This window comes from Caballeronia sp. LZ035 (assembly GCF_031451175.1).
Classification (GTDB): Bacteria; Pseudomonadota; Gammaproteobacteria; order Burkholderiales; family Burkholderiaceae; genus Caballeronia.
On sequence record NZ_JARUXS010000002.1, the window covers coordinates 825,374 to 940,716 of the forward strand.

Sequence of the window (115,343 nt, forward strand, 5' to 3'; positions counted from 1 at the left end):
GCTCATGTCGTCGGCGAGCACGAGCGTGTGCTGGCCCATCTGATGCGTGAAGTAGTAGTAGATGCCTTCCTGCTCCATCAGACGGCTGACGAAGGCGAAGTCAGACTCCTGAAACTGGGTGCAGAAGCCCCAGGTGCGATACGTGGTGCTCAAGCGGTTGGTGACCGGAAAGCCGTAAGCGGTGAAGACTTCCTGAATGATCTCGACGACTGTCTTCTCCTGGAAGATGCGGCAGTTGACAGAGCGTGTGAGATACCAAAGCGAAGGCCGCACCGTGGCCGTGTAGATGTAGCTGCGCGAAGTAAGCGTCTCGCGGCCATTGAACTCAAAGCGGGTGATCTGGCCATCGAGGTAACGCAGCGCACCGACCTGCGGCTGGATCTCCAGCGTGAGCGACTTGCCGAGGGCGCTCTTGAGATCGAGCGAGGCATCGCTGGAGACGAGTTGCACTTCGAAATCGAAGAGCGTGGAAAGGGCTTCGTTACCTGTCATGGAACGGAAACTGAGAGTACCGGATGCAAATGCTTCGCTGTAGGCAGTCACTATCTGAGTCATGTTGTCTCGCTCGATACGGATAAAGGGACAGGCACAGGTGCCTGAACAAGTGGCGTCCGCATCTCTTTGCTGGATGCGGTTAATGGCCTTTGGGCGTTCGTCTCCTCGATCTTCGAGCGGGATAGCGATTGCCACTGCATGAAACACAGGCGTTGCACTCGCAAAGTGTCGCGAGTGACATCACCTGACACGGCAGTTGATGTTCCGGTCCGCGTGTCGAGTCCGGGTGTGGGAACTGAACTCGCCGCGCGCACACGCTGCCTCAGAACTTCACGTCGTAACCGACATACCCCATCTTCACGCCCATGTTGTTCACGGACGATCCGATGTCGACAATCATCGAACCGGTCGACTGCACCCAGTTGCCGGTGTTGTGGACCTGGCTACCCACGACGATCACATTGCTTCCCCAGGTGTTGACCGTCGCGACCTGAAAGGCCTCGAGTTGCCCGGCATGGACCTGGAGTGCATTGCCGACCGTGGTGTCAGCCCGGTTTCCCGTCACGAAGCTGGTGGAGAGTCCGGTGATCGTCGTCGTGGTCGAACCGGCGACATCCTTGGTTTCGATGCCGGTGATCAGCATGGTGGACGTACCATCGGTGATCTTGAGTTCCTCGCCCAGATAGACCTTCTGCGTCGAGCCGACCACAAGCGTCTTCTCCATGCCGTTCACGGTGACGTTCAGGGCGCTGCCGCCGAGCTTCGGCGTGGAGAAGTTCTGCAGGAAGCCGGGAACCTGACTGGCCAGCGTGATGGACGACGACGCAGGCGTGGACGATGACGTCGACGTCGACGCGGCCGGCGTGGACTGCTGCATGCTGCGCCGCGTAAAGGCCTTCCAGTCGCGCCTTCTTCGCCGTGCGGGCATGGCTTGCTGCAATTGTCCAGTCGAGCCTGTGCTCACTTGCTGCTGCAACAGACGTTGCGCACCGGAGGGCGGCGGCGAGGTCGAGCTGTCGCCGGAAGCGAGCGGCAAGCCTACTTCGATCGTGTGCGAACCCGCCGTGGCATGTGTGGTGTTGGCTTCGACGGAGGTGTCGTAATTGCGCTCGGCATGCAGCTTGACCTGCTCGGAACCTTGCTTGTCCTCGAAGCGGAACATGTTGGCGTTGCTGCTGTTGCCGGTGGGCGTGCGCGTGAGGAAGCCGCTCTGTGTGGCCGAGTCGGGGAGATTGAACGGCGGCATCTGCGAGGCGTTGTAGACGCGTCCGGTGATGAGCGGCCGATCGATGTTGCCGTTCATGAAGTCCACCACGACTTCCTGGCCGATACGCGGGATATAGATGCCGCCGTAGTTGGAACCGGCCCATGCATCGGAGACGCGTACCCAGCAGGAGCTGTTCTCGTCGCTCTTGCCGTAGCGGTCCCAGCGGAATTGCAGCTTCACGCGTCCGAGCTGATCGGTCCAGATGGTTTCGCCCGCGGGCCCTACCACGACCGCAGTCTGTGGGCCGGTCGCTTTAGGCAGCGGCGTAATCGAGGGAGCGCGCCAGGGCAGCGAAGTGGGCTGCGCGAGAAACTCGGTGTCGTATTGGGCCGTGCTGCTGCCGCTGGCATCGCCGCCGCTCTGGAACTGATAGCTTGCGCCGACGATCAGGTACTCGCGGTTGTCGGTCGTGCGGGGAGAGCCGGTGAGCGTGAAGAGATAACCCGGCGCGAAGGCGCGGATAGTGGTGTGACCGTGAGCGCTCTCGCTACCGGTCTGTTCCTCTTCGAGACGCATCTGCGAGTAATGATCGCCTTCGTCACCGTTAACGTAGCCGAGTTGCCAGTTGTATTTCTCGTACGAGCCGTGGTCATCGCTGAGCGGATTGGCTTGCTGGCTTTGCAGGTCAGCCTTGGGCTTGCGGAAGTCGTAATCATCGACGACATAGCGGCCGGTGGTGACGTTGTCCTCGGTGTGCCACTGATCGACGCCTTCGGTCTCGGGCAGCGCGATCTGGTCAGGCGCGAGATAGGGCAGCGAGGCGTAATCGGGCAGAGGATCATGCGCGCTCATGTCATCGGCGAGCACGAGCGTGTGCTGACCCATCTGATGCGTGAAGTAGTAGTAGATGCCTTCCTGCTCCATCAGGCGACTGACGAAGGCGAAGTCGGACTCCTGGAACTGGGTGCAGAAGCCCCAGGTGCGATAGGTGGCGCTCAAGCGGTTGGTGACGGGAAAGCCGTAAGCGGTGAAGACTTCCTGGATGATCTCGACAACCGTCTTCTCCTGAAAGATGCGGCAGTTGACAGAGCGCGTGAGATACCACAACGAAGGCCGCACGGTGGCCGTATAGATATAGCTGCGCGAAGTAAGCGTCTCGCGGCCGTTGAACTCAAAGCGGGTGATCTGGCCATCGAGGTAACGCAGCGCACCGACCTGCGGCTGGATCTCCAGCGTGAGCGATTTACCGAGGGCGCTCTTGAGATCGAGCGACGCATCGCCGGAGACGAGTTGCACCTCGAAATCGAAGAGCGTGGAAAGGGCTTCGTTACCTGTCACGGAACGGAAACTGAGAGTACCGACATCGAACGCACTGCAGTAAGCGGTCACAACCTGGGTCATGTCTTTCGGCTCGCTATCGATTGAGAGTCGTGGATGAAGCTTCAGCAAAGCGTGACTTGAAACTCGTTGTTCTCGACGGAGATCCGTACTTCATTCAAGGTGCGGTTCTCGGCCAGCGCGGAGATGATTTCGCGGCTGATCAAGGGCAGGAGCGACTGGGTGATGATCGAGTCGATCAAACGGCCGCCGGACTCCACCTCGGCGCAGCGTTCGTGGATCAGCAGGCCCACTTCGGGCGTGTGATGAAACGCAATCTCATGCTGTTCAGCGAGGCGCCGCCCGATCGTGCGAAGCCGCATCGCGATGATTTCCTCGTACACAGCCCCGGAGAGCGGATAGAACGGCACCACGGTCAGGCGGCCGAGAAACGCGGCCGTGAAGTACTCGCGCAAGGCATCGCGGATGCGCCGCTCTACCTGACTGCTTGCGGGCGCCGGCTCTTCCTGGGCGAGACGCATGATCTCGGCGTCGCCGGCATTGGTGGTCAGGATCAGGATCGTGTTGCGAAAGTCGATGCGCCGGCCCTCGCCGTCCTCCATCCAGCCCTTGTCGAAGATCTGATAGAAGGCTTCCTGCACATCGGGATGGGCTTTCTCCATCTCGTCGAGCAGCACGACGCTGTACGGCCGCCTACGCACCGCCTCGGTGAGGACGCCGCCCTCGCCATAGCCGACATAACCCGGCGGCGCGCCCTTCAGCGTCGATACCGTGTGCGACTCCTGGAACTCGTTCATGTTGATGGAGATCAGGTTCTGCTCGCCGCCATACATCACTTCGGCCAGCGCCAGCGCCGTTTCCGTCTTGCCGACCCCCGACGGACCGCACAGCAGGAACACGCCGACCGGCCGCTGCGGATCGTCCAGCGCGGCGCGCGCGTTCTGCACGCGGCGCGCGATCGCATCCATGGCCGCAGGCTGTCCGATCACGCGTCGCGCCAGCATCTGCGGCAACGCGAGCACGGATTGCGCTTCGTTGCGCAGCATCCTGCCGGCGGGGATGCCGGTCCAGTCGGCCAGCACCGCCGCGACCGTCTCCACATCCACATCCACCTGCACGAGCGGCGAGTCGCCCTGAAGCGCGGCAAGCTCGTTGCGCAAGCGTGCGAGCGTGGCGAGCCGGTCGCCGGCTGCCGGTGCATCGTGAGGTTCGGCGCGCAAGGCCACGATCGCTTCCACCTGTTCGCGCTGCTGCTGCCAGCGCGCTTCGGATGCGGCGAGTTCCTGTTGCCATTCGGCCAGCGCCTCGCTCAGCGCGGGCCTGATCTCGACCGGCAGGCCGATCAGCCGTTCGCGTTCCAGCGCGGCCTGTTCCGCTTCGAGCGCGCTGATCCGGCGTTGCAGATCCTCGACGGCCGGCGGCGGCGCATGCCGGCCCACGACGACGCGCGCACACGCGGTGTCCATCAGGCTGATCGCCTTGTCGGGGAGTTGCCGCGCAGGCAGATAGCGGTTCGACAGACGCACCGCCGCATCCACCGCCTGATCCAGGATGACGATGCGATGGTGCCGTTCGAGCCGGCCAACCAGTCCGCGCAGCATCGCGACGGCTTCGTCCTCGGAAGGCTCGCGCACCTGAATGGCTTCGAAACGCCGCGTCAGCGCGGGATCGCTTTCGATGTACTTCTTGTACTCGCTCCAGGTGGTCGCGCCGATGGTGCGCAACTGGCCGCGTGCGAGCGCGGGCTTGAGGAGGTTGGCGGCATCGCCGGTGCCGTGCGCACCGCCCGCGCCGATCAGCCGATGCACCTCGTCGATGAACAGCACGACCGGGCGCGTGCTGCGCTCCACCTCGCTGATGATCTGCTGCAGGCGCGCCTCGAACTCGCCCTTCACGCTGGCGCCCGCCTGCAACAGTCCCATGTCGAGCGAATAGAGCGTGACGTCGCGCAGGGCGGGCGGCACGTCGCCGGCGGCGATCCGCAAGGCCAGCCCTTCGGCGATGGCCGTCTTGCCGACGCCCGCCTCGCCGGTCAGCAGCGGGTTGTTCTGACGGCGGCGCATCAGCACGTCGATGACCTGGCGGATCTCCGACTCGCGGCCGGTGATCGGGTCGATGCGATCGGCGCGCGCCTGCGCCGTCATGTCCACGGCGAAGCGCTGCAACGCCGATTCGCCGGTGGCGTTGTTCGAGGCGGCCTCGGCCTCGACTGCATCGCCGCTGTCGCTGTCTTCGGCGGAACCGGCGATGGCGGCGGGAATCTCGTTCATTACGAGATCGGGAACGAGCTTGCTCCACTGCTGCGAGGTGGCGAGCAACTGATTGCGCAGCGACGGCGTCTTCAGGATGCCGGCCAGCAGGAACGCGCTGCGGATGCGCGCGCGGCCATAGGCAATCGTGCTGTAGACCCACGCGCGCTCGATAGCCTCGTCGATGAACGCGGAGAAGTCAGCGATGGCGCTGGCCCCGCGCGGCAGGCGGTCCATGGCAACCGACAGATCATGATCGAGCCGCCCCGCGTTGAGGTCGAAACGCACGATCAGGCGATGCAGGTCGCTGTCGCTTTCGGCCAGCATCTGATGCAGCCAGTGCACCAGTTCCACATACGGATTGCCGCGCAGCTTGCACAGCGACGTGGCGCTCTCCAGCGAACGGAACAGGAACGGGTTGAGCTTGCCGTACAGGGCAGGACGGTTGATGTCAGTCATGGCAGGTCGAAGGCGTGTCGTTGCGTGTCTGTTCGGCGCGCCGCTGGCGCGCATGATGGGCGACGATGTCGGGGCCGTAGACGAGGTCGCCGGCGTCGGTGGGACTCAGCCGCTCGCCGACCCAGGTGTCCCAGCCCAGGCGCTGCTGCATGCCGACGCTCGCGCCGCGCACGTCGGCCCGCGCCAGCAGGACCCGGACGTTCCATTCCAGCTCGTCGCCGGCATAAAAGCGCACCCAGTCGGCCAGTTGCATCGCCGCTTCGGTATCGGGCAGGAACTGGCGGAAGCGCTCCATCGGCAACGGCCCGATCACGATCTCGAAGCCATGCTGCGCATCCCGCACCGCGCGGCCCAGCATCGCGCCCGCGCCGGATGCATTGGCGCCGAGTCTGAGCGGCAAGGCGCATTGCCGCTCCGGTTCGATCGCGATCCAGCCGGGCGCGTATTCGTTCACGCGCGCCTTCACGCCGAAGTAATCGGCGAGGATCCGGCACAGGCCTTCCGGATTGCGCGTTTGCCTGACGAGATGTCCGGCCATGTAATAGCGCGCGTGGTCCGCCACCGCACCGCGCCCCTTGAGCGAAGGCTGGCCGAGATGGATCAGGCTCGCGATGTAGTCGTCGAAGCGGGCATCCGCCGCGCGGTCCAGGCTCGCGCACGGCTGCGCATTCGCCCAGGCCCGGTAGAACAGCGCGATCAGCCGGTGATGAAAGAGGTCCGCGAAACCGGCCAGCGAGGTATCGCCGTGATTGCGCGCGCGCTCGTGGGCGTATTCGGTCAGATGCAGCGGCATCGGACCGTTGGGCCCGAACAGACCGAAGCCGTATACCGAGACCTGCGCGCGCGCGTGCGGGACTTGCGCGCGCTTGCGCTGATCGCGGCGCACTTCGGCGAGTGCCGCGGGTGCGAATGCAAGCGAGGGTCGCTGACCGAAGCGCACCGGCTCGTCGCGCGGATGGGACGCCCTGCCGAGACGCACCGGACTCACGGCGCAGGCGTCGATCCAGCGCATCAGCTCGAACAGGTCGTACTCGTAGGGCGCGCCCGCCGCCTGCTCCAGCAGACGGTCGAGCCGCTCCTCGCGCGTCGGCGGGGCGGGGGGTCTGACGGACGGCGCCTCTTCGGTCCGGCCGTAGACCGCCTGTGTCAGGCTGTCGGCCGGCAGCCGATCCGGGGCTTCCATCGTCCGATCTCTCCTCTCTGCAAGGTTTCGATGACCAGTTCGCTGAAGCTGTTCAGCGAGACGTGGCGCGCGAAAAACTGGTCCAGCACGGCGCCGAACAGATGCATGTCGTACGGTTCAAAGACGGCTTCCTCGATCAGCACGGTGACGCACACGCCCCGGCCGTACATGATCGGACCGGCATGCGGCAGCGCGCGGCACACCGGCTCGACGCGCACGCTGCGAATGCCCTGAATCTGCTTCGTCAGCGCGGGATCGGCGATGTCCGCATAGAGCCCGAGCAGCTCGCGCAAGGCGGCGGCGCCCTGCGTGCCGTCGAGATCGGTGAGCGTCAGATAGTTGAGGCCGAGATGGCTGATGAGACGCCAGGTAATCTCGTTCTCCGCGATCGACGCGCGCGGCACGCTCGGTCCCTTGAGCACCTTGATGGTCCCCGCCGGCGCCGACACGGTCAGCGTGAAATCCGCCTTCGCGCCGAGCGGCATCAGGATCGCGAGATCGCGATTGGTGCACAGCGCATCCACCGAAATGTGGCGCAGCTCGCCGCTGAACGGCGCTTCATGCTGATCGACCAGCGACACGAACACTTCGCTGCCCGCGTAGTCGCTGCGGTGATGGCCGCGCTGCCGCGCACTGGACAGGCGCGGCTCACGGCGCGTCGAGAAGTAGCAGCCCGTGCTGTTGCGCTGATGCGCATGCGGGGAATAGAACGGCAGGAAGGCCTGCTCGCGGCCTTCGGGACCGCCGTGACCCGTTACGCGATTGACGCGGTAGACCTCGTAGTCGAGCGGCCGCGAACGGTCCACGACGATGTGATATTCATGCTGCCGCCGCGACACCGGCATGCGGTCGGTGCGCTTCGGGAACAGGTTGGCAGCGGGCGTGCAATAAAGGGCGAGGCTGCGTGCATCGACCGAGCGGTAGAGTTCTTCCGCGCGTTCGTCGAACATCACCAGCAGCTCGCACGCCGTGCCCGCCGTACGCAGTGCGTCACGCAATCCGCCGATGCTGAAGAACAGCAGCCGCGACGGATACGCAAAGTACTCATGCAGGATGCGATGGCCGCTGAATGCGCGCATGTCGTCCGGCAGCAAGGCCTGGCCGGCGTCGAGTCCTTCGTGACGGATCGCATCGGCGGGCAGGCTTCGGTAGGCCGGGGTCTTGCTGGCCGGATCGCGAACCGCCGCGGCCACCACGCGCTCGCCGAGCAGAAGCCTGAGCAGATGCTGCGCCTGCTGCGTCTGTCCGCCGAGGAAGAAGCTCAGGCGTTCGAGCGGCATGTCGGCGAAGCGCACCGCGCCATCGGTTTCCAGACGGATCCGCAACACGCTGCGCACGGTGCGTTGCGGGTCGAGCAGCGCGGACGGCAAGTCTTCCGGCGCGGGCTCCATGCGCACCGCAGCGATGCGGATGGGCCACAACGTGACCTCGTGCGCGGTCCTGAATTCGCAGGGCGTCTGTTCGCCCGCCGTGACGTTGGCGCGCAGGGCGGTGCCGGCCGGCAGGCTATAGCCGCTCGCGAGATTGCCGACGTCGAGATCGGGCGGTATCTGCACGATTGCCATGGCGGGCAGCGGCGACAGATAGCCGGGATAAACCAGTTCCAGCAAGCGTTGCGAAAAGCGCGGGAACTCGGCGTCCATCTTCAGGTGGATGCGCGCGGCCAGGAAGCTGAAGCCTTCGAGCAGACGCTCGACATACGGATCGACGACTTCCGTATCGCGCATGCCGAGGCGGCCCGCGATCTTCGGATACTCGGCGGCGAACTCCGCGCCCAGTTCGCGCAGGTAGCTCAGTTCGCGGCTGTAATAGTCGAGCAAGCGGCCGTCCATCATTCGTTCCCCGGCGCCTGCAGCACCATGTAACCGTTCTCGAGATCGACTTCCGAGCGGAACACGAACTCGAAGGGATAGGGCACGGCCCAGATCTGTCCGCGAATCTCCAGGACCAGCAGGTTGTGATGCAACAGCGAGTCGCTGTTGTTCTCGACGCACTTCACTTGCAGACTGTCCGGCACGATGCGCGTCTCGAACGCGAGGATCGCTTCGCGGATCGTGCGTTCGATGTCGGTCCATTCGATCTCCGACATCCGCAGTCCCGCCAGCGCGCCCGTGCCGAAGTTGATGACGGACTCGCGCACGCCCGCATACGGGGCGAGATCGACGGTCGCTTCGAGGTTCGTCGTGTTGAGCAGCCAGCGCAAGTCGCGCAGCACCGATTCGCGCAGCAACGCGCGCGTCAGCATGAAGGCGCCGTCCGCTTCGCGCTTTTCGTGCGGCGCCTGGTCGGTCAGGCGGTCGAGCAAGACGGGCGTCAGCCTGCGTCCGGCCGGTGTGCCGGTCGGTTGCGTATGACGTGATGGCAATTTGCGCATGCTGCTCGCCGGTGTTGATGCGAGTGGGTCGGGGCCTTGCGGCCGGCAGAGGGTCCAGGATCAAGACGTTGCATGCCGGACGAATACATCCGCCCGGCGCCACACATTCAGACCCGGTGCGTCAGGCTTCCTGGTTTTGCTTGATGTTCCACGAGAGCGTGCTTGCGCTGCCGCGATTGCCCTGGTCGGTCTGCTCCCAGTACTGCTGTTGCACGTTCGCTGCCTGGAACGTGTAGGTCACGAACACGGCATCGCCCGTGCTGGCGGCGGCATGGGTGACGGACGTCACGAGCACTTCGCTGAGCGTGATGCGTTGATACTCGACCTGCGAACCGCCGGCCTTGCACACGGAGATTTCCACCGTCGGCACGTGCTTGCCGTTCGAGCAGTACTTCAGAATGGCGGGCGATGCCTTGTCGATCGGCGCCGTCACCGACAGATCGCTATAGCTCACCTTGCCGAGACCGCCGCCGCTGCCGGAGGCCATGCTGCCGGGCTGGCTCGCGCCCCACGAATACGACTGCACGTTCGACCAGCCCTGATGATTCGCATCCTTCGATTCGCCTGTTACACCATCCACCTGCAAATACATATCAACAGCCATTTCGATTCTCCGGGATTTAATGAAACAAGGTTATCGCCACGATGATCGTGACGAATGCTGCTACGAAGCACTGCCTTCCTTCAGGGACGGCAGCTTGGAAACCAGCCGAAGAGAAACCGTGAGCCCTTCGAGCTGATAGTGCGGGCGTAAAAAGAACTTCGCGGTGTAATAGCCCGGGTTGTCGTCGGCTTCCTCGACCATGACCTCGGCGGCGGCAAGCGGCTTCTTCGCCTTGGTCTCCTGCGAGGAATTGACCGGGTCGCCATCGACATAGCTCATGATCCAGTCGTTGAGCCAGCTCTCCATGTCGCGGCGTTCCTTGAATGAACCGACCTTGTCGCGGACGATGCATTTCAGGTAATGCGCAAACCGGCAGCAGGCGAACAGATACGGCAGCCGTGCCGCCAGGCGCGCGTTTTCAGTGGCGGCGTTGTCGTAGTACTCGCTCGGGCTTTGCAGCGATTGAGCGCCGATGAACGCGGCGACGTCCGAGTTCTTGCGATGCACGAGCGGCATGAAGCCGTTCTTCGCCAGCTCGGCTTCGCGACGGTCGCTGATCGCGATCTCGGTGGGGCACTTGGCGTCGACGCCGCCGTCGTCGGAGGGGAAGGTATGCATCGGCAGGTTCTCCACCGCGCCGCCCGACTCCACGCCGCGAATCGACGTACACCATCCGTAGTGCTTGAACGAACGGTTGATGTTCGCGGCCATCGCATAGGCCGAGTTGATCCACATGTAGTTGCGGTGATCGACGCCGTCGGTGTTCTCTTCGAAGTCGAATTCATCCACCGGCAGCGTGTTGATGCCGTAGGGCAGGCGGCCCAGGAAGCGCGGCATGGTCAGGCCGATATAGCGTGAATCGTCCGACTCGCGCAGACCGCGCCAGGCCGCGTATTCGGTGTTCTGGAAGATCTTGGTCAGGTCGCGCGGATTGGAGAGCTCCTGCCATGAATCCATCTGCATGACCGAAGGCGAGCCCGCCGCGATGAACGGGCAATGCGCCGCCGCCGCGATCTTGGATAGCTCGCCCAGCATCTCGACATCGGGCGGACTGTGATCGAAATAGAAGTCGCCGACGAGCCCGCCCAACGGCTCGCCGCCGAACTGTCCATACTCTTCTTCGTAGATCTTCCTGAACACCGGGCTCTGATCCCAGGCCACGCCCTTGTAGCGCTTGAGCGTGCGCGCCAGTTCCTTCTTCGAGATCGGCATGAAGCGGATCTTCAGCATCTCGTCGGTTTCGGTGTTGGTGACGAGGTAGTGCAGGCCGCGCCAGGCCGACTCGAGGTTCTGGAAGGCCGGATGATGCAGGATCTCGTTGATCTGGTCGGACAGCTTCCGGTCGATCTCCGCGATGATGGCCTGGATGCCCTGATAGGCATCGGCGGACATCACGGCGGCGTGTTCGAGCGCCTGATGCGCGAGCGTCTTCACCGCGCTTTCGATGGCCTGATGCGCCTGGTCCGTCGTCGGCTTGAGCTCCTTGTTCAGCAGATCCCTGAAGTGATCCACCTCCATCGTCTGCGGGTGGTCGGCGTGCTCGGCGTGCTCGGCGTGTCTGGTGGTCGTCATGCGTTTATTCCGTCAGTGAAGTCTGCGCGGTCCATGTCGTGGGGTTTGCGAGGCAGGGACGCGCTCAGGCGTCCTGCCCGCCCGGCTGCGCTTCGTCGGACGGCGCCGCGGATTCGTCGTCCTGCGGTTTCGCGCTCTTGGCGAGCGCCTTGAGCAGCGCCGGATCGGCAAGCGCTTTTGCGAGAAGTTCTTCTGCGCCGTTCTTGCCGTCCATGTACGAAAGCAGATTGGCGAGCTGGGTCCGCGCGTCCAGAAGATGACTGAGCGAATCGACATTGCGGGCAATCCGGCCCGGCGTGAAATCGTCCATGCTCTCGAAGGTCAGATCCACTTGCAGGCGGCCGTCGCCGCCCAGCTTGTTCGGGACCTGGAATGCGGCGCGCGGCTGGATGGACTTCATGCGCTCATCCAGGTTGTCGATATCCACTTCGAGGAACTTGCGCTCGCCGATCTCGGGCTGCACCTTGCGGGTGTCGCCCGCCAGGTCCGCCATCACGCCCATGACAAAGGGAATCTCGACTTTCCGCTCGCTGCCGTAGATCTCGACGTCGTATTCGATCTGCACGCGCGGCGCACGATTCCTGCCGATGAATTGCTGACCGCCCTGACGCGATCGGGTCTGTTTTGCTTTCGTCACGGATTGCCTCCAGTAAGCTTGCTCATGTGCGCTAGGTTCAGCTCGGTTGAACCGGTGGTTCGCCCGGCTTCTGGTTGTTCGCCAGTACGTCGAGCTGCGGAATGCCGGCCGGCACCATGTCCCGGACGATCTCGTAGAAACTCATGCCCATCAGCCGGATGGCGCGACGAATAAGGAGCGGCGCCGGGTGGCCCGGCTCGTGAAGCTCCATGTAGACGCAGGCCTTTTGCAGCAGCGCGATCACGTCTGAGCGCGAACGCAACGTGTGAGGGCCCGGGTTCGGCAGCGCCTGGGCGGGACGGTGGGACGGGTCGTCGGCGCTGGCTTCATGCGGCGCGTCGTGGTCATCGAACGGCGGCGGCGCGTCGGCAACCTGGCCGCGCAGCGGCTGCGCCGCATCGCCGATGAGGCGCAAGGGCGCTTCGACACTGCGAAAGTCAGGCACCCAGGCGTCGCCGAGTTCGCGCTGCACGGTCTGCGCGATGCGCTTCAGTGCCGCGAGAATCTCCGGAATGCGCGCGGTGAGGCTGTGCGGCGCATTCGCCGCGAGCGCAAGCTGCTGGCGCAACCCGGTTCCATCCAGATTCAGCGAGGCGGCCGCCTGGGAAGCATGGCCATCGAGAAGGGCGGCGGCGTCGCGCACGCTCAGGCTGCCTTGCTTCAGGCGCAGGATGGTGGCGTTGCGGATTGCACGTCCGATGCTTTCGGGATCGCCGAGATTGCGCAGCGCATTGATGCGCATCAGCGGGTCGCTTTCGCCGTCGGTCTCGATGTGCGGATGCAGCGCCTGCCAGTAGCGTTCCAGCAGTTCGGCGATCAGCGCGACGCCGCGCCCGTATCCGGCAAGGCCGTGCAGTTCGACCCACGCGCGCGTCAGCAGGGTGGCGACGCGCAGATCCTTGGTGCGTTTCAACAGGCCGCTCGCGCGCAATGCGACCTGATGCCAGTCGGGATTTTCAGCGGGGATGATCGTCGAGCCGAATTGCTGCTCGGTCTTGCCGACAGCGAGGCGTTCGAGATCGATGAACGCCTGATCGTAGGTCAGCTCGTCGCCGCACGGAGCCTGATCCGCGACGGGCTCGAGCAGCGAGCCGTCATGCGGGTCTGCTTCAGTGTCCGGTGCGCTATCTGACGAGTGGTTCATCTTGAGCTCGACGAATAAGAATCTGCGTCCGTCCCGACTTCCATTCCAGCCGGTGTGAAATAAATCCACTCGAGCTGGAAGGGGAGTCAGGCGATTTAAAACATTCCGCGACCGACGTCATTGAAAATGACGCGCTCGTCAGGTATTGCGTGAAAACACGCGAGATAACAGCGGCGACCAGACGGCCGTCGCTGGACAGCGCGACGGGCAACCGGGCTTCGATTTCGGGATGATTGGCGTCTGAATGATGCGCGCATCCTGCATGCGCGCGGCGCTGCTGCTTCCTGACCTGGCAGGCAGACGGGCCGCTGGCTTGCTAGTTCCGCTCGAGTTCGTGCGCGGCGTTCATGCTGATCCGCTGCACCTGAACTTCGTCTTCACAATCGATGGAGTGAATGCTAGACGCTGAAAACCAGTAATGGACATATCACTGTTTTGCATGACGACTGCGCGCTTTTATTGAGTTGGATTCTATTGCGGCAAATCGATCGAGAGCAGAAGTCGTTGACAGGGATAACTTACAAATCAACGAAGTGATATTACTGGAATATTCTCTGAAGCGGGTGGGTTCGTGTCACACGACCATGGGCGTTTTATTCGGCGCGTGATGTTGTGTTCGTTCATCACGCGCCTCATGCGTCGGGCTTAGCGGTGACTGGCGAAGACCGCGTCGTGAAGTTGAAACGCGCCGTCGAGTTCCGGAACAGCATGGCTCGCTGCGGTGACTGCACGGTCGAGCGCAGCATGATCCAGCGCTTCGATCACGATGAGTCCGGCAAACGCGCCTTCCTCACTGCGCCGCATCGACTTCTCGCGCGTGGAGATCGACGTCGAATCGGACTGCACGCGCATCACGCGCACCGCGACGACGCAATCCAGTTGCGCGAGCGCATCCAGGCAATCGCCGGTCAGTGCAGCGGGACATTCATCGTCGAAGCATGCAATCGCGATGTGACTGCCATGGCCGCGCGCATGGCCGGCTTCATGGATCAACGTGCCGCCGCCGCGCCGGAACTGCATCAGCGTGGGCATGATGCGCTGGGTCCACGGCGTGGGCGCATTGAGCCTCGTCAGATAACCCTCGCTCGACATGACTTCGGCATGGTCGAGTTCATAGAGCATCAGGTACTGCGACGGCTTGCTGTCGCGCCGCTTGAAGACGCGGCCCGAGCAGAAGCCCGGCACGCTCACGCGCTCGAACACATGTTCGCGCGTCAGCCAGTGCAGATAGTCGGTTTCCGCTTCCGGCGCGATGGTGCTCCAGATAGCCAGCAGGCCTCGATGGGATTCGTTCATCGGCTTCCTCGTTCGATTCGTTGGATAAGGTGTGATTCAAACGCTCGCCTGCTGCGCGCCGGCGTCCCGTTTGCCGAGGACGTCATCGGCGGAATCGAGGCGGTTCAGATCCACGCCGGCCGTTTCCGGACCGATGGCGATCATGCAGAAGGACAGCACGTTCAATGCGGCGACGAGCGCGACGAGCGGCCACGGCGAGCCATGGCTCAGGTTCAGCAGCCACGTTGCGACCACGGGGATCGGGCCGCCGGCGAACAGGCTCGCTCCGGTGAAGGCCAGCGCCGAGCCGGAATAGCGCACGTTGGTCGGGAAGGCTTCCGCGAACGCCACCGGCTGGATGCCGGTCTGCACTTGCGTGAAGCCCATGAACAGGCCCATGGCGATGGCCATCGGCACGAAGCTGCGGGTGCCCAGCACGGGGAAATAGAACAACATGATGACGAGCGTCGCGGCTGAAGCGAGCATCAGCGCGCGCCTGCGGCCGATGCGGTCGCTCAGCAGACCGCCGAGAATCGAGCCGGCGACGGCGCATGCGTTGGCGATCATCAGCAGCGTGAAGCCGGTTTGCTTCGGCACGCCGAGGGTATTGGTCAGATAGCCAAGCGTGAAGACGACCGCGAGATAGAACAGCGCGGTCGGCCCGCAGAAGAACAGCATCATGCGGATGATGGTCTTGTAGTGCAGGCGGAATGCATCCTTGAGGGGACTGCTGACCGACGCGACAGCGGACTGCTTCATCTGCAGGAAGGCGGGCGTCTCGGCGACGCGCAGCCGGATATAGATGCCCACGAGCACGAGCAGAAAGCTCATCACGAAGGGAATGCGCCAGCCATAGCGTGTGAAGGCATCGGCGCTCATGGTCGCGGACAACAGCAGCAGGACCGCATTGGCGAGGATCTGGCTGAGCGGCGCGCACATGCCGATCAGGCCGGAATACTTGCCGCGTCGGTCGGCGGGCGCGTGTTCCAGCGCCATCAACTGACCGCCCGTCGATTCACCGCCCAGCGCGAAGCCCTGGATGATGCGCAACAGGACGAGCAGGATGGGCGCGAGCATGCCGATCTGCGCGTAGGTCGGCAAGAGGCCCATCAGCACCGAGGTGATGCCCATCACCGAGACGGTGCCGAGCATCAGGTTGCGGCGGCCGATCTTGTCGCCGAAGTGGCCGCAGATGATCGCGCCCAGCGGTCGCGCCGCCAGTCCCACGCTGAAGGTGGCCAGCGAGGCGAGCAGGGCGGAGCTGGGCTCCATTGCGGGAAAGAACAGTTTGGGCAGGACCGTGGCGGCCACCGAACCGTATAGCGTGAAGTCGAACCATTCGAGCGCGGTGCCGAATGTCGCCGCACTGACGGCGCGATTCGCCATCGATTGCTTGCCGCTTGTTGCGTGTGCCGATTCCAATTTGTCTCCTCCGGATAATGTGCTGTTGTTGATCGTGCAGGCGTGCGCATGCCTTCGCATCGGGATGCTAATTAAAATAAAAGTGCAGATGCGACAGGCGACGAACGCGCCCGATGTTATGCCGACATGCTCACTGCGTAATTGGGACCCTGCATGGCGCGTCGAAGCATCGGCGACACGCCGCTGGCTTCGGACAGTTCAGCCGCCGTGGACATCAATGCCGGCACGAGTGCGGTCATGCGCTCTTCGGTAAGACGCGACATCGGGCCTGCAATGATCAGGATGGCGCGCACTTCGCCGGCCGAGGTTCGCACCGGTGTCGCCATCGAGCTCATGGCGGGCAGGAACATGTCCTGGGTGGTGGCATAGCCGTTGGCGCGCGCGGCCTCGATGAGCGGCAGCAGCGCCTTGAAGGTGGTCGGCGCGCGCGGGCCGAAGTCCGACGGCGCACCGAAGCCTTGTCTGGACACCAGTCGCATGGCTTCTTCGTCGCTCATGCCGGCCATCCACACGATGCCGGCGGCGCTGCATGAAAGCGTGACGGGCCGGCCCATCTCCGGATCGTAGCGAATGCCCTGGCGCGCGCCCTGGGCTTTGGCGACGTAGATCAACTGCTCGCCGTCGAGAATGGCCAGGCGGACCAGTTCTTCCGAAGTCGATGCAAGCCGTTCGAGGATCGGCTGGGCCACATCCACGACACCGCCCGCGCTCAGAAAGCGCAAGCCGAGCGAGGGCAGTTTCATCGTGAGCATGAACTCGCCGCGCCGTTCGTCCTTGCGCACGTAGTCCTGTTCCATCAGGTCCGCCAGCAGCCGGTGCGCGGCGCTGACCGGAACATCGAGCGCGGTCGCGACTTCGGAGAGCGTCCTGCCCTCCGGCGCATTCGCCAGCTCTTCCAGTACCCGAAGGATTCGATCCGCCACCGCACTCATGCTTTCCTCTCGCTCGCTCCGTCAGACGGCCCTTTGGCCGCGTGACCACAGTATATTGGAAAGAATTTGCATTTTGCAAAGAGTTTCCAAAAATGCGGCGTCGGGGTTTTTACGAGGGTGCGGGGTGATCGCTTGCGGCTAGACGCGCACGCCTTCCACTTCGAATTCTTCGACCGGCCCATAGACTGCGTTCGGCTTGCCGGAGACGACGGCCCAGTAACGGTCGCCATAGGACCAGTGCCACCATTCGGACGGATAGTTCACGAAGCCGGCGGCGCTCATGGCATCGCGCAGAATGGCGCGGTTGCGGGCTGCTTCGCGTGTGATGAAGACGCTGTCGGTGAAGCAGGCGCCCGATGACTCGGCATCGTTGGCGTTGAGGACGGCGCCCATGTCGACGTGTCCGCCGTCGATGCGCTGCAAGGTCAAGTCGATGGCCGCGCCGGTTGGATGCCCCCCCACTTCAGGCGGCGCGACCCATTGGCTGACTTTCTCGTAGAGCGCGTCGTCCTTGAGCCAGGGATGGTCGCGCTTGAGTACGTGGGTGTAGTCGCGGAAATAGCTGCGCTGTACATCGAGGGACCGGTACGCTTCGACCACGAGCAGCCCAAGGTGCGGCGGAAGCGTCCGCGCTGCCATGACGAGGCGCCTTGCCACGCCGAGCCGGGACCAGCAGAAGTAATCGCCATCGCTGGATATGAGTTGGCGGCTCATATCCACGGTTATGCGCTCATGAATATCCTGCAAGTTCACGAAAGCTTCACCGCACTCCATGTATTCCATTCGTTTTATGCTTGGGTGCGCCAGTGTCAGCATTGAAGATTCCTTTAGCCTGGATGAGTTTCTTGTTTGAATCTCCAGTCGATCATGGTTTCTTCACGCGCCCTTCGTCAATAGCGTGATGAACGCGTGCGCTGCTCCGCGCACATAACGAAAATGAAGGGAAGCGCGACAACTCTGGTTGTCCGGCTGTCCCCCAAGCCTTATTTGGTGGCGGCAACCACGAATGCATCCGAGCGGTCTGCCAGCATCAACGCGCCCAGAAGCTCGCTGTTGTTGAAGAACACGGCGCCGGTCACGGTCGCGCCCGGATACAGGCAAGGTGCGGCACCGAACGTAATGGTGGCGTCGAGTACGTTCTTGTCGCCATGCGGGCGGGTGGTTCCGGTATAGCTACAGCCGCTCGGTCCGGCGCCCTTGATCGAGCCGTCCAGGCCGATCGTGAAGCTCGTCGCTTCACCGCCGCGCGTGGACCCGGCCGCACCCGAATACACGCCTGCGACTGCCGAGAGCGTGATCGGACGTTCATAGGCGAAGTCGTACACGAGGTTGAAGGTGCTGCTGCTCTGCTTCGCCGCGCTCGTGTACAGCGCGCCCTGGATGCTGTTGCGCCCGTTATAGCCGGCGAGCACGGGGGTGTCGGTCATGCGGCTGCCGGTGATGTCGAAGGTGCGCGCGTTGTCGGACTGAAACGTGCCGTGAGAGGCCGTGGCCGTGCCTTGCACGAGGCCGAACGTGTTGCTGGCCGTATCGACATAGACGAAGTAGAACGCGCCGCTGTCGAGCACCGCGCCGCCGATCGTATGGCCATAGGCATCGGTGCCGGAATAGAGACCTTGCGCGGCATTCGGTGCGGGCGCGGCAGGCGCGGCATCCGAACCGCCGCCGCCTCCGCCACATCCCGTCAGAACCAAGGTAAGCGCGGAGAGAGCAACAACACGTTTCATGCAAATTTCCATCGAAAGACTTTGCTTGTGCGGCAAAGCGTTGAGAGGAGGCGATGACACGCCGCTCTGGCGGATATCGGCAGCACACCGCCGAACTTGAGCGGAGCGAAATGCCGGGCTATCGATGCTTCGGCATTGCACGCTGCAAACCGGATGCCGCTATCAACGACGCTTTATTGAACAATCAGAATATGGTGTGATGTATTGCGCATTTTGCAAGCCAATCTAAAGCGTTTATTCAGATAATGGTGATAACATTTCAACCAGTTGAGTTTTGAGAATCATGTTGAGCACATTCGGCGAAGATAGTCGTGAAAAATCGCACCGACTGGTCGGTTGGCTCAAGTTTCGCCATCTGCAAATTCTGGTAACGCTTAAGGAGTGCCGCAGCCTGAATGCGGCGGCGAAGCAGCTCAATGTCACACAACCGGCATTGAGCAAGACGCTCGCGGAAATGGAGCAGACCTTCGGCGTGGCGCTGTTCGAGCGGGATTCCCGCGGCGTTGTGCCCACGCAGTACGGCCACACCGTGCTGAGAGGTGCCAAGCTTCTACTGGATGATCTCGAGCGCTTGCGCCGCGAAACCCTGAGCGATCATCCGGATCTTCTGATCAAGATCGGCGCCGCTCCGTTCATTGCGCAAGGTTATCTTCCTGTTGTCTTTCGCGAGCTCACGCGCTCGAATCCCCAATTGCGCGTGCGGCTCAAGGAAGCCCCCGTGCCCGAATTGCTGTTTCGGCTGGAGCAGGGTGAACTGGATGCGGTCATCACGACGTTCGCGCTTCCCAGTTCGGCCATGCGCTCGTTTCAGTTCAGGAAACTGTTCACCATGAATCTCGTGGTGATCGCATCCGCTGGCGATCCCTTGACGAATCTCGAAGAAGTACCGTGGGACTTGCTCAGGGACAAACGCTGGATCCTGCCGCCATCGGATTCCATCATCGGCAAGGCGGTGGCCGAGATGTTCGTTCTCGATGGCTTGCCGCCGCCGGTTCCCGTCATCGAGTCGCAGCAGCCGTTGACGAATCTGCAGATGGTCGCGGACGACGTCGGCCTGAGCGTATTGCCTTCGCTGGCCTTGTTGAATCAGCCGGCGGAAGAACAGGTGAAGATCCTCAACATGTCGCCGCGCCTGCCGTCCTGGCCGGTTGCGCTGATTCATCGCCGGGGCGAGCCTGCGCCGTGGCTGCCGCTGCTGCTCGACGCGCTGAACGAAGACGACTGATGCAGGCGCCCCGCGCGGGGCGCCCTGCATGCATTACACGCCGGTCTTCATCCCCATTCCCATCGCCGGGTCCGAGACGAGATCTTTGCCGTTCTCGATCCGTCCCGCGAAGCGCCGCCTGAATGCAGCCGACGTACTGCTCGTGACCGTGAAGTCGTACCAGTTGCCGCTATCGGTCACCGGCCAGCTCAGTTCGCCGATGCTGTTCGCTGCAACCGTCTTGCTCCACGGCCCATCGGTACGATAGGCAAGTGCGGCGGCGGTGAAGGTCACGGGCTGATTGCCGCGGTTATGCAGCTTGACGCTGACCGAGGTCGCATCGCACGGCAGATAGCACACCTGGATCTCCGGATTCGCCGCCGCGTTCACTTCGTTCAGGTTGCCGACGAACTCGCGGTGATAGCCATTCGGACCCAGCACCCAGAGATCGTAGCGACCGTTGTCGGCGGCGGGCACGGTCCACGTTCCCGTCAACGACTTGCCTGCTTCGACCACATAGCGACGCGGCACGAGATCGAGATGATTGCGGTCGTACACGTGAAAGACCGCGCCGACACCGCTCGTGCTGCCATTGGCGAATTCCAGCGCGATGGCCGCCGAACCCGCGTTGATATGCGCCGTGGTGTGCAGCTCATAGGGCAAGGCACGCGAAGGACGTGATCCCGTAGCCTGCATGGGCGCCGCCGATGCCGCCGTCGCCGCAGGAACCGCAATCGCCGCCGATGCAGCCTGCGAGGTGGCGAGCGTATCGGCGGCGTCTTTCGTGGTGCGCCCCGACAGGGCCGCCAACGTAGCGCTGTTCGGGCTCACGAAGTCGAAGCACGACATCAGGTCGCCGCACACGGCGCGGCGATAGCTGCTGATCTGCGGCTCTGCCACGCCGAAGCGCTTCTCGAGAAACATCAGGGTCGAAGTGTGATCGAAGACCTGCGAGTTGACGAAGCCGCCACGGCTCCATGGCGAGATCACCCACATCGGCACGCGCGGTCCGGGGCCGTACGGACGGCCATCGATGGCGGGCTGCTTGCTCGTGGCCGGCGTGAAGTTATGGTATTCGGGCGCCATGTCGGTGTCCGACAGCGTGCTGGCCCCGGCCATCGAGCCATCCGCCGCATGCGAAGGCGCGCTCGGCGGCGGCACGTGATCGAAGAAACCGTCGTTCTCGTCGTAATTGACGAGCAGCACGGTCTTGCTCCACACCTCCGGATTCGCGGTGAGGGCATCGAGCACTTCCTGCACGTACCAGCCGCCTTGCGTCGGGCTGGACGGCCCCGGATGCTCGCTATACACCGAAGGCGGGATGATCCACGAGACCGCCGGCAAGCTGCCTTTCTGGATGTCTTCGCGGAAGGTTTCGAGGAAGCCCTGCGGCATGGTGTTGCCGAAGCCCTTGGCGAGCGGGCTCAGCGCGTCGTCGATGGAGGCATCGTAGAACGGGCCCGCTGCCGTCACGGACTGCGTGATGTCCGTGCTCGCGACATACAGCGGCCGCCGTTCCGCCGGCATCTGCTCGATGGCGGCGCGCCAGTGGCGGAAGCTCATCATCTCGTTGCAGCCGAAGTTGTCGATCAGGCTCTGATAGACCTTCCAGCTCACGCCCGCCGATTGCAGCCGGTCCGCGTAGGTTGTCCAGGTCCAGCCGTCGGTGGACGCGCCCACGTCATTGCCGCCGTTGAATTCATTGTTGAGCGCCGCGACCCTGACCGGCACGTTGCCGCCCGGCGTCACGCCGTTGGGTCCGTTCGTGCCGGTCCAGTAGAACAGGCGATTGGCGATGGTGCCGGTATGCATGCCGCAGTGATACGCGTCGCACAACGTGAAGGCATCCGCGAGCGCGCGATGGAACGGCACTTCCACGGTCTCGTAGTAACCCATCGACAAGGGCTTTTTCGAAGTGGGCCAGGCCGCCATGCGGCCGTTGTCCCAGGCGGATTGCGCGTCGGCCCAGCTGTGCGGCGTGCTGCCGGCGCGCTGTGCGTTGCCCTGGCTTTCGTCGAGATGATAGGGCAGCAGCGTGCTGGTGGCGCCGCCATTGGTATAGCTTTGATAAAACACGTTCGATGCCGTGGGCGACGGAATCGCAAAGCGGTCGCCATAGCCGCGCACGCCCTTGAAGGTGCCGAAATAGCTGTCGAACGAGCGGTTCTCGAGCATCAGCAGCACGACGTGCTGCACGTCCTTGATGGTGCCGGTGACGTTGTTCGCATCGATCGCGAGGGCGCGGCGGATCGCGGGCGGAAAGGTCGAGAGCACGGCCGCCGATGCCACGGTGCCGAGCGACGAACGGAGGAAGCTTCTCTTCGATGGACTGAAAGTCATGCGTTCTTGTGGGCTCGTTATGGGTGTGCTGGCGTGGCTCAGGGAGCGGGTGCGCAGTGGCTGGTCTTGCAGGTGGAAGCGTCGCTGGACGCAGGCGCATCGGAGCCTGAGTCATGTCCTCCGCAGGCTGTCAGCACGAGCGTAGCGCAAACGATTGCACTCGCGAGCAGCGGCCTGCCCGGCTTGAAAAAGCGGGTCATGGGGTGGGTCTTGGCGTGAATGGAGCGGGTTGATCGATGGACGGAACGCGCTTGTGCACAAGCTTCGTTCCGAGTGAACCGGGCGCCTGATTCAGACCATCAATCTAGAGGTGTTTTCTTGCAGGAATGTGAAAGGAGCGGGAATAGATTTCGTAAAGACGAGGTAATCAGTGGTGGTGCTGGCGCGGGGAAGCGCCAGGCGAGGGAAACAGGTTTGCGACAGCTAGTGCAACCAGGCGAAGGCGGCGAGCGCGATCATGACCGTGATCGCCCCGCCGATGCGCGTGGCGATCTGCGCGAAGGGCATCAGCTCCATGCGGTTCGCGGCGGTCAGGATGGCCACGTCGCCGGTGCCGCCGAGTCCGCTATGCGTTGCATTGACGATGGCCGCCTCGACCGGATACATGCCCATGCGGCGCGCCACGAGAAAGCCGGTCAGCGTCAACGTGAGCACGGTAGACACAGCCGTCACGATGTTGACCCAATGGAACGCGGCGACGATCTCGCCCCACGGTGTCATCGCGACGCTGATCGCGAACATGAGCGGATAGGTGACGGCGGTCGAGAAGAAGCCATACATGAAGCGCGCGCCGCCGCGCACGCGGGGCGACACGAGCTGGAAGAACTGCGCTCCGACCACCAGCACGAGCATCACCACCGGCGCGGGCCAGTCGAAGTATTGATGACTCAGCACGCCGACCAGATACAGCGCGATGGCCGTTGCGCCCGCGGCCGCGACCGAACTGACATCGAACTCGAACGAAGGCGCGCGGGCCTCGGTGACTTCATCGTCGGCTTGCGCGAGCGTCAGGCGGCCATTGCCGGTGAGATTCGGACGGCGCGTGCCGAGATAGCTCAATAGACCTGCGCAGCAGATCGCCGCGATGTTGCCGAGCATCACCGCCGAGAGCACCTGCGCGAACAACGGTCCTTGTTCCACGCCGAGAATCTGCGCATAGCCCGCTGAAAGCGGCAGCGCGCCTTCACCGACGCCGCCCGCCATGATCGGCACGACCACGAGAAAGAGCGCGTGCTTCAGGTCCAGTCCGAGCACCGTGCCCACCGTCGTGCCGACCAGCGCCGCCGCCACCGACCCGGCCGCCACCGGCACGAAGATCCGCACGAAGCCCTTGACGAGCGTCTGCCGGTCCATGCTCAGCACGCTGCCGACGATGATCGCGGCAATGAACAGATAGAGGAAATTGGACTGCTTGGTGAAGGTCGTGACAGCCTTCGCGATGGACGCGGGCATCAGGTGGTAGTACACCAGCATCGACGGGATGAAGGCCGCGAAGATCGAAGTCGCGCCGATGTGGCGGATCCACGGAATGCGCTTCGCCAGCTCGGCGCAGGTGAAGCCACCCACCGTGACGAGCGCGATGCCGGTCGGCAGGTCGGCGGCGAGTTTGCCGTGCGCGGTCATCGCGCCGAGCACGAGGATCAGCAGCACATAGACCGGCAGCGGCAACGCGCCGATGCGCACGTCGAACACGCGCCACCAGCGTTCTTTCAGGCCCGGGTGATCGGGGGTGGCGACCGAGGGTGCGGCGGACTTCATCGAGGGTTCTCCGTTCATCGTGGGTCAGATGAAAATGAGCAAGGCCGCACCATACACGATGAAGCCCACGGCAAAGGTCATCACGGTGAAGCCGAGCACGCGCTGCACGCCGACGCCCGCCATCGCGACCACCGGCGCGGCCCAGAACGGCTGCAACATGTTCGAGACCTGTTCGCCCATCGCGACGGCCATCGTCGTTGCCGGCACGGATGCATGCAGCGCGACGGCCGCGGGCACCACGAACGGTCCCTGCACGGCCCAGTGACCGCCGCCGCTCGGAATGAAGAAGGTGACGATCAGCGAGCAGATGTAGCTCCAGAACGGCAGCGTGTGCGCGTTCGAGATCGTGATGAAGAAGTGCGAGATCACGTCGGGCAGGCCGGTGGCGTCCATCATGCCCATGATGCCGCCGTACAGCGGATATTGAAGCATCATCGAGCCGGTCTGCTTCGCGGCGTTTTTGATGGCATCGGCATAGGCGAGCGGATAGCCATGAAAGATCACGCCGCCGATGAACATCACGAAGATCACCGCATTCACGCCCGAGAACGGAATGTGCTGGACCTGCGCCAGCACGATCAGCGCAATGCCCATCGCGCCGATGAACGCACTGCCGAGCCACGAATGCTCGATGGCTTGCGCGACGCTCAGCTTGCCTTCGGGGCGCTTGCGCACCGGGGCGTCGGGATGCTTGTCGGTGTCGAGCACGACGGCGTCTTCGTCGCGCGGCTTGAGCCACGCGAGCACGAAGGGCATGACGACGAGCATCACGAGCGTCGGCACGAGGTTGAAGCGCGTGAACACAGTCTCGCCGAACGGCAGCACCGCGCCCGTCAGCTTCTGCACGACGTTCATCGCGCTGCCCGGCGTCGATTGCGCCAGCGCAATGGAACTCGAAATGCCGCTGGCCCACACGACCCAGCCGGAGAAGCCGGCCGCGACGATCCACGCGAAGTCCACGCGCAGGCGCTTGGCCACTTCGCGTGCGAGCAGCGCCGCGACGACCAGCCCCATGCCCCAGTTGAAGAACGAGGTCACGGCCACCAGCACGAAGGTCAGCGTGGCGGCCTGCGCGGGCGTGCGCGCGACCGACACGAGCGCCTTGAACAGGCGCTGCACGGGCGGCGCGTGCGCGAACGCATGGCCTGTGACGAGCACGAGCGTGATCTGGAACGCGAACGTGAAGATGCCGAAGAAGCCCTTGTACCAGCCGCCGATCATCCCCGGCACGGACGCATGCGGCGCGAAGATCAGCGAGAGCACCGCGACGATCGCGGTGATGAGGATCGCGAGCACGAACGGATCGGGAATGGTGCGCTCGAACAGCCGGATGGTGGCTTCGGTGAAGCGGGTCTTGCGCACGGGCGTCGGCGCGGCGGTGGATTTCATGCGGTGTCTCCTGTGAGTCTTGTTCTTTTTAGATCGCGAAGCCGTACAACACGGCGGGGTTGGTTTCGAGAATGCGTTCCCGGGTGCTCTCGTCCTCGGCCCATTCGCCGAGCAAGTCGAGCAACATGGCGTCGTCGGGCTTGTGCGTCTCGGTCACGTGCGGCCAGTCGCTGCCCCATACGAGACGCTCGGGCAAGGCATCGACCCAGGCGCGCGCCATCGGCGTGATGTCGGCGTAGCGCTGCTCCAGTCCCGCCGCCGAATCCAGATAAGGACCGGACAGCTTGATCCAGGCGCGGCCCGCATCGGCGAGATCGCGCACGATGTCGAAGGCCGCGTGGCGCACGCCGTCAGTGAGCGGCAGACGCGCGCGATGATCGAACACCATCGTCGCGGGCAGGTAGCGCAACAGCGCTTCATGTTGGACGATCTGTTCGGCGGTCCAGTGCAACTGCACGTGCCAGCCAAGTTCGGCGACGCGCCGCGCAAGCGGCTCGACCATCTCGAAGCCGACTGCCGCGTTCGCAGCCGTATAGAGCGTGAAGCGAATGCCGCGTATGCCGCCCTGGTCGAGCGCATGGAGTTCGGCGTCGGTCACGTCCGGATGCAGCACGGCGATGCCGCGCGCATGCTCGATGCCGAGCTGGCGGATGGCATCCACGGTCACGGCGTTGTCGGTGCCGTACACGCGCGGCGTCACGATCACGACCCGCTCCGTGCCGATGCGCGCCTGCACCTTGCGGTACGCGGCGACATCGGCATCGGCGACGAAGCCGTGCGCGTCCGGCTGCTTCAGGAACGCGCGGTCATAGATGTGAATGTGGGAATCGCATTTCATCGCGGCAGGTCTCCGTTCAGAGCACGGCGCGCTTCGCACGCAGTGCTTCGATGTCCGCTTCGTTCAGGCCGGCTTCGCGCAGCAGCGCATCGCTGTGCTGGCCGAAGGCGGGCGCGGCGAACGGCTCGGGCAGCGGCGTCGCGCCGAAGCGCACCGGATGCCGGAAGCCGCGATAACCGCCGAGACCCGGATGCTCGAAATGCGTGACCATCTCTTCTGCGAGCACCTGGGGATCGTCGAACATGTCTTCCACGCTGCGTGCGGCGGCGCAGGGCACGGCGTCACCGAAACGCGCTTCCCATTCGAGCGCGCTGCGTTGCGCGAGCGCCGCATGCAGCTGCGGCACGATCTCGTCGCGATGGATCGCGCGCTTGCGCACGCTGTCGTAACGTTCGTCGGCGGCGAGCGCGTCGAGGCCGGTCAGCTCGCACAGCGACTTCCAGAAATGCGGCGTGTTCGCGGAGAGATAGAGATACCCTTGGCGCGTCGGATGAATGCCCGTGATGCCGCCCGAACGCATGTCGCGGCCCACGTCCTTCGGCTCGCCATCGGCCCAGATGAGACGCGCGGACTGCATCGTCAGCGCACTGCGCAGCAGCGACACGCCCACATACTGTCCTGCGCCGCTCTTCTCGCGCGCGAACAGCGCCGACGCCACGCTCGACGCCACCAGCGCCGCCGCATAGTAATCCACCACCGAGCCGTACAGCACCTCAGGCGGGCCATCGGCCGGGCCTTGCAGCGTACACATGCCGGTCATCGTCTGCAGGACCTGGTCGTAGCCCGCCTTGTCCTTGTTCGGACCGGTTTCGCCATAGCCCGTCACCGCGCAATAGACGAGTCGCGGATTCACTTCCCGCAGTTGCTCGTAGGCAATGCCGAGCCGCGCCGGCACGCTCGGACGGAAGTTATGCACGAGCACGTCGGCCTGCTTCACGAGTGCGAGCAATACATCGAGCGCTTCCGGCTGCTTCAGGTCGAGCGCGAGGCCGCGCTTGCCGCGGTTCACGCCGAGAAACGCGCGGCTTTCTGCTTCGAGCGTCGACGGATACTTGCGCAGGTTGTCGCCCGTGGGCGGCTCGATCTTGATGACTTCGGCGCCCTGGTCCGCCAACAGCGTGCAGCCATAGGGACCGGCGATGTAGGCGCTCAGATCGAGCACGCGCACGCCGGAGAGCGGTCCGCCGCGCCCAGTGTTCTGTTCCATGAAACCTTCTCCTTTCAAATTCCGGCAATGGTGCGCTGCTCGTCGGAGAGCAGGCCGAGCCGCGCGGCGTCGCTGACCAGCACGCGTGCGCGTTCGACGAACGGCGGATCGATCATCCGGCCATCGACGACATACGCGCCGACACCTTTCGCATCGGCTTCGCGCGCGGCCACGACCACGCGTACCGCGTGCGCGATGTCTTCGTCGGAAGGACGGAAGACGTCGTTCGCAATCGCAATCTGGCTCGGATGAATGCAGCTCTTGCCGATGAAGCCGAACGCGCGTGCCAGTTGCGCCTCTGCGCGGAAACCGTCCGCGTCCTTGATGTTGGCGAACGCGCTGTCATAGGCGAAGACATTCGCTTCTCCCGCCGCGATGCGCAGCGCGAACATCGCCTGTTCGATGGCCGCGTTCTCGCGCCGCGCAATGCCGAGCGGCTCGAACAGATCGCCGAGCCCGAGTTGCAGGCCCGCGACGCGCGGATGCGCGCCGGCCAGTTCGGCGGCGTGGCGCAATGCGCGCGGCGACTCGACGTTGAGCAGCAGGCCGATCGGCGCGCTCACGCCATGGGCGCGTTCGGCCGCTTCCAGCGCGGCGGCGGCGGCCAGTACGTCGTCGGGATGTTCGGGCTTCGGCAGGTTGACGAGGGAGACGCCGTTGCGCGCGACCGCGTCGATGTCGGCGGCGAAATGCGGCGTGGACAGCGCGTTGACGCGCACGATCAATGTCTTGTCGCTTGCCAGGGCGTCGCTGCTTTCGAGCAGTACGCGTAAATCCGCGCGCGCCTGCGGCTTGCGCTCGGGCGCCACACTGTCTTCGAGGTCGAACGAGAGGGCGTCGGCGGCGCTGGCGAGCGCCTTGGCAAAGAGTTCCGGGCGCGATGCCGGCACGAAGAGCTTGCTTCTCATGTGTCTCCCAACTGTTCTGAACTGTATTTGCTTTATCAGACAGTCTACGCAGCCTCAGGTTTTAGATAAACTATCCGCGTCTATCTTCAAACAAAAGCAAATCTACGCAATGGAGTCAGCCTTTCTTTCCAATTTGCTGCTCGTCGTCGATACCGGCTCGATGGCGGAAGCGGCGCGGCGCGTCGGCGTGACGCCGGCGGCGATTGCACAGCAAATGGCGTCGCTCGAACGCGAGCTTGGCATCACGCTGTTCGTGCGCTCAGGCCGCACGGTGATTCCGACCGAGGCGGGGCATCGCGTGATCGAGCGGGCGCGCGGCCTGGTCGCCGATATCGCGGACCTCAAGGCGCACGCGCTGGAAGGTGAGCCGACCGGTGAGCTGCGAATCGGCACCATCACGACGGCGCTGCTGAGCCTGCTGCCCGACGTGCTCGCCAACTTCGCCCGTGCCTTTCCGCGCGCCAAGGTGCTGATTCGCGCGGGCACCTCGATGGAGCTGTACGACACGCTGCAACGCGGCGATCTCGATGTCGCCATTTGTCTGCATCCGTCGTTCGCGTTGCCGAAGGCCTATGACTGGCATTTGCTGCGTGAGGAACCGCTCGTCGTGCTGGCGCCCGGACGGCTGGCTCGGGACGATCCGCATGAATTGCTGCGGCGCGAGCCGTTCGTCCGTTATGACCGAACGCTCGGCGGCGGCAAGCAGGCCGACAACTATCTGCGCGCTGCACGCATCGTGCCGCGCGAACTGTTCGAACTGAACTCGCTGATGGCCATCGCGATGATGGTCGATCGCGGCCTGGGCGTCTCGCTCGTGCCGGATATCGTCTCACCGATGACGGCTGCGCTGTCCATTGCGCGGCTTGCCTTGCCGATGCAAGTGGAACCGCGCCGCTTCGGCATGGTGTGGCAACGTTCGTCGCCGCGCGCGCGGCTGATCCAGGGCTTGCTGCGCTGCGCGGACGAGGCGGTCGCGGCGAGTATCGCGCAGGGTTGAGCGAGGCAATCAAGGCAGACAAGAGCGAACAAGTTCGCCGTGCGAGAACGATTCCGCATGGCGACGTCAAGGCAGCAACAATCCGCATGCATACTTTGACTAACTATCGAATGATGCGCGGCATAATGCAGATAATCCGTTTCCGGATTGATAACTGAGCGAGCGCTATCATGAGCGAACCAAAAATAAAGCGAGACCCGGAGGGAACACGGCGGCGCATTCTGGAGGCGGCCACCGAGCAGTTCACCCGGTTTGGCCTGGCCGGCGCACGGGTCGACGCCATCGCCACCGCGGCCGAAACCAATGAGCGCATGCTCTATTACTATTTTGCGAGCAAGGAAGGCTTGTACGTTTCGGTTCTCGAAACAATGTACGGGCGCTTCGGAGAGCGTGAAGTCAGTCTTGATCTGACCGGTCTGCCGCCGTCCGAGGCCGTGCGCAAGCTGGCCGAATCCATCTGGGATCATCTGCGTGAAAATCCCCAATGGCTGAGTCTCATCAATAACGAAAACCTGCATGAGGGACGATACCTGGAGCGTTCGAGCACCTTGCGCGAAACCATCTCGCCGGTTATCGACATCATGCGCGAGATCCTCGAACGCGGCATGGCGTCGGGCGAGTTCCGGCCAGGCGTCGATCCTCTCGACTTCTACATTACGGTCGTGGGCATGGGGTATTACGTCGTGTCGAACCGCTTCTCGATCAGTGCGTTCACCGGGCGCAACTATAGCGAGCAGCCGCGTTACGAAGCCATCGCCGCGATGCATACCGACATGCTGCTGGCCTATCTCACGTCACACAAGACGGCGCAGTAAGCTCAGCCGGGGCGACGACGTCACGCCATCTGACGTGTTGCGTCAGGCGACGCGATGTCATCGCCCCAGGCCTTGGCGGCAGCCACCGCGCGCCGCCAGTCCTTCAGGTTGGCCGCCACGCGTGCGGACGGCATCGACGGGTTGAAGCGCCGGTCGGGCTGCCACTGCTTCCGCACCGTTTCAACATCAGGCCAGAATCCCACCGCCAGTCCCGCCAGACAGGCCGCGCCGAGCGCGGTCGTTTCGATGATGCGCGGACGCACTGCATCGATGCCGAGCACGTCGGACTGGAACTGCATCAGCAGGTTGTTCGCGCAGGCGCCGCCGTCGACGCGCAATTCATCGATATGAATGCCGGAGTCGGCTTCCATGGCCTTGAGCACATCCGCCGATTGATACGCAATCGAATCCAGCGCCGCGCGCGCGATATGCGCCGAGGTCGTGCCGCGCGTCGCGCCGAACAGCGTGCCGCGTGCGCGGGCGCTCCAGTGCGGCGCGCCCAGTCCTGCGAAAGCCGGCACGAAGAAGACGCCATCGGAATCCGGAACGCTGCGCGCGAGCGCCTCGACTTCGGCTGCGCTGCGGATGATGCCCAGGCCGTCGCGCAGCCACTGCACCACCGCGCCCGCAATGAAGATGCTGCCTTCGAGCGCGTAATGAACCTCGTCGCCGAGCTTCCATGCAATGGTCGTGACGAGACTGTTCTTCGATTCGATCGGCTGTGTCCCGGTGTTCATCATCAGGAAGCAGCCTGTGCCGTAAGTGTTCTTCGCCATGCCAGGGCGTGTACACATCTGGCCGAACAGTGCGGCGTGCTGGTCGCCCGCGATGCCGGCCAGCGGCACTTCGGCGGTCAGCACGCCGGTTGCGGTGCGGCCCACGCATTCCGATGACGCGCGCACGTCGGGAAGCATGTTGCGCGGGATGTCGAAGGCGTCGAGCAGTTCGCTGTCCCACTCGAACGTGTGGATGTTGTAGAGCATCGTGCGGGACGCGTTGGTGATGTCGGTGACATGCAGCGCACCCTTTGTGAAATTCCAGATGAGCCAGCTGTCCACCGTGCCGAACGCGAGCTTGCCGCGCGCCGCCTGCTCGCGCGCGCCCTCGACGTTGTCCAGGATCCAGCGGATCTTGGTCGCGGCGAAATACGCGTCGATGGGCAAGCCGGTCTTCGCGCGCACCATGCCCGACAAGCCGTCCGCCTTGAGCGTGTCGCACAGGTCGGCGGTGCGGCGGTCCTGCCACACGATCGCGTTATGGATGGGCTTGCCAGTCTCCCGATCCCACACGATGGTCGTCTCGCGCTGGTTGGTGATGCCGATTGCCTCGATATCGCCGGCCTCCGCGCCGCCTCGCAACAGTGCCTCGGCAGCGACGCCCGACTGGGTCGACCAGAGTTCCCACGGGTCGTGTTCCACCCAGCCGGGTCGCGGATAGATCTGCGTGAACTCCTTTTGCGCCGATGATACGAGCCTTCCTTGGGCGTCGAACAGCATCGCGCGCGAACTGGTGGTGCCCTGATCGAGGCTCAGGATGAAGCGCTGTTTCATCGTTTGTCTCCGAATATTGTTCTTGAGCCACGCGTGCGTTCTAGGCCGCATGTTCCGGCGACGGCCCCGCCACGCCAGTCGCCGCCGGGTCCTGTTGGGCGAACCAGTCGTCGATGCGGGCGGCGACCGTATCGCGCGAATCCGCCGCGATGTGCAGGCCCAGTTTCGAACGGCGCCACAGGACGTCTTCGGAGCTCCTGGCCCATTCGACGTCGCGCAGATAGCGCAATTCGGCTTCGTGAAGACCAAGGCCCGGTGCGAGTGACGGCCCGAGATCGTCGAGACTGCGCGCCGCGCCGATGAGCGTGTCCGCGCGCGTACCGTAGGCATGCGCGTAACGACGCGCCTGCGACTCCGGCAGCCATGGATGACGCGACCGAAGCGCCGCGATGAACGCGTGAAGGTCCGCATGAGGCAGGTCGCCGCCCGGCAGCGGCACACCGGCGGTCCAGGTTCGGCGGTCGTGCCGAAGCGCGCCGCACAGCGTGTCCACGGCCTCTTCCGCCAGCTTCCGATACGTCGTGATCTTGCCGCCGAAGACCGAGAGCAACGGCGCCTCGCCGTCGGGATGATCGGTTTCGAGCCGATAGTCGCGCGTCACGGCGGAAGCGTTCTGCGCGTGCTCGTCCTCCAGCAGCGGGCGCACGCCCGAGTAACTCCAGGCGACATCCGCCGGCGAGATCTTCTGCTTGAAATAGCGGTTGATGGAGTCGCACAGATAGCGCACTTCCTCCGCGTCGATCGACACGCGCGCCGGATCGCCATGAAACTCGAGGTCCGTCGTGCCGATCAGCGTGAAGTCGCGCTCATAGGGAATCGCGAAGATGATGCGCTTGTCCGGGTTCTGGAAGATATACGCGTCATCGTGAGAGAAGAGACGGCGCACCACGATATGACTTCCCTTCACCAGTCGCACGCGATGCTGCGGCTTCTCGAGGGTGTGGATGCCGTCGCGCAGAAGCTCGCCGACCCACGGACCCGCCGCGTTGACGATCGCACGCGCCCGCACGGTTGTCAGCGGACCGTTGCCGCTGCCAATGCGTGCGTGCCACAGGTCTTCCTGCCGCGACGCACTGACGAGCCGCGTTCGCGTCAGCACGGTCGCGCCGCGCTCGCGTGCATCGAGGGCATTCAGTACGACAAGACGGGCATCATCGACCCAGCCGTCGGAGTAGATGAAGCCGCGCTCGATGCTGTCGACCAGCGGCCCCCCGGCGGGGTGGCGGCGCATGTCGATGCCGCTCGACCCCTGCAGCAGTTCGCGTTTTGCCAGATGATCGTAGAGAAACAGTCCGGCGCGGATCAGCCAGGCCGGGCGCAGTTCCGGCATGTGCGGCATGACGAAGCGCAGCGGCGAGATGATGTGCGGCGCCGAGCGCAGCAAGGTTTCGCGCTCCTGCAAAGCCTTGCGCACCAGGCCGAACTCGCGATATTCGAGGTAGCGCAGACCGCCGTGAATGAGCTTCGTGCTCGACGACGACGTGTGCGACGCCAGATCGTCCTGTTCGACCAGCATGACCGAGAGCCCGCGTCCAGCGGCGTCGCGTGCGATCCCCACTCCGTTGATGCCGCCGCCCGCCACGAGCAGGTCGTAGATCAAGCCTTGCATGGTTTCTTTGTTTCCCAGGAAGTGTCCGGCACGAATGCAGGCAAACAAACCGGAATGTTCGTTTGCGAAAATTTATCGAACATCGAGGGAAAAGTAAAGCGGCTGGCTGCGTGGCGAGTTTCGCAAAAAAGAGATGGAAAAGGCGCGACAGAAGAGTAAGCGTGCGTCACGCCTACTCGCGTAAAATTTTCGGAAGTGAACGTTCCGTTTTCGAAATTGTTCTTAGGTATGACGGGAAGGCGCCGGCAGCGAGCGTCGCGCGACGGCCGCGCCGAGCGATGCCGTCGGCGTGCGCAAGGCGTTCGTGGGTTACCGCTGCCGGCGGTTACAAGACGGTTGCGGCAGCGGTTCCGATGACCTTCGGCGCTTCACGTTCGCTTGCGTGCACGGGCGCCGTCAGCGTTGCGTTGTGAAGGAAAAGCCGTGCTTCTTCAACTCTCCCCATTCCTCGCCCCACCCGCCAGATACTCGTACTCTTCCGTGTTGATATGCGTGATCCGATACTCGACCGGCTTCTGGTTGATCGAGTAGGCCACGCGTTCCACTTCCAGCACGGGCGCGCCCGTTTCGAGTTCAAGCAGCTTGCCTTCCAGCTCGCTCGCGCGCCCGACCCGCAGGCGTTCGTCCGTGCTGGTCACGTTGATGCCGAACGCATCCTGATAGAAGTTGTAGAGCGTGTTCGGACGGCTGCGCAGCATGCTTTCGGTCAGGCCGGGGAATTTGGTTTCCGGCAGCATGACCGTGTCCACCACCACGACCTTGTCATGCAGCGCGAGCGCGTTCGTGAAGACGAACAGCCGCGTTCCCTCTGCGATGCCCAGTCGCGCGGCCACGGCCGGCGGCGTCTTCGCGCGCTTGAAGTTGACCAGCGTGACCACGGGATAGGCGCGGTCGCCATCGCGACGTGCCACGCGGAAGTAACGGAAGAAGTGCCGGTCACGCCGATGCTGCGCGACAAACGTGCCCAGCCCCTGATGCCGGATCAGGATGTTCTCGGCGCATAACTCGTCAATAGCCTTGCGCAAGGTGCCGATCGACACGCCGAAGCGCTCCGCCAGCTTCTTCTCCGATGGAATCACCTCGCCGCCTTTCCATTCCTGCGCGGTGAGCGCGGCCAGCATCGCTTCCTTGACTTCCTTATATCGCGTACCGCCGGGACCGACCGGCATGCCCATGACCGTGCTCATTGCGCCTCCCTCGACCTTCTCCTGAACTGTCCGCGTATTGTAACTCGCGTCTCCGGAAACATGTAACACATATAGATGACATAGTTGACATGGATGATATCGACGCCTAACATGCATCTCAACGAACGGCGCGGGGCATCCCGGGCAGGCCATCGGAACATCACCAACAGGAGGAGCACATGAGTCACGCAGCAGCGGGAGCAAGCAGTGCAGCGAAGGCGGAAGCGGGTGAGCGCAGGACCATCCACATCGTGCTGCATGAAGCCAAGGACACGGTGGGCGTCGCGGTGGTCGAAGGCATCAAGGCCGGATCGCAGCTGAACGCGTGGATCATGGACGAGGACGAGATCGTCACGGTGCCCGCGAAGCAGGACATTCCCATCGGTCACAAGGTCGCGCTGAAGGACATGAAAGTGGGCGACACGGTGTTCAAGTACGGCGTGGATATCGGCAAGGTGGTCGCGCCCATCACGGCGGGCGAGCACGCGCACGTACACAACATCAAGACGAAGCGCTGGTAAGCATTCGCGCGGCATCGCTTCCTTCACCCCACATCGAGAGAGAGACACCATGAGCGCGATTCAACTGGATACCATCTTCCGCGGCTATCGCCGGGACAACGGCCGTGTCGGCGTGCGCAACCACGTCATCATCCTGCCCGTGGACGACCTGTCCAATGCGGCAGCGCAAGCGGTCGAGTCGGCCATCAAGGGCACCATGGCCATTCCGCATCCCTATGGCCGCCTTCAGTTCGGCGCGGACCTGGACCTGCACTTCCGTACGCTGATCGGCGCGGGCTCCAATCCGAATGTCGCGGCGGTGATCGTGATCGGCATCGAGGAAGGCTGGACCAAGCGCGTCGTGGACGGCATCGCCAAGTCGGGCAAGCCGGTGATGGGCTTCGGCATCGAACTGCACGGCGATCACGACACCATCATGCGTGCCTCGAAGGCCGCGAAGGAAATGGTTCAGTACGCAACCGCGCTCGAACGCGAGGAATGCCCGATCAGCGAACTTTGGGTCTCCACCAAGTGCGGCGAATCGGATACCACGTCAGGCTGCGGCGCGAATCCCACGGTCGGCAATGCATTCGACAAGCTCTATGGCCTCGGCAATACGCTCGTGTTCGGCGAGACTTCCGAGCTCACGGGCGGCGAGCAGATCGTTGCGGCGCGCTGTGCAAATGATGGCGTGCGCGAGCGCTTCCAGTTCATGTTCGACCGCTATCAGGACATGATCAACCGCTGGAAGACCGACGACCTTTCCGAGTCGCAGCCGACCAAGGGCAACATCGCAGGCGGCCTGACGACGATCGAGGAAAAGGCGCTCGGCAACATCCAGAAGATCGGCAAGAAGTGCATGGTGGACGGCGTGCTCGACAAGGCCGAAGAGCCGACGCACTCGGGCCTGTGGTTCATGGATTCATCGTCGGCGGCGGCGGAGATGGTGACGTTGTGCGCGGCATCGGGCTTCGCGGTGCACTTCTTCCCGACGGGGCAAGGCAATGTGATCGGCAACGCCATCGTGCCGGTCATCAAGATCTGCGCGAACCCGCGCACGGTGCGCACGATGGGCGAGCACATCGACGTGGATGTTTCAGGGATCCTGCAGCGCGAGCAGAACCTCGACCAGACCGGCGACAAGCTGCTCGAATGCATGCTCGCCACCGCGAACGGCCGCTGGACCGCTGCGGAAACGCTCGGTCATCGCGAGTTCGTGCTGACGCGTCTGTTCGAAAGCGCATGACGCAACGGTAGTTCCAGAAGCAAGGATTGCAGAGGCATACAGAAGTCCCCGCCCGATGCACGCAGCGGTCCGGCAAGCCGTCACAGAAACGGCCCGGACCGCGGCGGCGCGCATCGCAAGTCATCTGGCAGCAAGTGGAGGAGACACCATCTTGCGCGTGCTCAAGCATCTCTATGTCCAGGTCCTGATCGGCCTGGCAGCCGGCATTCTCGTCGGCTATTTCGCGCCGGCAGTCGGCGTGCAGTTCAAGCCGCTCGGCGACACCTTCATCCGCCTCATCAAGATGCTCATCACGCTGCTGATCTTCTGCACCGTGTCCGTGGGCATCGCGCGCATGGAGAGCCTGAAGCAGGTGGGACGCGTCGGCTTCAAGACCATCCTGTACTTCGAAGTGGTGACGACCATCGCACTCGTCATCGGCCTGGTGGTCGCGAATGTGGTGCATCCGGGCGCGGGTCTCGACATCGATCCGAAGACGCTCGATCCCGGCGCGGTCTCGCACTTCGTCACCGAGGTGCATAGCGCCGAGCACAGGAGCCTGCTGGAAGAGCTCGTGCCGAACTCGGTGGTCGGCGCATTTGCGCGCGGCGATCTGTTGCAGGTGCTGCTGTTCTCGGTGTTGTTCGGCGTCGCGCTTTCGCTGATGGCCGAGCGCAGCAAGTTCCTGTCGCAGGCTATCGAGCAACTGGGCGATGCGTTGATGCGCATCGTCGAGATGATCATGCGTCTGGCGCCACTCGGCGCGTTCGGCGCGATTGCGTTTACGGTGGGCAAGTACGGCATCGGCACCTTGCAGCAGCTTGGCTTGCTGATCCTGTGCTTCTACGTGACGAGCATCCTGTTCGTCGTGCTCGTGCTCGGCACTGCATGCCGCTGGGCGGGCGTGAGCCTGTGGCCGCTGCTGCGCTATTTGCGCGAGGAATTGCTGATCGTGCTGGGCACGTCCACGACGGAGTCCGTCCTGCCGCGACTGATGGAGAAGCTCGAACGGCTCGGCTGTCCGAAGTCGGTGGTGGGTCTCGTGCTGCCCACGGGCTATTCGTTCAACCTCGACGGCGCGGCCATCTATCTGACGATGACGTCGCTGTTCATCGCGCAGGCCACCAACACGCATCTCTCGCTGATGCAGCAGCTCGGCCTGCTCGCGATCCTGCTGCTGACGTCGAAGGGCGGCGCGGGCGTGGCGGGTGCGGCACTGGTCGCGCTGACGGCCACGCTGTCCTCGCACAACATCATTCCGGTGGCGGGCATTACGTTGATCATCGGGATCGATCGCGTGCTCAACGAGATTCGCGCGCTCGTCAACATGATCGGCAATGCGGTGGCGACGCTGGTGGTCGCACGCTGGGAAGGCGTGTTCGATGTCGAAACCGCGCGTGCGATACTCGCGGACCCGCGCGCGGCCCTCCAGGAGGACACGCGCATGTTGATCGAACCCGCGCAGGATCTGCAGAAATGACCGCATCAGAAGACATCACGCTCGCTCCCGCCACCTTGCACGCACTGGCACGCCGCGCGTTGCTGGCGGCGGGCGCTACCGCATCGACCGCGGAAGCCACGGCAAAGGCGCTCGTCTATGCCGACGCGCGCGGCCTCTCGTCACACGGCGTCGCGCGCCTGCCGATGTACCTCGCACAACTGCGCAACGGCCGCGTGGATGCGGCTGCGGTACCCGCTATCGTGCGCGACCGGGGCGCGGCGTTTCTCGTCGATGCCGCCGATGGCCTCGCCTTCGACGCCTGCTCGCTTGCCATCGCGACCGCCATCGAACGCGCCCGCACCTTCGGCACGGCGGCGGCGAGCGTCACGCGCAGTCATCACTTCGGCGCGGGAGCGTATCACCTCGAAGCGGTGGGGCAAGCGGGACTCGTGGGTCTCGCGTTCAGCAACGCGCCGGGTTCGATGCCCGTGTGGGGCGGCAAGCGCGCGCTGCTTGGCACCAATCCGATCGCCGCCGTGTTTCCACGCGCGCAGGCTGAGCCGTTGATGATCGACCTTTCGCTGTCGCACGTGGCGCGCGGCAAGATCATGGTCGCGGCCCGCGATGGCAAGCCCATTCCGGAAGGCTGGGCGACCACCGCCGATGGCGCGCCGACCACCGACGCGCACGCCGCGCTCGGCGGCATGATGCTGCCCTTCGGCGGCGCGAAGGGCGCCGTGCTGGCCCTGATGGTGGAACTGCTTGCGGCGGCGTTGTCGGGCGCGCAGTTCGGTTCGGAGGCAGGTTCGTTCCTGACGGAAGAGGGTCCGCGTTCGGGCGTCGGCCATCTGTTCTGGCTGCTCGATCCGGATGCGCTGGCGGGTTCGCAGGTCTATCAGGCGCGCATCGAAACGCTGATCGAACTGATGCTCGCGGATGACGACGTGCGCCTGCCGGGTTATCGGCGGCACGACATTGCGGCCGCCAGCGAACACTCGGGCATCGTGCTGAACCGCAAGCTGTTCGAGCAACTCAGCGCACTGGCGAACGATAACGCCGACGCGCTCTGATATCCGTTCCGCATAAAAAATTCTTATCAGTAAAAGGCAACACACCGCACGAACACCTTCCCCCGCGATACCCGAACAGGCGCCTTCAAGACGCCCCGGAGACAAGCATGCGCAAGATCTTTCGTCAGATTTACGTGCAGGTTCTCATCGCAATCGTCGCCGGCGCGTTGCTCGGCCATTACTTCCCGCATGCGGGACAAAGCGTGGCGCCGCTGAGCACGGCGTTCATCAAGCTCGTGAAGATGGTGACCGCGCCGCTGATCTTTGTGACCATCGTGCTCGGCGCGAAGGAGATGGGCGGCGCGGGCGCGCTCGGGCGGATCGGCGGGAAGTCGATCATCCTGTTCGAACTCACGACGACCCTCGCGCTGCTGTTCGGGCTCTGGGCAGTCAATACGATCCAGCCGGGCGCAGGCCTTAACCTGACGCCCAGTTCCATCGACGCGAGCGTGCTCAACGGCTATGAACACTCGATGCATGCATCGGGCGGCATCATGGGCTTCCTGCTGGGCATCATTCCGGACAGTGCGGTATCGGCATTCGCCAACGCCGACATGCTCCAGGTCGTGCTGTTCTCGACGCTCTTCGCCATCGGCCTGTCGCATGCGGGCAAGACCGGCGAGACGGCCTACAAGTTCTTCGAAGGCGTCGGCAGTGCGCTGTTCGGCATCGTGCGCATCGTGATGCGGCTTGCGCCCATCGGCGCGTTCGGCGCGATGGCGTATGCGGTGGGCAAGTTCGGCTTCGGCACGATGAACTCGCTGCTGATGCTCCTCGTCACGGTGTATGTCGCGACGCTCGCCTATATCGTGCTGATTCTCGGCGGCATCTGCCTGATGTGCGACGTGAGTCTCTGGCGTCTGCTCAAGTACATTCGCGGCGAGATCCTGTTGGTGATCGCGACGGTTTCATCGGAAGCCGCGTTCCCGCAACTCGTGAAGAAGCTCGAGGCGCTGGGCTGTCCGACGGGCGTCGTCGGCATCGTCATGCCGATGGGCTATACCTTCAATCTCGCCGGCACCTGCGTGGCGCAGGTGATCTGCGCAGTATTCATTGCGCAGGCCTTCGGCATCCAGCTTTCGGTGGCGGAACAGGCGGTGCTGGTGGGCATCTCGATGCTGACCTCGCGCGGCATGGCGGGCGTGGCCGGCGCGAGCTTCATCTGCCTACTTGCGACGCTCGCCGCGTTCAAGCACATTCCAATAGAAGGCGCGGCGATCGTGCTGGGCGTTGATCGCTTCATCGCGGAGATCCGCGCGACGACCAACATGATCGGCAATGCGGTGGCGACAGTGGCGGTTGCGCACTGGGAGCGTCAGCGCGACGACGTGTGCATGCGCGAGACGCTCGGCATGCCGCCGAAGGCGGTGACGCGTTGAAGATGCACTCAGACGGGCGCGGGGCCGCTGGTGCCGCGCACGACGAGTTCGATCGGCAGGCAGACGTCAGCGGGAGGGCGCTCTGTGTTCAGCCATTCGAGCAGGCCGAGCGCCGCGCGCTGGCCGAGTTCATAGGTGGGCAGCAAGACCGTCGAGAGGCCGGGCGTGATCTGCGAGGAAATCGGCAGGTTGTCGCAACCGACGATCGACAACGCGTCCGGCACGGCGATTTCAAGCGACTGCGCTTCGAACAACGCGCCGAGTGCGAGCACGTCGTTGCCGCAGAACACGGCGGTGGGACGCGGGCGCAATTGCATCAGATGCTTGAGGCCGGCGCGGCCGCCGTCGAAGCCGAAGGGCTGTTCGATCACGTTCGCTTCGGGGAGGCGCACGCCGGCATCCGCGAGCGCGCTGCGAAAGCCGTTCAGACGATGGCGCGCGCGATCGTTCTGCCGTGTCATGCCGGAAATCATGCCGAACGCGCGATGACCGAGCGAGAGCAGATGCTCCGCCGCGAGCGTGCCGATCAAGCGGTTGTCGAAACCGATGAGCGGCGCCGTCGTGGTCAGGATCTCGCTGGCGGCAGCGGCATTGGTCCAGGTGATAAGCACGGGAATGCGGCTGGCGCGCACCATCTCCCAGGTTTCATGGGCGTGTTCGGCCCCGACGAGAACGAGCGCGTCCACGGCCCGTTCGAGCAGTGCGCGCGTCGCTTCGGTTTCGGAAGCGAGGCTGTATTCGTGGGCGGAGATCAGCAGCTGATAGCCCGCGTTCGCGAGCGTGCTTTGCAGTCCCTGGACCGCGCGCGCGAAGATGGCGTTGTCGAGCGTCGGCACGATGGCGCCCACCATGCGCGCCCGTCCCGACGCCAGCGCGCGCGCCGCGCCGTCCGGCACATAGCCGAGTTGCGCGATGGCCTGCAGGATCCGGTCGCGCGTGCCGCCTTTGACCTTGTCCGGATTCGAGAGCGCGCGCGATACGGTGGCGGTGGACACCCCCGCAAGCGCGGCGACGTCCGAGAGCCTGGGCCGGTCTTCCTGATTCAATGCAGTCGTGTCGTTCATGCAGGATGCCTTGCATCTTCAAGCCAGGACGCCAGCATCACATCCGTATCCCGGCGCAGCCTCTAGGTATCAATACCGATTCTTTGCAACCAGCCTTTCTCTATTATAGATGCAAGCGCTTGCATTATGCATTTTGCATTCTTTAAACCACCGCCGGATACGACCGGCATATTTTTTAGACCGAAATGCAAGCGCTTGCATTTCGGCCGGAACGAGAGAACTTCAATCCAGGAGCAGAGCGATGACGGTGTTTTATCTGAAGAAGGCCACCAAGACCCCGGAGACCGAAACCGGGACGGCACAGCTTGTGGTCACGGAAATGCTCGCTGAAATCGAGGCGAACGGCGAAGCGGCCGTGCGCGAGTACGCCCGTAAGCTGGATCGCTGGGAAGGCGACATCATCGTGCCGCGCGACGAGATCGAGCGCCGTGCGCGGGACGTGCCGCAAGCCGTGCGCGACGACATCGACTTCGCGGTGAAGCAGGTGCACGACTTCGCCGTCGCGCAACGCCGTTCGATCGAAGATTTCTCGGTGGAACTGTATCCGGGCGTCACGGCGGGGCAGCGGGTCATTCCCGTCAATGTGGTGGGCTGCTACGCGCCGGCCGGCCGTTATGCGCATATTGCGTCGGCTTACATGGGCGTCGCGACGGCGAAAGCAGCGGGCGTGAAGACCGTAATCGCGTGTTCGAGCCCGTTTCGCGGCGGCGGCATTCATCCTTACGTGCTCTACGGTTTCAAGGCAGCGGGCGCGGACGTGGTGATGACCCTGGGCGGCGTGCAGGCCATCGCGTCGATGGCTTACGGACTGTTCACCGGCAAGCCCGCCGACGTGGTCGTCGGGCCCGGCAACAAGTTCGTCGCGGAGGCGAAGCGGACCTTGTTCGGCAAGGTGGGCATCGACGTCTTCGCGGGGCCGTCGGAAGTCGCGGTCATCGCTGATGAAAGCGCCGATCCCGCCATTGTCGCGAGCGATCTGGTGGGACAGGCAGAACACGGCCATGAATCGCCGGCTTGGCTCTTTACGACATCGCGGGCACTGGCTGCTGAAGTGACCGCGCTCGTGCCGCGCCTGATCGACGACCTGCCGCCGACCGCTCGCGACGCCGCCGCCGCCGCGTGGCGCGATTACGGCGAAGTGATCGTGTGCGACACCCGTGAGGAAGTGGTGGAGGTGTCGGACCGCTATGCGTCGGAGCATCTCGAAGTACATGCCGACGATCTGGCGTGGTGGCTCGACAACCTGACCTGCTACGGCTCGCTGTTCCTGGGCGAAGAGACGACCGTCGCGTTCGGCGACAAGACGAGCGGCCCGAATCACGTCCTGCCGACCAAGGGCGCGGCGCGCTACTCGGGCGGGCTGTCCGTTCACAAGTTCGTCAAGACGCTGACATGGCAACGCATGACGCGCGAGGCGTCGCGGCGCATCGGCGAAGTGACCGCGCGCATCTCGCGCCTCGAAGGCATGGAAGCGCACGCGCGCACGGCCGACGACCGGCTGAAGAAATACTTTCCGGACGAGGCCTTCGAGAAGGGTGAAGCCGTCCGCGTCTGAGTTTCTGCAGGCATTCAATGGAGCGAACGATGGAACTCGCAAGCATGTTCAGTCTGCAAGGACGCGTGGCGCTGGTGACCGGTGGCAGCGCCGGCATCGGCCTCGCGATCGGCAGCGCGCTCGGGCGGGCCGGCGCGCGCGTGCTGCTGGCCGCGCGGCGTGAAGGCGCGCTGCGCGATGCCGCGGCCACGCTCGCGGCGCAAGGCATCGCGGCAAGCGTCGTCGTGGCCGACGTGAGTTCGCCCGAAGCCGCGGTGCAGTGTGCGCACGCCGCGCTCGCGCAGCACGAACGCATCGACATTCTCGTGAATGCGGCCGGCGTGAATCTGCGTCAGTCCTTCGCGGAGGTCACGCCCGAGACGTGGCAAACGCAGCTCGCACTGCATCTGGGCGCGCCCTTCTTTCTCACCCAGACACTCGCCCCGCAGATGAAGGCGCGCGGCTGGGGACGCATCATCAATATCGCGTCGTTGCAGTCGTATCGGGCGTTCGCGAACAGCGCGCCTTATGGCGCCGGCAAGGGCGGCGTGGTGCAGCTCACGCGCGCAATCGCACAGGAGTGGGGCCGTCATGGCATCACCTGCAATGCGATCGGCCCGGGATTCTTTCCGACCGCGCTGACGGCATCCGTGTTCGCGGACGAAGCGCTTGCCCAAAGGCATGCCGAACAGACCTGCCTCGGCCGCAATGGTCGAATGGAGGATCTGGACGGTCTTGCCGTGTTCCTCGCGAGCGATGCATCGGCCTATATCAGTGGTCAGACAATCATGATCGACGGCGGATACACCGCGCGTTGAGCAACGATGGCGGAGACAAGCATGTTGATACAGGACAGTCGTGGTGCAGGGGCGACGCCCATCGAGCAGGACGCACTACAGGCCCGCGCGGCATCGGGCGCGGACAATCTCAGGGCCGTGACGCTATCCAGCGTGCTGGGCGCCGTGATCGAGTGGTACGACTTCTTTCTCTATGGCGTGGTTGCCGGCGTCGTGCTGAACCGGCTGTATTTTCCGCAGGCCGATGCCGTGGTCGCCACCATGCTCGCGTATTCGACCTTCGCACTGGGGTTCGTGGCGAGGCCGGTCGGCGGCGTGATCTTCGGTCACTTCGGCGACCGCCTCGGACGCAAGAAGATGCTCATGCTCACACTGCTTCTGATGGGCGGCGCGACGATGTTGATCGGCGTGATACCGACGTATTCCTCGATCGGCATTGCGGCGCCCTTGCTGCTGCTTGCCTGCCGCATCGTGCAGGGAATCGGTCTGGGTGGCGAGTGGGGCGGCGCGGTGCTGATGACCTACGAGTCGGCGCCCGTGGCGCAGCGAGGCTTCTATGCGAGCCTGCCGCAGATCGGCATGTCGCTCGGGCTCGTGCTGGCCTCGGGTGTGGTCGCCGTGCTGTCCTATACCCTCGACGACGCCCAGTTCCTCGCGTGGGGCTGGCGCTCTGCGTTCATCGCGAGCGGCGTGCTGGTGATCGTCACGTTCTATATGCGCAAGCATGTCGCCGAGACCGACGACTTCAACAAGGCGAAGAAGAGCCAGCATGAGAGCTTGCCCATCGTCGACGTGTTCCGCCGCTATCCCCGCACGGTGCTGGCGTGCATGGGCGCGCGTGTGATCGATGGCGTGTTCTTCAACGTGTTCGGCGTCTTCTCGATTCACTATCTCACCGAGACGCTGCACTTCCCGCGCACGACGGCGCTGCTCGGTGTGCTGTTCGGCGCTGCCGTGATGACCTTCTTCATTCCGTTCTGGGGCCGGGTTTCGGACAAGCTGGGACAGCCGCTCGTGTATGGCATGGGCGCGTTGCTGGCGGGGCTGTCCGCGTATCCCGCGTTCATGTTGATGCAGGGCGCGAACGGCTCGGCGTGGCCTGTCTGGATCGCGATCATCATCCCGTTCGGCGTGTTCCATGCGGCCGTGTTCGGCACCATGTCGTCGCTGTTCTCGGAGGCATTCGAACCCGATGTGCGCTACAGCGGCATCTCCTTCGTCTATCAGTTCGCCGGCGTGTTCGCGGGCGGCCTGACGCCCGTGGCCGCAACTTACTTCACCGGTCTTCAATCCGGCAAGCCGTGGTACTTGTGCGCATACGTCCTGGCCGGCGGCCTGCTGAGCGCTGTGTGCTGCGCGTGGCTCGCGCGACATCGCAAGTCGCCGCAATGCGAACGCGTACGCGCCCGCGCGCTGGCTGAAGCCCGCTAACTTCACTGGAACTCACATCATGAAAGCACTCGTTTATACACAACCCAACGAGATGCAGTTGCTCGACCGGCCGGATCCCGTCGCGGAAGAAGGCGAGGTCGTGCTGAAGATCGATGCCGTCGGCATCTGCGGTTCGGACATGCATGCCTTCCACGGACACGATCCCCGCCGTCTGCCGGGTCTCGTCCTCGGGCATGAATTCGCCGGCACTATTGCGCACAGCCGCGCCGCAGGCTGGAGCGAAGGGATGCGCGTGACCGGCAATCCGCTCATCACGTGCGGCACATGCGAATACTGCGTGCAGGGCAGGGACAACCTGTGTGCGAACCGGACGATGGTCGGCATGACGCGTCCGGGCGCCTTCGCCGAATATATGTCGATACCAGCAGCGAGCCTGGTCGCCATTCCGTCCGGCATGCCGGCGCACGTGGCTGCGGCCACTGAACCGGCGGCCACTGCGCTGCACGCCGTGAACCTGATCATGCGCGCGTTGAACCGTCCGCTTCCGGAATGCCGCGTTCTTATCATCGGCGGCGGGGCGATCGGGCTGTTCTGCGCGTTGCTGCTGCGCTCGTATGGGTGTCGTGAGGTGACGGTCGCCGAGACCAACGCGGCGCGGCGCGCATCGGCGGAACATGAGGCGAAGTGCGCGACCTACAACCCGCTGGAGCAGGAAGCCGCGCCGGATCGCTTCGATTGCGTGATCGATGCAGTCGGCGCCCGCGCGACGCGCAACAGTGCGCTCGCGGCGCTCAAGCCGGGCGGCGTGATGATGCATATCGGCCTGCAGGATTGGGCGAGTGAAATCGACATGCGCAAACTGACGCTCGCGGAGATCACCTTGCTGGGCACCTACACCTACACGATGGCCGATCTGCGTGCGACGGTGCGCGCGCTGCACGAAGGCGCGTTCGGCGGTTTGTCATGGCTCGAACATCGGCCGCTCGCGGAGGGTGCGCAGGCCTTCATGGATCTGCATGCCGGTCGCGCGAAGTCGAGCAAGATTCTGCTGATTCCCGAGACGGCTTAGGCTGTCCGATGACGCGTCACTTCGTGGAATGAAGCGGTCGCCAGCTTCCGGTCTTCGGGCACAAGCTGGCTGGTGCACCGTTCACCCACACTTGCTCTTCATCGAGTTGCAGGGCAGTGGCGTGGGCCGTATCGAAGACTACGTTCAAGGCTCGCGCGACCTGTGCCTCTTCGATGGGAAGCTCCCAGGTCAGGAACACTTGCACGCGGCCGTGATCCGGTGCGAAGTCTGCCTCGTCGAAGTGGTCTTGATCGCGCGGGATAACCGCATGCGGCTGCCCCGTATCGAAGATCATGGCAGTCCCGCGCACTAATGGAATGCGCTGGCCCGTGAGCGGGAAATGCACATCCAGTCCCTTGTCCTCGCTCAGGAACAGATTGCAGAACGCCGCGCCGCCGTATTGCGCGCCGTCATGGTGATAGCGCGCGCCACGGCAGGCCATGAGCGCCACGTCGCTCGAAGCCAGCACGCCGGGCAATCCGAGCGCTTCCGTCCACGCGGTCATGGCGTGCACGCAGCGGCGGTAATCCGGCCAGCGCGCCTGCGTGCGTGCAAGCGACATCGGTTCGACATCGCCGGCTTCGAGGTCCAGTTGCGACGTGATCTCGCGTTGCCAGTCCGCGAGCACGCGCGCCGAAGGCACGGGCACGTCGAGCGTATCTGACAGCACGATGCGGCTGACCGAGCGGCTGCGCAGCGTGTCGCCGCTCCAGAAGAAGGAGGTCAGTTCGCCGGGCATGGCATGTCGCTCCTGGATCACTCGCTGCGCGCGCGCATGCGCTTGCGGATTTCGGAATCGAGAATCAGCCGTCCGCGCAGTTTGCCCTTCATGCGCTTCACATATCGCGGCGCTTCCGTCATGTGAATCACCATCAGCTCGCGCACTTTCTCGGCGTCCCGCGCGCGCGCCGCTTCGGTGATCGCTTTATGGATCTTCACGTTGGCGCGCCCGAAGCGTTCATGTTCGGCCTGCGGCGTATCGTTCCGGTATTCGATCAGCTGGCGGATCATCTCGTTGATCAGTTCGCAACTGAAACGCAGAAACGGATTGGGATTCGCGGCGGCAAGGATGTCGTGGAAGTTCACGTCTTCCTGACGCTGCCTGACGATATCCTTGCCCGCCAGCGCTGAGGACGGTTCGTCGCAACACGCGATATTGCTTTCGAGTGCCGCGAAGTCTTCTTCGGTGAGATGCGGCACGGCACCGGCGGCAAGTTCGGGTTCGAGCAACTGACGCACGGTGTAGATGTCGTCGATGGTCACGTCCTTAAAGAACAGATAGTTCTGCAGCAACTGCAAGGTGCGGTCGAGCGGCACTTCGACGATCGTGCCGCCGCCCGACGGCCCCGTCGTCACCTTGATGAGCCCCTGCACTTCAAGCGACTTGAGCGCCTCGCGAATGGTGCTCTTGCTCACCGTGAAAAGTTGCTGCAACTCGACTTCGCGCGGCAGCTTGTCACCGGGCTTCAGATCCTTCTCCGTGATCAGCCGCTTGATTTCCTCGGCGACCAGATCCGCGCGCTTGGGCTGCTTGATCGATTGCCGCGCGAACTCGATTCCCGCGCCGGCGCGCTTCGCACGCTCCATCACCATTCCTTGCTCCTCTCGATTCGCCGGCTGTTCAACCTGTCTCAGGCACCTTCGTTCGCATGCGCTTTCGCGCAGACCGGAATATTGCCTTATTGACACCCGAATTTATTGTTTCTAGCATCAGCTTCATCCTATTTATCATGATAAATAGGATGAAGACAGCCGATGCCTGAACGTATCACGAAAAAAAGCGCGGCGGTCGCGAAGGTCATCTCTCAAGGAGCGTCAATTTTGAATCGCCGAAACATGTTGAAGCTGGCCGCGCTGTCGGCCATTCCTGGATCGTTCGAAGCGCTCGTATCAAGAAGCGCGTGGGCGCAGGGGTCGCCGCTCCAGTTTGCCTGTCCGGTGCCGATGTCCGGCCCCTTCGCGGCCAACGGCAAGTACGCGGACCTCGGCATGAAGCTCGCCATCGAACAATACGGCAAGGTGCTCGGCCAGTCGCTCGCCTACACGACGCTCGATACCGAGGGAAAACCCGCAACCGCGGTGCGGCGCGTTCAGGAAATTGCGCAGCAGAAGAACGCGCACTTTTTTGCAGGCGGCATTCTCTCGTCCGAGGCGCTGGCCATGGGCAAGGAAGTCGAGAAGGCCGGCGGCATCTTCATCACGACGGCGGGCGCAGACGAACTGACCGGCAAGGACTGCAACAGCGCCACGTTCCGCTGGTCCGTGCCGACCTTTGGCGCCATCGAGCAGACCGTGCGGCCGCTGATCCAGACGATGCCCAACGCCAAGCGCTGGTACACGATCACGCCGCAATACGTGTTCGGCGACGGCCTCTTGTCCGCTGCGAAGAACATCTTCAAGGAGAAGGGCATCGAGCATGTGGGCAACAGCTATCACTCGCTCAACGAAAAGGAGTTCAGCGGCTATCTGACGAACGCGGTGGCGGCCAAGCCCGATGTCCTGCTGATCCTGAACTTCGGCTCGCAATCGTCGGACACGCTGCGGCAGGCGGTGAGCTTCGGCATGAAGAACAACTGCACGATCCTGATGGCGTGGGCATCGGGCCTGGAGCAGTTCGAGGCGCTCGGACCGGACATCTGCGAAGGCGTGTACTTCGGCGCACAGTACTGGCATGCGATCGACTCGCCGCTGAATCATGACCTCGTCAAGCGCGTGAATGCGGCCTACAAGTCGAACCCGAACTACAGTCTCGCCGGTTCGTACATCTGCACGAAGATCCTGCTGGACGGCATCGTGAAGGCGGGCAGCGCGGATCCGAAGAAGGTGATCGCGGCGCTCGAAGGCATGAAGTACGCCGGGCTGACGGGGCCTGAGGAAATCCGCGCGGGCGACCATCAGGTGTTGAAGAACTACTATCTGCTGAAGGGCAAGGCCAAGGGCAAGATGAAGGACAAGGACGATTACGCGGATATCGTCAGCTCCGGCCAGTCGTTCCTGCCGCTCGACAAGACGCAGTGCAAGCTCGCGTAACACGCATCCCGCTGGCGTTTTCCAGGCGAATGCGGCGCGGCCCGCATTCGCTCCGTCACTCTTCTGACGCAAGGCCATGAACGTTTATCTGTTGCAGGTCGTGAACGGCATCGGCGTGGGCATGCTGTACTTTCTGCTCGCGGTCGGCTTGTCGATCGTGTTCGGGCTGTTGCGCTTCGTGAACTTCGCCCACGGCGCGTTCTATCTGCTGGGCGCGTACTTCTGTTATCAGGCCATGCAATGGTCGATGAACTTCTGGACCGCGCTCGTCATCGTGCCCGTGATCGTGGGCGCGCTGGCGTGGGTCGTCGAGAAGGTCGTGCTGCGGCACGTCTATGCGCAACAGCATGAGTTCCATATCCTTGCGACAGTCGGGCTCGCGCTCGTGATCCAGGAGTGTTCGATCATCGTGTGGGGGCCCATCGGCGACAACGTGGCCGTGCCGGACATCCTCAACGGCGTGGTCATGTGGGGCAGCTTCATCTACCCGAAGTACCGGCTCTTCGTGATTGCGTTCACGGCCGTGCTCGCGGCGCTTCTCTGGTGGGTGCTCGAAGGCTCGCGGCTCGGCAGCGCGGTGCGCGCGGGCAGTGAATCGAGCGAGATGGTGTCCTTGCTCGGCATCAATGTGACGCGCATCTTCAGCCTCGTGTTCGCGCTGGGTGCGGGCACGGCGGCGCTTGCGGGCGTGCTCGCGGCGCCGATTCGCGGTGTCGATCCCTTCATGGGCATCGAGGCGCTCGGCGTGGCCTTCGTCGTCGTGGTGGTGGGCGGCATGGGCAATTTTCTCGGTGCGCTCGTCGGCGGTCTGCTGGTCGGCATCGTGCAGAGCGTGATGAGCACGCTGTGGCCCGAAGGCGCGCGGCTCATGATCTATGTCGCCATGGCGGCGGTGCTGTTGCTGCGTCCGAACGGATTGCTCGGGAGGGCCGCGTGAATTCCAAACCGACATCGGAGGCGCTGAACGTGAGCGAGCCACGACGTTCCCTGCGGCATGCATTGCACCGCTACCGCTTTCTGCTGCTCGCGGCTGTCGTCGTCTGCATCCTGCCGATGACCATCCGCTCCGGAACGCTCGCAACGGAAGTGCTGGTCTTCGCGCTCGCGGCGCTGGGCTGCAATCTGTTGTTGGGGCATACCGGGCTGCTCTCGTTCGGGCAAGGCATCTTCTTCGGACTCGGCAGCTATAGCGCAGGTTTGATCCTGACGAAATCGGGACTTCAGGTTCCTGCTGCGCTGCTTGGCGCGATCGTGGTGGGCGCTGTGGCGGCGGCGATTGTTGGGTGGTTCTCCATTCGTCAGCGCGGCGCGTACTTCGTGATGCTCACGCTGGCGTTCGGGCAGATGTTCTACTTCCTCGCATATACGACGCCCGATCTCACCGGCGGTGACAACGGCCTGCTCGACATTCCGCGTCCCGCGCTGTCGGTCTTCGGGCATCCGCTCGTGTCCATTGCTTCGCCGTGGCAGTACTACGCGTTCGTCGCGGTGCTGTTCCTGATCGCGTTCTGGTTCATGCTGCGCGTGTCGCATTCGGTGTTCGGCCGCACGCTGCTCGCGATCCGCGACAACGAAGCGCGCGCCGCCGCCGTGGGCTATGACGTAAGGCGCTTCAAGCTCGCGGCGTTCGTCGTGTCGGGCGCGGTCACGGGCCTGGCCGGCGCACTGCACGCGCTGATGACCGGCATCGCGCCGCTCTCCAACATCGACTATCACACGAGCGAAATGATCCTCGTGATGACGGTGATCGGCGGTACGGGCAATCTCTTTTCTTCGGTGCTCGGTGCGGCCTTCTATGTGTTGTTCGCCGACTGGCTCGCCACGCTGTGGCCGCGCTGGCTGCTGTTGCTGGGCCTCGTGCTGATCGCCGTGAGCCTGTTCATGCAGCGCGGCCTCTGGGGCCTGGGCGAGCGCATCTGGCGCGCGGTGAAGCGTGAGGGAGGAGAGCCGGCATGAGCGTGTTACTGGAGGCGAAAGATCTGGGCAAGCGTTACGGCAAATTCGCGGCGCTCACCGATGTGAACCTGCGCATCGCGAAGAACACTGTGCATTCGGTGATCGGTCCGAACGGCGCAGGCAAGACCACGCTCTTTCATGTGCTCACCGGCACCGTGCCGAGCAGCGCGGGGCATATCGTGTTCGACGGCCATGACGTGACGCGCGAGCCGGATCATCGGCGCGTGAAGCGTGGTATCGCGCGTTCATTCCAGGTGACGAGCCTGTTCACGAATCTGCCGGTGCGCGAGAACCTGCGGCTCGCCGCGCAAGGCGTCGATTCGAAGCGCGCACTCAATGTCTGGACGCCGCCGCGCGGCGCGCTCGAACATCGCGACACGGTGGACGGCATTCTCGAACGCCTTGCGCTGCAACGGTTCGCGCAGACGCAGGCCGGTGTGCTGTCGCATGGCCAGCAGCGTCGTCTGGAAGTGGGCATGGCGCTGGCCGCGCGCCCTAAGGCGATCTTCCTGGACGAGCCGACGTCAGGCATGGGCATCGACGATCTCGACGACATGAAGCACCTGATCCGCAGCCTGCGCGACGACTACACCGTGGTGCTGATCGAGCACAACATGGATATCGTGATGGATATCTCGGACACCATCACGGTGATGCAGCAGGGCCGCGTGCTGGTGGAAGGCAAGCCCGCCGAGATTCGCGGCGACCCGCGCGTGCGCAGTGCTTATCTCGGCAACATGATCACTGGAGGCCGCGCATGATGCTCGAGGTCCAGAACCTTCATGGTTATTACGGCAAGAGCCATATTCTGCAAGGCGTGACGCTGAAGATTGCCGAGGGCGAGACGGTCACGCTGCTGGGCCGCAACGGCGCGGGCAAGTCGACGACGCTCAAGAGCATCGCGGGCGTCGTGACGCCGAAGCAAGGCAGCGTGAGCTTCAACGGCACGCCGCTGGAGAAACTGCCGCCACACAAGATCGCGGCGCGCGGGGTGTGCTTCGTGCCGGAGCATCGCGGCATCTTCAAGCTGCTGTCGGTGGAAGAGAACCTGAGGCTGGGCGCGCGCAAGGATTCGCCGTGGCAACTCGCCGATATCTATCGCATCTTCCCGCGCCTCAAGGAACGCAGGACGAACGGCGGCGGCCAGCTCTCGGGCGGCGAGCAACAGATGCTCGCCATCGGCCGGGCGCTGATGAATCATCCGCGTCTGTTGATGCTCGATGAACCGGTGGAAGGTCTTGCGCCCGTGATCGTCGAGGAGATCGTCGCGCAATTGAAGCTGATTCGACAGGCAGGCGTGACCATCCTGCTGGTCGAACAGAACCTCGAAGTCTGCACGCAGCTCGCGGATCGCCACACCATCATCGAGCAAGGGCGCATCGTCTACGAAGGCACGAATGCGGACTTCATCGCGGATGAATCCGTCAAGGACCGTTATCTCGGTGTCGGCGTCGTCTGAGCGCCGCATACATAGCACACAGCGAAGGAAACCTGGCATGCAAGCTCACGATCTGCCGGCGCACGCCGGCTTGCGCATCGATGGTGCGCGTCTCTGGAACAGCCTGATGGAACTTGCGCGGATCGGCGCGACGGAGAAGGGCGGCGTGTGCCGTCTGGCGCTCACGGACCTGGACCGTCAGGGCCGCGATCTGTTCGTGTTCTGGGCGAAGGACATGGGCTGCACGGTGCGTGTCGATGCGATCGGCAACATCTTCGCGCGCCGCGCGGGATTGCGTGACGATCTTCCGCCCGTGATGACCGGCAGTCATATCGATACGCAACCGACCGGCGGCAAGTTCGACGGCAACTATGGCGTGCTCGCGGGTCTCGAAGTATTGCGCACGCTGAACGATAACAACGTGCGCACGCAGGCGCCGCTCGAAGTCGCGGTATGGACCAACGAGGAAGGCTCGCGCTTCGTGCCGGTGATGATGGGCTCGGGCGTGTTCGCCGGCGCGTTCACGCTGGAACACGCGCTGGCACAGGCGGATCGTGAAGGCGTGACGGTGAAGGATGCGCTCGCGGCAATCGGTTACGCGGGCGAGCGCGTTGCGGCGCATGCGGTGGGCGCTTATTTCGAGGCGCATATCGAACAGGGTCCGGTGCTGGAAGCGAATGACAAGGTGATCGGCGTGGTGCAGGGCGCGCTCGGGCAGCGCTGGTATGACGTGACCATCGAGGGCATGGAAGCACACGCTGGTCCGACGCCGATGGAACTGCGCCGCGATGCGCTGCTCGTTGCGGCAGACCTGATTCGCGCGGTCAACGGTATCGCGCTCGAGCATGCGCCGCATGCACGCGGTACGGTCGGCTGGGTGGATGTGCATCCGAACTCGCGCAACGTGATTCCGGGGCGCGTGAAACTGACCGTCGATCTGCGCGCACCCGACGACGCCACGCTGCACGCGATGGACCGCGCGCTGCGCGATCTGTGCGCACAGGCGGGCTTGCCGGTGACGGTAGACGAAGTCGTCTACTTCGCGCCTCAGCCGTTCGAAGCGTCGCTGGTGACATCGGTGCGCGAAGGAGCGGGAGCGCTTGGTTTGAGTTCGATGGACGTGGTGAGCGGCGCGGGCCATGATGCCGTGTATCTCGCACGCCTCGCGCCTGCCGCGATGATCTTCGTGCCGTGCAAGGACGGCATCAGTCACAACGAAATCGAGGACGCGCGCGCCGATCATCTGGAAGCGGGCTGCAACGTGCTGCTTCAGGCGATGCTGCGCGCCGCCAATGCATCATCGGTTGAAGGAGCGAGCGCATGAAGATCCTCATCGCCCGGATGAATCACGAGACCAACACGTTCTCGCCGGTGCCGACGCCGCTCGAAGCCTTCGGCCGCGACGGTCCGTGCCATGACGCCGACGCTTATCGCGAGAACGCGGGCATGCGCACTGCGATGTCCGCGTTCATCGATGCTGCCGAGCGCGCGCAAGCGAAGATTGTCACGCCGATCTCGGCTTCGGCGAATCCGAGCGGCCGCGTGAGTGCGGCGGCTTACGATGCGATCTGCCAGTCCATCGTCGATGCCGCAGCAGGCTGCGACCTCGTGATGCTCGATCTGCATGGCGCGATGGTTGCGGAGAATTCGCCCGATGGCGAAGGCGATCTGCTCGAACGCGTCCGCCGGGCGCTGCCGCATGCGCCGATTGCGGTGTCGCTGGACCTGCATGCGAACGTCACGCAGAAGATGATCGATAACGCCGATGTCATCACGAGCTTCAAGACCTATCCGCACGTGGATATGTACGAGAGCGGTGAACTTGCGGCGCGGCTCGTGTTCGATCTGGTTCATGCAAGGACGAAGCCGGTCATCGCATGGGCGCAGCCGCCGCTGCTGACGCACACGCTCAGGAGTTCGACATCCGCAGGTGCGATGAAGCGCGCCGTCGATGCCGCGCGCGCCGCTGAAGGACGCGACGGCGTGCTGGCCGTCTCGGTGTTGTCGGGCTTTTCGCTGGCGGATATCGCGTCGCCGTGCATCAGCGTGGTGGTGGTGGCGGACGGCGATCGGTCCAAGGCTCAGGACGTGGCGGACCGCATCGCGCGGCAGATCTGGGACGAGCGCGAAGACTTCGTGTATCGCAGCGCGCCGCTTGCGGAATCCATCGCCGAAGGGGCGGCGCTTGCGCGCGATGCCACAAAGCCCATCCTGCTGCTCGATCACGGTGACAACTGCATGTCCGGCGGCACGTGCGACACGACCGACGCCTTCGAGGAAGCGTTGCAGCAGGGACTCGAAGGCATCGTCGTCGGGCCGCTGTGCGATCCGGACGCGGTGGCGAAATTGTTCGCAGCGGGCGAGGGCGCGACGGTCACGCTCGGCATCGGCAACAAGCTGGCGAGTGTCACTTCGCGCGGCAAGCCGCCCTTTGAGGTGACTGGCGTCGTGCGCGCATTGACGGACGGCGAGTATGTGATCAGCGGCCCGACTTACACGGGACAGCGCGCCTACATGGGACGCGCGGCCGTCATCGAAACGCCGGCAGCGCGCATCCTCCTGACCGAACGCACGCATGAGCCGTGGGATCTGGGCGTGTTCGAAAGCGTGGGCATCGATCCGCGTGGCGCCCGGTTCTTGATCCTCAAGTCGCGCATGTATTGCCGGCCGGTGTTCGTGCCCATTGCCGGCGGATTGGTCGAGTGCGACAGTCGCGGGCCGACGAGTTCGGACTATGCGCTGTTCCCGTTCGTCAATCTTAAGCGCCCGGTGTTTCCGCTGGATGCGGATGCGGAGTATTGACAGGCGGCACGCGGGCCACGTGAAAGCGTGCGCTCGCCCCTCAGGCAATCGCGTCCCGCACGCAGCGTGCAAAGGCCTGCGCTGAAGGCTGAACCGATGCCGGCAAGCGCAGACAGATGGCGAACAGCGGAAGCGCGGGCAAGCCAGCAAGCTGCGGCGTGAGCGTCTCCAGGTCTGGCGGCACCGTCGACGCGAGCCATGCGGTGATCGCGAGGCCAGCCCTGACCGTGGCAGCGGTCGCCTCGATGTTGCCGCTCTCGAAGACCGTGCGCCACGCGATGCCTTCGTCCGCGAGCGCGCCGAGCACCAGCGGCCGGAAGGCGCATCTTTCATCCACCATCGAGAGGGGCAGCGGTCGCTTCTGCCACGCGATGCTGTCTCGCCCCGTCACCCAGACGAGCGGCTCGATACGGATCACGTCGCCTCCGGCTTCGCCTGCGACGGATTGGATCAGCGCCACATCGACGCGTCCCGCATCCAGCGCCTCGCCGAGTTCGGACGAGGCCGCGCACGCCAGCGACACTTCCACATGCGGATGGGCTTCGGCGAAAGCCTTCAGCGCGGGTGCGAGAAGGGTAACGAGGTCGTAGGGCACGCCGACGCGCAGGCTGCCGCGCAAAGGCTGCGCGTTCATGTCGGCCCAGATCTCGTCGTTCAGCTTCAGTAGTTGACGCGCCTTGACGAGGAACGGTTCGCCCTGGCGCGACAACTCCAGCTTGCGCGTCTTGCGTACGAACAAGAGGCAGTCCAGTTGCTCTTCCAGACGCTTCACCTGCTGACTGACGGCGCCCTGCGTCATGTGCAGGACATGGGCGGCGACGGTCATGCTGCCGCTGTCAGCGACAGTCACGAACGTGCGGATCAGGTCGAGGTCGAGATTGCGGATCATCGATGCATTAGACGCGGTAATGGACGGCATCAATATTATTGCCTTTTATGATGCATAGGCAGTCGCTAGAGTGCAAATATCGATTACCCGATATGCCCTGATGACTGCCTCCATCCTTCCGCTTTGTCTCTTCGTCGCCGTGGCGACCGTCACGCCCGGCGGCGCCACCACGCTGGCCACCGCATCGGGCGCACGGTTTGGCTTTACGCGTTCATTGCCGCTGATGCTCGGCATTGCGTCCGGTCTTGCCTCGCTCGCCGCAGTGGCGGCGCTCGGCCTGGGCGGCATGCTGCTGGCCATGCCCACGTTGCAAACCGCCGTGAAGGCAATCGGCTCCGCCTATCTTCTGTGGCTCGCGTGGCGCATTGCATGCAGTGGACCGCTGAACGCACAAACCGGCCCCGCGCGGCCGGTCACCCTGCTCAACGGCGTGATGCTGCTCTGGCTCAATCCGAAGAGCTGGGCGATGACCGTCGGCGCGGCCGCATCCTTCGAGTTGCTCGCGAGCAGTCCCGGGCGCCTGGCGATGCTGCTCGCGGTGGCGTTCGGCGTGGCCGCGTGCGCTTCGCTTGCGCTGTGGTGCGCACTCGGCGCCGTGCTGGCGCGGGTGTTCCGCACGCCGCTTCAATGGCGCGTGCTCAATCTCGGGATGGGCGCGATGCTGGGCGCGTCCGTCGTCGCGGCGTGGATCTGATCGGACCTGCATGCAAGCTTCAGGCGCTCAACGGACTGCAATGCGCGAAGGTCCGCCCGTGCCACATCAGGCAAGGCGGGGCATCGCCTTGCTGTGCGAATGCAATATCCCGAATCACGCCGATGAATATTGAATGCGAAAAACCATCGTGCCGCCCGGCGATTTCGCAATCGAGCACGACGACGGCATCGTCGAGCATCGGCGACCCCGTTTTGCTCTCGCGCCACGGATGCGTATCGAAACGGGCTTCGCCGCGCACGTCGCGGAACCGGTCGACCACGTCGCGATGCTCCACCGAAAGCAGGTTCACGGCGAACTTTCCTTCCTGGATCAACACGTCATGCGTAGCGGCGCTCTTGTTGACGCAGACGACGATGGAAGGCGGCGTCGATGAAAGACTGCATACCGATGTCGCGACCAGACCAGCCGGCTTGCCGTCGCTCATCGTGGTGATGACCGTCACGCCGGCGGCGAACAGCGACATCGCTTTCTGAAACTCAATGACCGGATCGGTGACGTGCAATTCCTGCTCCTGCGAATGATTTGAGCGGAGGCGAGCCGCGTGCATGCGTTCGGCATCGCGCGATTCAGTCCTCGCGCCAGCCCGGATATTTCTCATCGAGCAGACGAAGCATCGAAGGCCACATCCGGTGACCGGCCGCTTCGGGATTGAAGCTGCTGGTGAACTGGCTCACGGTCTTTTCGATGAGCGCCTGTGACGGCATCACGAACGGCCGGCCCGACGCGAGCACGTCCATCTGTACCTGCGCGGACTGCTCCAGGTAGTACATCAGATAGAACGCGGCGGGAATGTTCGGACCTACGGCCAGCAAGCCGTGATTGCGCAGGATCAGTCCCACCTTGCCCGCGATATCGCGGCGCAGGCGTTCGCCTTCGTCGAGGTTGAAGGCGAGACCTTCGTATTCATGCGTGCCGATGCGGTCATGAAACTCGATTGCGAACTGGTTGATCGGCAGCAGGCCGTCTTCTAGGCACGACAGCGCGACGCCCGAGCGCGTATGCGTATGCACGACGCATCCGATATCCGGCCGCGCCGACAGCAGCGCGCTGTGAATCACGTAGCCCGCTGCATTGGCGGGATGATTCGACGGATCGTCGCTGAAGCCGGAGTAATCGACCTTGAGCAGGCCGCCCGGCGTCACTTCCTCGAAGCGCAGGCCATAGGGGTTGATGAGAAAGGCCTCTTCGCCCGGCACCTTGGCCGAGGCGTGCGTGAAGATGGTGTCGTCGAGTCCGTAGTGAGCGAGCAGACGATACAGCGCGCATAGATGCAGGCGGGTATCGGCTTCGGTTTCGATCGGGACGAGCAGCGGCGGGCGGTCTTTGATGAGCATTGCTCTGGTTCCTTGGTCGGGCAGATCAGGCAGGACGAGTCGCGGCGAACGACGGACGAAGCGCGAAACGCGCGAACCATGCGGTTGCGGCGGGGCGGCTGGTGCGCCAGTCCAGCGCTTCAAAACGGAAGTCGAGATAGCCCAGCGCGCACGCAACGGCAATCTGGCCGAGGTCGACGGGCACATTGAATGCATTCGACATGCATTCAATTTCATCGAGCGCGGCGGTCACTTTCAGTAGTTGCGTGGACGACCACTGATCCCACTGCAAGGCTTCAGGACGCGCGCCTTCGTAACGAATGAGCAAGGCCGCGTCGAGCAGGCCATCGCCGAGCGCTTCGGCGCGTCGCACGGTCCAGCGCGCCGCGCCTTCGGCGGGCAGCAGCACGGGCGCGTCGGGCGCTGCCTGCGCGCACAGGTACTCGGCGATCACGCGCGAATCGAACAACGTTAAACCGTCGTCGGTGACGAGCGTGGGTAGCTTGCACAAGGGGTTGAGCGTGCCGAGCACGTCGTTGCGCTTGACCGGACTGGCCGTGGCAGCGACTTTCTCGATGCGCGCATCGAGCCCGAGTTCGTGCGCGACGATCACCACCTTGCGCACGAACGGCGAGGTTGCGGCGTGCATCAGTTGCATGTGAAGAGTTCCTCGAGGCGAGACAGGTTCAGACGACGGTCAGTTGCGGCGCGTGCGCGCGGCTCACATAACCGTCGCGCAGCGGCGCGTAGACGGTCCATAGATCATGCAAGGCACGTAGAGGCGTATCTGCGCAATCGATGCGCAGATCGATTTCGGGCCAGGGCTCGGCATGTGCGCAAAGCAGACCGGCCGAGCGCAGCACGCGCACTTCTCCGCCGGCGGCAAGTCCGGCATCGGCGGCATCGAGCAGGCGCTCCGCAAAGGGCGCACGCGACGCTTCGAACGCCGCGACCATCGCAGCGGGAATGTCGTTCGACGCGAGCAGATTGCCGGCTGCGGCGCAGTTCAGCCCACGCGCCGACGCGACCGTCGGCAGTGCAGCGCCGCCGGTGAAGACAGCGGTTTCGCCGCGCGCATCGATCACGCTCAACTGGCGATAGTCCGGTTGCGGATCGATGCGTTGCAGCGCGTCGAGCACCTTCGCGGCGGGAATGCCCTGCGCAAGCAAATCCAGGCCGATGGTGCCCAGCGCCGGATTGGTCAGGTTCTGCGTAGCGACTGCGCCGACGCCCGCGCGAACCCATGCGCAACGGCTCGCCACGCAGATGCTCGACGAGGTGACGATCATCCCGAACGCGCCGGTTTCGGCGCAGCGGGCAACGAGAGAGAAGGTCATGACGATAGATGTTCAGTGAAGGGCAGCGTGCTCATTCGACACGGAAGATCTTCTCCAGCCCGATCAGCCGGCCGACCACGAGCACGAGCAGCGTGGAGAGCAGGATCAGCACCGCCGACATCGCCGCGACCGTGGGATCGTCGAAGTCGCGCATATACGCATAGGCAGCAACGGGCAGCGTCGTGCTGTGCTGTGCGGCGAGGAAGGTGGAGACGGAGAAGTTGTCGATGGCCTCGACGAACACGAAGGTGCCGCCCGCGATCAGTCCCGGTCTCAGTTGCGGCAGGACGACCAGGCGAAAGGCCTGCCAGTTCGACGCGCCGAGATTGCGCGCGGCCTCTTCGAGATCAGTGCGGATGCCGTGCAGGTTCGCAACGAGCGCGCGCACGGAGTAGGGCAGCGTGAAGCAGATCATCGCGATCACGAGTCCGGTGAATCCCGGGCCGATGCCCGTGTGATACAGCAGGATCAGGAACGCGATGCCGGTCACGACACCCGGAATGATGATGGGCGACATCAGCAGCGCGTTGATCGCCTCCACGCCCCGGAAACGGCCGCGTACGAGCGCCCATGCCGTCGGCACCGCGATGATGAGACTCACCGGCGTAACAATGGCGCCCATCAGGAGGCTGGTGCCGAACGCCGTGCGGAACGAGTCGCTGGAAAAAAATTGCTGAAACCACTTCAAGGAAAAACCGGAAGGCGACAACGAAAAATAACTGTCGTTGCTGAACGAGTAATACACGATGAATACCACCGGCGTCAGCATGAACAGCCCGACCAGGATGGCGAACAGACGCACGCCGGGGCCATAGGCGAGATAGTCTTCACGGGCGGTGCTCATTGGGTGGCGCTCCTGGCAACATGACCGCCGGCGAGTCGTTGCGACAACGAGAACAGCCACACGAACGCGAGCGAAACAACAAGGAAGAGTGTCGCCGTGGCGGCGGCAAACGGCAGATCGAACGCGACGAAAATCAGTTCGTAGATTTCATTCGACAGCAGGCGCACGTGACCACCGCCCAGCACGAGCGGAAACAGGAACGAACTCAGCGAGACGGCGAAGGTCAACGCACTCGCCGCGATCACGCCGGGCACGCTGAGCGGCAGCGTCACGCGGCAAAACGCGGACAGCCTGGATGCGCCCAGATTGATCGCGGATTCCTCCAGCACGCGCGGCACGTTCTTCAGCGGCCCGAGCAGCGTGAGCACGAAAAACGGAATCACGAAATGCAGCAGGGAAACGAAAACGCCGCCCTGGTTGTAGATCAGGTGCAGCGGTGAATCGATCACGCCGAGCTTGCGCAGCACCGAATTGATCAGCCCGCTGTTGCCCAGAATGATGACCCACGCATAGGCGCGCGTAACCGTTCCGGAAAGAAACGTGACGACCAGCGACACCATCAGGAACTGGCGCAAGCCGCTCGACGCGCAGCGCACCATCACATACGCCATCGGAAAGCCAACAAGTGCGGCGGCGACGGTGAGTTCGGCGGAGATGCCGAGCGTCGCGCCGAGAATGCGCCACTCGGAGGCGGAGCGCATGAAGCGGGCGTAGTTGTCGAGACTGATGGGTCCGACACTCGCCGCCTGTCCCGGCACGCGATGCAGCAGGCTGGTGTAGAGAAAGATCGCATAGGCGCTGAAGAACACGATCAGCACCACGGCGGCCGGCGCGAGATTCCAGCGCGACACGCGCGGCGTGAAATCGACGATGGGCGCGATGCCCGGAGCAATGATGGGCGGGTTCTTCATGCGCGCAGCACCATGCAGTCCGCGACGGCGATCGAGAGTTCGACCGGCGCGCCTTCGGGAAAGACCGGCTCGCCGGCATGACGCGGTGCATCGACGCTCAGGCGCAGTCCGTGCGATTCCACTTCGTATGTGACCTTGTCGCCGAGATTCATCGCAAGTGCAATGCGGCCGATGAGATGAGAACCGGACTGCACGCCGCTGCGTGCCGTGCCTGCTGCCGCAAGACGAATGGCGCCAGGGCGGATGGTCACGTCCACCGCGTCGCCCACGCGCCGCTCGGCGATTCCGCTCACGCTCAGGCGTCCGCCGTCTGGCAGGTTCAGCACGCCGCGCTGGCCTTCCATGGTGGCCAGCGTGCCGGTCACGGTATTCGACGTGCCAATGAACTGCGCCACGAAACGCGTGGCCGGGCGGTCGTAGATGTCGGCGGGCGCGCCGCACTGCTCGATGCGGCCCGCGTTCATCACGGCGATGCGGTCCGAGATCGCCATCGCTTCCTGCTGGTCATGCGTGACGCAGATCGTGGTGACGCCCACCGCGCGTTGCAGCTTGCGCAGTTCCACCTGCATCTGGTCGCGCAGGCTCTTGTCGAGCGCGCCGAAGGGTTCGTCGAGCAACAGAACCTTGGGCTGCGTGACGAGCGCACGCGCCAGTGCGGCGCGCTGCTGCTGGCCGCCGCTCAGCTGCGCGGGATAGCGTTCGGCCAGTGCGGAGAGCCGCACCATCTCGAGCGCTTCGAGCGCACGCCTGCGGGCCTCGTTGGCCGGCACGCGGCGCATCTTGAGGCCGAACATCACGTTGGTCAGCACGTCCATGTGCGGAAACAGCGCGTAGCTCTGGAACACCATGGCGGTGTCGCGGCGATGCGGCGCGACACCGAGCACGTCGCGCTGGCCGAGCGTCACACGGCCTTCGTCGGCGGTGACGAAGCCCGCGATCAGACGCAGCAGCGTGGACTTGCCGCAGCCGCTCGGGCCGAGGAGCGTGAGCAGCGCGCCGGCGGGGACGTCGAGCGAGACACTGTCGATCGCGGTGAAATCGCCGTAGCGCTTGCGCACGCCGATGACCGACAATGGCTCGCCGCGTGCGGGCGATGCGATATCCGGCGCCGTCACGGCGGCCGACAGTTGGGTGCTCATCGTGCGATTTCCTGATTGAAGCGGTCGGTCCATGCGCCGATGTTGGCGTTGACGTTCTTCTCGTCGATCACCATCTCGTCGCCCGGCTTGGGCAAGGCGTCCACCAGTGCGGCGGGTTGCGTCGACTTGCGGTTGATCGCGCTCATGTTCAGCTTTTCAGCGATCTGTCCGTTGATGTCGGCGCTCAGCAAAAAGTTGAGGTAGTCGGCGGCGAGCGCGCTGTTGGGCGTGCGCACCAGCACCGCGACATCGGAGTTCATCGGCGTGCCCTTCGGGCTGACGATCTTGACCGGCCGTCCCGCGTCCGCGACCCGCTTGGCCTGCGACGGCGGCGCGATCAGCACCGACACTTCACCCTGCGCCAGCGCCTGGCGCGCCTGCGCGTCCGAGTTGTAGAACATGGCGGCGTTCGGCTTGATCTTCTTCAGCATGTCGAAGCCGGCATCCGCCGAGCCGGGCTTGCCGCCCACGTTCGCGGCGATCATCAGCATGCGGCCCTGATAGAAGCCCATGGCGGGCACGGCGATCTTGCCGGCGAAGCGCGGGTCCCACAGTTCCTTCCACGACGTGATGGGCTTGTCCACCAGATCGTTGCGATACACGATCGACAGCGGATACGAATACAGCGCGACATAGTTGGGCGTCGCGAGGCCGGGCATCACGTCCTTCAGGTTCGGCATCTGCGCGGCAGGCAGCGGCGTGAACAACTGCTGGTCGGTTACGGCCCGTTCCGCCACTGACGACGTGGTGAGCCACACATCGACGCTCGGCGCGCTCTTCATTGCCTGAAGCTTGACGAGTCCTTCGCCCGACGACGACTGCGTGACGAGATTGACTTTCACGCCAGTCTTCTTCGTATAGGCCTCGCTCGCGGCTTGCAGCGCGGTCTGCCACGTGAGACCCCAGGACAGCACCGTGATGGACCGGGTTTCGTCGGCTTGCGCGGTGGTCGCGCCGAGCAGGGTCAGTACGGCCGCCGTCGCAAGCGCGACGCGGCGGGAAATTGCAAGCTTCAGGTTCATTGCATTACCCCGTAGTGGAAATCGTTGATAAAAAAATCGAGTTGTTTTGTTTCAGCGCAAGGCAGCCTTCGCCTTTTCCTTCAGCGCGCGCTTTCTGTCCTGTTCCAGATGCTTGCGTACGAGCTTCTCGGCACGCGCGCTGTCGTGGGCCCGCAGCGCGGCGACGATCTCGCCGTGCTGCGCGATGGCCGCCTCGCTTTCGCGCGGGCTGTAGCTCGCGAGCATCTTTTCGTTCAGGAAAAATTCCTGAAAACTTTCGACCATCCGCGCGAGCCGTTCCGAGCGCGCGGCGCGGGTGATCGTTTCGTGGAAACGTTGATTGATCTGCACGCGCGCGTCGATGTCATGCATCGACGCATGCGTCTCGTCGATCAGACCGTCGAGTACCTTCAGTTCCTCGTCCGTGATGCGCTCCGCCGCGAGCCGCGCCGCGCAGCCTTCGAGCGCTTCGCGGATAATGTAGATCTCGTCGAGTTCGCTCGACGTATCCACCACTTCCACGCCGCCATGCTTCAGCGGCCGCACGAGTTGGTCGCTCGTGAGACGCGAGATCGCCTCGCGTACCGGCGTGCGGCTGGCGTTGAGCGCCTGCGCCAGTTCGACTTCGATCAGCCGGCTGCGCGCGGGCAACTGGCCTTCGATGATCGCGCGGCGCAGCTTGCGGTAAAGCTGGTCCGCGACCCGTTCGGGCGCGGCATCGCTCGGCGGCAGCAACAGCGCGGCATCAGCGGCTTGCGTGTCGATCGTGTTGGTCATGAAAGTGTCTCCGGAAGCGGCTTCGGACAAGGCCGCTGCTTTCTTGTCAGACGCCGATCAGCGCGCGGGCACGCGCCACCGAGGCCTGCTTGTCGAACGAATTGAAGAGCGCCATGGCCTGCACGGGCGGGGGGCTTTCGGCGAACATCTGATAGGCCTGCATGCGGCCGCCGAAGGAGGTCGCGGTGAGTTCGGCCGCGAGGTTCAGCGTGCGCAGACGTTCCGCGCCGCTCGCTTCGCCGATGCGGTAGTACTTCTCGAGATCGCGGCGCAGGTCCAGGTTGTTATAGGTGGCTTCGTCCGGCGCCATCACGGCCGCACCGCCCGCGAGGTCGCGCAGGATCTGCGTCATCGTGTAGTAGTTCGACGACGCGAACACGCGGCCCGCATTCTGGATCGACTGGTTCGGCATGATCATCCCGGTGCGGCTGGTTTCATACGCGGCTTCGGACGCGAGGATGAAGGAGCGAATGCCTTCGCGGAATCCCATCAGCGTGGCGATCTTTTCGCGGATCGCGGGCACGTTGATGAGGCGCGTTTGTTCGGCGAGCAGCAGCGCGGTGCCGACCAGCAGGTCCGCTTTCGCATACGAGCGGTTCAGGAAACCTTGCGCGGCCCACTTCGGCAGGTCCTGACGAATCAGGTTGGCGAGTTCGGGCTGGCGCGAGAAGATCACGTTGTCCCACGGCACGAACACGTTGTCGAACACCATCAACGTGTCCAGTTCGTCGAAGCGCGCGGACAGAGGATGATCGAAGGCGGATTGCTTTTCTTCCAGCGGCGCGCGGCAGATATGACGCACGTTCGGCGCATTGAGCGGCACGATGCAGGCCACCGCGTAGTCGCGATTCTCCGGAATCCAGTTGCCGACGGTCGGCTTGCAGAATGCGACGTGCGCATAGCACGCGCCCGTTTCATACTTGGCGCCGCGAATCACGATGCCGTCGTCGCGTTCCTCGACCACGCGCAGATACATGTCGAGGTCGTCCTGCTGATACGGCTGTTTGCTGCGGTCGCCCTTCGGGTCGGTATTGCCGCTCGTCATGAAGAGGTTTTCGCGCTGCAGCTTCGAGAGCCAGCGTTCCACATTTTGTGCATAGCGCGTGTCGAAGCGGTCGAGCAGGTCCTTGCGGTCCTTCATCACGAACAGCGGCGTGACGGTTTCGTCGCCGAATCGGTCGATCACCGGACTCACTTCATTCAGCACCGCGGCGGTCATCTCGCGGCGGTTGCGCAGGTCGTCGAGCGTATCGGGCAGCTTGTACACGCGGCTCGCCATTTCGCCGTCTTCCGTGCGATAGCCGAAGACGTCGGCATAGCGCGGGTCATGCTGCAGGTCGTACATGCGCGCCATTGCATCGACCATCGGCTTGCTTGCCGGATGCGCGGTCACGTCGGTCACGCGTTCGCCCGAGATATAGACTTCGCGTCCATCGCGGAGCGAAGCGCGATATTGATCCCCCGTCATCAGTGCCATGGGTCAAATCTTCCTGGTGTTATTGAGTTGCAGGATGAGGCCGCAAAAGAGCGCGCCACGTTCGGCGAGACTGGCGAGCGAAATGGATTCATCGCGCGCGCAGATGTTCTCGCAGACGGGGCCGAGCGCATCGAGCGTCGGGATGCCGAGTGCGGCCGAAAAATTGCCGTCCGAGCCACCGCCTGTGGGCGGCACTTCGAACAGCGGAATGTCGAGATGCGCGGCCAGGTCGAGCGCGATGTCGCGCAGCGGGCCGTTGTGTGCATCGGTGAAGGCAGGGCGCGTCAGGCCGCCGCGAAGATCGAGCGCGACGCCCTCATTGCGTCGTTCCGCGCCGATGCGGCGAATCTCGGCGATCATCGCGTCGGCTTGCGCTTGCGTGCGTGCCCTCAGATCGATATCCATCCGCGCTTCGGGCGGCACCACCTGACGCGCCGCGCCGCCATGGAACATGCCGACGTTGACCACCGCGCCGTGTTCCGGATCGCTCAGCGCTTCGAGCGGCTCGACCTTGACGGCGAGTTCGCGGATCGCGCTCGCGCCCTTCGCATAGTTCACCGCGCAATGCGCGCTGCGTCCGTGAGCGCAGAGCTGAAACGCGCCGAGCGCGCCGCGTGCGGTGACGATGCCGCCGCCGGGGCGTCCCGGTTCGAGTACGAGCACGAAGTCCGCTTCTTGCGCCGCTGCTTCGATAGCGGGGCGGCTATGCACGCTGCCGAGTTCTTCGTCGGGTACGAGGAAGAAGGTGATTGAGGCGAGTTCGTCGAAGCCGTTTGCGAACAGATAGCGCAGCGACGAAAGCGCCATCACGAGTCCGCCCTTCATGTCGCCGACGCCCGGGCCGGTGGCGCGATCGCCTTCGATGCTGAAGGGCCATTCGGCGACGGTGCCTTCGGGCCATACGGTATCGGCGTGACCGAGGATCAGCAGGCGGCCCGTGCCGGACAGCGTGCGCGTGGCGACGAGCTGGTCAGCGCATGCGGGCATCGGCCGGCGGTCGATCGTGAAGCCAAGCGTGCGCAACTCGGCTTCCATGATGTCGACGACCCGGTTCACACCCTCGACGCAATACGACCCGCTGTCGATGTTCACGAGGCGTTCGAGCGTGTGCGTCATCTCGGGCAATTGCTGCGCGAGTGTGGTCCTGCACTCGCGGACGTCGAAGTTCATCGAAGCTCCATTGAGGGGCGATGGAACACCCCTGCATCGTTGTTTTCTGCATGCAGAACTGCACGCGACGACGAACGATATGAAGTCGATTTTTTGGCGTCAACCGGAAAACAATGGCCCTGTGTCGGTGCATGCGGCGTACTGCAAAGCCATGCACCATAAGGGATTGCGGGCGATCGTTTGCGCTGGCGGATTTGCCCGCATGCGATGCATGACTCACCCGCGATGCACTAGGCGAGGGCCATGAGGAACCAGTTCGGGGCTTCCGGTTTTTTTAATGCTGCATGCAGAAAACAACAGTTGCTGCATGCAGGAAGCACAAGAAAGCGCATGCTTCGGGCGGGCTCTCTCGTGCTGTTCGAATCGGAAATCGATTGGTGGAGCATCCTTGCGATGCTCCGCGATGCCAGCGTTACTTCGCCGCGCCGACCAGTGTGAAGGCGTCGAAAGCCGGGTCGACGGGCGTGTGTGCCAGATGCTGAAGCGCTTCTTCCACGAGCGGTTCGCATGCGCTGTAGTCGGAATTCATGCTGTCGCTGTGTGCCTGGGGAAAGTTGACCGAAAGGACTTTGCCACCCCAGCGGTCGGCGGTCGCGGTCATGCTGCACTTGCCCGCACCGCCGATCTTCAGGTCGAGCAGGATCACATTCAGGTCGAATGCAGCATCCGAGTTGGAAAAATTCCACTGCATGACCATGCGGTCATTCGGGGAATTCGCGTCCACGAGTTTCATGGTCTTGTCGGGAATGCCGACCGCGGCCACCAGGTCGAGCACGTTCGAGCCGACCAGCGCGCCCGAGTCCTTGCGGGCTTCGTGGGTCCGGTAAGCCGCACAGCCGGAGAACAGGGTGACGAACATCAGGAGGAGGGAGGTGTAGCGTCGCACGAAGGCTCCTTGGCGAGTGGAAGGAAGATGAATCGCAAGGCGTGCCAGCAAGAACGTGGCCCGACTCGGCACCGCCCGGGTGCACGACCGTGAAGGCTTTCAGCGTGGTTTCCGATCCCTTGCGCTTCGACGAATAACGCGCATTACGTTTGCATTCAAAATGCCGGATGGCATTTTGTGTTCTGCATGCGATATCAGTGAGGCACAGCCGGGCTTCTTCCAGGTGCGAACGCTTGAGGTGAACCAATCTGATAAAGTCGGTCACCTTCGGCGCCCTGGCGGCCCCCACCTTCCATCAAACAGCATGCGCATCGTTTCTATCGGCGACGGCGACCGGTCGCTGCCCACTTTGGTGTGCCTGCCCGGCGCCATGTGCAGTCCAGCCGTGTTCGCGGAGGCCGCGCGCTTGTCCGGGCTGCGCGCGCTGGCGCTCGCGTGGCTCGAGGATGACGGCCCGTTCTCGCTGCAGGCCATCGCCGGGCGTGTTTTGCAGAGCGTCGCCAATGAGCCGCGCATCGTGCTCGTCGGCCACTCGCTCGGCACGCCGCTCGCGGTGCTCGCCGCAGTTCAGGACATGCAACGCGACGACCCGTGCGTGTGCGGGCTGGTGCTGTCGAACAGCGGTGCCAATACGCGCGGTCATGGCGATGCGGACGCCATCGTAAGGCGCATCGAAGCCGACTGGGGCGTTGAGTTCTGGGAGGCTTTTCTGGCGCGTTGCTTCATGCATCTTCCCGAAGAGCCCCTGTTGCATGAGGTACGCAGCTATCCGTCGCGCGTGCGCAAGGAAGCGGTCGTCGCCGCCATCCGCAGTCAGATGGAGACGGATCTCACGCCCTTGCTCGGCCGGTTCGGCAGCTTGCCGGCGGCAATCGTGCATGGGAGATCCGACGTCGCGCGCACGCTGGCGCATGCACAGCAACTGGCGGCGGGGATGCCGCACGCCACGCTGCATGTACTCGATACGGGCCACACGTCCTGTGCGGAAGATCCAGCCGCGTTCGCGGCAATCATGCGCGGGATCGCGGAGCGCGCCGAGAGCACTAAGACATGACAGCCGCCGCGCGCGCCGCCGACATATCCGCCACCGCACTGAACGCCTGCTTGCGCTTCAGGCTGCCGACGCCGATATCCATCTCCTGCAGATAACCGATTTCGCGCTCGCTCAACGTGAGGTCGCGCGAGTACGGCCGCTGCGTTTGATTGAACCTCCAGATGGCCTCGGCCGATGCAGCATCGAAATGCTTCTGTGCCCGTTTGCGGGCATCGAGAAAGGCATCGTGCGAGGCGGGTGACATCAGATAGTCATAGAGCGCGCCATATGCGGCCATGACGGCCACCAGTCCTTCATGCTTCGCGCCGAGCGCCGCATCCGCTGCATAGGCGGTCTGGAACACGCAGTTCGGCAATGCCTGCCACAAGTTGCCTTCGCTGATGACCTGCGGCCCTGCGTCGTCGTTCCGATGCGAGATGCTGGCGAGGCAGGCATCGGCGGCGCCGTTCGCGACGGCATCGAAACAGTGGTCGTTGCTGCCGTGATCGGCGAACGCGATGCGCGAAGCGTCGAGGCCTTTCTCCTTCAATAGCTGAAGCATCAGGGTATGCAGCAAGCCATGCTTTGGCCCGACCGCGACGGTTTTTCCCGCCAACCCTTCAAGCGTGCGCGCGCCGCCCGGCCTTGCGTACATCGTCAGCGCACACTTCTTCATCCCCGCGCCGACGATCTTCACCGGCGCGCCCTGTTCAATGCGCGTGAGCACGAGGTTGTAGCCCGACACCATGCAGACGTCGGCCGTGCCGCGCGCGATGGCGTCGAACGGACCGGTGGGACCGGGTATCTGGATGATCCGCGCATCGACGTCATGGGTCTTGAAGTAACCGAGTTCATCCATCAGCGCGTTGAGCGTCGCGTTCTCCAGGCCCGGATTGCTGACAATGCGGATTTCACTGTTAGCGGCGCGTGCGACATAAGGCGCGCCAAACGGACCCGCAGCGAGACTCACGCCGAGGGCGCCCGCCTTGCGCAGGAAGCCGCGACGGTTCAAATCACAGGTCATCATCGTGTCTCCGGATGCCGGTCGTTATAAATCGAGGAGCGCTGGCACGAGCGCGCATTGTGCCGAACCGTCGTGGCCGGGTCGATTGAGTAAAATGGTCGGCGACTTAACGAAATACTCATACCGGGAGAGGAGGCAACGTGTCGGCGGAACTCGACTGGTACCTGCAGATCAACCTCAAGGCGCGGCACTTGCGCTTGCTGGTGACCATCGACACGTATCGCAATCTGAGCCAGGTGGCGGAGGTCTCGCACGTCACCGTGGCTGCGGTCTCGAAGTCGCTGACGGAGCTGGAGCGCGGCCTCGGCCTCACGCTCTTCACGCGCACGACCCGAGGGCTGGTGCCGACGCCCTATGGCGAATGCCTGACGCGCCACGCGCGAGCCATGCTGCATGTCCTGCACCAGACCATCGACGAACTGAAGGCCCTCAGCGCCGGCACGGAAGGCAAGATCGAGATCGGCGTGCTGCCTGTCTCGGCCTCCGGTCTGCTGACCCACGCGTTGAATCTGCTCAAGCAGCGTTCTCCGGGCACCAACGTGAAGATCGTCGAAGGCTCCGCAGAGTCGCTGTTGCCGGAGTTGTGGCAAGGCCATCTGGACCTCGTCGTCGGCCGCCTGCCGCCGCCGGATGCACTCGGCAGCTTCGAAGAGAAGGAACTGCTGGAGGAGCCCGTCGTGCTCGTCACGGGCCGGCAGCATCCGCTGGCACGCAGGAAGAGCATGCAGTGGGCGGACTTGCTGCCCTATCCGTGGATCCTGCCGCCCACCGGCTCCATTCTTCGTGATCCGCTGGAGCGCGCGCTGGAAGTACACGGCGTGCCGCTGACGAACAACTACATCGAAACCTTGTCCCTGCACGTGATCCGCGCGCACTTGCAGGTGTCCGACTGCATCGCCGTCATGGCGGACACGTCCGCGCGCGAGGCCACGCTTCCCCAGCCGCTCCATACGCTGCCGCTCACGCTGCCTCGCCTGCTGCGGCCCGCCGGCGTGCTCTGGAACCGCGTTCGCACGCTGACGCCGAGCGCGCAGCTAATGATCTCCTGCCTCGAAGAAACCGCGCAGCGCCTGTCCCAGGAAGGCCAGAAGCGCGGCTGACGTCCTCCCGTCGCCCCCTTAACCATTTCCTCAACCGGCCCGCAGTTTTTCTCAAACCGGGCCATTCGAGGCGCTGGCACAATTCATTCACGCTCAACGACACGGGCGACGACGCGAACTGCCACCGGGAAGCACGGTTTCCCGGCTCTTCCACGGACAGTTCCGCGCATCTACACGGAGACGAGAACGATGATGAATCTGAGGACCGCGATCTGCGCCTGCGCAACGCTGTTCGGTTTCACCGCACATGCATACGCGGCCCCGGCGGCCCCGGCGTCCACGCAATCGGTAGCGGACTTCTATCGCGGCAAGGCGTTGACGCTTCTGGTCAGCGCGGACGCAGGCACGGTGACGGACATCGTCGCGCGCCAGTTCTCACGCTTCTTCGTCAAGTATGTTCCGGGTCATCCCAAAGCCATCGTGATGAACGTGGTGGGCGCGGGCGGCATGGTGGCAGCGGCATCGTTGCAATCGCGGCAGCCGAGCGACGGCACCGTGATCGGCTTCCTGCAGCGAAACAACCTGTACATTCCGCTGCTCGATGAGCGGCAGAACCGCTTCGATCCGCGCAAGGTGCGATGGCTCGGCAGCCTCAACAAAGTGGAATACTGCCTCGTCTCGATGACCCGTTCCGGCGTCACCACAGCGGACGACCTGAGCAAGAAGAAGATGTATATCGGCGCGACCGGCTTCGCCAACGAAGACCGCACGCTGCCCGCGCTGCTGAACGAATACATGGGCGCGAAGATGAGCATCGTGCCGGGCTATACGGGCCGCGGCGAAGTATATCTGGCGATGCAGCGCGGTGAAGTCGACGGCTGGGCCTCCACCATCGACGGGCTGCAACAGGGCGAACCGGTGCGGTTGCTCAAGGACGGCAAGATGAAGGTGCTGCTGCATCTGGGCTGGCAGAGCCCGGCAGGCTACACCGACGTGCCCAACCTCTCTTCGTACATCACGCAGCCGGACGTGAAGGCGCTGTTCAACCTGTTCATCCTGCCGTTCCAGGCGGGCCGTCCCATCGCCGTGCCGAAGGACGTGCCCCAGGACCGGCTCGATGCACTGCGCGACGCATTCGCGAAGACCATCGCGGATCCGGATTTCATCGACGCCATGAAGCAGTCGGGCTATCCAATCGATCCCATCAGCGGCGATGCGGTGGAACAGATCATCGCGAAGCTGTATGCCACGCCCCAACGTCAGCTCGACGATGCACGCAAGCTCATCTTCAGCGCGCATTGAGCGGTCGCAGCACAAAAGAACCTGAGAGAACATCAACACCTTACGGTAGCTTCCCATGACGCCCGACATCATCGACATTCATCCGCACATCATCTCGACCGACACGGCACGCTATCCGATCGCGCCTCAGCATGGACACCGGTCGAAGTGGTCGGCGACGCGGCCCATCACGTTCGAGCAGCTGATTGCCGAGATGGATGAGGCCGGCGTGTCGAAGGCCGCAATCGTGCATTCATCCACGACCTACGGCACCAACAACGCCTATGTGGCCGACAGCGTCGCGCAACATCCGGACCGCTTCACGGGCGTCTATTCGTTCGACCTGCTCGCGCCGGATGCGCTGCAAAAATTCGACTACTGGCTTGCTCGCGGCATGGGCGGCATTCGCCTCTTCACCGGCGGCGCCACGCATCAGAGCGACGGCAGCTGGCTGGTGAATCCCGCGACCTTCCCGATCTGGAAACGCTGCGCCGAGATCGGCATGACGATGGCAGTGCAGACCACGCCGGAAGGCCTTTCAATGGTGGCAGAACTGGCCGACCGCTTTCCGTCGGTGAACATCGTGCTGGATCACTGCGGCCGGCCCAATCTCGAAGCAGGGCCGCCGTATGCGAATTGCGCCAGCCTGTTCACGCTCGCGGCATTCCCCAACGTCTACATGAAGATCACGCCGCGTACCTTCGATCTCGCGCAGGCCGCACCGGGCGGCGCGAAGCCGTTCTTTGCGAAGCTCGTCGAGGTGTTCGGCGCAGACCATCTCGCGTTCGGCTCGAACTATCCGGCGTCTGCCGGCCCGCTGAAGGATCTCGTTGCACAAGGCAATGCCTGCTTTGCGGACTTGAGCGACGACGAACGCGCCTGGATCTGGGGCGGCACCGCGAAGAAGCTGTATCCGATGCTGGCCGGCTAAGCCGGTTCCTGCACGACCGATAACAGGCGAGCCTGTGAAGCTCGCCATTCCATCAGGATGAGACATGGAGTTCTTCAACGATGCAACGTTGATGGCGGCCGGACACGCGCTATCGACGCTCCTGCAATTCCACCGCATCATGTTTCTCGTGTTCGGCGTGGCGGTCGGTCTTGCGATCGGCTTGTTGCCGGGCATCGGCGGGCTGACGGGCTTTGCGCTGCTGGTGCCGTTCACCTACACGATGGACCCGTATTCCGCCTTCGCGATGCTGCTCGGCATGGCCTCCGTCATCACCACCTCGGATGTGATTCCAGCCGTGCTGTTCGGCGTGCCCGGCCATGCGGCGTCGCAGGCCACGGTGCTCGACGGCCTGCCGATGACCAAACGCGGCGAAGCGTCGCGGGCGCTGAGCGCCTGCTATATGTCCTCGCTGATGGGCGGCTTGATCGGCGCGGTGATCCTCGCGGTGTCGCTGCCGCTGGTGCGTCCGTTCGTGTTGTCCATCGGCACGCCGGAGATGTTGTCGTTGACCGTGTTCGGCGTATCGATGGTATCCGCGCTGTCCGGCAACGCGCCGCTGCGTGGCGTCGTCGCGGCTTGCTTCGGCATTCTGGTCGGCATGATCGGCACCAATGTCGCGACCGGACAGATGCGCTGGACCGGCGATCTTCTGTATCTGCAAGACGGCATTCCGCTGGTGCCCATCATCCTCGGCATCTTCGCGTTGCCGGAGTTGTGCGAGCTGGCCATCCGTCGCACGGCCATTGCGCAGAACGTGCAGTTCACCTCGCGGCAAGGCATGCGCGAAGGCGTGCGCGACGCCTTTCGCAACTGGTTTCTGGTGCTGCGTTGTGGCGGTCTCGGCGCGGTACTCGGCGCAGTGCCGGGCATCACCGGCGCGGTCACGGACTGGATCGCCTACGGCCATGCATTGCAGACAGCGAAGGGCGCAAAGGAGACGTTCACCAAGGGCGATGTGCGCGGGGTGATCGCGCCTGAAGCGGCCAACAATGCACGCGAAGGCGGCAGCCTCGTGCCGATGTTGTCCTTCGGCGTGCCGGGCGGCGCGGCGCAGGCGATCCTGCTCGGCGCGATGATGGTGCACGGCTTCATCCCCGGTCCCGACATGCTGACCAAGCATCTCGACTTCACGTATTCGATGGTCTGGTCCATCGCGCTCGCCAACATCTTCGGTGCGGGGCTGTGCTTCCTGCTGAGCGGCCAGTTCGCGAAGGTATCGACGCTGCGCTACACGCTGATCCTGCCGGTCATCATGCCCGTCATCTATGTCGGCGCGTTCCAGGGCTCGCGCAGCTGGGGCGACCTGTTCGTGCTGTTGATCGCGGGCGTCATCGGCTGGACCATGAAGCGGCTCAGGTGGGCGCGTCCGCCGCTGATCCTCGGCCTCGTGCTCGGCGTGCTGATGGAGCGCTACATGTCGATCTCCTTCGTCCGCTATGGCACCGACTGGCTGGCACGACCTGTCGTCATCGTGCTGCTGGGCCTGGCCGCGCTGGTGTTCTTCAAGCCGCTCGTCACCGCGTTGCGCAGCGGCGGCTTCGCGCAGTTCAAGCCGAGCGGCTCGGTGCACTTCAAGCGCGAAGATCTGGTAAACGTGTTCTTTATCGTCGTCGGGCTTTACATGCTGGCAAGCTCGCAGAGCTGGCTGCTGATGGCGCGCATCGGGCCGACGGTGGTCGCGAGCATTCTCGTCATCGCCGGAACGCTGAGCCTCGCGTACAAGGTCTTCGTGATTCCGGCGCACGGTGTGGCGCGTGCAAGCAGCGGCGTTCACATGGACGTATCCGGCGACCACGACGAGAAGCTCCCGGTCAGGACCGTGCTGAAGCGCGCGGCCCGCTTCTTCAGCTGGTTCCTCGCGTTTCTCGCCTGCATGTCGGTGATCGGCATGCTGCCCACGGTGCCGCTGATGATCGTTGCATACATGCGCATTGAAGGCCGCGAGTCTTGGAAGCTGAGTCTGATCCTCGCTGTGTGCGTGACCGTGTTTCTCTACATCGTCTTCGATCAGATCCTGCATATCCCCTGGCCGGAGAGTTTTCTCGGACACTGGTTGCCCGGACTGGGCGGCGCCTGATTCTTCATCGAAAGGAAGCGAAGCATGACGCAAGACCGACTGGCGCGCATCGACGCGCAGCAGGCCAGCGACCATCAGCAGCGGGTCATCGCGCAACTGGGCGCAGGACGCGGGCGGATTCCCACGCCGTTCAACATCTGGCTGCACAACCCGCGTCTGGCCGAAGGAATGGAGATCATCGGCACGCATGTGGATCATTCGCCCGTGCTGAGCGAAGCGGAAACCGAAGTGGCGATCCTGGCCACCGCCGTGTTCTGGAATGCGCCGTATGTGATCGCGAATCATCGGCGGCACGCGCTGAAGGCGGGCGTCCCCGAGACGGTGGTCGCCGCGATCCTGGAGCGGCGCACGCCTGAGGCGGAAGAGGGGCGTCCTGCGCTCGTATGCGACGCGGTGAGCGCGCTGCTCGCGGGCGGTGCGGTCGACGATGCGCGCTTTGCCAAGTACGATGCTGAGTTGGGCCGGGCAGTGATCGCCGAACTCCTCGTCACGATCGGTTATTTCACGTCGATCTCGCTCGGCATGACCTTGCATGCATTGCAGCCCAAAGACTGAACGACTCAGGTAATGAGGCAGTAGGAGAAAGATCGTGTCGGAACTCGACGGCTATCTGCAAGTGAATCTCAAGGCGCGACATCTGCGCCTGCTCGTGACCATCGATACTTATCGCAATCTGACTCAGGTGGCGGAAGTCACCCATGTCACGATGCCGGCGGTATCGAAGTCGCTGGCCGAGCTGGAACGGGGGCTCGGCCTTACGCTGTTCGCGCGCACGGCGCAAGGGCTCGTGCCCACGCCGCATGGCGAGTGCCTCATTCGACACGCGCGCGAAATGCTGACCATCCTGCATCAGGCGCGCGATGAAATGAAGGCGCTGAGTGCAGGCACCGAGGGCAAGGTGCATATCGGCATGTTGCCCGCGTCAGCGTCCGCGCTGCTGCCGCTCGCGCTCAACCTGTTGAAGAACAAGTCGCCGGGCACCAACGTGAGAGTCGTGGAAGGCACGCGCGGCGCGTTGCTGCCGGAGTTGTGGCAGGGGCGTCTCGACCTGATCGTCGGGCGTTTGCCCGCGCCCGATACGCTCGGCAGCTTCGAGGAAAAGCCGCTGCTGGAAGAACCCGTGACGCTGATGACCGGGCGGCATCATCCACTGGCGCGGGCGAAGACAATCAAGTGGTCCGACCTGCTTCCCTATCCGTGGATCCTGCCGCCACAGAACTCGATCCTGCGTGATTCACTCGAACGCACACTGAGAGCGCATGACGTACCGCTGACGAACAACTACATCGAGACCCTGTCCGTTCATGTGACGCGGGCGCATCTACAGATTTCGGACTTCATTGCGGTCATGGTGGGCACGCCCACGAACGATCCCACGCAACCCCTGTATGCGCTGCCCTTGAGCCTGCCCCGGCTGTTGCGCCCCTCCGGCGTGCTCTGGAACCGCAACCGCGGCCTGACGCCGAGCGCGCAACTCATGGTCGCGTGTCTGGAAGAAGCCGCGCAACAGCTGCAAAGCGCCAAGGCCTGACTGCCGAAAGCACGGCAACGTGTTTTCGGTTTTCTGTCGCCCAATTAGTTAGGGTTCCGTATCGGCTGCGCGCAGCCCCACTCTTTACCAAACGGTTAAGCCCCTTGCTTCTTTATTCAATAGACGGAGCAGGGCGTCTCGAAAGATCATGTCGGCACCGACACGAGCTTGCCTCGCACGATCAATCCTCCCAGGAGACTCCAGTGACCAAGAAAGTCCATCTCAAGCTCGCGATCGCCGAGCATCCGCATACCTCGGCCATCCGCGACGGCTCCATTCCGATCGAAGGCGTCGACGCGGAATTCATCACGGTCCAGCCGCAGATCGGCGCGTTCCGCCGCATGGTGCGCGACGTCGAATTCGATGTCTGCGAACTCGCGCCGACCACCTACATCATCGCTCGTGCGTATGGCGCGCCGTTCGTCGCGCTGCCGATCTTCGTCGTGCGCCGCTTCCATCATTCGGGTCTGCTGGTGCGTCCGGATGCGGGCATCAAGACGCCGAAGGATCTCGAAGGCAAGAAGGTCGGCGTGCGCGCATATTCGGTGACTACCGGCGCGTGGACGCGCCAGGTGCTGATCGACGAGTTCGGTCTGGATCCCTCCAAGGTCACCTGGGTCGTCGATGACGAAGAGCACGTCACGCAACTGAAGCTGCCGCCGAACGTGATCCATGCACCGAAGGGCACCTCGCTTGCCGACATGATGGCCAACGGCGAACTGGTTGCGGGCTTCCACGGCAACGCAGGCATCGGCCGCACCGGCGACCCGACGGGCGGCTGGAAGGAAGTCGAAGCCGACTATCCCGACATGTTCCCGAATGCGGCTGAACTCGAATCCGAGTACTACGCGCGCACGGGCGTGTACCCGATGCACGGCACCATCGTCGTCAAGGATTCGGTGCTGGCCGAGCATCCGTGGGTGGCGAAGTCGCTCTACGACGCCTTCGACAAGGCCAAGCAGGACTGGCTCGCCAAGCTCAACGCGGGCGAACTGAACGACAAGAAGAACAAGAAGTACATCGAGCTGCAGAAGATCGTCGGCAACGATCCGCTGCCGTATGGCGTGGAAGAAAACCGCAAGACCATCGAAGCGCTCGAAGCGACTGCGTTCAAGCAAGGCCTGACGCCGCGCCGCATGTCCATGAACGAGCTGTTCGTCGATCCCCGCGTCTAAACCACACGTAAGGCCAGGAACATGATCATCGACTGTCACGGTCACTTCACGACCGTCCCCGCTTCTTTCCGCGACTGGCGCGCCAAGCAGATCGCAGCCGCCGACGACCCCGCCAACGCGCCGCCGCTCTCCGGCGCGCATGTGTCCGACGACGACATCCGCGAAGGCGTCGGCAACGGTCAGCTCCGTCTGCAACAGGAACGCGGCGGTGACCTTACGTTGTTCTCGCCCATCGCGGGCCTCATGAGCCATCACCTCGGCAACGAGCGCACGAGTCTCGAATGGGCCGAGGTATCGAACAATCTGGTGCGGCGCGTCTGCGACCTGTACCCGGAGAACTTCGCGCCGGTGTGCCAGCTGCCGCAATCGCCGAAAGCGCCGCCGAAGAACTCGGTGCCCGAACTGCGCCGCTGTGTCGAGGAGATGGGCTTCGTCGGCTGCAATCTGAATCCGGATCCGAGCGGCGGCTACTGGACCGGCAAGCCGATGACGGACCGCGAATGGTATCCGGTCTATGAAGCGCTGTGCGACCTCGACGCGCCCGCCATGATCCACGTCGCGGCCTCGTGCAATCCGTGCCATCACGGGACGGGCGCGCACTATCTGAACGCGGATACCTCGGTGTTCATGCAGTTGCTGCAAGGCGATGTGTTCAAGGACTTCCCGACGCTGCGCCTGGTGATTCCGCACGGCGGTGGTGCGGTGCCTTATCACTGGGGACGTTATCGCGGCATGTCGCTGGAAATCGCCAAGCGTCCGCTCGAAGGCTTGCTCAACAACATCTTCTTCGATACCTGCGTCTATCACCATCCGGGCGTGGAACTGCTGACCAAGGTCGTGCCGACGAGCAACGTCATGTTTGGTTCGGAGATGATCGGCGCGGTGCGCGGGCGTGATCCGGACACCGGCGAGTACTTCGACGATACGAAGCGCTATATCGACGCCTGCGAAGCCCTCAGCGACGCGGATCGCCACGCGATCTTCGAAGGCAACGCGCGCCGCGTCTATCCGCGCCTGGACCAGCAACTCAAGGCGCGTGGCCTGTGACCGGACGAGGAATGAAGACATGAACATCATCGACATTCATCCGCACATCATCTCGGACGACGAGAAGCGCTATCCGCCGGCGCCGCTGTTCGGCAAGCGCTCGGACTGGTCGCAGAAGCGGCCGAACACCGTCGAGGCGCTGATCGCGGCGATGGATCAGGCAGGCGTCGCGAAGGCCGCGGTCGTGCATTCGTCGACGACCTATGGGTTCGACAACAGCTACGTGGTGGACGGTTGCAACCAGTACAAGGACCGGCTTATCGCGGTAGGTTCCGTCGACATGCTGGCCGACGACGTAGCCACTGTCATCAAGGGCTGGGCCGACAAGGGCCTCGCCGGCCTGCGCATCTTCACGGGCGGCTCCACCAAGGACTTCGACCCGAGCGAACTCGATAACCCGAAGTCGTTCAAGGCGTGGGAGATGCTCGCCGAACTCAAGCTGCCGATGTGCATCCAGACGGGTCCGGTCGGCCTACCGCAAGTGCGCATGCTCGCCGAGAAGTATCCCGGCGTGAACATCATTCTCGATCACCTCGCGCGGCCCGATGTCCTCGACGGCCCGCCGTATGCAAACGCAGCAGGACTGTTCGAGTTGCGCGACTTGCCGAACGTGTACATGAAGCTCACGCCGCGCATCTTCGGCGACGTGAAGAAGGAGAAGGCCAGCGCGGAGACGTTCTTCCCGCGCGTGGTCGAGGCATTCGGCGCGCAACGCCTCGCATGGGGCTCGAACTTTCCGACGTCGCCCGGCACGCTCGGCGAGATTCTCGCAACGGCCCAACAAGGGCTCGCGTGCCTCAGCGAAGAAGATCGCACATGGATCTTCGGCATGACCGCGCAGAAGCTCTATCCGGCATTGAGCCAATAAGGGAGACCAACATGTCAGACACCCGCCTGAACAGCATCATCCGCGCCTTCGAATCGGGCAAGGCCGCGCACGCGGCGTTCGCGAAGCTCGACAAGCAGACCGCCATCGAAATGAGCGATTCGCCGTATGACGGCATCGTCTTCGAGATGGAGCACAACCCGTACGACGTGGCCGCACTCGGTGATGCCTTCCAGTACATGTTGAGCCGCAAGCAGATCGCCGAATCCGGATCGGTTGCACCCAAGGTGACGCCGCTGGCGCGCATCCCCGCGAACGGCGTGGAGATGAACCAGAGCTTCGCCAAGCAGGTGCTGGACCGCGGCGCATATGGCGTGATCTGGCCGCACGTGGCGACGGTCGAGCAGGCCTATAACGCCGTGGCCTCGTGCCGTTATGCGCGGCCGAAGAACGCGCCGCTGTACGAACCGAAGGGCGTGCGCGGCGACGGTCCCGCGAATGCCGCGCGCTACTGGGGCCTCTCGATGCAGCAGTACTACGAGAAGGCCGATGTCTGGCCGCTCGCGCCGCAAGGCGAGATTCTCGTGGGCCTGATGTGCGAGAGCACGCAGGCTATCGAGAATCTCGACGACATCCTCGCCAACGTGCCGGGCATCGGCTTCATTCTGATCGGTGAGGGCGACCTGAGCCAGGAGCTGGGGCTGCCGCGTCAGTATGAACATCCTGAAGTGGTTGCCGCGATGCGTCAGATTGCCGACACTTGTCACAAGCACAACGTGGTGGTCGGCAATCCGCATGTGACCGCGAAGAATCATCGTCGCTTGCAGGAAGAGGGTTATCGCTTCCTGATGTCGGCGCCGGCACGCACGTATGGCGTCGTCGGTCTCGCACGCGAACTGGCAGGCTACTGATGAACGGCGCCGAAAGTCTCGTCGCGACGCTGGTTGATGAAGGCGTCGACATCTGCTTCGCGAATCCGGGCACCTCGGAGATGCACTTCCTTGCCGCGCTCGGCAACAACCCGCGCATGCGCAGCGTGCTGTGCCTGTTCGAAGGCGTGGCCACGGGTGCCGCCGATGGCTGGTATCGCATGAAGGACACGCCCGCGTCCACCTTGCTGCATCTCGGACCGGGCCTGGCGAATGGTCTTGCGAACATCCACAACGCGAAGCGTGCGTCGTCGGGCATGGTCAATGTCGTCGGCGAGCATTCGGTGTCGCATCTCAAGTACGATCCGCCGCTGACCTCGGATATCGAAGGGCTTGCGCGGCCGTTGAGCCACTGGGTGCGGCGTGCCGAATCCGCGGACACCATTGCATGGGACGCCGCGCAGGCGGTTGCCAAGGCAAGCGAGCATCCGGGGCAGATCGCAACACTGATTCTCCCGGGCGACACGTCCTGGCAGCAAGCCGGCGCTGCGCCGCAAGCGTTGCCCGCGCTTCCGGCGGGCCGCAAGGCGCCGTCTGCGCAACGCATCGAGCACATTGCCCGCGTGCTTCGCTCGGGCGAACCCGCGCTGATCGTTCTCGCCAACAAGGCCACACGCGGCGTGGCGCTGGAAAAGGCCGGCCGTGTCGCCGCTGCGACCGGCGCGGTGCTGGGGTCGCAGTTCTTCACGGCGCGCATCGAACGGGGTGCGGGTCGCGTGCCGCTCGCGCGCATTCCGTATGCGGTTGCGCAGGCCACGGCGTTCCTCAAGGACTTCAGGCACATCATCACGGTGGAGACGCGCGAGCCGGTGGCGTTCTTCGCGTATCCGGACAAGCCGAGTCTGCTGAAACCCGAAGGCACGCTGGTGCATGCGCTCGTCGAAGCCGACGAAGACAGCGAACTCGCGTTCGACATGCTGTTGCAGGAACTCGGTGCATCCGGCACGGCGGCGTTGCTGCAAGCGCGTATCGAGACGCCGGTTCCCACGGGCGCGCTCAATCCGGCCAGCATCGCGCATGCGCTGGCGGCAGCCTTGCCCGAGCACTGCATCGTCGTCGATGAATCGCTGACGACCGGGCGCGAGTCGATGAACCTCACGATGGGCGCGCGTCCGCACGATCTCATCAACAACATGGGCGGCTCGATCGGCTATGCAACGCCGGTGGCGACCGGCGCTTCGCTGGCGTGTCCCGACCGCCGCGTGTTCTGCATGGTCGGCGACGGCAGCGCGATGTACACCATCCAGTCGCTGTGGACGCAGGCACGCGAAAGCCTGAACGTCACGACGATCATCTTCGCCAACAACAGCTACGCGATTCTCAAGGCCGAGTACGCGAACATGGGTGCGGGTGCGCCGGGTGAGCGGGCACTGTCGATGATCGATATCGACAAGCCACGCATCGACTGGCTCGCGATGGCGAAGAGCATGGGCGTGCCGGCAGTGGCGGTCGAGACGGCCGAGGGCTTCTACAAGGCCTTGACCGATTCGACGCACGCGGACGGACCTTGCCTGATCGAAGTGCGCCTCTGAACTCATCACGATACAAGCAAGAAGGAGCACACACCATGACAACAACGCTGCGCGTCAATCTCGCCGAATACGGCGTGACGAAGGCCATGCGCGACGGCCGCGTGAAGTCCGACCTCATGACGCTGGACTACTGCGGACCGACGCCCGCGCACAATGGCTTCAAGGCGATGGTGCGCGAGAACAGGTTCGATGCCGGCGAACTCGCCATCGTCACCTTCCTGCAAGCGAAGGCCTATGGCAAGCCTTATGTCCTGCTGCCCGCGCCGATCTCGGGACGCTTCCAGCATCATTGCGCAGGCTATAACCTCGACTTTGGTCATCTTGATCCGAAGGATATCGAGGGCAAGCAGGTTGGCGTGCGCACCTACACGCAGACCACCGCGCTGTGGATTCGCGGCATCCTGCGCCATGAATACGGCGTCGATCTCGACAAGGTCACGTGGATGACGCTCGGCGACGGCCACCTCGCCGAATACAGCGATCCTTCGAACTGCCAGCGTCTGCCGGCCGGTTCGTCCATTCCGCAGATGATGATGGACGGCGAACTGACGGCGGCGTTATTGGGTGAAGACATGCCCAAGGACGAACGCGTGCGTACACTCGTGCCCGATGCGCAGAACGCCGCGAAAGACTGGTTCGCGCGCACGGGCGTCGTGCCGATCAATCACATGTTCGTGGTGCACGAGCGCTTGTCGAAGGAGCGGCCGGACATCGTGCGCGAGTTGTATCGCATGGTGGCGGAGAGCCGCGCGGCTGCGGAGAACGTTCCGGCCGCGTTCCCTCCGCTCGGACTGGAGGCGAACCGCAAGGGTCTGCAACTCGCGGCGGACTGGGCGCTCGACCAGAAGATCATTCCGCGGCGCTTGTCCGTGGACGAGCTCTTCGACGACGTGACCGGCAGCCTCGGTTGACACGAGGTTCGTGAGCGGCTGCGCTCCGCGATACAAGAGATGAGTCCATCACCCGCCATGCAGACCCGTTCCGATGACGTGACGTCATTGCTGCGCCACGCACCGCTCACGCGCTTCCTGATTGCGCGCATCGGCTCCATCACGGCCCAGCAGATGTTGATGCTGGCGATCAGCTGGCACATGTATGACCTGACATCGAGCGCGTGGAACCTCGGCCTCGTGGGCCTGTTCCAGTTCGCGCCGGGGCTTGCCACGACGCTCGTTGCCGGTCATTGCGCGGACTGCCTGCATCGGGGACGGATGGTCGCCGCATGTCTCGCGCTGCAAGCCGTGGCGGCAGCGCTGCTGACGGCGGCGACCTCCACGCACCATGTCACGCGCGACGCGCTGCTGGCGCTGTCGCTTGCGCTCGGCGCCATCAGGCCATTCCAGATGGCCGGCCAGCAGGCGCTCCTGCCGATGCTCGTGCCGCCCAGGCTGCTCGCACGCTCCATGGCGCTCAGCACCGTGGTCCAGCAGACCTGCGTCATTGCCGGGCCGGCGCTGGGTGGCGTGCTGTTCGCTGTCAGCGTGGTCACGGTGTATCTGACCAGTGCGGCGCTGTTCTGCTTGAGCGCGTTGCTGTACAGCTTCGTGCGCTATGACTACACGCCGCCGCCGCGTGAACCCGTCACCGCCGATTCGATCCTCGCAGGCCTGCGCTTCATCTGGAGCCATCCGCTTCTGCTCGGTGCGATTTCGCTCGATCTCTTCGCCGTGCTGTTCGGCGGCGCCACCGCGTTGCTGCCGATCTATGCGCGGCAAGTCCTGCATGTAGGACCGCAAGGGCTCGGCTTGCTGCGCTCGGCGCCCGCCGTGGGCGCATTGTGTGTCGGCGTATTCCTGTCACGACGGTCGATTGCCAGCGGCGTCGGCAAGAAGCTGCTGGTGGCGGTGGGCGTCTATGGCGTTGCCATCGTCGGCTTCGGGCTATCGAAATGGTTTCCGCTGTCGCTCATCCTGCTGGCCGTCTCGGGCGGCGCGGACACCATCAGCGTGGTCGTGCGGCAGACGCTCATCCAGCTGGAAACACCGGATCGCATGCGCGGACGCGTGGCGGCGGTGAATACGCTCTTCATCGGCGCAAGCAATCAGCTCGGCGAGTTCGAATCCGGTGTCACGGCGACAGGGCTGGGCGTGATCGGCTCAGTGGTCGCGGGCGGCGTGGCGACGATACTCGTGAGCCTCGCGTGGAGCCGCCTGTTCAAGCCGCTCGCCACGCGCGACGCGCTGCATTGAATGCAGCGCCGGTGCTCATCGGCCGGCTTGCTGCGTGCCGTCGAACGCCGGGCCGTAGGCAGCAGCCGCGTCATTCCGGCTGCGCATCAGGGTAGCTTCGGCGCGCTGGAGGCTGTCCGGGCAATTGCCGTCGCAGTTGCTGAGCGGGTTGTAGCCGGCTTTCTCGAGTTGCACGAGTTCTGCCCGGACCTGGGCGCGCGTGAGCGGCTCGCTCGACTGAGCGAAGGCAACTGCGGGAACGAGGATGGCGGCGGCGACCAGTACGGCGTGGATGGCGAGTTTCATGATTTGACCTTTCTGCGTGATGAGAGCCGCGTGACTGTTCGGCGGCGACAGGTCGTATTTCACCCTAGGGTAATTACCTAGTCTATTGAATTTTTCGGTGTGTGAGTTGAGGGTTTGGTTAAGGGCGTTCAGGTTTTTGTCTGGCGTCAATTAGTAAGTTAACTTGGCAGCTTGCTTTGCATGTGCCAGAGTGACGCCATGGCAGCTCAACCCCTAAGCTCACCCCCCGACAGCGCCGACGAACTCGCGTCCGCGCTGCGTTCCGTCGTATCCAGGCTGAAGCGCAACATGCGCGCACAGTCGGCTTATGGTGATCTGACAGGCACGCAGACTGCCGTGCTGCTGCGTCTGGAACGCGATGGCCCGGCCTCGGTATCAGAACTCGCACAAGCCGAAGGCATTCGCACGCAATCCATGGGAACGGCGGTTGCGGCGCTCATGGCCGGCGGGCATATCGTGGGCACGCCGGACCCGGACGATGGACGCCGCACCATCCTGTCCCTCACCAAAACCAGCCTCACGATGATCCGCAAAGGGCGCAGCGCGCGGCAGGACTGGCTGTCCCGCACCATCCGCGTGCGGCTGTCTTCCACCGAGCAGGCGCAAGTCGCAGGGGCCGTCGCCTTGCTCGCGCGGCTGGTGGACGCGTGAGCCTGCTTGTCTTCATAGGTCGGCAGCAGGCCTCTCTCTATACACGAGGCGTTTGAAAAAAAATGGAATGGCTTGATTTCATTGCCTGGTTCTTCGGTGGCGTTTTTTTTTGCAACGCGTTGCCGCATCTGGTCAGCGGCGTACGCGGCGAAGCGTTCCAGAGTCCCTTTGCGACACCGCCCGGCGAGGGGCTTTCCTCATCCACGTTGAATGTGGTGTGGGGCTTCTTCAATCTCGTCATCGGCTATGGGCTGGTGTGTCACGTCGGTCATTTCGATTTTCACAACACCGTCGACGCCCTGGCATTCGGCCTCGGCATGCTGGCCATCGGTTTGTTCCTGGCTACGCACTTTGGCCGCTTCCACGGTGGCCGGATGACTACGCGGACGTGAGGTTCAAGCAGTGCAGGCATTCCGTTCCCTCAAGGTTTTCAACTATCGCCTGTGGGCGACCGGCGCGCTCGTCTCCAACGTCGGAACCTGGATGCAGCGCACCGCGCAGGACTGGCTCGTTCTGACGCAGTTGACCCATCACAACGCCTCCGCGGTCGGCACGGTCATGGCGCTTCAGTTCGGGCCGCAGATCGTCCTGCTGCCGTGGACGGGCTATGCGGCGGATCACTACGACCAGCGCAAGCTGCTGATGTTCACCCAGGCGACCATGGGCGCGCTGGCACTGGCGCTGGGCGTGCTGACCGTGACCGGCGTCGTCGTGCTGTGGCATGTGTATGTGTTCGCGCTGCTGTTCGGATGTATATCGGCTTTCGACGGGCCCGTTCGGCAGACTTTCGTCGGCTCGCTGGTGGGCGACGCGGACCTGCACAACGCGGTCGCACTCAACTCCACGTCGTTCAACGCGGGACGGATGATCGGACCGGCGGTGGCGGGGCTGGTCATCGGCTCGGTGGGCACGGGCTGGGCGTTTCTCGTCAACGGTGTCAGTTTCGTCGCCGTGCTGGTTTCGATGTCGTGGTTCCGCACGTCCGAGCTGCGCGAAAGCGCGCGGGCCGGGCGCGCCCGGAAGGGCATGTCCGAAGGTTTCCGCTATGCATGGTCACGCCCTGATCTCAAGGCGATTCTCGTCATGCTGTTCCTGATCGGCACCTTCGGTCTCAACTTTCCGATTTTCATATCGACCATGGCCGTCGGCGTTTTCCATACCGACGCGCGCGGCTACGGCCTGCTCTCGTCGTTCATGGCGATCGGCACGATCTCGGGCGCCTTGCTCGCGGCGGGGCGCGGCCGACCGCGCTTCGGCGCCATTCTGGCTGGAGCGGGCATGTTCGGCGTGGGCTGTACGCTCGCCGCCGTTGCGCCGACCTACTGGCTGTTCGCAGGTGCGCTGGTTGTCATCGGTGTGGCGGCGCTCACTTTCACGAACACCACGAACAGTCTGATGCAGATCTCGACCGAGCCCGCGATGCGGGGGCGTGTCATGGCGCTGCGGCTGGCCATTGCGCTGGGCGGCACGCCCATCGGCGCGCCGGTGGTCGGGTGGGTCGCCAATCACCTGGGGCCGCGCTGGGCATTGGGGATAGGCGCGCTGTCGGGGTTCGCCGCCGTATCGGTCGGCGGCTATGCGCTGTCCCGCATCCGGCGTGAACAGCGCATGTCACTTCAGAACAGATGATCGATGCCGATGGTGAACGCAGTCTGACTGTTCGCCCCGGCCGGGTTCAGCGTGCTGACCACAGCGTGGCGATAGGACGTGTAGTCGGCTTCGGCATATAGCGTCGTGCGCTTGGACAGCAGATACGCCAGCGACAACACAGACAAGCTGCGGCGTCCGGCCTTGTCGGTGGAGACGTTGGTCTGGTAGTAACCGCCGCGAAACACGACAAACGGCGTCACCGTCCATGACAGCCCGCCGAACGCATTGTTCGTCACTGTATGCGGCGCAGCGGGGTCTTGCAGGTCTTCTGCCATGAAGCCGCCAGACAGTTTGACCGGTCCGATCGCATAGCTGGTGCCGAGCATGTAGTAACTGTCACCCAGGTAACGCGTGCCGTTCAGCACATTGCGGTGTCCATACACGCCGCCCACGGCCACGGGGCCTGCCGCGTAGCTCATGCCCACGGCACGCGCCGCGCCGCTGCTGAAGTTCCCCGCGACACCGCCGAACGAGTTGTCCGCTTCGAACAGCAACGAACCGATCCGGTTTTTGTACTTCACGTCGTTGTCGTTGCGCGTGCCGTCGGAGGCGACGGTGAGCGGCAGGATCGGCGTGAAATGAAAGCCGAACGGGTCGTAAATGCTGATGATGTCGTGCGCGATCGTGTACTGCCGGCCGAGATCGATCGAGCCGTACGTCCGATGCCCGATGCCCACGAACGACTGCCGGTTGAATTCGCGGTTGGCCGTGTTGTCGAACTGGCCGTTACCGAGGTTGAAGCCGCTTTCCAGCTGGGCATGCGCGTTCCAGCCATCGCCCAGATCTTCCTTCAAGCGAAAGCCGAGCTTGTTCGAGCTGTAGTAACCGTTCGAGTTCATCGTGGTGACGGAACCGCCACCCTTGGCGGCACTGGTCTGATGACGGATGCCGCCGTCCACGGTGCCGTACAGCGTCACGCTCGTCTGCGCATGCACGGACAATGCCGACACCATTCCGGCGGCTGCGGACAAGCCGAGTCCTAGCCTTTTCCAAGCTATCTTTTTCACAACGTGTCTCCAACTTCATTAGAATTTTTTGCGATCGGTATGACTAACTATTTTCGGAACTGTCCTTTCCGAAAAAATCCGCCGGGATCGAGTCGATGCCGGCGGCGGTCAGTCAGTGACCGGCAGAGCCGCCGCTCGCTTGCTTGATCGGTCCGATCTGCATGTCGGACGGACGGAATCCGGACTTCAGCTCGCGCGTCAGGGCCACGCGATCGAGGGCCTTCTCCCAGTTCGCGACGACAATCGTCGCCACGCTGTTGCCGATGATGTTCGTGAAGACGAACGCACTCGACATCGCCTTGTGAATGCCGAGAATCAGCGCGATGGACTCGACAGGAATCGTGTTCGATGCAGCCAGCGTGGCCGCGAGCACCGCGATGGCCGCGCCGGAAACGCCCGCCGCGCCTTTCGAGGTAAGCAGCAGCACCGCGAGCAGGACGAGCTGCTCGTGCCAGCCCATCGGCGTGTTGGTGGCCTGGGCGAGGAACACGGCGGCAGCGGCGAAATACAGGCAGGTGCCGTCGTGATTGAAGGTGTAGGCCGTCGGCAGCACCAGACCGACGACGGACTGTTCGCATCCCAGCCGTTCCAGCTTGTCGATCAATTGCGGGAACACGGTTTCCGAGGAACTCGTGCCGATCACGAGCAACAACTCCGCGCCGATATAGCGCATGAGCCGCAGCAGGCTGAAGCCGTTCACGCGGGCGATGGGCCACAGGATCAGCACGATGAACAGCGCGCAAGTCAGGTAGAACTCGAGGATCAGCTTGCCGAGCGAGAGCAGCGTGCCGAAGCCGAACTTGCTGACCGTGAACGCGATGGCGCCGAACGCCGCGATAGGCGCGATTTTCATTGTCAGGCCGATCACCCAGAACAGTGCGCCCGAGACCGAGTCGATGAAATCGAGCGCGGGTTTCGCGCGGTCGCCGATAGCGGCAAGGCCGAACGCGAACAGGACCGAGAAGAACAGCACCTGCAGCACGTCGCCGCCCGAGAACGCGCTGAACGCGGTGTGCGGAATCACGTTGAGCAGGAACTCGCTCGTGGTGACGACATGATGGGCCTTGGCGACATACGCATCGACGGCGGCGGAATGCACGCTGTGCATGTCCACGTTCATGCCGACGCCCGGCTTCAGCACGTTGATCACCACCAGCCCGAGCACCAGCGCGAGCGACGTGACGACTTCGAAGTAAAACAGCGCCTTGATGGCGACGCGGCCCACCTTCTTGAAGTCCTTCACGCCCGCGATGCCGCTGCACACCGTGCAGAAGATGATCGGGCCGATCAGCATCTGGATGATGCGGATGAAGGCGTCGCCGACCGGTTGCAGGTTGATGCCGAACTTCGGGAACAGATAGCCTGTGGCGATGCCGAGCGCCATGCCTGCAAGGACCTGGAAGGACAGGTCGCGATAGAACGGCCGGCGTTTCCTGGGTTGCGTGACGGCCTTGCCGGGCAAGCTCATGAATGTCTCCTTGCGGTGCGGGTGGCGAATTAAAATTCGCTTCTAGAAATGAAATAAAGTGAAAGGGCGGTGTGCGATGCGGTTCAGCGTGCCGCGTCGCCCAGAATGCGTTCGCTGTCCGCGAAGATTTCATCGACAGTCAGCTTGCGCGGCAGCAGACCTTGTTCCTCGCAGAAGGCCAGCGTTTCCTCGAGCGGCGCGCGCAATGCGTCGTAACCGAACAGCAGCTTGTCGGGTTTGCCGGCATTCTCCGCGGCCACCGAGGCCTTGCCGCGGCACAGCAGGTCGTACACGGCGCGCACGGCTTGCGGATGCGCATCGGCCAGCGCTTGCGTCACGACGACGACATGATTGATCGGCACGTAGCGATGCGCGGCGTACCACGCGAGATCCGCCGTCGCGGCATCCGGAATCAGCGGTTCGAGACCCGCTTCGTCGGGCAGGTCGTTGCCGAGGATGGCGGCATCGAGTTCACCGGCCCGCAGCATCGGCAGCAGTTTTTTGCCGGGCGCGGCACGTTGCACGAACGACGGGTCCGCATACTCTTCGAGATGGGCCCCTTCGATGGTGATCCATTCGTTCGCTTCGACCGGCACGCCGTACGTGTCCGAGAGAATGGCGCGCACCCACATGCCGGTGGTTTGCGTATAAGTGCGCACGCCAATCTTCTTGCCCGACAAATGTTCGATATCAAGCTTGCCGCGCCGCGCATTATAAATAATGCAGCCTTGCTGGAACCGCGCGGCCACGACGGCGGGCAGCAGGATGAGCGGCTTGCCATAAGCCTTCGCCTGCAAATACGTGACGATGGCCAGCTCGCTCACGTCATAAGCCTGCTGGCGCGCCATGGGCGCGAACGCGTCGTGAATCGGCTCGACCTCGTCGAACACGAGTTGCACGGCCGGATCGGTCAGTTCGCCACGCTTCAAGGCGCGCGTGTGCGGGTAGGTCTTCAGGGCGGTTTTCAGCAGCAGCGGTTGCATGTCGTGACTCACGGTCTCACAGCGGATTCAGGCGGCCAGCGCCGGATAAACGGTCAGCGCGGTGCCGCCGAAGATGGCTTGCTGCGCATCGCTGGGCAACATCGCGAGGCTGGCGCGCGCATCGGCGAGCAGTTGCGGCAGCGCGCCTTCGGCAGCGGGGAAGTTCGAGCCCCATGCGATACGGTGTGCACCGAAAGCGTCGAGCACACGCGGAAAGAAGGCTTCCGGCGTCGATGCGCCGCGCGACGCTTCCGCGATCGTGCGGTTCGTGAGCTTCAGATACACACCCTCGTGCGATGCAAGGCTGAACAGCGGCGCGGCCGCCTCATACGGCGCTCCGCCCGCGAGGTCGGGACGCGCAAGGTGATCGAGCAACACGCGGATCTTCGGAAAGCGCGCGAGCATGTTCAGCAGCGCGGGAATGCCTTGCGCCGTCATTTGCAGACAGATCGATACCCCATGGCGTTCCGCGTATTCCCACACCGGAAAGGAGCGTTCGTCGTCGAGCCAGCCCGCTTGCCCGGGCATCGTGCTGCCCGTCGTGAAGAGACGCAGTCCGGAGAGGCCGGCGTCGAGCCAGCGTTGCAGTTGCGTGACGGCGTCGTTCGCCAGCACGTCGATGGAAAACACGCCGGCGAAGCGATCCGGATGACTGCGCACCGCTTCCACCACATAACTATTGTCGTTGCCGTACACGGTGGACGCCTGCACGACCACGGCACGGTCGATACCGGCTTCGTCGAGCGAGGCCAGCAGGCCTTCGAAACTGACGGGGCGCTTCGCAGACCATTCGGACTGGTGGCCGCCAACCGGCGCGAGCGGAAAACGCTGTGTATCCGGGGAAATGGCGTGAGTGTGAGTGTCGATGACAACGGACATGAAACGGCTCCAGGGATGTCTTTTTGCAATGGAATGGACGTCACTGTAAGCCGGTTGCGAGCGAATCCCTCAATATGAACTTTGCGCTTGGGCATAAATTATGGTTAAGCTAAGGGTTTTCACATAGGGGTTGAACGCCATGGCGAACCGTGAAGACGACCTGTCGAGCGACGATCTCACGCGCTTGCGGCGCCTGTTCCTGTTCGATGCCGTGTGCGAATCGGGCGGTATCGGACAGGCAGCGGCGCGCGCCGGACGCACCCAGCCGGCAGTGAGCCTTGCCATCGCCAAACTGGAAGCAAGCTTCGGCGGCCAACTGTTCGAACGTGGCTTCGGCGGGAGCGAATTGACGGCGGAAGGGCGCATCCTGCAACGGCGCACCCGGCGCATGCTCGATCAGATGGAGCGCGCAGTCGCGGCCCTGGCCGGCCATGACGAGCCGTCCCCGCAGAGCGCGACGATCTGCCGGCACCTCACGGATGCGCAGGTGCGCTGTCACATCGCCATTGCGCAGGCCGGGTCGGCAGCGGAGGCCGCGCAGCAACTCGGCATCTCGCAGCCGGCCGTGCATCGCGCCGCGCGACAGATCGAACAGACCGTGGGCGTGTCGCTCTATCGACGGCGCGTGCACAGCGTCGCGGCGAATCCCGCGGGCATCGAGTTCGCGCGGCGGCTTAGTCTCGCGCTGTATGAGATCGCGCAGGCCAGTGAAGACCTCGCCTATGCGCGCGGCCAGCGCACCGGGCGCGTGGCCATCGGCGTGTTGCCGCTGTTGCCGCCGCGACTCGTCGCGCGCGTGATTCAACGGCTGCGCGCACGTTATCCGGCGGCCCGCATCACGGTGGACGAAGGTTCGCACGCGCCGCTGCTGCGCGACCTGCGCGCGGGCGGCATCGACATCATCGTCGGCGGCTTGCGCGAGCCTCGCCTCACCGGCGCGGTGCAGGAAACCGAGCTGTTCGCGGACCCGTATGTGGTCGCGGTGCGCAAGGGACATCGGCTTGCGCGTCAGAAGTCGATCATGCCCAACCATCTTGCCGACTACGACTGGGTCGTGCCGCAGCGCAATGTGCCGCGCCGCGCGGTGATCGACCGCCTCTTCGCGCGCCTGCCTGCCACGCCGCCGCTCGTGGTTGAAACGAGTTCGCTCGCGATGATGATCGCGATGCTCGTCGAGAGCGATTGCATCACCTTGCTGTCGCGCTCGCAGATACGCGAGGCCTATCCCGGCAGCGACATGGTCGCGCTCGAACTGAAGACACCCGAAGCGGATCGCGCCGTAGGCTACACGGTGCGAAGCGATTGGCTCGGCACCGCCGTGCAGCAGGCGTTCATCGAATGCCTGCGCGAGGAATGCGGGCTGCCCGCATGAGCGGGGTCGTCCACTTGCCGCACTGAATTCGGCATATGCCTTTACTCAAAGGTTAACGCGTCGAGAAATTTATTCAATGGACGCTGCCGGGTCGCGATGAGACGATGCAAGCATCGAAAGCCGCAGACGACTTGCTGCAAGCCCCGTTGCAAGTCCATGCCTTGAGCCACGAGCCTAGGGATGTAGCGGTTTCAGCCTCACGAGCAGACAAGCACGGGCTTCGCAAGATCGCACGCTGACAGCTTGACACGTGCGTTCGCGGAGGCACTTGGCCTTCGCATCCCCATTCCGCATCAACGCAGGATTCACTGCCCGGCAAGGCGGTGAGGGGCACTCACGCCCGCAAAAAAAGAAGCCTGAAACAAGGCGCCATATTGGAGACAAGCCATGCATGCAAGCAAGCGCACGAGACCTGTACAGGATCATCGAGAGAGAGAGCGGGGCAGCACGTCGAATGACTGACAGACGGCCCCATGGCCGTCCGTGTCGCATGGACGGTCTGGGAATGCAGTACCGCACCTCATCGAAGAGATCCCATGATCAGGAAATTAATAATTACTCTCGCCGCCTGTCAGTTCGCGGGCGTGGCTCACGCGCAATCCTATGTCACGCTCGCAGGCGTGGTGGATGGCGGCATTCGCTATACGCACACCGGACTGGGCAGCCAGTATTCGATGAATTCGAATGGCTTCTTCACCTCGAACCGGCTCGATTTCATCGGCAAGGAAGATCTCGGCGGCGGGTACAACGCACACTTCAGGCTCGAAAGCGGTTTCAATCTCGGCAACGGCGCGTACGACAACACGAATAACGTGGCGTTCAATCGGGGTGCGTATGTTGGCCTGGGCGGCTGGTTCGGTTCGCTCGATTTCGGCCGCCAGTACACCATCGCCCATGATGTGATCTACGACTACGATCCCTTCAACTTCGAATATCCCGGCATCACGCCGCTCACGCCCGCGACCGCGGGCACGCGCTTCAACAACGACGTGAAGTACAGCCGCACGTATGGACCGTTCCGCTTCCGCGCGGAGAATTCCTTCGGCGGCGTAGCGGGCGATTTCAACGCGGGATCGGCGCGCGGCGTGGGCCTGCAATACAAGATGGGACCGGTGAACGTGGGTGGCGTTTATATCCATCGCTCGGTGCTCTCAGGCACGACCTACCAGCCGGACAACTATTACACGCTCGGCGCGGCGCTGACCTTCGGCGACGTGCGCTTCGCCGGCGGCTACATGAACGATAACCTCGACGTGGCCGCGCCGAACCGCGACGTGCGCACGCTCAACTACTGGGGCGGCCTGACCTATCAGTTGACGCCGTACACGCGCCTGGGCGCCGCGTACTACATCACGGACTTGCCGAATACGGGCGGCAAGCGCAGTCAGGGACTGGCGAGCATCGCCTATTCGCTGTCGAAGCAAACCGTGCTCTACGCCGAATTTGACTACACGAAGTTCTCTGGTTCCTACATCACCAACAAGACCTTGAACGCCACCCAGCAGCCCCATCAACTCGCGTTCACGGTGGGGATCAACCATGGCTTCTGATAAGGCGGTCAGCGACTCTCCGATGCCGGTTCTGCACGTTCCCTGTCGTTTCCATTATCCTGCTGCGTTATTCTTTACCGCCGCAGAACAACAGTGGCATGAGGATCGCGCAGCGGCGGGATCGGAAAGCCGCACGCAGAACGACTAGCGCCGAAGCGTGTCATCGTCCGATGCGCGGGGCGCATCGGAGACACTATGAGTCAGCTGGACTGGTATTTGAGCGTCAACATGAAGGCGCGTCATTTGCGCCTGCTCGTCGCTATTTATGACTTCCGCAACTTGCGGCAAGTGGCGTCGAATTCTTACATAACGGTTCCGGCAGTATCGAAGGCGCTTGGCGAGATTGAAAGCGCACTGGGCGTGAAACTCTTCGAGCGCACCGTCAACGGCTTGCGTCCCACCGCCTATGGCGAATGTGTGGTGCGGCACGCGCGCGCCGTGCTGAGCAGCCTGAGCCAGACCGCCGAGGAGATCAAGGCGCTGCAGACCGGCAGCGCCGGCAAGGTGCATGTGGGCGCACTGCCGACCCTCATCTCCACCCTCATGCCCCGCGCCCTCGCGCGCCTGAAGCAGGAAGCGCCGCAGACCAACGTCTCCATCCTCGAAGGCCGCATGAACGGGCTGTTGCAGGACTTGCGGCGCGGCGACCTCGACATGATCGTGGGCCGCCTGCCGAATCGCGCGGACACCGTGGGACTGCATGAACGCGCGCTTATCAACACGCCGATCAAGCTCGTGACCGGCGTGCAGCATCCGCTCGCAAGCCGAAGCACCGTGCAATGGTCGGACCTCAAGGACTATCCGTGGATCCTGCCGCCTTCGGGTTCGCTGCTGCGCGAGCCGATCGAAAACACGCTGGCGCGCCATGGCCTGCCGATGCCGTCGAACACCATCGAGACCCTGTCGACGCATCTGATCCGCGCTTATATCCAGATCAACGACGCCATTGCGCTGCATACCGTGGACATGATCTATCCCGATTCGGGGGCGAGCCCGTTCCATGTGCTGCCGCTCGACGTGAACCTCGCCACGCGGCCGCTGGGCGTGATCTGGCGCGCCGACAAGCCGCTCGCGCCCAGCGCGATGCTGCTCCTGCAATGCCTCGAACGCGAATGTCCGCCGAACGATGTCAGGGATGAAACCGATCTTGCCGCGATGGCGGAGCATGCCGGGTCCGGTCAAGGGACTTAACCGAAAGGTTAAGGCATCTGCCCTTTTATTCAATGGACGGAAAACGCACGCGGCGCGATGATGTCTTCATCGAACTCGCATCAAGAGCGCGTTGACGCGCCGGCGTTTCACCGAACAGGAGACAGACGGATGCCCATCCCCATGATGAGCGTATGGCGTCGCGCGGCCGCATGGTGCGGTATTGCGGCGCGCACCACGAAGGAACTCGCGCGTGCCTGGCCCGGACAGTTTCCGGTGTTGATCCACATCTTCGGCATGGACGATCTGAGCCAGCCGCGACGCTAGCCTTCGCTATCCGCTGTCCGGATAGCGCTTCCCGTTCCAGTCATCCAGAGTTCAATCTCCGCCGCGCGCATTCGCGGCCGGCCTCCGTACGCCTGCACGCACGGCCATCACACAACGACGATACAAATTATAAAAAGGAGATCCTGCATGACAGGCCGACGTACCTTTCTGAAGGACGCGCTCATCACCGGCACAGCGGCGGCGCTCGTCAAGCCTGCGGTGGCCACGCCGACATCCAGTGCGCCGCAGCGGCCTTCGGTGAGCAAGCCATCGTCGGCGCTGATTGCGGCGGAAGCGCAAAGCGATGTCGTTGCACCGTCGCTCGACGAAGCGCCTGCCACGGATGCCGCGCACATCGGCAATCCGGGCTCCGATTTCATGGTGGACCTGCTGCGCATCGCGGGCATCGACTATGTCGCGACGATGCCGGGCTCGACCTTCCGCGGCCTTCACGAGTCGATCGTGAACTACGCGGGCGACACGCATCCGCAGATGATCGTATGCACCCACGAGGAAGCGTCAGCGGCGATTGCGCACGGCTACGCGAAAGTCGCGGGCAAGCCCATGGCCTGTCTCGTGCACAGCACGGTGGGCTTGCAGCATGCGTCGATGGCGCTTTACAACGCATGGTGCGATCACGTGCCGATCACGGTCATCGCCGGCAATATCGCGGACGCGACCAAGCGCCGGCCGGGTGTCGAGTGGTATCACACGGCGCAGGACCTCGGCGCGCTGGTGCGCGACTACACCAAGTACGACGACTATCCGGTGTCGCTCCAGCATTACGCCGAATCGTTCATGCGCGCTTACACGATGTCCGTCACGCCGCCGATGGCGCCCGTGCTGATCGTCGCGGATGCGGAGTTGCAGGAGCAACCCATTGCGGACCCGCATGGCATCGCCGTGCCGCCGCTGCGCGAAGTGTTGCCGCCCGCCGCGAGCGCGGATGCCTTGCAAGCCGCCGCCACGATGCTATGCGCGGCGAAGGCACCCGTCATCGTCGCGGATCGCGCGGTGCGCACGCAGGCGGGCCTGGAGTCGCTGGTCGCGCTCGCTGAATCGCTCAATGCGCCGGTGATCGACCTGCTCGGCCGCATGAATTTCCCCACGCGGCATTTCCTCAATCATTCGTCGATGCAGGCGCGTCTGCTGGCCGATGCGGACGTGATCCTCGCGCTCGAAGTGGGCGACGTCTGGGGGCTGACGCAGAGCGTGCCGGACACGATCGGCCGCGCGTCGAAGCGGCGTGCGAAGCCTGATGTGCGTGTTATCAGCATCTCGACGTCCTATCTCTACGGCAAGTCGAACATGCAGGATGCAGAGCGCTATTACGCTTCGGCCTTGCCCATCGGCGCGGATGCTCAAGCGTCGATGCCCGCGTTGACGCAGGCTGTCCGTTCGACGATGACGTCCGCGCAACGCACGGTCGCCGAGGCCCGTGCGGCGACGCTGCGGGCCTCGCATGACAGCATGCAGCACGCCGCCCGGGAAGCCGCCACGCACGCGTGGGACGGCACGCCGGTCAGCACGGCGCGTCTCGCGCAGGAAGTATGGAACGTCATCCGCCATGACGACTGGGCGCTCGTTTCTCCGCCGGGCGCATGCAGCCAATGGCCGAATCGCCTGTGGGACTTTACGAAGACATATCAGTTCATCGGCGCAGGCGGGGGCTATGGCGTCGGCTATGCGGCGCCCGCTGCCGTGGGCGCGGCGATCGCGCATCGCGATGCCGGGCGGATTGCGGTCAGCATCCAGACCGACGGCGATCTGATGGTGCTGCCCGGCGTGCTGTGGACGGCGGCGCATCATCAGGTGCCCTTGCTGATGGTGATGCACAACAACCGCGCGTGGCATCAGGAGACCATGCATATCCAGCGCATGGCGGGGCGGCGTGACCGTCATCCGGAGCGCGGGCGCATCGGCACCGTGTTGCAGGATCCGCCGATTGATTACGCATCGATGGCGAAGAGCATGGGTGTCTGGGCGGAAGGCCCCATCTCCAGTCCCGCCGATCTCGGCCCGGCCCTGACGCGCGCGATGGCGCAGGTCAGAAGCGGCAAGCCCGCCTTGCTCGATGTGCTAACCCAACCTCGATGACTGCCGCCGCGATGACCTTCCATTCACGTTCGCTGATCACGGCGCTTGCGTTCATCGTGCTCGCCATGCCGAAAGCACGCGCCGATGCCAGCGCGGATATTGAAACTGGCCGTGCGCTCTTCATGCAGAAGGGTTGCTACGAATGTCATGGCGTGCTCGGGCAAGGCAGCGCTTCGACCGGGCCTGCGCTCGCGCCGCATCCCATCGCGTTGTCCGCGATGCAGGCCTATGTGCACGATCCCAAGGGCGAGATGCCGGTCTACAGCAAGCGGATTCTCTCCGATGACGAGATCGCCCGCATCCACGCTTATCTCGCCTCCTTGCCTCCGAATCCTCCAGCCGAAAGCCTCGCGCTGCTCAACGACGGCGCGCCGCCGACGGCGCAAGCATCGGTGCCAACGGGACACGGCGCATCCATTTACGCGGCGAATTGCGCGGCATGTCACGGCGCGGGCGGCGAGGGCGGTGTGGGACCCGTACTGCGCGGTATCGCGAGCCGCTACGGAACCAGCGACATCGAAGCGCGCATTCGCGAACCCTCTGGCATCATGCCGCGTCTGTATCCGCACGTTCTGAACGATGAAGATGTGCGGGACGTGGCCCGCTACGTAGCGCAGTTGCGCTGACAGAAGCGCACATATACGGATCCCGAAGCATTTACCAGTTGGTTAACGCACCCACGGGTTATTTCAATAGACGGGAAACACGCGCTATTCGATGATCGTCTAACCGGATCGCTGGACGGTCCAGAACATCATTCGAATCCAACAGGAGACCCCGTTGACCAGGAAAGTCCCGCTCAAGATCGCCATTGCCGAGTATCCGCATACGTCGGCCATTCGCAACGGCTCGATTTCCATTGAAGGCGTCGATGCGGAGATCGTCACCGTCAAGCCGCAGATCGGCGCGTTTCGCCGCATGGTGCGCGATGTCGAGTTCGACGTGTGCGAGCTGGCGCCGACCACCTACATCATCGCGCGAGCCTATGGCGCGCCGTTCGTCGCATTGCCGATCTTCGTCATGCGCCGCTTTCATCATGGCGGCCTGCTCGTGCGCCCCGATGCGGGCATCGCTACACCGAAGGATCTCGAAGGCAGGAAGGTGGGTGTGCGCGCCTATTCGGTTACGACCGGCGTATGGACGCGCCAGGTGCTGATCGACGAGTTCGGTCTTGATTCGTCGAAGGTCACTTGGGTCGTCGACGACGAGGAACACGTCACGCAACTCGAGCTTCCGTCGAATGTGATGCACGCGCCGCAAGGCAAGTCGCTCGCGGACCTGATGGCCTCGGGCGAACTCGCGGCAGGTTTTGCCGCGAATGCCGGCATTGGTCGCACCGGCAATCCGAACGGCGGCTGGCAGGAAGTGGAAGCCAACTACCCCGACCTGCTGCCGAACGCGGCTGAACTCGAAGCCGATTACTACCGCCGCACGGGCGTGTATCCGATGCACGGCACCATCGTCGTGAAGGATTCGGTGCTTGCCGAGCATCCGTGGATTGCAAAGTCGCTCTACGACGCATTCGAGCAGGCCAAGCAGGCCTGGCTCGCCGATCTCGATAACAACGACCCCACCAACGCCAGCGACAAGAAGTATCTCGAACTGCGCAAGATCGTCGGGCACGATCCGTTGCCGTACGGAATCGAGGCCAATCGCAAGACGATCGAGGCACTGGAGGCGACCGCCTTCGAGCAGCGGCTCACGCCGCGCCGGATGTCGATGGACGAGCTGTTCGTCGATCCGCTTGCCTGATCCAAAGCCCGCACCGAATAACCATTCAATCGAATCAAAGAGCAACTCATGGCATCCATCGTTGATATTCATCCGCACATCATCTCCGACGATACCGCGCGCTATCCCGTCGCGCCGCTGGGCGGCAAGCGTTCCGACTGGTCGAAGGAGCGTCCTTCCACGGTCGAATCGCTGATCGCGGCAATGGACGAAGCAGGCGTGGCAAAGGCCGCCGTCGTGCATTCATCGACTACGTATGGCTTCGACAACAGCTACGTGCTCGATGCCTGTGCGGCTTATCCGGATCGTCTCGTCGCAGTGGGTTCCGTCGATGTAACCCTGCCCGATGCGCCGCGCACCATTCGCGCCTGCGTGGAGCGCGGCCTTGCGGGCCTGCGCATGTTCACGGGCGGCAGCACGAAGGATTTCGATCCCCGCGAACTCGAAGATCCGCGTGCGTGGCCCGCCTGGGAAACCTGCGCGGAACTGAATCTGCCGATGTGCATCCAGACCGGTCCTATCGGCCTGCCGCAGGTTGCCGATCTGGCGCGGCGTTTCCCGAATGTGAAGATCATTCTCGATCATCTTGGCCGGCCCGACGTGACGGATGGAGCGCCTTATGCCAAGGCGCAAGCGATGTTCGATCTCGCACCGCTCACGAACATCTACATGAAGCTGACGCCGCGCATCTTCGACGACATGCAGAAGGGCGAAGCGAATGCGGAGACCTTCTTCCCGCGCCTGATCGAAGTGTTCGGCGCACAGCGTCTGGCATGGGGTTCAAACTTCCCGAGTTCGACGGGCACGTTGCCTGAGATTCTCGCGACGGCCGAGGCGGGCCTGCGCTGTCTGAACGACGACGATCGCGCCTGGATCTTCGGCAAGACGGCGCAGCAGTTGTATCCGGCGCTGGCCTGAGCGGCGTGGCAACAGATATCCAGTGAACGAAGCATAAGGAACAAGCAGATGGCGACGATTCAAACCGACCTGCCGACGTTGCGGGTGAACCTGGCCGAGTATGCGGCAACGAAGGCGATGAGGGACGGCCGCGTGTCGTCGAGCGTGGTCAATCTCGACTACTGCGGCCCGGCGCGCGCGCACGACGGCTTCAAGCCGATGCTGCGCGAGAATGCTTTCGACGCCGGCGAGCTGGCCATCGTCACGTATCTGCAGGCGAAGGCTTACGGCAAGCCTTATGTGCTGCTTCCCGCGCCGATCTCGGGACGCTTCCAGCATCATTGCGCGGGCTATAACGGTGAGTTGGGTCATCTCGACCCGAAGGACATCGAGGGCAAGCGGGTGGGCGTGCGCACCTATGCACAGACCACGGGCCTGTGGATTCGCGGCATCCTGCGTCATGAGTACGGCGTGGATCTCGACAAGGTCACGTGGATGACGCAAGGCGAAGGGCATCTCGCGGAGTACACGGACCCGGCCAATTGCCAGCGGCTGCCGAAGGGTTCATCGGTCGGGCAGATGATGCTGGACGGCGAACTCGCGGCGGTGCTGGCGGGCGAGGACATGCCGAAGGATCCGCGCGTTAAGACCCTGGTGCCCGATGCCCAGGCCGCCGCGAAGGACTGGTTTGCGCGCGAAGGCGTGGTGCCGATCAATCATATGTTCGTCGTGCATGCGGGGCTGTCGAAGGAGCGGCCGGACATCGTGCGCGAGCTGTACCGGATGATCGTGGAAAGCCGCGCACTCGGCGAAGGCGTGCCCGCCGTGATCCCGCCGTTCGGTCTGGAGGCGAACCGCAAGGGTATTCAGCTTGCCATCGACTGGGCGCTCGACCAGAAGATCATTCCGCGCCGCTTCTCCGTGGACGAACTGTTCGACGATGTGACCGGCAGCCTCGGATAGAGCCGCGCACGGGCCCGCAGTGAAAATAAAAAATCAGACGGAGACGAAGTGATGGAGACTATTCGAAGAGCGGCACGCCTCGAGAACCGGTGGGGCGTCGTATTCCTGCTCGCCTTTGGCCTGATGATCGCGTTCATGGACCGCACGAGCATGTCGGCCGCGCTCGCGGATCATCAGTTCGTCCACCATTTCACGCTCACGTCGGTGCAGCGCGGCTGGCTCGGCTCGTCGGTGTTCTGGGCCTACGGGCTGCTGCAACTGCCGATGGGCTGGCTCGTGGACCGCTACGGCGTCAAATGGCCTTATGCAATCTGTTTCCTGCTGTGGTGTATCGCGGCGGCGGTCACCGGCATCGTCACCACGCTGTCGGCGCTCATCATCGTGCGGGTGCTGATCGGCGCGGCGGAAGCGGTGGTCGTGCCGGCAACCTATCGGTATATCGCCAACCGCTTCGAGGAAACGCAGAAGGGCACCGCGCTCGGTATCTATTCGGTCGGCGGCAAGATGGGGCCGGCGCTCGGTGCGCCGGCCGCTGCGTGGCTGATCGCGGGCACGTCATGGAAGATGATGTTCATCGTGACGGGCCTCGCCGGGCTGGTGTGGCTTCTGCCCTGGCTGCTGATGGTGCGCAACGACTTCCCCGATGCAACCGAACTTGCTTCGAGAAAGCAGCGTGCCGCCTCGGTGCCGCTGCGCAATCTGCTGGCAAGCCCGGTGGTATGGGGCGGCTTGCTCACCAACTTCTGCTACGCCTATTTCGCGTTCTACTGCATGACATGGATGCCCGCTTATCTGGTGGAGCAGCGTGGCCTTTCATTGCAGCAGTCGGGCTTGTACACGGCATTCAGCTTCTGTGGCGTCGCCGTCACGGCGGCGCTCAGCGGCTGGCTGGCGGACCGGCTGATTGCCCGCGGTCACGATGCCGTCGTGGTGCGCAAGTCGTTCATGGTGGTCGGTTTCATCGGCGGCATGACGGTGCTGTTCGGGGCCTACGCGCCGAGCGTGCAGATGGCGCTTTTCTGGAACGTGCTGTCGTTGACGCTGGTGGGTCTCGTCACGACGAACAACCTCGCGCTCGTCAAGCTCACGCTGATTCCGAAGCAGGCAGTGGGCTTGAACACCGGCTTGCAGCAGGTCGCGACGAGCCTCGCGGGCGGCGTGTCCGCCAGTCTTTCGGGCTGGCTGCTGCATGTGGGCCATAGCTACACGTTGCCGATGATGGCCATCTTCGTGTTCCTGCTGGTCGGCGCGGCGAGCACGATTGTGCTCATGCGGCGCAAGTGGGCGCCGAAGGTGAACGGCGTCAGCGGCGAAGCATCGGAGCGGGAGGCTGCGGGTCCGGCGGTGATGAGTCAGGGGGTGCGTTGAGCGGTCATTCTCGTCACTGAACAACAGGACCGGCGCGTCATGCACCGCGCCGGTCGATGGCCAGCGCGCGAATCGCTTCCTTCTGGAACTGCGTCGGCGTCACGCCCGTCTGCTTGCGGAAATAGCGGCTGAAATAGGCGATGTCGTCAAAGCCAAGTTCATGCGCGATCTGCTTGACCGACATATGCGAGTAGACGAGATCCCGTTGCGCCTCGCGCACAAGATGCTCGTTGATCACCGCGAGCGGAGAACTCGAAATCTCCTCGCGACAGATCCGTCCGAGCTGCGCCACGGTCATGCCGAGCGTCTGCGCATAGAAGTCCACCGGACGATGGTCGCGCGCATGCTTGACCACCAGTTCCCTGAAACGCCTGATCTGCCCGGCGCGCCGTTGCGTGGCCGACAGGCTGGCGCCGGCCGCCGTGCGCGAGGCCAGCGGTGCTTCGCACAGGCGCTCGACATGCACGAAGAGCGCGAGCAGCAGCGGGAGCCCCGCCGCCATGTGTCCGCGGTCGGTGGCGCGATATTCCTTTTCCAGTAGTTCGATCAGCGGCATCAGCGCGCCGGCATGCGTCCGGACATTCACGCGCGTCACGCCCGCGCGCTGCAACAGCGGAATGAGCGGAGGCGCCGCCATCGCGGCGAGTGCTTCGAGCGAACGTTGCGCGGCCGTCAGCACGAGCCCGTCCACGTCCGGCGCGAAGTTGAAGCCATGCACCGTTTGCGCGGGCAGCATGATGACGCAGGGCGGCTGGATAGGAATGCGCGTGTTCTCGATGAGCACATCGCCGCCGCTGCCGCCGCCGCGAATGTACAAAAACTGCAAAAGCGCGTCATGGCGATGGGCATCGATATGCCAGTCGTTCGGCGCACTGCGTTCGGCGATCCATTCGAAGTTGAACGCGTCATACCACGGCGGCCGCGCCGATTCGCCGTATAAATTGTAGTTAGGGATTCTCCTGAGCACGTCCCGTCTCCTTTGCACAGATTGTCCTGTGGTCTGCTGCCTTTGTCCAATTCCTGGAACGAGGCCGTGAATATACTTTTCTCACAGGGAAGCGTCACGCGGCAACGCGGAAAAGCCCTTCCCTGAAGGCTCGAAAGTGCAAGAGGAGAGAAGCATGAAGGAGATGAACGACGACCCGCAACACTGGCTCGGTCTCGCATCGCGCGTGTGCGTGGTGACGGGCGCGGCGGGCGGCATCGGCCGTGCCATTGCCGCGACGCTGGCCGATGCCGGCGCGCGCATCGCGCTGCTGGACCGCGACGAAGCGGCCTGTCATGAAACGGCGCGCGCATTGCAGGCACATGGCACCGAGGCGCTTGCCGTGGCTTGCGACATCGGTGACGCGAAAAGCGTGCAAGGCGCTTGCGAAAAAGTGGAACGCGCAATGGGCCCGGCGGACGTGCTTGTGAACAATGCCGGTCTGTTGCGCGCCGGCGGCATCGAGGACATCGGGCTGGATGCGTGGAACGCGATGCTCGCCGTCAATCTCACCGGCACCATGCTGTGCGCGCAAGCCTTTGGACGCGGCATGCTTATGCAAGGTCGAGGCAGCATCGTGCAGATCGCTTCGGTGGCGGCGCATCATCCGCAGACCTGGAGCGGCGCGTATAGCGCGAGCAAGGCCGGCATCGCGATGCTCTCGCGGCAGATCGCCGCCGAGTGGGGCCCGCGCGGCGTTCGCAGCAACACCGTGTGCCCTGGCATGATCCGCACGCCGCTCTCGCGTGCCTTCTATGAACAAGGCGATGTCGAAGCGCGTCGCAGCGCGATGACCGCGAGCCGGCGCATCGGCGAACCGGCCGCCCTCGCCGAGGTCGGGGCCTTCCTGGCCAGCCCGCGTTCGGCCTATGTCAACGGCGCCGAGATCGCCGTGGACGGCGGCTTCGAATGCATGCTGATGGACCTCGTGCCGCGCCCCGGCTACGAAGCCAGACGGGCGGCATAAGGCCTTCACCTGCGCGCATCGCCGCGCCCGTTTCATTCAAAAAGGACACGATGATGACTACCGTGACACGGTCGTCCGATCTCGCTTGCGACGTGCTCGTGATCGGCTCCGGCGCCGGCGGTCTTGCCACCGCCATCACCGCCAGAAAACAGGGGCTCGACGTGATTGTCGTCGAGAAGGAAGCGACCTTCGGCGGCACCACCGCGTATTCAGGCGGCGTGCTGTGGATTCCAGGCAATCCGCATGCGCGGCGTGCCGGGATCGAGGACCCGCGCGCCGCGGCCATCGAGTATCTGCGTCATGAAACCGGCCCGATGTTCGATCAGGCCGCCATCGATGCGTTTCTCGATCACGGTCCGCGCATGGTCGAATTTTTCGAGCGCGAAACCTCGGTCGAGTTCCTGCCGACGCTCTATCCCGACTATCATCCCGACGCGCCAGGCGGCGTGGATGTGGGCCGCTCGATCGTCGCGAAGCCTTTCAATGCGCGTGCGCTCGGCGCGGACCTGCCGCGCCTGCGTCCGCCGCTGAAGTCGATCACCTTCATCGGCATGATGTTCAATTCGTCGAGCGCGGATCTCAAGCACTTCTTCAACGCGACGAAATCGCTTGCCTCAGCGTGGTATGTCGCGAAGCGGCTGACCAGTCACATCGGTGAACTCGTGCGCTACAGGCGTGGCGTGCAGGTCACGAGCGGCAACGCACTCGCCGCGCGCCTCGCGAAGTCCGCGCTCGATCTTGGCATTCCCATCCACACGAGGACAGGCGCAAAAGAACTCATCACCGAGAAGGGCCGCGTGGTGGGCGCGATCGTCAACGCGAATGGCAGCGAGCAACGCATCAAGGCGCGGCGCGGCGTCGTGCTGGCCTGCGGCGGCTTCTCACACGATCTCGCGCGTCTGTCAGCGGCGTATCCGCATGTGCGAAGGGGCGGCGAACACGTGTCGCCGGTGCCCTCGGGCAATACCGGCGATGGCGCGCGCATGGCCGAGCGCGCGGGCGGACGTGTCGACCTGCGCTATCCGCAGGCCGCCGCATGGATGCCGGTGTCGCGCGTGCCGCAGAAGGACGGCAGTGTCGGCGTGTTCCCGCATCTGCTCGACCGCTACAAGCCGGGTGTCATCGGCGTGACGCGCGGCGGCGTGCGTTTCACCAACGAAGCGAATTCCTATCACGACGTGGGCGCGGCAATGATCGAAGCCTGCCGCGACGAGCATGAGACCGCGATGTGGCTCATCTGCGATCACGCGACGATCCGCCGCTATGGACTCGGTTTCGCCAAGCCCGCGCCGCTCTCGCTGAAGCCGCATCTGACGAGCGGCTATCTCGTGAAGGGACGCACGCTCGCCGAACTCGCACAGCATGCAGGCATTGACGGCCCCGCGCTCGAAGCCACGGTGCGCGAGTACAACCGCGATGCAGCGACTGGACAAGATCGGGCCTTCGGGCGCGGCACGACGTCCTTCAACCGCTATCTGGGCGATGCCGCGCATGCACCGAATCCGTGTGTCGCGCCGCTCGGCGCGGGCCCGTACTACGCGCTCAAGCTCGTGATGGGCGATCTCGGCACCTTCGACGGCATCGCCACCAACACGCACGGCGAGGTGCTGAAGGGCACAGAACCGATTGCCGGTCTCTACGCCGTCGGCAACGACCGCGCGAGCATCATGGGCGGCAACTATCCGGGCGCAGGCATCACGCTCGGTCCGATCATGACCTTCGGCTATCTCACCGGCATGCATCTCGCTGAGCGAGTCGCCGAGCGCGCCACCGTCAGTTCCTTGAGGAGCGCAGCATGAGCCGCAAGCCTTTCATCGACCACCGCATCTACACCATCAGGCCGCGCGGCATGGCCGAGTTCATCGAGGTGTTCGATCGTCTTGCCATGCCCATTCAGCTCAAGTATCTCGGCGCGCCGGTGGGCTTCTACATGAGCGATATCGGCGCGTTGAACCAGGTCGTGCATTTGTGGGGCTACGACAGCATCGCCGACTATGACCAGCGCCGCAGCGCGCGCGACGACGATCCCGCGTGGCCCGCGTATTTGCAGGCCTCGGCGCATCTGATCACCGCGCAGGAGAGCCGCATCATCAGGCGCGTCGAGTTCAGGAGCCTGTCGGCGGCCATGCGTTGAATCATGAAGGAGGAGACGATGAACGAAGCACGGCAACGCGTGGCGCTCGTCACCGGCGGCGCGAACGGAATCGGTTGGGCCACGGTGTGCGCGCTTGCTGCGCAGGGATATCGCGTGGTCATCGCGGACCTGCATCGCGAGTCGGCGCGGCAGCGTATCGAGCAACTCGACGGCGAAGGGCATGTGGCGATCGGCGCGGATGTGTCGGCGGAGTCCGAGGTCGCCGCCATGCTGCGCGGCACGCTCGAAGCCTGCGGACGGCTCGACGTGCTGATCAACAACGCGGGCATCGGCGAACAGGCGAAGCCGACCATCGAGCAAGGCGTGGACGCCTTCGATGCGCTCATCGGCATACATCTGCGCGGCACCTTCCTGGCCAGCCGCGAGGCCGCAAAAGCGATGCTTAAACAAGGCTCGGGCGCCATCGTGAACCTGTGTTCGATCGCCGGGCTGGCGGGTATCCCGCAACGCAATGCCTACGGCGCGGCCAAGGCGGGTATCGCGGCGATGACCCGTTCGATGGCATGCGAATGGGCCCGCGACGGCATCCGTGTCAATGCGGTTGCGCCGGGCTACGTTGCGACCGAACTCGCGCAAGGACTCGTGAAGAACGGGCAGATCGACCGGGCGCGCATCGAACGCCGCACGCCGATGGGACGCCTCGCACAACCCGACGAGATCGCGCAGGCCATTCTCTTCCTCGCCTCCGATGCCGCCAGCTACATCACCGGCGCCGTGCTGAGCGTGGACGGCGGCTGGCATGCGTCGGGCTCGGCATGACGGCCGATGACGCCTGAACCCGCGCTTGCATGAACCACGACAACGACAGCAGATCAACGGAGACGAACCGCCATGAAGACGCACAGTCTGGAAGTCCAGAGTTTCATCGATAGTCAACGCTTTTCGCCGTATCAATGGAGGATCCTGGTTCTCTGCTTCCTGGTCGTGGCCGCCGATGGCTTCGACACGGCGGCGGTCGGTTTCATCGCGCCTTCGCTGCTCGGCGAGTGGGGCATCACGCGGGCTGCGCTTGGCCCGGTAATGAGCGCGGCGCTTATCGGTCTCGGCATTGGCGCGCTGGCGGCCGGGCCGGCGGCGGACCGTATCGGACGCAAGGCGGTGCTGGTGTTGTCGGTGTTCTTCTTCGGCGTGTGGAGTCTGGCGTCGGCGCATGCGAGTTCGATCGAATCGCTGACGGCGTGGCGCTTCCTGACCGGGCTTGGACTGGGCGCGGCCATGCCGAACGCGGTCACGCTGATGTCGGAGTATGCGCCCGCGCGCATTCGCGGCGTCGCAGTCAATGCGATGTTCTGCGGCTTTTCCGTAGGGCTGTCGATCGGTGGCCTCAGCGCAGCGTGGTTGATTCCGCATTTCGGCTGGCAGAGCGTGCTGGTGACGGGCGGCATCGGGCCGCTGGTGCTGGCGGCGTTGCTCGTCGCGTTGCTGCCCGAGTCCGCGCAGTTCATGGTGGTCCGCAAGCGTCCCGCCGAGCGGATCGCGCGCGTGTTGCGGCGCATCTCCCGCGATCCGCGTCTCGACGACAGCGCCAGCCTCCATTTCGTGGCCGCCGACACACGGGCCGCGACGGAGAAGACCTCGGCGGTGTCGCTGATCGTGTCCAGGCCGTACCGCTTCGGCACGGCGATGCTGTGGCTCGCGTACTTCACGGGCCTGATGATCTACTACCTCCTGACCAACTGGCTGCCGACGCTCTTCAAGGATGCGGGCTTCACCGCACAGGGCGCGGCGCTCACCACGTCGCTGTTTCCGCTTGGCGGCATTCTCGGCAATCTGTGCCTCGGCTGGGTGATGGACCGCGCGAATCCGCGGCGGGTCAATGCGTGCGCCTATGTGGTGTCGGCGGCGCTGGTGCTGGTGATCGGCAGCGGGGTATCGGACCGCGTCTGGCTGGCGGTGCTGATCTTCCTCACAGGGACGGCGGTGACGAGCGCGGTCACGTCGATGTCGGCGCTCGCCGCGGCCTTCTATCCAACGCAGGGCCGCGCGACGGGCGTCGCGTGGATGCTGGGCGTCGGCCGCATGGGCGCGGTAGCCGGCGCGATGACCGGCGGCGTGATGATGAGCATGGGCCTGCCGTTCGGCGCGGTGTTCATGCTGCTCGCCGTGCCGGCCTTCGTCGCGGCGCTTGCGCTGTTCGCACTGGGCGGCGTGCGCATGCCGGGGTTCGAGTCGGCACTCGCGGAGAAGGCAGTCTCGACAGTGGAATAGGCGTGCGCGCCCATTGCGCCCACACGGGATTCCAAATGACGATTCGTGCGCATAGCATCTGGTGATTCGTTGGTTGGGCAGGGGATAGGGCAGCCGTACCATCAGTTGTTCACCCATCCGCCGATGAACACCCATGACCGTCCCCCGCTTTCCCTCTGCCGCGCTCGGACTCGATCCCGGCACGCCGCTCGAACGCCCGGGCGCGCGCGGCACGCCTAATTCCCTGATCGACCTCCCCACGCGCGCCGCCGCACGCCGCGGCACGCAACGCCGCGCGGCACTGCGCTCGCGCTCGCTGCGCATCGGCGTGCCGGTGGCGCTCGTCGTGCTGTGGCAGCTAGCCTCTTCCTTGCAACTGGTCGCGCCTGAAACGCTGCCGCCGCCTACCGTCATCCTCGCCGCGCTCAAGGAACTGATCGCGGATGGCGAGTTGCAAAGCGCCATCGGCGTGTCGCTGGTGCGCGCGGCAACGGGCCTCGTGATCGGCGGCGGTATCGGGCTGATTGCCGGGCTGTTTGCCGGACTCTGGCGCGTCGGCGAGGAAGTCATCGACGCGCCGTTGCAGATGCTGCGCACCATTCCCTTCATTGCGCTGATTCCGCTGTTCATCACGTGGTTTGGGATCGGCGAGGGCGCGAAGGTCGCGGTGATCCTCGCAGCCACCATCTTCCCGATGTATCTCAACACCTATGCCGGCGTGCGCGGCGTCGATCCGAAACTGCTCGAAGCGGCCAGCGTGTTCGGCCTCTCGGGCCGCCAGGTCGCGTGGCGCATCATCCTGCCGACCGCGCTGCCCGCGATTCTCGTCGGCGTGCGCTATGCGTCGGCGGTGGCGCTGCTGGCGCTCGTCGTCGCCGAACAGATCAACGCGCAGAACGGCATCGGCTACATCCTCGTCAATGCGAACCAGAACCAGCGCGCGGACATCATCATGGCGGGCATCCTGGTCTATGCGACGCTCGGCATCGTGACGGACCTCGTCATGCGCGCGCTCGAACATCTCGCCCTGCCATGGAGGCCGCGCTTTGAACTCGCCTGAACGCACGCATGCCCACGCTCATGACGCGCTCGCGCTCGAAGCCGTCAGCCGCGTTTTCGACGGCCGCGCCGTGCTGAAGGACGTCTCGCTCAACGTGCGGCGCGGCCAGTTCGTCTCGATGCTCGGTGCATCGGGCGCGGGCAAGACCACGCTGTTGCGCATCCTCGCCGGTCTCGATCAGGCCGATAGCGGCCGCGTGCGCGTCGCCGGCGCGCGTTCCGTGGTGTTCCAGGAACCGCGCCTCGTGCCCGCGCGGCGCGTGTGGGAAAACGTCGTGATCGGTCACGCGCGGCTGGGCAGCGCGAAGGCAGCGGCGCTCGCCGCGCTCGACGAAGTCGGTCTCGCGCGTCACGCCGACGGCTGGCCCAAGACGCTCTCGGGCGGCGAGGCGCAGCGCGTCGCGCTGGCGCGTGCCTTGGTGCGCGAGCCGAAACTGCTGCTGCTCGACGAACCGTTCGCCGCACTCGACGCGCTGACCCGCATCCGCATGTACGAGCTCGTCGCCCGGTTGTGGCGCGCGCATGCGCCTGCGGTGGTGCTCGTCACGCACGATGTCGACGAGGCCATTCTGCTGTCCGACCGCATCGTCGTGCTGGCTGAAGGCGAGATCAGCGCGGACCTGCAAGTGGACACGCCACGTCCGCGCTCACGCAGCGATGCTTCCGCCGTCGCACTCAGAACACGGCTGCTCGCCGAGCTGGGCGTCGCGCATGCCGACGCCGCCTGAACTCTCACTCATGTCCTCTTCAAGCACCATGCGCATCAGAACCCGTCTTGCCGCTGTCCTCTTCACGAGCCTGCTTGCGGGCGCGTCTTCCGCGTTCGCCGATGAACCGCTCACGATCACCATCGGCACACAGGACGCGGCGTGGCCGCTGATCGTCGAGCAGTCACACGTGCTCGACGGCGCGCCCTACAAGGTCAAGTGGGCCGTGCTCACCGGTCCCGCCGCGCAGTTGTCCGCGCTGTATTCGAAGAGCCTCGACGTGGGCCTGATGGGCGATACCTCGCTCATCATCGAGCAAGGCAACGCGCGCACGCCTTGGACTGCGGATACCGCGCCGTTGCAGATCATCGCGGGATGGCGCAATCCGGACAGCAGCTATCCGCCGATCGTCACGGTGGTGCGCAACAACGCCAATGTAAAGACGGTTGCGGACCTGCGCGGCAAGACCTGGGGCTATAACTTCGGCGGCTTCAACTATCTGCAATACGTGCTTTCGTATATCAAGGCTGATTTGAAGCCGAAGGACTTCGAAGGCGTGAAGTTCGGCGACGGCAACGTGTCGGCTTCGGCCTTCAATGCCGGACAGGTCGCGGTGTATTCGGGCGGCTATGCGCCGGTGAAGGAAGCCGTGGACAAGGGCGAGGCGCGCGTCATCATCAGGAGCGACGAACTGGATATTCCCGCGCTTTCGGTGTTCGCCGCACGCACCGACGTGCTGCGCGATCCTGCGAAGAGCCGCGCACTCGGCGACTTCCTGGGCCGTCTGAAGAACTCGTGGACCTGGTGGGCGCAGAACGTGCCGGCGGTCGAGAAGATCTATCTGGAGAAGATGAAGCAGACCCCGGCGCGTGCGAAGTTCTCGGCGGAGAACGGCCGTTCCGTGTTCTATCCGCTCGATAACGCATTGGTCGCACGCGAGCAGAAGATCGCCGACACGCTTCATAAGTCGGGCGACATCAAGCATCCCATCAAGGTCGACATCGAGTTCAATCCGGTGTTCGACGCGCAGGCCGTGGCGACGCGCTGACGCGCCGTGCCCGGCCAACCTTCATTGATATTCATGACCAAGGATCCAGCGCTCATGTCCCGCTCCGTGTCTCCCGCGCAATTGCGCACGCTCGTTGCTCAACGTTCCGAACTCGCCGTGCTCGACGTCCGCGAGGAAGGCGTGTCCGCCCGCAGGCGGTTGTTCTATTCGTCGGTCGCGCCGGTGGGACGGCTCGGCCAGCTGATCGAGCGGCTCGTGCCGCGCCGGGGCACGCCGGTCGTGCTCGTCGACAGCCACGGCGAGCATGCGCCCCGCGCCGCCGCGTTGCTCGCGCGCTGGGGCTATACGGACGTCGCGGTGCTGGCGGGCGGCATCGACGGCTGGGAGCAGGCGGGCTTCGAAGTGTTCAGCGGCACCAACGTGCCGGGCAAGGCGTTCGGGGAACTGATCGAACACCGCCTGCATACGCCCAACATCGACGCCGCCACACTCAAGGCGCGCCAGGATGCCGGCGACGATCTCGTCGTGCTGGATTCGCGTCCCTTCGGCGAATATCACACGATGAACATTCCGGGCGGCATCGACTGTGCGGGCGCGGAACTGGTCTATCGCGCGCTGGCGGCGGTGCCTTCGCCGGACACGCTGATCGTGGTGAACTGCGCAGGCCGCACGCGCAGCATTCTCGGCGCGCAATCGCTCATCAACGCGGGCGTGCCGAATCCGGTTGCGGCGCTCACAGGCGGCTCGATGGCGTGGCTGCTTGAAGGTCTTGAACTGCAACATGGCGAAGTGCGCACGGCGCCGCGCCCCGAAGGCGTGACGCTCGCAGCCGCACGCGAGCTTGCTGCCGCGGCGGCACGCAAGGCCGACGTGCCGGTCATCGACGGTGCCGCGCTCGCCGTGCTGGAGCAGGAGAGCGGCACGCGCACGCTGTATCGTTTCGACGTGCGCGATCCGCTGGAATATGAAGCCGGGCATCCGGCGGGCTGGCGTTCGGCGCCGGGCGGGCAACTGGTGCAGGCGACGGACGAGTACATCGGTACATTGCATGCACGCGTGGTGCTGCGCGACGACGACGGCGTGCGTGCACGCATGACCGCGTCGTGGCTCAAGCAGCTCGGCTATCTCGATGTCCGCGTCCTCGACGACACGGCCAGCGCCGCGCTGATTCATGATCGCTACGCGGCCGGTCCCGAGCCGCTGAACGTGCGGCCGCATGGCGCGCGCACGCGCTGGATCGAGGCGGACCGGCTGGCGGATGCGCTGGAGCAGGGCACGGCGCAGGTCATCGATATCGACAGCAGTCTCGGGTTCCGGCGTGCGCATATCGAGGGCGCGCGTTTCATTGCGGCGAGTGAACTACAGGCCAGGCTCGCGGATATCCCGGTGGGTAAAGAACTAGTACTGACCTCGGAGGACGGCACGCTTGCGGCACTGGTCGCGGCCGAACTGACCGAACATCGTGCGAATGTGGCTGCGCTCGCAGGCGGCACGCGACGCTGGCTTGCGCTCGGCCTGCCGCAGGCATCCGGGGACACAGGCAATCTCACCGGCGACGACGACGCCTGGTACAGCCCGTATCACGCTGCGCCGGAACGTGTTGCCGAGCAGATGAACGCGTATCTCGCATGGGAACTGCAACTGGTCGAGCAACTGGAGCGCGACGCCATTGCGTCCATCGACGTGCTCGATTTCGGCACGGCCACCGCGAAGCGCAGTCATGCACGGCTGGACGAACTGAAGACGAACCCGGCCCGGGCCGCATGAGCGCGACCGTCCTGCCCGCCTTCGACGGCGCCACGAGCCCCGCCGACATTCCCGGCAGTCCGCTCGCGGCCGCCTTCGCACAGCCGCTGATGCTCGGTCTGTTCCTGCCGATCCAGAACGGCGGCTGGTCCATCTCGACGCTGCCGCGCGGCACCGACTGGCGCTTCGACTACAACGCGCGCCTGACGAAGCAGGCCGAGGCGCTCGGCTTCGATCTCGTGTTCGGCCTCGCGCAGTGGCTAGGCAAGAACGGGCATGGCGGCGCGCTGAAGTATCGCGAGCAATCACTCGATGCGTTCATCGCGACCAGCGCGCTCGCCGCCATTACCGAGCGCATCCTGCTCATCTCGACGGTGCACGCGCTCTATGGTCCGTGGCATCCGCTGCATCTGGCGAAGTTCGGCGCGACGCTCGACCACATCTCGAACGGGCGCTGGGGCATCAATCTCGTGACCGGTCACGTCGCGAGCGAATGGGCGATGTTCGGCCAGCCGATGATCGAGCATGACGAACGCTATGTGCGCGCGGCGGAGTTCGTCGGCGTGCTGGACACGCTGTGGCGCAACGACGCGAACCTCACCATTCGCACGCCGCACTGGCAACTCGACGATGCCTTCGTCAGTCCGCGTCCGCGTTTTCATCGGCCGGTGCTGGTGAACGCAACGGGTTCGGCGGCGGGCATCGACTACGCCGTGCGGCATTCGGACCTGATCTTCATCACGAGTCCGGCCGGCGCAGACTTCAAGGATGCGATCGGCGCGCTGCCCGCGCGTACCGCGAAGATTCGCGAAGGCGCGGCGCGTGTGGGACGGCGTGTGCGCACGCTGATCAACCCGACCATCGTCTGCCGGCCGACCGAACGCGAAGCCCGCGCGTATCACGATGCCATCGTCGCGCATCCGGATGAAGGCGCGCTCGATGGTTTCATCGGCATGCATGGCCGCAGCGACGCGAAGGCCTGGGCGAAGCACAAGCGCGAGCAGCGCGTGCTCGGCGGAAACCTGCATCTGATCGGCTCGCCGGAACAGATCGTGGAGCAACTGATCGCGTTGAAGCACGCGGGCTGCGATGGTGTTCAGCTCACCTTCTTCGACTTCGAGCCGGACCTTCGATATTTTGGCGAAGCCGTGCTGCCGCTGCTCGTGGAAGCGGGCTTGCGCGTGCCCGCAGCGCCGCTTCGTTCTTCACTTCAGGCAACGTCATGAGCCAGCCACGTCAGCTTCACCTGAACACCAATGTCACGGGCGTCGGACGTCATCCGGCGGGATGGCGCACGCTTGCGAATCCGCGCGCAATCGTCGATCTGAACTTCTACAAGGAGATCGCGCGGACCGCCGAGCGCGGCAAGCTGGATGCCATCTTCCTGTCCGACCTGCTGGCGCTGCGCAATCACGCGGAAGGGCCGTCGCAGGCGCTGGAGCCGACCGTGCTGCTGACGGCGCTCGCGGGCGCGACGACGCATATCGGGCTGATCGGCACGGCATCGACTACGTTCAACGATCCGTTCAATCTCGCACGGCGTTTCGCATCCGTCGATCACGTCAGCGGCGGACGCGTGGCGTTCAATGCCGTGACGACGTACGACGCGTCGGCTGCGGCGAACTTCAGTCACGACGTGCCGCTCTCCACCGAAGAGCGCTATGCGCGTGCGCAGGAGTTCGTGGAGGTGGTCACGAAGCTGTGGGACAGCTGGGAAGACGATGCCTTCGTCGCCGATCAGCACACCGGGCGTTACACGGATCCCGCACGCGTGCATGCGATCGGGCATCACGGCGCTTACTTTGCAGTGCGCGGGCCGCTGACGGTGCCGCGCAGTCCGCAGGGAAGGCCGGTGCTGGTGCAGGCGGGATCGTCGGAAGGCGGGCGGGCGCTTGCTGCCCGTTTCGCCGATGCCGTGTTCACCGCGCAGACCACGCTG

Annotated in this window: 105 protein-coding genes (1 of these 105 cut by a window edge); 58 read left to right on the forward strand and 47 right to left on the reverse strand. The window is 64.0% G+C overall.

Annotated features, from left to right (window positions below; translation table 11 throughout):
• The 15 genes from QCE88_RS19325 to QCE88_RS19395 all read right to left on the reverse strand — a co-directional run.
• Window positions 1-555: type VI secretion system tip protein TssI/VgrG (locus QCE88_RS19325; RefSeq protein ID WP_309905064.1), on the reverse strand; the 555-nt coding region annotated here is incomplete at its 3' end.
• Window positions 556-817: 262 nt separating this feature from the next.
• The gene (locus QCE88_RS19330; RefSeq protein WP_309905066.1) at window positions 818-3,103 is read right to left on the reverse strand and encodes a type VI secretion system tip protein TssI/VgrG; all 2,286 of its coding nucleotides are present in this window, start codon (window positions 3,101-3,103) and stop codon (window positions 818-820) included.
• Between the two features lie 41 nt (window positions 3,104-3,144).
• Window positions 3,145-5,748, reverse strand: coding sequence for a type VI secretion system ATPase TssH (gene tssH / locus QCE88_RS19335; RefSeq protein WP_309905068.1), 2,604 nt, complete (start codon window positions 5,746-5,748; stop codon window positions 3,145-3,147).
• A complete protein-coding gene (gene tssG / locus QCE88_RS19340) occupies window positions 5,741-6,931 on the reverse strand; it encodes a type VI secretion system baseplate subunit TssG (RefSeq protein ID WP_309905071.1) in 1,191 nt (396 codons plus the stop codon). The genes tssH and tssG overlap by 8 nt, the downstream gene beginning before the upstream one ends.
• Window positions 6,895-8,763 carry a type VI secretion system baseplate subunit TssF gene (gene tssF / locus QCE88_RS19345; RefSeq protein ID WP_309906518.1) on the reverse strand — a complete coding sequence of 623 codons (1,869 nt, stop codon included), beginning with the start codon at window positions 8,761-8,763 and terminating at the stop codon, window positions 6,895-6,897. The genes tssG and tssF overlap by 37 nt, the downstream gene beginning before the upstream one ends.
• Window positions 8,763-9,305: a type VI secretion system baseplate subunit TssE gene (gene tssE / locus QCE88_RS19350; RefSeq protein WP_309905072.1), complete on the reverse strand. Its 543-nt coding sequence runs from the start codon at window positions 9,303-9,305 to the stop codon at window positions 8,763-8,765. Before tssE ends, tssF begins: the two co-directional genes overlap by 1 nt.
• Before the next feature lie 121 nt (window positions 9,306-9,426).
• The gene (locus QCE88_RS19355; protein WP_309905075.1) at window positions 9,427-9,909 is read right to left on the reverse strand and encodes a type VI secretion system tube protein Hcp; all 483 of its coding nucleotides are present in this window, start codon (window positions 9,907-9,909) and stop codon (window positions 9,427-9,429) included.
• A gap of 60 nt (window positions 9,910-9,969) precedes the next feature.
• Window positions 9,970-11,427: a type VI secretion system contractile sheath large subunit gene (gene tssC / locus QCE88_RS19360; RefSeq protein WP_309906520.1), complete on the reverse strand. Its 1,458-nt coding sequence runs from the start codon at window positions 11,425-11,427 to the stop codon at window positions 9,970-9,972.
• Window positions 11,428-11,545: 118 nt separating this feature from the next.
• A complete protein-coding gene (gene tssB / locus QCE88_RS19365) occupies window positions 11,546-12,118 on the reverse strand; it encodes a type VI secretion system contractile sheath small subunit (protein WP_309905077.1) in 573 nt (190 codons plus the stop codon).
• 37 nt (window positions 12,119-12,155) lie between these two features.
• Window positions 12,156-13,262: a type VI secretion system protein TssA gene (gene tssA, locus QCE88_RS19370; RefSeq protein WP_309905079.1), complete on the reverse strand. Its 1,107-nt coding sequence runs from the start codon at window positions 13,260-13,262 to the stop codon at window positions 12,156-12,158.
• A gap of 645 nt (window positions 13,263-13,907) precedes the next feature.
• A complete protein-coding gene (locus QCE88_RS19375) occupies window positions 13,908-14,558 on the reverse strand; it encodes a DUF4286 family protein (protein WP_309905080.1) in 651 nt (216 codons plus the stop codon).
• A 36-nt stretch (window positions 14,559-14,594) separates the two neighbouring features.
• Window positions 14,595-15,923, reverse strand: a complete 1,329-nt coding sequence (locus QCE88_RS19380) for an MFS transporter (RefSeq protein ID WP_309906522.1) — start codon at window positions 15,921-15,923, stop codon at window positions 14,595-14,597.
• A 152-nt stretch (window positions 15,924-16,075) separates the two neighbouring features.
• On the reverse strand, window positions 16,076-16,891 hold the full coding sequence (locus QCE88_RS19385; RefSeq protein WP_309905082.1) for an IclR family transcriptional regulator: 816 nt from the start codon (window positions 16,889-16,891) through the stop codon (window positions 16,076-16,078).
• 138 nt (window positions 16,892-17,029) lie between these two features.
• Entirely contained in the window at window positions 17,030-17,707 is a 678-nt protein-coding gene (locus tag QCE88_RS19390) for a M15 family metallopeptidase (RefSeq protein WP_309905084.1), read from the reverse strand.
• A 167-nt stretch (window positions 17,708-17,874) separates the two neighbouring features.
• Window positions 17,875-18,618 carry a hypothetical protein gene (locus tag QCE88_RS19395; RefSeq protein ID WP_309905086.1) on the reverse strand — a complete coding sequence of 248 codons (744 nt, stop codon included), beginning with the start codon at window positions 18,616-18,618 and terminating at the stop codon, window positions 17,875-17,877.
• A 283-nt stretch (window positions 18,619-18,901) separates the two neighbouring features.
• Here QCE88_RS19395 and QCE88_RS19400 point away from each other — a divergent pair, with 283 nt between their 5' ends.
• On the forward strand, window positions 18,902-19,843 hold the full coding sequence (locus tag QCE88_RS19400) for a LysR family transcriptional regulator (RefSeq protein WP_309905088.1): 942 nt from the start codon (window positions 18,902-18,904) through the stop codon (window positions 19,841-19,843).
• Between the two features lie 33 nt (window positions 19,844-19,876).
• Here QCE88_RS19400 and QCE88_RS19405 read toward each other — a convergent pair whose 3' ends face one another.
• The 6 genes from QCE88_RS19405 to QCE88_RS19430 form a co-directional block, all read right to left on the reverse strand.
• Window positions 19,877-22,162 carry a phosphocholine-specific phospholipase C gene (locus QCE88_RS19405; RefSeq protein ID WP_309905090.1) on the reverse strand — a complete coding sequence of 762 codons (2,286 nt, stop codon included), beginning with the start codon at window positions 22,160-22,162 and terminating at the stop codon, window positions 19,877-19,879.
• Between the two features lie 423 nt (window positions 22,163-22,585).
• On the reverse strand, window positions 22,586-23,920 hold the full coding sequence (locus QCE88_RS19410; RefSeq protein ID WP_309905092.1) for a 2-hydroxycarboxylate transporter family protein: 1,335 nt from the start codon (window positions 23,918-23,920) through the stop codon (window positions 22,586-22,588).
• 24 nt (window positions 23,921-23,944) lie between these two features.
• Window positions 23,945-25,309, reverse strand: a complete 1,365-nt coding sequence (locus QCE88_RS19415; RefSeq protein ID WP_309905094.1) for a TIGR00366 family protein — start codon at window positions 25,307-25,309, stop codon at window positions 23,945-23,947.
• Window positions 25,310-25,337: 28 nt separating this feature from the next.
• A complete protein-coding gene (locus QCE88_RS19420; RefSeq protein WP_309905096.1) occupies window positions 25,338-26,147 on the reverse strand; it encodes an amidohydrolase family protein in 810 nt (269 codons plus the stop codon).
• A 16-nt stretch (window positions 26,148-26,163) separates the two neighbouring features.
• Window positions 26,164-27,354 (reverse strand): CoA transferase, encoded by a 1,191-nt coding sequence (locus tag QCE88_RS19425; RefSeq protein WP_309905098.1) that lies wholly within the window; start codon window positions 27,352-27,354, stop codon window positions 26,164-26,166.
• A 14-nt stretch (window positions 27,355-27,368) separates the two neighbouring features.
• A complete protein-coding gene (locus tag QCE88_RS19430) occupies window positions 27,369-28,262 on the reverse strand; it encodes a CoA ester lyase (RefSeq protein WP_309905100.1) in 894 nt (297 codons plus the stop codon).
• A 109-nt stretch (window positions 28,263-28,371) separates the two neighbouring features.
• On the opposite strand from QCE88_RS19430, the gene QCE88_RS19435 reads away from it, so the two are divergent.
• Both QCE88_RS19435 and QCE88_RS19440 read left to right on the forward strand, forming a co-directional pair.
• Window positions 28,372-29,259 (forward strand): LysR family transcriptional regulator, encoded by an 888-nt coding sequence (locus QCE88_RS19435; RefSeq protein WP_309905101.1) that lies wholly within the window; start codon window positions 28,372-28,374, stop codon window positions 29,257-29,259.
• Between the two features lie 170 nt (window positions 29,260-29,429).
• The gene (locus QCE88_RS19440) at window positions 29,430-30,074 is read left to right on the forward strand and encodes a TetR/AcrR family transcriptional regulator (protein WP_309905103.1); all 645 of its coding nucleotides are present in this window, start codon (window positions 29,430-29,432) and stop codon (window positions 30,072-30,074) included.
• Window positions 30,075-30,094: 20 nt separating this feature from the next.
• Here the strand turns inward: QCE88_RS19440 and glpK are convergent, their stop codons facing one another.
• From glpK to QCE88_RS19455, 3 genes are all read right to left on the reverse strand, one after another.
• On the reverse strand, window positions 30,095-31,624 hold the full coding sequence (glpK, locus tag QCE88_RS19445) for a glycerol kinase GlpK (RefSeq protein WP_309905105.1): 1,530 nt from the start codon (window positions 31,622-31,624) through the stop codon (window positions 30,095-30,097).
• 40 nt (window positions 31,625-31,664) lie between these two features.
• Entirely contained in the window at window positions 31,665-33,233 is a 1,569-nt protein-coding gene (gene glpD / locus QCE88_RS19450) for a glycerol-3-phosphate dehydrogenase (RefSeq protein ID WP_309905107.1), read from the reverse strand.
• 431 nt (window positions 33,234-33,664) lie between these two features.
• Window positions 33,665-34,420 (reverse strand): GntR family transcriptional regulator, encoded by a 756-nt coding sequence (locus tag QCE88_RS19455; RefSeq protein WP_309840285.1) that lies wholly within the window; start codon window positions 34,418-34,420, stop codon window positions 33,665-33,667.
• A 251-nt stretch (window positions 34,421-34,671) separates the two neighbouring features.
• On the opposite strand from QCE88_RS19455, the gene QCE88_RS19460 reads away from it, so the two are divergent.
• From QCE88_RS19460 to QCE88_RS19480, 5 genes are all read left to right on the forward strand, one after another.
• Complete coding sequence (locus tag QCE88_RS19460) at window positions 34,672-34,941, forward strand: UxaA family hydrolase (protein ID WP_050451961.1); 270 nt, start codon at window positions 34,672-34,674, stop codon at window positions 34,939-34,941.
• A 49-nt stretch (window positions 34,942-34,990) separates the two neighbouring features.
• Window positions 34,991-36,166 (forward strand): UxaA family hydrolase, encoded by a 1,176-nt coding sequence (locus tag QCE88_RS19465; RefSeq protein ID WP_309840283.1) that lies wholly within the window; start codon window positions 34,991-34,993, stop codon window positions 36,164-36,166.
• Window positions 36,167-36,317: 151 nt separating this feature from the next.
• Window positions 36,318-37,625 (forward strand): C4-dicarboxylate transporter DctA, encoded by a 1,308-nt coding sequence (dctA, locus tag QCE88_RS19470; protein WP_409018165.1) that lies wholly within the window; start codon window positions 36,318-36,320, stop codon window positions 37,623-37,625.
• Window positions 37,622-38,656 (forward strand): Ldh family oxidoreductase, encoded by a 1,035-nt coding sequence (locus tag QCE88_RS19475; protein WP_309905109.1) that lies wholly within the window; start codon window positions 37,622-37,624, stop codon window positions 38,654-38,656. Before dctA (QCE88_RS19470) ends, QCE88_RS19475 begins: the two co-directional genes overlap by 4 nt.
• Before the next feature lie 107 nt (window positions 38,657-38,763).
• Complete coding sequence (locus QCE88_RS19480) at window positions 38,764-40,035, forward strand: cation:dicarboxylate symporter family transporter (RefSeq protein ID WP_309905111.1); 1,272 nt, start codon at window positions 38,764-38,766, stop codon at window positions 40,033-40,035.
• Window positions 40,036-40,043: 8 nt separating this feature from the next.
• Here the strand turns inward: QCE88_RS19480 and QCE88_RS19485 are convergent, their stop codons facing one another.
• A complete protein-coding gene (locus tag QCE88_RS19485) occupies window positions 40,044-41,099 on the reverse strand; it encodes a LacI family DNA-binding transcriptional regulator (protein ID WP_309905113.1) in 1,056 nt (351 codons plus the stop codon).
• 241 nt (window positions 41,100-41,340) lie between these two features.
• Here QCE88_RS19485 and hisD point away from each other — a divergent pair, with 241 nt between their 5' ends.
• Genes hisD through QCE88_RS19505 form a run of 4 tightly spaced genes read left to right on the forward strand, consistent with a single transcriptional unit; the run spans window position 41,341 to window position 45,891 of the window.
• A complete protein-coding gene (gene hisD, locus QCE88_RS19490; protein WP_309905115.1) occupies window positions 41,341-42,654 on the forward strand; it encodes a histidinol dehydrogenase in 1,314 nt (437 codons plus the stop codon).
• A 29-nt stretch (window positions 42,655-42,683) separates the two neighbouring features.
• Entirely contained in the window at window positions 42,684-43,451 is a 768-nt protein-coding gene (locus tag QCE88_RS19495) for an SDR family oxidoreductase (protein ID WP_309905117.1), read from the forward strand.
• A gap of 21 nt (window positions 43,452-43,472) precedes the next feature.
• Window positions 43,473-44,861, forward strand: a complete 1,389-nt coding sequence (locus tag QCE88_RS19500) for an MFS transporter (protein WP_309905119.1) — start codon at window positions 43,473-43,475, stop codon at window positions 44,859-44,861.
• Between the two features lie 19 nt (window positions 44,862-44,880).
• A complete protein-coding gene (locus tag QCE88_RS19505; protein ID WP_309905121.1) occupies window positions 44,881-45,891 on the forward strand; it encodes an alcohol dehydrogenase catalytic domain-containing protein in 1,011 nt (336 codons plus the stop codon).
• 16 nt (window positions 45,892-45,907) lie between these two features.
• Here the strand turns inward: QCE88_RS19505 and QCE88_RS19510 are convergent, their stop codons facing one another.
• Together QCE88_RS19510 and QCE88_RS19515 are read right to left on the reverse strand one after the other, a co-directional pair.
• Complete coding sequence (locus QCE88_RS19510; RefSeq protein WP_309905123.1) at window positions 45,908-46,630, reverse strand: hypothetical protein; 723 nt, start codon at window positions 46,628-46,630, stop codon at window positions 45,908-45,910.
• Between the two features lie 17 nt (window positions 46,631-46,647).
• On the reverse strand, window positions 46,648-47,484 hold the full coding sequence (locus QCE88_RS19515) for an FCD domain-containing protein (protein ID WP_309905125.1): 837 nt from the start codon (window positions 47,482-47,484) through the stop codon (window positions 46,648-46,650).
• 228 nt (window positions 47,485-47,712) lie between these two features.
• Between QCE88_RS19515 and QCE88_RS19520 the strand changes: the two genes are divergently transcribed.
• The 7 genes from QCE88_RS19520 to QCE88_RS19550 all read left to right on the forward strand — a co-directional run bounded on the left by QCE88_RS19520 (window position 47,713) and on the right by QCE88_RS19550 (window position 55,117).
• Window positions 47,713-48,921: an ABC transporter substrate-binding protein gene (locus tag QCE88_RS19520; RefSeq protein ID WP_309905126.1), complete on the forward strand. Its 1,209-nt coding sequence runs from the start codon at window positions 47,713-47,715 to the stop codon at window positions 48,919-48,921.
• Window positions 48,922-48,997: 76 nt separating this feature from the next.
• A complete protein-coding gene (locus QCE88_RS19525; protein ID WP_309905128.1) occupies window positions 48,998-49,858 on the forward strand; it encodes a branched-chain amino acid ABC transporter permease in 861 nt (286 codons plus the stop codon).
• A gap of 29 nt (window positions 49,859-49,887) precedes the next feature.
• Window positions 49,888-50,877: a branched-chain amino acid ABC transporter permease gene (locus tag QCE88_RS19530; RefSeq protein ID WP_409018192.1), complete on the forward strand. Its 990-nt coding sequence runs from the start codon at window positions 49,888-49,890 to the stop codon at window positions 50,875-50,877.
• Window positions 50,874-51,638 carry an ABC transporter ATP-binding protein gene (locus QCE88_RS19535; RefSeq protein ID WP_309905130.1) on the forward strand — a complete coding sequence of 255 codons (765 nt, stop codon included), beginning with the start codon at window positions 50,874-50,876 and terminating at the stop codon, window positions 51,636-51,638. Before QCE88_RS19530 ends, QCE88_RS19535 begins: the two co-directional genes overlap by 4 nt.
• Window positions 51,635-52,336, forward strand: a complete 702-nt coding sequence (locus QCE88_RS19540) for an ABC transporter ATP-binding protein (RefSeq protein ID WP_309905132.1) — start codon at window positions 51,635-51,637, stop codon at window positions 52,334-52,336. The genes QCE88_RS19535 and QCE88_RS19540 overlap by 4 nt, the downstream gene beginning before the upstream one ends.
• 37 nt (window positions 52,337-52,373) lie before the next feature.
• Window positions 52,374-53,639: a Zn-dependent hydrolase gene (locus QCE88_RS19545; RefSeq protein WP_309905134.1), complete on the forward strand. Its 1,266-nt coding sequence runs from the start codon at window positions 52,374-52,376 to the stop codon at window positions 53,637-53,639.
• Complete coding sequence (locus tag QCE88_RS19550; protein WP_309905136.1) at window positions 53,636-55,117, forward strand: M81 family metallopeptidase; 1,482 nt, start codon at window positions 53,636-53,638, stop codon at window positions 55,115-55,117. The genes QCE88_RS19545 and QCE88_RS19550 overlap by 4 nt, the downstream gene beginning before the upstream one ends.
• 40 nt (window positions 55,118-55,157) lie before the next feature.
• Here QCE88_RS19550 and QCE88_RS19555 read toward each other — a convergent pair whose 3' ends face one another.
• Complete coding sequence (locus tag QCE88_RS19555) at window positions 55,158-56,006, reverse strand: LysR substrate-binding domain-containing protein (protein ID WP_309906528.1); 849 nt, start codon at window positions 56,004-56,006, stop codon at window positions 55,158-55,160.
• 100 nt (window positions 56,007-56,106) lie between these two features.
• Here QCE88_RS19555 and QCE88_RS19560 point away from each other — a divergent pair, with 100 nt between their 5' ends.
• Window positions 56,107-56,700 (forward strand): LysE family transporter, encoded by a 594-nt coding sequence (locus QCE88_RS19560; RefSeq protein WP_309905137.1) that lies wholly within the window; start codon window positions 56,107-56,109, stop codon window positions 56,698-56,700.
• Between the two features lie 19 nt (window positions 56,701-56,719).
• On the opposite strand, the gene QCE88_RS19565 is transcribed toward QCE88_RS19560, so the two are convergent.
• The 12 genes from QCE88_RS19565 to QCE88_RS19620 form a co-directional block, all read right to left on the reverse strand.
• A complete protein-coding gene (locus tag QCE88_RS19565) occupies window positions 56,720-57,223 on the reverse strand; it encodes a flavin reductase family protein (protein ID WP_309905139.1) in 504 nt (167 codons plus the stop codon).
• A 64-nt stretch (window positions 57,224-57,287) separates the two neighbouring features.
• Window positions 57,288-58,055: a class II aldolase/adducin family protein gene (locus tag QCE88_RS19570; RefSeq protein ID WP_309905141.1), complete on the reverse strand. Its 768-nt coding sequence runs from the start codon at window positions 58,053-58,055 to the stop codon at window positions 57,288-57,290.
• Between the two features lie 25 nt (window positions 58,056-58,080).
• Window positions 58,081-58,692: a glutathione S-transferase N-terminal domain-containing protein gene (locus tag QCE88_RS19575; RefSeq protein ID WP_309905143.1), complete on the reverse strand. Its 612-nt coding sequence runs from the start codon at window positions 58,690-58,692 to the stop codon at window positions 58,081-58,083.
• 28 nt (window positions 58,693-58,720) lie between these two features.
• Window positions 58,721-59,371: a DUF1028 domain-containing protein gene (locus QCE88_RS19580; RefSeq protein WP_309905145.1), complete on the reverse strand. Its 651-nt coding sequence runs from the start codon at window positions 59,369-59,371 to the stop codon at window positions 58,721-58,723.
• Between the two features lie 31 nt (window positions 59,372-59,402).
• On the reverse strand, window positions 59,403-60,215 hold the full coding sequence (locus tag QCE88_RS19585) for an ABC transporter permease (protein WP_309905147.1): 813 nt from the start codon (window positions 60,213-60,215) through the stop codon (window positions 59,403-59,405).
• Entirely contained in the window at window positions 60,212-61,126 is a 915-nt protein-coding gene (locus tag QCE88_RS19590; RefSeq protein WP_309905149.1) for an ABC transporter permease, read from the reverse strand. Before QCE88_RS19590 ends, QCE88_RS19585 begins: the two co-directional genes overlap by 4 nt.
• Complete coding sequence (locus QCE88_RS19595; protein WP_309905152.1) at window positions 61,123-62,265, reverse strand: ABC transporter ATP-binding protein; 1,143 nt, start codon at window positions 62,263-62,265, stop codon at window positions 61,123-61,125. Before QCE88_RS19595 ends, QCE88_RS19590 begins: the two co-directional genes overlap by 4 nt.
• Complete coding sequence (locus QCE88_RS19600) at window positions 62,262-63,287, reverse strand: extracellular solute-binding protein (protein ID WP_309905154.1); 1,026 nt, start codon at window positions 63,285-63,287, stop codon at window positions 62,262-62,264. Before QCE88_RS19600 ends, QCE88_RS19595 begins: the two co-directional genes overlap by 4 nt.
• Before the next feature lie 51 nt (window positions 63,288-63,338).
• The gene (locus QCE88_RS19605; RefSeq protein ID WP_309905157.1) at window positions 63,339-64,043 is read right to left on the reverse strand and encodes a GntR family transcriptional regulator; all 705 of its coding nucleotides are present in this window, start codon (window positions 64,041-64,043) and stop codon (window positions 63,339-63,341) included.
• 46 nt (window positions 64,044-64,089) lie between these two features.
• Window positions 64,090-65,520 carry a 4-hydroxyphenylacetate 3-hydroxylase N-terminal domain-containing protein gene (locus QCE88_RS19610; RefSeq protein ID WP_309905158.1) on the reverse strand — a complete coding sequence of 477 codons (1,431 nt, stop codon included), beginning with the start codon at window positions 65,518-65,520 and terminating at the stop codon, window positions 64,090-64,092.
• 3 nt (window positions 65,521-65,523) lie between these two features.
• Window positions 65,524-66,690 carry a M20 family metallopeptidase gene (locus QCE88_RS19615; RefSeq protein ID WP_309905160.1) on the reverse strand — a complete coding sequence of 389 codons (1,167 nt, stop codon included), beginning with the start codon at window positions 66,688-66,690 and terminating at the stop codon, window positions 65,524-65,526.
• 412 nt (window positions 66,691-67,102) lie between these two features.
• A complete protein-coding gene (locus QCE88_RS19620) occupies window positions 67,103-67,576 on the reverse strand; it encodes a hypothetical protein (protein WP_309905162.1) in 474 nt (157 codons plus the stop codon).
• Between the two features lie 55 nt (window positions 67,577-67,631).
• Between QCE88_RS19620 and QCE88_RS19625 the strand changes: the two genes are divergently transcribed.
• Complete coding sequence (locus QCE88_RS19625) at window positions 67,632-68,630, forward strand: alpha/beta hydrolase (protein ID WP_309905164.1); 999 nt, start codon at window positions 67,632-67,634, stop codon at window positions 68,628-68,630.
• Here the strand turns inward: QCE88_RS19625 and QCE88_RS19630 are convergent.
• Window positions 68,620-69,636, reverse strand: a complete 1,017-nt coding sequence (locus tag QCE88_RS19630; protein ID WP_309905166.1) for an ABC transporter substrate-binding protein — start codon at window positions 69,634-69,636, stop codon at window positions 68,620-68,622. The genes QCE88_RS19625 and QCE88_RS19630 overlap by 11 nt on opposite strands.
• 137 nt (window positions 69,637-69,773) lie before the next feature.
• Between QCE88_RS19630 and QCE88_RS19635 the strand changes: the two genes are divergently transcribed.
• The 13 genes from QCE88_RS19635 to QCE88_RS19695 all read left to right on the forward strand — a co-directional run bounded on the left by QCE88_RS19635 (window position 69,774) and on the right by QCE88_RS19695 (window position 84,212).
• Window positions 69,774-70,733 carry a LysR substrate-binding domain-containing protein gene (locus QCE88_RS19635; RefSeq protein ID WP_309905168.1) on the forward strand — a complete coding sequence of 320 codons (960 nt, stop codon included), beginning with the start codon at window positions 69,774-69,776 and terminating at the stop codon, window positions 70,731-70,733.
• Window positions 70,734-70,922: 189 nt separating this feature from the next.
• The gene (locus QCE88_RS19640; protein WP_309905170.1) at window positions 70,923-71,975 is read left to right on the forward strand and encodes a hypothetical protein; all 1,053 of its coding nucleotides are present in this window, start codon (window positions 70,923-70,925) and stop codon (window positions 71,973-71,975) included.
• Between the two features lie 55 nt (window positions 71,976-72,030).
• A complete protein-coding gene (locus tag QCE88_RS19645) occupies window positions 72,031-72,885 on the forward strand; it encodes an amidohydrolase family protein (protein ID WP_309905172.1) in 855 nt (284 codons plus the stop codon).
• Window positions 72,886-72,949: 64 nt separating this feature from the next.
• Window positions 72,950-74,983, forward strand: coding sequence for a tripartite tricarboxylate transporter permease (locus QCE88_RS19650; RefSeq protein WP_309905174.1), 2,034 nt, complete (start codon window positions 72,950-72,952; stop codon window positions 74,981-74,983).
• Window positions 74,984-75,007: 24 nt separating this feature from the next.
• Window positions 75,008-75,538: a carboxymuconolactone decarboxylase family protein gene (locus QCE88_RS19655; RefSeq protein WP_309905176.1), complete on the forward strand. Its 531-nt coding sequence runs from the start codon at window positions 75,008-75,010 to the stop codon at window positions 75,536-75,538.
• Window positions 75,539-75,572: 34 nt separating this feature from the next.
• Window positions 75,573-76,514 (forward strand): LysR substrate-binding domain-containing protein, encoded by a 942-nt coding sequence (locus QCE88_RS19660; RefSeq protein ID WP_309905178.1) that lies wholly within the window; start codon window positions 75,573-75,575, stop codon window positions 76,512-76,514.
• 203 nt (window positions 76,515-76,717) lie between these two features.
• The gene (locus tag QCE88_RS19665) at window positions 76,718-77,689 is read left to right on the forward strand and encodes an ABC transporter substrate-binding protein (protein WP_309905180.1); all 972 of its coding nucleotides are present in this window, start codon (window positions 76,718-76,720) and stop codon (window positions 77,687-77,689) included.
• Between the two features lie 21 nt (window positions 77,690-77,710).
• Window positions 77,711-78,736, forward strand: coding sequence for an amidohydrolase family protein (locus tag QCE88_RS19670; RefSeq protein WP_309905182.1), 1,026 nt, complete (start codon window positions 77,711-77,713; stop codon window positions 78,734-78,736).
• Window positions 78,737-78,755: 19 nt separating this feature from the next.
• On the forward strand, window positions 78,756-79,604 hold the full coding sequence (locus QCE88_RS19675; protein ID WP_309905184.1) for an amidohydrolase family protein: 849 nt from the start codon (window positions 78,756-78,758) through the stop codon (window positions 79,602-79,604).
• Window positions 79,605-79,615: 11 nt separating this feature from the next.
• A complete protein-coding gene (locus QCE88_RS19680) occupies window positions 79,616-80,473 on the forward strand; it encodes an aldolase/citrate lyase family protein (RefSeq protein WP_309905186.1) in 858 nt (285 codons plus the stop codon).
• The gene (locus tag QCE88_RS19685; protein ID WP_309905188.1) at window positions 80,473-82,023 is read left to right on the forward strand and encodes an acetolactate synthase large subunit; all 1,551 of its coding nucleotides are present in this window, start codon (window positions 80,473-80,475) and stop codon (window positions 82,021-82,023) included. Before QCE88_RS19680 ends, QCE88_RS19685 begins: the two co-directional genes overlap by 1 nt.
• Window positions 82,024-82,058: 35 nt before the next feature.
• Window positions 82,059-82,934, forward strand: a complete 876-nt coding sequence (locus QCE88_RS19690; protein ID WP_309905190.1) for a phosphate ABC transporter substrate-binding protein — start codon at window positions 82,059-82,061, stop codon at window positions 82,932-82,934.
• Between the two features lie 57 nt (window positions 82,935-82,991).
• Entirely contained in the window at window positions 82,992-84,212 is a 1,221-nt protein-coding gene (locus QCE88_RS19695) for an MFS transporter (RefSeq protein WP_309906530.1), read from the forward strand.
• 15 nt (window positions 84,213-84,227) lie between these two features.
• Here QCE88_RS19695 and QCE88_RS19700 read toward each other — a convergent pair whose 3' ends face one another.
• A complete protein-coding gene (locus tag QCE88_RS19700; protein WP_309905192.1) occupies window positions 84,228-84,497 on the reverse strand; it encodes a DUF4148 domain-containing protein in 270 nt (89 codons plus the stop codon).
• A 198-nt stretch (window positions 84,498-84,695) separates the two neighbouring features.
• On the opposite strand from QCE88_RS19700, the gene QCE88_RS19705 reads away from it, so the two are divergent.
• The 3 genes from QCE88_RS19705 to QCE88_RS19715 all read left to right on the forward strand — a co-directional run bounded on the left by QCE88_RS19705 (window position 84,696) and on the right by QCE88_RS19715 (window position 86,777).
• The gene (locus tag QCE88_RS19705; RefSeq protein WP_309905194.1) at window positions 84,696-85,148 is read left to right on the forward strand and encodes a MarR family transcriptional regulator; all 453 of its coding nucleotides are present in this window, start codon (window positions 84,696-84,698) and stop codon (window positions 85,146-85,148) included.
• A gap of 62 nt (window positions 85,149-85,210) precedes the next feature.
• The gene (locus tag QCE88_RS19710) at window positions 85,211-85,540 is read left to right on the forward strand and encodes a hypothetical protein (protein ID WP_309905196.1); all 330 of its coding nucleotides are present in this window, start codon (window positions 85,211-85,213) and stop codon (window positions 85,538-85,540) included.
• Between the two features lie 10 nt (window positions 85,541-85,550).
• A complete protein-coding gene (locus QCE88_RS19715; protein ID WP_309905199.1) occupies window positions 85,551-86,777 on the forward strand; it encodes an MFS transporter in 1,227 nt (408 codons plus the stop codon).
• Here QCE88_RS19715 and QCE88_RS19720 read toward each other — a convergent pair.
• The 4 genes from QCE88_RS19720 to QCE88_RS19735 all read right to left on the reverse strand — a co-directional run bounded on the left by QCE88_RS19720 (window position 86,765) and on the right by QCE88_RS19735 (window position 91,135).
• On the reverse strand, window positions 86,765-87,769 hold the full coding sequence (locus QCE88_RS19720; protein WP_309905200.1) for a porin: 1,005 nt from the start codon (window positions 87,767-87,769) through the stop codon (window positions 86,765-86,767). The genes QCE88_RS19715 and QCE88_RS19720 overlap by 13 nt on opposite strands.
• A gap of 148 nt (window positions 87,770-87,917) precedes the next feature.
• Complete coding sequence (gene dctA / locus QCE88_RS19725; protein ID WP_309905202.1) at window positions 87,918-89,273, reverse strand: C4-dicarboxylate transporter DctA; 1,356 nt, start codon at window positions 89,271-89,273, stop codon at window positions 87,918-87,920.
• 83 nt (window positions 89,274-89,356) lie between these two features.
• Entirely contained in the window at window positions 89,357-90,256 is a 900-nt protein-coding gene (locus QCE88_RS19730; RefSeq protein WP_309905203.1) for a hypothetical protein, read from the reverse strand.
• Window positions 90,257-90,283: 27 nt separating this feature from the next.
• Window positions 90,284-91,135 carry an amidohydrolase family protein gene (locus QCE88_RS19735; RefSeq protein ID WP_309905205.1) on the reverse strand — a complete coding sequence of 284 codons (852 nt, stop codon included), beginning with the start codon at window positions 91,133-91,135 and terminating at the stop codon, window positions 90,284-90,286.
• 139 nt (window positions 91,136-91,274) lie between these two features.
• On the opposite strand from QCE88_RS19735, the gene QCE88_RS19740 reads away from it, so the two are divergent.
• From QCE88_RS19740 to QCE88_RS19785, 10 genes are all read left to right on the forward strand, one after another.
• Window positions 91,275-92,507 carry a LysR substrate-binding domain-containing protein gene (locus QCE88_RS19740; protein WP_309905207.1) on the forward strand — a complete coding sequence of 411 codons (1,233 nt, stop codon included), beginning with the start codon at window positions 91,275-91,277 and terminating at the stop codon, window positions 92,505-92,507.
• 536 nt (window positions 92,508-93,043) lie between these two features.
• Complete coding sequence (locus tag QCE88_RS19745; protein ID WP_309905209.1) at window positions 93,044-94,057, forward strand: porin; 1,014 nt, start codon at window positions 93,044-93,046, stop codon at window positions 94,055-94,057.
• A 195-nt stretch (window positions 94,058-94,252) separates the two neighbouring features.
• Complete coding sequence (locus tag QCE88_RS19750; RefSeq protein WP_309905211.1) at window positions 94,253-95,248, forward strand: LysR substrate-binding domain-containing protein; 996 nt, start codon at window positions 94,253-94,255, stop codon at window positions 95,246-95,248.
• 129 nt (window positions 95,249-95,377) lie between these two features.
• Entirely contained in the window at window positions 95,378-95,533 is a 156-nt protein-coding gene (locus tag QCE88_RS19755; protein ID WP_309905213.1) for a hypothetical protein, read from the forward strand.
• A gap of 147 nt (window positions 95,534-95,680) precedes the next feature.
• On the forward strand, window positions 95,681-97,630 hold the full coding sequence (locus QCE88_RS19760) for a thiamine pyrophosphate-dependent enzyme (protein WP_309905215.1): 1,950 nt from the start codon (window positions 95,681-95,683) through the stop codon (window positions 97,628-97,630).
• On the forward strand, window positions 97,627-98,256 hold the full coding sequence (locus QCE88_RS19765) for a c-type cytochrome (RefSeq protein WP_309905217.1): 630 nt from the start codon (window positions 97,627-97,629) through the stop codon (window positions 98,254-98,256). Before QCE88_RS19760 ends, QCE88_RS19765 begins: the two co-directional genes overlap by 4 nt.
• Window positions 98,257-98,410: 154 nt before the next feature.
• Window positions 98,411-99,382 carry an ABC transporter substrate-binding protein gene (locus tag QCE88_RS19770; protein ID WP_309905219.1) on the forward strand — a complete coding sequence of 324 codons (972 nt, stop codon included), beginning with the start codon at window positions 98,411-98,413 and terminating at the stop codon, window positions 99,380-99,382.
• Between the two features lie 48 nt (window positions 99,383-99,430).
• Window positions 99,431-100,279, forward strand: coding sequence for an amidohydrolase family protein (locus QCE88_RS19775; RefSeq protein WP_309905221.1), 849 nt, complete (start codon window positions 99,431-99,433; stop codon window positions 100,277-100,279).
• A 48-nt stretch (window positions 100,280-100,327) separates the two neighbouring features.
• Window positions 100,328-101,221, forward strand: coding sequence for a phosphate ABC transporter substrate-binding protein (locus QCE88_RS19780; protein WP_309814275.1), 894 nt, complete (start codon window positions 100,328-100,330; stop codon window positions 101,219-101,221).
• A 51-nt stretch (window positions 101,222-101,272) separates the two neighbouring features.
• Window positions 101,273-102,589 (forward strand): MFS transporter, encoded by a 1,317-nt coding sequence (locus QCE88_RS19785; RefSeq protein WP_309905223.1) that lies wholly within the window; start codon window positions 101,273-101,275, stop codon window positions 102,587-102,589.
• 37 nt (window positions 102,590-102,626) lie between these two features.
• Here QCE88_RS19785 and QCE88_RS19790 read toward each other — a convergent pair whose 3' ends face one another.
• The gene (locus QCE88_RS19790) at window positions 102,627-103,556 is read right to left on the reverse strand and encodes a helix-turn-helix domain-containing protein (RefSeq protein ID WP_309905225.1); all 930 of its coding nucleotides are present in this window, start codon (window positions 103,554-103,556) and stop codon (window positions 102,627-102,629) included.
• 154 nt (window positions 103,557-103,710) lie between these two features.
• Between QCE88_RS19790 and QCE88_RS19795 the strand changes: the two genes are divergently transcribed.
• The 11 genes from QCE88_RS19795 to QCE88_RS19845 form a co-directional block, all read left to right on the forward strand.
• Window positions 103,711-104,541, forward strand: coding sequence for an SDR family oxidoreductase (locus tag QCE88_RS19795; protein WP_309905227.1), 831 nt, complete (start codon window positions 103,711-103,713; stop codon window positions 104,539-104,541).
• Window positions 104,542-104,594: 53 nt separating this feature from the next.
• A complete protein-coding gene (locus QCE88_RS19800) occupies window positions 104,595-106,340 on the forward strand; it encodes an FAD-dependent oxidoreductase (protein ID WP_309905229.1) in 1,746 nt (581 codons plus the stop codon).
• Window positions 106,337-106,675, forward strand: coding sequence for an NIPSNAP family protein (locus tag QCE88_RS19805; RefSeq protein WP_309905231.1), 339 nt, complete (start codon window positions 106,337-106,339; stop codon window positions 106,673-106,675). The genes QCE88_RS19800 and QCE88_RS19805 overlap by 4 nt, the downstream gene beginning before the upstream one ends.
• Before the next feature lie 18 nt (window positions 106,676-106,693).
• Window positions 106,694-107,455, forward strand: a complete 762-nt coding sequence (locus tag QCE88_RS19810; protein WP_309905233.1) for a glucose 1-dehydrogenase — start codon at window positions 106,694-106,696, stop codon at window positions 107,453-107,455.
• 72 nt (window positions 107,456-107,527) lie between these two features.
• Entirely contained in the window at window positions 107,528-108,904 is a 1,377-nt protein-coding gene (locus QCE88_RS19815) for an aromatic acid/H+ symport family MFS transporter (RefSeq protein WP_309905237.1), read from the forward strand.
• A 133-nt stretch (window positions 108,905-109,037) separates the two neighbouring features.
• Window positions 109,038-109,943, forward strand: a complete 906-nt coding sequence (locus QCE88_RS19820) for an ABC transporter permease (RefSeq protein ID WP_309905239.1) — start codon at window positions 109,038-109,040, stop codon at window positions 109,941-109,943.
• Complete coding sequence (locus QCE88_RS19825; protein ID WP_309905241.1) at window positions 109,930-110,670, forward strand: ABC transporter ATP-binding protein; 741 nt, start codon at window positions 109,930-109,932, stop codon at window positions 110,668-110,670. The genes QCE88_RS19820 and QCE88_RS19825 overlap by 14 nt, the downstream gene beginning before the upstream one ends.
• Window positions 110,671-110,680: 10 nt before the next feature.
• Window positions 110,681-111,697 (forward strand): ABC transporter substrate-binding protein, encoded by a 1,017-nt coding sequence (locus QCE88_RS19830; protein WP_309905243.1) that lies wholly within the window; start codon window positions 110,681-110,683, stop codon window positions 111,695-111,697.
• Between the two features lie 54 nt (window positions 111,698-111,751).
• Window positions 111,752-113,425 (forward strand): rhodanese-like domain-containing protein, encoded by a 1,674-nt coding sequence (locus tag QCE88_RS19835; RefSeq protein ID WP_309905245.1) that lies wholly within the window; start codon window positions 111,752-111,754, stop codon window positions 113,423-113,425.
• On the forward strand, window positions 113,422-114,630 hold the full coding sequence (locus QCE88_RS19840; protein WP_309905248.1) for an LLM class flavin-dependent oxidoreductase: 1,209 nt from the start codon (window positions 113,422-113,424) through the stop codon (window positions 114,628-114,630). Before QCE88_RS19835 ends, QCE88_RS19840 begins: the two co-directional genes overlap by 4 nt.
• A protein-coding gene (locus QCE88_RS19845) for an LLM class flavin-dependent oxidoreductase (protein ID WP_309905251.1) crosses the window boundary here: on the forward strand, window positions 114,627-115,343 show its 5' portion. It continues 615 nt past the right edge of the window; only the first 717 of its 1,332 coding nucleotides appear in the window; its start codon is at window positions 114,627-114,629; the stop codon falls past the right edge of the window. The genes QCE88_RS19840 and QCE88_RS19845 overlap by 4 nt, the downstream gene beginning before the upstream one ends.

Bases quoted from the DNA above. Each gene is read 5' to 3' on its own strand.
- QCE88_RS19330 (WP_309905066.1), bottom strand. From the start codon at position 3,103: ATGACCCAGGTTGTGACCGCTTACTGCAGTGCGTTCGATGTCGGTACT.
- tssH (WP_309905068.1), bottom strand. From the start codon at position 5,748: ATGACTGACATCAACCGTCCTGCCCTGTACGGCAAGCTCAACCCGTTC.
- tssG (WP_309905071.1), bottom strand. From the start codon at position 6,931: ATGGAAGCCCCGGATCGGCTGCCGGCCGACAGCCTGACACAGGCGGTC.
- tssF (WP_309906518.1), bottom strand. From the start codon at position 8,763: ATGGACGGCCGCTTGCTCGACTATTACAGCCGCGAACTGAGCTACCTG.
- tssE (WP_309905072.1), bottom strand. From the start codon at position 9,305: ATGCGCAAATTGCCATCACGTCATACGCAACCGACCGGCACACCGGCC.
- QCE88_RS19355 (WP_309905075.1), bottom strand. From the start codon at position 9,909: ATGGCTGTTGATATGTATTTGCAGGTGGATGGTGTAACAGGCGAATCG.
- tssC (WP_309906520.1), bottom strand. From the start codon at position 11,427: ATGGAGGTGGATCACTTCAGGGATCTGCTGAACAAGGAGCTCAAGCCG.
- tssA (WP_309905079.1), bottom strand. From the start codon at position 13,262: ATGAACCACTCGTCAGATAGCGCACCGGACACTGAAGCAGACCCGCAT.
- QCE88_RS19375 (WP_309905080.1), bottom strand. From the start codon at position 14,558: ATGAACGAATCCCATCGAGGCCTGCTGGCTATCTGGAGCACCATCGCG.
- QCE88_RS19380 (WP_309906522.1), bottom strand. From the start codon at position 15,923: ATGGCGAATCGCGCCGTCAGTGCGGCGACATTCGGCACCGCGCTCGAA.
- QCE88_RS19385 (WP_309905082.1), bottom strand. From the start codon at position 16,891: ATGAGTGCGGTGGCGGATCGAATCCTTCGGGTACTGGAAGAGCTGGCG.
- QCE88_RS19390 (WP_309905084.1), bottom strand. From the start codon at position 17,707: ATGCTGACACTGGCGCACCCAAGCATAAAACGAATGGAATACATGGAG.
- QCE88_RS19395 (WP_309905086.1), bottom strand. From the start codon at position 18,618: ATGAAACGTGTTGTTGCTCTCTCCGCGCTTACCTTGGTTCTGACGGGA.
- QCE88_RS19400 (WP_309905088.1), top strand. From the start codon at position 18,902: ATGTTGAGCACATTCGGCGAAGATAGTCGTGAAAAATCGCACCGACTG.
- QCE88_RS19405 (WP_309905090.1), bottom strand. From the start codon at position 22,162: ATGACTTTCAGTCCATCGAAGAGAAGCTTCCTCCGTTCGTCGCTCGGC.
- QCE88_RS19410 (WP_309905092.1), bottom strand. From the start codon at position 23,920: ATGAAGTCCGCCGCACCCTCGGTCGCCACCCCCGATCACCCGGGCCTG.
- QCE88_RS19415 (WP_309905094.1), bottom strand. From the start codon at position 25,309: ATGAAATCCACCGCCGCGCCGACGCCCGTGCGCAAGACCCGCTTCACC.
- QCE88_RS19420 (WP_309905096.1), bottom strand. From the start codon at position 26,147: ATGAAATGCGATTCCCACATTCACATCTATGACCGCGCGTTCCTGAAG.
- QCE88_RS19425 (WP_309905098.1), bottom strand. From the start codon at position 27,354: ATGGAACAGAACACTGGGCGCGGCGGACCGCTCTCCGGCGTGCGCGTG.
- QCE88_RS19430 (WP_309905100.1), bottom strand. From the start codon at position 28,262: ATGAGAAGCAAGCTCTTCGTGCCGGCATCGCGCCCGGAACTCTTTGCC.
- QCE88_RS19435 (WP_309905101.1), top strand. From the start codon at position 28,372: ATGGAGTCAGCCTTTCTTTCCAATTTGCTGCTCGTCGTCGATACCGGC.
- QCE88_RS19440 (WP_309905103.1), top strand. From the start codon at position 29,430: ATGAGCGAACCAAAAATAAAGCGAGACCCGGAGGGAACACGGCGGCGC.
- glpK (WP_309905105.1), bottom strand. From the start codon at position 31,624: ATGAAACAGCGCTTCATCCTGAGCCTCGATCAGGGCACCACCAGTTCG.
- glpD (WP_309905107.1), bottom strand. From the start codon at position 33,233: ATGCAAGGCTTGATCTACGACCTGCTCGTGGCGGGCGGCGGCATCAAC.
- QCE88_RS19455 (WP_309840285.1), bottom strand. From the start codon at position 34,420: ATGAGCACGGTCATGGGCATGCCGGTCGGTCCCGGCGGTACGCGATAT.
- QCE88_RS19465 (WP_309840283.1), top strand. From the start codon at position 34,991: ATGAGCGCGATTCAACTGGATACCATCTTCCGCGGCTATCGCCGGGAC.
- QCE88_RS19475 (WP_309905109.1), top strand. From the start codon at position 37,622: ATGACCGCATCAGAAGACATCACGCTCGCTCCCGCCACCTTGCACGCA.
- QCE88_RS19480 (WP_309905111.1), top strand. From the start codon at position 38,764: ATGCGCAAGATCTTTCGTCAGATTTACGTGCAGGTTCTCATCGCAATC.
- QCE88_RS19485 (WP_309905113.1), bottom strand. From the start codon at position 41,099: ATGAACGACACGACTGCATTGAATCAGGAAGACCGGCCCAGGCTCTCG.
- hisD (WP_309905115.1), top strand. From the start codon at position 41,341: ATGACGGTGTTTTATCTGAAGAAGGCCACCAAGACCCCGGAGACCGAA.
- QCE88_RS19495 (WP_309905117.1), top strand. From the start codon at position 42,684: ATGGAACTCGCAAGCATGTTCAGTCTGCAAGGACGCGTGGCGCTGGTG.
- QCE88_RS19500 (WP_309905119.1), top strand. From the start codon at position 43,473: ATGTTGATACAGGACAGTCGTGGTGCAGGGGCGACGCCCATCGAGCAG.
- QCE88_RS19505 (WP_309905121.1), top strand. From the start codon at position 44,881: ATGAAAGCACTCGTTTATACACAACCCAACGAGATGCAGTTGCTCGAC.
- QCE88_RS19510 (WP_309905123.1), bottom strand. From the start codon at position 46,630: ATGCCCGGCGAACTGACCTCCTTCTTCTGGAGCGGCGACACGCTGCGC.
- QCE88_RS19515 (WP_309905125.1), bottom strand. From the start codon at position 47,484: ATGGTGATGGAGCGTGCGAAGCGCGCCGGCGCGGGAATCGAGTTCGCG.
- QCE88_RS19525 (WP_309905128.1), top strand. From the start codon at position 48,998: ATGAACGTTTATCTGTTGCAGGTCGTGAACGGCATCGGCGTGGGCATG.
- QCE88_RS19535 (WP_309905130.1), top strand. From the start codon at position 50,874: ATGAGCGTGTTACTGGAGGCGAAAGATCTGGGCAAGCGTTACGGCAAA.
- QCE88_RS19540 (WP_309905132.1), top strand. From the start codon at position 51,635: ATGATGCTCGAGGTCCAGAACCTTCATGGTTATTACGGCAAGAGCCAT.
- QCE88_RS19545 (WP_309905134.1), top strand. From the start codon at position 52,374: ATGCAAGCTCACGATCTGCCGGCGCACGCCGGCTTGCGCATCGATGGT.
- QCE88_RS19550 (WP_309905136.1), top strand. From the start codon at position 53,636: ATGAAGATCCTCATCGCCCGGATGAATCACGAGACCAACACGTTCTCG.
- QCE88_RS19555 (WP_309906528.1), bottom strand. From the start codon at position 56,006: ATGATCCGCAATCTCGACCTCGACCTGATCCGCACGTTCGTGACTGTC.
- QCE88_RS19560 (WP_309905137.1), top strand. From the start codon at position 56,107: ATGACTGCCTCCATCCTTCCGCTTTGTCTCTTCGTCGCCGTGGCGACC.
- QCE88_RS19570 (WP_309905141.1), bottom strand. From the start codon at position 58,055: ATGCTCATCAAAGACCGCCCGCCGCTGCTCGTCCCGATCGAAACCGAA.
- QCE88_RS19575 (WP_309905143.1), bottom strand. From the start codon at position 58,692: ATGCAACTGATGCACGCCGCAACCTCGCCGTTCGTGCGCAAGGTGGTG.
- QCE88_RS19580 (WP_309905145.1), bottom strand. From the start codon at position 59,371: ATGACCTTCTCTCTCGTTGCCCGCTGCGCCGAAACCGGCGCGTTCGGG.
- QCE88_RS19585 (WP_309905147.1), bottom strand. From the start codon at position 60,215: ATGAGCACCGCCCGTGAAGACTATCTCGCCTATGGCCCCGGCGTGCGT.
- QCE88_RS19590 (WP_309905149.1), bottom strand. From the start codon at position 61,126: ATGAAGAACCCGCCCATCATTGCTCCGGGCATCGCGCCCATCGTCGAT.
- QCE88_RS19595 (WP_309905152.1), bottom strand. From the start codon at position 62,265: ATGAGCACCCAACTGTCGGCCGCCGTGACGGCGCCGGATATCGCATCG.
- QCE88_RS19600 (WP_309905154.1), bottom strand. From the start codon at position 63,287: ATGAACCTGAAGCTTGCAATTTCCCGCCGCGTCGCGCTTGCGACGGCG.
- QCE88_RS19605 (WP_309905157.1), bottom strand. From the start codon at position 64,043: ATGACCAACACGATCGACACGCAAGCCGCTGATGCCGCGCTGTTGCTG.
- QCE88_RS19610 (WP_309905158.1), bottom strand. From the start codon at position 65,520: ATGGCACTGATGACGGGGGATCAATATCGCGCTTCGCTCCGCGATGGA.
- QCE88_RS19615 (WP_309905160.1), bottom strand. From the start codon at position 66,690: ATGAACTTCGACGTCCGCGAGTGCAGGACCACACTCGCGCAGCAATTG.
- QCE88_RS19630 (WP_309905166.1), bottom strand. From the start codon at position 69,636: ATGATGACCTGTGATTTGAACCGTCGCGGCTTCCTGCGCAAGGCGGGC.
- QCE88_RS19640 (WP_309905170.1), top strand. From the start codon at position 70,923: ATGATGAATCTGAGGACCGCGATCTGCGCCTGCGCAACGCTGTTCGGT.
- QCE88_RS19645 (WP_309905172.1), top strand. From the start codon at position 72,031: ATGACGCCCGACATCATCGACATTCATCCGCACATCATCTCGACCGAC.
- QCE88_RS19650 (WP_309905174.1), top strand. From the start codon at position 72,950: ATGGAGTTCTTCAACGATGCAACGTTGATGGCGGCCGGACACGCGCTA.
- QCE88_RS19655 (WP_309905176.1), top strand. From the start codon at position 75,008: ATGACGCAAGACCGACTGGCGCGCATCGACGCGCAGCAGGCCAGCGAC.
- QCE88_RS19670 (WP_309905182.1), top strand. From the start codon at position 77,711: ATGATCATCGACTGTCACGGTCACTTCACGACCGTCCCCGCTTCTTTC.
- QCE88_RS19675 (WP_309905184.1), top strand. From the start codon at position 78,756: ATGAACATCATCGACATTCATCCGCACATCATCTCGGACGACGAGAAG.
- QCE88_RS19680 (WP_309905186.1), top strand. From the start codon at position 79,616: ATGTCAGACACCCGCCTGAACAGCATCATCCGCGCCTTCGAATCGGGC.
- QCE88_RS19685 (WP_309905188.1), top strand. From the start codon at position 80,473: ATGAACGGCGCCGAAAGTCTCGTCGCGACGCTGGTTGATGAAGGCGTC.
- QCE88_RS19690 (WP_309905190.1), top strand. From the start codon at position 82,059: ATGACAACAACGCTGCGCGTCAATCTCGCCGAATACGGCGTGACGAAG.
- QCE88_RS19695 (WP_309906530.1), top strand. From the start codon at position 82,992: ATGCAGACCCGTTCCGATGACGTGACGTCATTGCTGCGCCACGCACCG.
- QCE88_RS19700 (WP_309905192.1), bottom strand. From the start codon at position 84,497: ATGAAACTCGCCATCCACGCCGTACTGGTCGCCGCCGCCATCCTCGTT.
- QCE88_RS19705 (WP_309905194.1), top strand. From the start codon at position 84,696: ATGGCAGCTCAACCCCTAAGCTCACCCCCCGACAGCGCCGACGAACTC.
- QCE88_RS19710 (WP_309905196.1), top strand. From the start codon at position 85,211: ATGGAATGGCTTGATTTCATTGCCTGGTTCTTCGGTGGCGTTTTTTTT.
- dctA (WP_309905202.1), bottom strand. From the start codon at position 89,273: ATGAGCTTGCCCGGCAAGGCCGTCACGCAACCCAGGAAACGCCGGCCG.
- QCE88_RS19730 (WP_309905203.1), bottom strand. From the start codon at position 90,256: ATGCAACCGCTGCTGCTGAAAACCGCCCTGAAGACCTACCCGCACACG.
- QCE88_RS19735 (WP_309905205.1), bottom strand. From the start codon at position 91,135: ATGTCCGTTGTCATCGACACTCACACTCACGCCATTTCCCCGGATACA.
- QCE88_RS19740 (WP_309905207.1), top strand. From the start codon at position 91,275: ATGGCGAACCGTGAAGACGACCTGTCGAGCGACGATCTCACGCGCTTG.
- QCE88_RS19745 (WP_309905209.1), top strand. From the start codon at position 93,044: ATGATCAGGAAATTAATAATTACTCTCGCCGCCTGTCAGTTCGCGGGC.
- QCE88_RS19750 (WP_309905211.1), top strand. From the start codon at position 94,253: ATGAGTCAGCTGGACTGGTATTTGAGCGTCAACATGAAGGCGCGTCAT.
- QCE88_RS19755 (WP_309905213.1), top strand. From the start codon at position 95,378: ATGCCCATCCCCATGATGAGCGTATGGCGTCGCGCGGCCGCATGGTGC.
- QCE88_RS19760 (WP_309905215.1), top strand. From the start codon at position 95,681: ATGACAGGCCGACGTACCTTTCTGAAGGACGCGCTCATCACCGGCACA.
- QCE88_RS19765 (WP_309905217.1), top strand. From the start codon at position 97,627: ATGACTGCCGCCGCGATGACCTTCCATTCACGTTCGCTGATCACGGCG.
- QCE88_RS19775 (WP_309905221.1), top strand. From the start codon at position 99,431: ATGGCATCCATCGTTGATATTCATCCGCACATCATCTCCGACGATACC.
- QCE88_RS19780 (WP_309814275.1), top strand. From the start codon at position 100,328: ATGGCGACGATTCAAACCGACCTGCCGACGTTGCGGGTGAACCTGGCC.
- QCE88_RS19785 (WP_309905223.1), top strand. From the start codon at position 101,273: ATGGAGACTATTCGAAGAGCGGCACGCCTCGAGAACCGGTGGGGCGTC.
- QCE88_RS19795 (WP_309905227.1), top strand. From the start codon at position 103,711: ATGAAGGAGATGAACGACGACCCGCAACACTGGCTCGGTCTCGCATCG.
- QCE88_RS19800 (WP_309905229.1), top strand. From the start codon at position 104,595: ATGACTACCGTGACACGGTCGTCCGATCTCGCTTGCGACGTGCTCGTG.
- QCE88_RS19805 (WP_309905231.1), top strand. From the start codon at position 106,337: ATGAGCCGCAAGCCTTTCATCGACCACCGCATCTACACCATCAGGCCG.
- QCE88_RS19810 (WP_309905233.1), top strand. From the start codon at position 106,694: ATGAACGAAGCACGGCAACGCGTGGCGCTCGTCACCGGCGGCGCGAAC.
- QCE88_RS19815 (WP_309905237.1), top strand. From the start codon at position 107,528: ATGAAGACGCACAGTCTGGAAGTCCAGAGTTTCATCGATAGTCAACGC.
- QCE88_RS19820 (WP_309905239.1), top strand. From the start codon at position 109,038: ATGACCGTCCCCCGCTTTCCCTCTGCCGCGCTCGGACTCGATCCCGGC.
- QCE88_RS19830 (WP_309905243.1), top strand. From the start codon at position 110,681: ATGTCCTCTTCAAGCACCATGCGCATCAGAACCCGTCTTGCCGCTGTC.
- QCE88_RS19835 (WP_309905245.1), top strand. From the start codon at position 111,752: ATGTCCCGCTCCGTGTCTCCCGCGCAATTGCGCACGCTCGTTGCTCAA.
- QCE88_RS19840 (WP_309905248.1), top strand. From the start codon at position 113,422: ATGAGCGCGACCGTCCTGCCCGCCTTCGACGGCGCCACGAGCCCCGCC.